Origin of the sequence: Haloferula chungangensis (genome assembly GCF_042664875.1) — a bacterium.
GTDB lineage: Bacteria > Verrucomicrobiota > Verrucomicrobiia > Verrucomicrobiales > Akkermansiaceae > Haloferula > Haloferula chungangensis.
In genome coordinates this window covers 230,687-346,029 of record NZ_JBHTBS010000002.1, presented here as the reverse complement: position 1 = coordinate 346,029, position 115,343 = coordinate 230,687, and the positions used below count along the sequence as shown (strand labels likewise).

The window sequence follows — 115,343 nt, the reverse complement described above, 5'->3', positions numbered from 1 at the left end:
TGCGACTTGTTACCACGAGCACCGGAGTCGACCATCATGAAGAGCGGGCTGACTCCAGGCTTGCCGTCGTTGTGCTCCAGCTTGCGGTAGAGCGCCGAAGCGATCGTGTCCGAAGCATGAGTCCAGATGTCGACGACCTTCTGGTAGCGCTCGCCGTCGGTGATCACACCGTTGCGGTACTGCTTGGTAACCTTCTCGACCTGGGCGTAGGCATCGGCGATGACGGCTGGCTTTTCTTCCGGCACGACCATGTCGACGATACCAATCGAAGTTCCCGAGCGGGAGGCCTCCTTGAAGCCGAGGCTCTTGAGTTCGTCGAGTGTCGCGACGGTGCCCTTCTGGCCGGCGACCTGGTAACAACGCCAGATCACATCACCCATTTGCTTCTTGCCGACGGTCATGTTCATGAATCCCATGCCTTCAGGCCAGATTTCGTTGAAACGAACACGTCCCGGAGTGGTTTCGATGATCTTGCCTTCGTCGAGCGCCCGTTGAAGCGAGCTCTTCTTGGCCTTTTCCTCATCGGTCAATTCCTGACCCTTGTAACCAAACACCGTATCCTTGCCGAAGTCCGGGTTGCGAAGACGGATCCACGAGTGGTAGCCGATCTTGCGGGAAGCAATCGCGTATTCGACCTCCGAGGAGTTCTCGAACAACGGAAGGTGTTCTTCCTTCTCACGATCCTTCTGAGTCCGGTTCGGCGCCCAAGTGAGGTAGTAGGAACCAAGAATGATGTCCTGTGATGGCGTCGTGATCGGACGTCCGGATGCAGGCGAGAAGATGTTGTTAGGCGCAAGCATCAGCTGACGCGCTTCCATCTGGGCCTCGACCGAGAGCGGCACGTGCACCGCCATCTGGTCACCGTCGAAGTCCGCGTTGTAAGCGGTGCAGACGAGCGGGTGAACGCGGATCGCCGATCCTTCGATGAGCTTCGGTTCGAAAGCCTGAATCGAGAGACGGTGAAGCGTCGGTGCGCGGTTGAGCATCACCGGGTGACCCTTGGTCACTTCGGCGAGGATGTCCCACACTTCGGTGGTCTTGCGATCGATCATCTTCTTCGCCGAGCGAACTGTGTGGCAGTAGCCGAGTTCCTTGAGGCGACGGATGATGAAGGGTTCGAACAGAGTCAGCGCCATCTTCTTGGGAAGACCGCACTGGTTGAGCTTGAGGTCGGGACCCACGACGATGACCGAACGACCGGAGTAGTCGACGCGCTTACCGAGAAGGTTCTGACGGAAACGACCACCCTTACCCTTGAGCATGTCGCTGAGGGACTTGAGCGGACGATTGCCAGCACCAGTGACGGCACGGCCGTGACGACCGTTGTCGAAGAGTGCATCGACCGCTTCCTGAAGCATGCGCTTCTCGTTGCGGATGATGACCTCCGGCGTCTTGAGCTGGAGGAGGTTCTTGAGACGGTTGTTGCGGTTGATGACGCGACGGTAGAGGTCGTTCAAGTCGGAGGTCGCGAAGCGGCCACCTTCAAGGGGAACCAGCGGACGAAGGTCCGGCGGGATCACGGGAAGAACCATCATGATCATCCATTCCGGGCGCGACTTGGAGCCGGCGAATCCCTGGGCAATCTTAAGGCGCTTCGAGAGCTTCTTCTTGTTTTGCTTGGAACGGGTCGTCTCGAGTTCTTCTTCAAGCTTCACCTGAAGTTCGGCGAGGTCGACCTGACCGAGGAGGTCCTGAAGCGCTTCCGCACCCATCCCGGCACGGAATGATCCGTCGCCATAGGCGTCTTCGGCTTCACGGATCTCGTTTTCCGTAAGCAGCTGGCCGAGCTCAAGGGGCGAGTTGCCTGGATCGGTAACGATGTAGTCCTCGTAGTAGATCACGCGCTCGAGGTGACGGGCGCTGATATCGAGAACCAAGCCGATGCGCGATGGCATGCACTTGTAGAACCAGATGTGCGAAACAGGCACGGCGAGCTCGATGTGGCCCATGCGCTCACGACGAACGCGGCTCAGGGTCACTTCAACGCCGCAACGGTCGCAGACCACACCCTTGTGCTTGATGCGCTTGTATTTTCCGCAGGCACACTCCCAGTCACGGGTCGGGCCGAAGATTCGCTCACAGAACAGACCGCCCTTCTCGGGCTTGAAGGTCCGGTAGTTGATCGTCTCAGGATTCTTTACTTCGCCTTTGGACCAGGAACGAATGACGTCTGGTGCAGCAACGGTGATGGATACCTGATCAAAGGCATCCGGCTTGTCGTCCACGCCGAAAAGTTCGCGAAGGTTGGTGTCAACACTCATGATAATGTATAGCTAATTAAGTCGGTTGGTTGCGGGCGATTAGAGGGTAAGGTCGTCGAGCGAGAAGTCATCGCCAAGATCGGCGGGAACTCCTCCCAGTTCGGAACCACGCTTGCCGGGACGGACGTCCAGACCGAGCGACTGCATTTCTTTGATAAGGACGTTGAAGGATTCCGGAGTGCCGGCTTCCAGGTTGTTGTCGCCCTTGACGATGGATTCGTAAATCCGGGTTCTGCCCTGCACGTCGTCCGACTTCACCGTCAGGAGTTCCTGCAAGCAATAAGCGGCGCCGTAGGCTTCGAGCGCCCAGACCTCCATTTCCCCGAAGCGCTGACCACCATACTGGGCCTTACCACCAAGCGGCTGCTGGGTGACGAGCGAGTAGGGACCAACGGCACGTGCGTGGATCTTGTCGGCCACAAGGTGACCCAGCTTCAGCATGTAGATCATGCCGACCACGACGGGTTGGTGGAAGGCTTCGCCGGTGCGGCCGTCGATCAGAGTCGACTTACCACCAGTGGAACCGTCCTTGCCGTCGCCGATCCAAGTGAATCCGCGGGTTTCCGGCTCACCCGGTTTGCGCGGACGCGCCTTGCCATTGTCGCCGATGATATTGACTCCATCGACGGTCTTGGCCTCGGACATGTAGTCCCAGATCTTGCTTTCGTGGATACCATCGAAAATCGGTGTTCCGACCTTGAAGCCCAGCGCGCAGGCAGCGACGCCGAGGTGCGTTTCAAGGACCTGTCCGACGTTCATACGTGATGGCACGCCGAGTGGGTTGAGGCAGATATCGACCGGAGTTCCGTCTTCGAGGTAAGGCATGTCTTCCTCAGGGACGATGGTCGCGACCACACCCTTGTTACCGTGGCGGCCGGCCATCTTGTCACCCACCGAAAGCTTGCGCTTGGCGGCAACGAAGACCTTCACTTCCTTGATCACGCCGGGATCGACTTCATCACCGGACTCGAGCTGGTCGAGCTTGCGCTCGCGCTCGGTGTCGAGTTCGGAGAAGCGACCTTCGAAGGAGCTGATGATCTCGAGGATCTTGTTACGGATCGGAGAAGGATCGATTTCGATGTGATCGTGGACCGATGCAAGCTTGCGAAGCAGGGTCTTGGTGATCTTGCGGTTCGCAGGGATGATGATCTCACCCGTCTGGGCATTGACCACATCAAGCGGGATTTTCTCGCCAAGCAGGATGTCGGAAAGCTTTTCCGTCAGGTCGTCGGTCAGCTTGTCGGACTTCTTCTTGTGCTCGTCGTTGATCTTCTTGAGCTGCTTCTTGAGCTCGGCGGGATCGACCTTTTCGGCGCGACGGGCGGCCAGTCCGTGGGATGCCACGCGGATATCCTGAACGATGCCGGTGCAGCCGGATGGAACACGCAACGAGGTGTCCTTCACGTCTGCCGCCTTCTCACCGAAGATCGCACGAAGCAGGCGTTCTTCCGGAGCCAGCTCGGTCTCGGACTTCGGTGTGATCTTGCCGACGAGGATGTCACCCGGCTTCACCTCGGCACCGATCCGGACGATGCCGTCGTGGTCGAGATTCTTGAGGGCTTCCTCACCGACGTTTGGAATATCACGGGTGATTTCTTCAGGTCCCAGCTTGGTGTCACGGGCAGCGACTTCGAACTCGGAGATGTGGATCGACGTGTAGACATCTTCCTTTACCACGCGCTCGGAGATGACGATGGCATCCTCGAAGTTGTAGCCGTTCCAAGGCATGAAGGCGACCAGCACGTTGCGGCCAAGTGCCAGCTCACCATTCTCGGTGTTGGGACCGTCTGCAAGGACGTCTCCCTTCTTGATCTTGGCACCGACCTTGACGATCGGCTTCTGGTTGATGCAGGTGCCTGCGTTTGAACGCATGAACTTGCGCAGCGGATAGGCCATGATGCCTTTCGCGACGTCCGTCTTCACCGTCTCGGGATCGGAAAGGAACTTTTCGTCAGCGACCGGCAACTTGCCATCAGGCGAAGTCACGATGATTTCGGCGGTCGCAGCAGCGACGATACCGTCCATTTCGGAAACGACGACCGAACGGGAATCACGAGCGGTCTTGCCTTCGAGACCCGTACCGACGAAGGGCGACTCGGAAACGAGAAGCGGCACACCCTGGCGCTGCATGTTCGATCCCATGAGGGCGCGGTTGGCGTCATCGTGCTCGAGGAATGGAATCAGACCGGCAGCCACGGAAACGAGCTGCTTCGGCGAAACGTCCATGTAGTCGACGTCGGTCGGTCCCACTTCGATGAACTCACCACCCGCTTCACGGGCCGTGACCTTTTCGTTGAGGAACTTGCCGTCCTTGTCGATCGGGTTGTTTGCCTGGGCGATGAGGAACTTTTCTTCCTGGTCAGCGGTGAGATACTCGATCTCATTGCTGCACTTGCCGTCCTTCACGCGACGATACGGGGTTTCGATGAAACCAAACTCGTTGATCCGAGCGTAGGTGCACATCGAGTTGATCAGACCGATGTTCGGACCTTCCGGGGTCTCAATCGGGCAGATACGGCCGTAGTGCGACGGGTGCACGTCTCGAACTTCGAAGCCGGCACGGTCGCGGTTCAGACCACCAGGTCCGAGGGCCGAGAGACGACGCTTGTGCGTCAGCTCGGCGAGCGGGTTGGTCTGGTCCATGAACTGCGAAAGCTGCGAACGACCGAAGAAGTCACGCACCACGGCGGAAAGCGCCTTCGGGTTGATGAGCTTCTGCGGCGTCATGCCTTCGATGTTCACATCGAACAAAGTCATGCGCTCCTTGACCAGGCGCTCGGTGCGGGCGAGGCCGACACGGCACTGGTTGGCGAGCAATTCACCCACGGCACGCACGCGGCGTGAACCAAGGTGGTCGATATCGTCGATAACTCCCTCACCTTTCTTCAGGCGGAGGAGATACTTCACGGCACCAAGGAAATCCTCGGGAACCATGATGCGCTGGTCGGAATCGACCTTGCTTTCGAGCTTGCTGTTGATCTTGTAACGACCGACGCGGGTCAGGTCATACTTCTTCGGATCAAAGAAGAGACGCTTCAGAAGCGCGCGGGCATTGGCAGCGGTCGGAGGATCTCCTGGGCGCAGCTTGCGGTAGATGTCCTTGAGGGCGCTGTCTTCGTCGTGAGCCGGGTCCTTGCGGAGTGACTTGAGAAGAATTTCATCCTCACGGCCGTCGATCACCTCGATGTTCTTGTGACCAAGCGCGATGAGCTGCTTGACGATGCCGAGAGTGAGCGGTTCGTAGGCTTTGGAAACGACGAGTTCGCCATCGAGCACGTCTTCGAAAGGCACCTTGTGACCGAGCTCGGTTTCATCAGCCTTCTCCGAGAGCTTCAGCTTCTCGATGGTGTAGAAATGGGTGACGATATCGCGGTCGGTCGGGTAGCCCATCGCACGCAGGAAGGTGGTGGCGAGGAACTTGCGACGGCGACGACGGCGATCGAGGTAGACGTAGAGAAGATCGTTCGTATCGAACTGCACTTCGAGCCATGATCCCCGGTCAGGAATGATCCGGAACGAGTGGAGGGTCTTGCCGTTGAGGTGCTGGGAAGTCTCGAAGCAGATACCGGGCGAACGGTGAAGCTGGGAAACGATGACGCGCTCGGCGCCGTTGATGATGAAGGTGCCGCGGCGGGTCATCATCGGAAGCTCACCCATGTAGACGCGCTCCTTTTTCACACCCGTTTCGTCCTTCAGCTTGAAGGTCACGTAGAGGGCAGCGGAGAAACTCTCACCATTGCGGAGGGAGCCAAGGGACGTGATCTTGGGTTCCTCGATATCATAAGCAACGAAGTCGAGTTCGATTGCTTCGTCGTAACTTTTGATCGGAAAAACTTCACGAAAAACGGCCTGCAGGCCGGTGTCGCTTCGGTCACCGGCGGATACTTCCTTCTGAAGGAAATCCTCGTATGAACGGCTTTGAACTTCGATGAGGTTGGGAGCCTCAATGACTTCCTCGATTTTCCCGAATTGGAGACGGTCGGCCATGGTGTCTGGGGTATTGCGGATGCGGAGTGCGGATTGAGCCCGGTCGTATTACGGCCGGGCGGAAACTGATTAGCGGGAGATGGAAAATTTTTCCGGAATCGGCGAAAACGGTCGAAAGGGGGTCTCGACGGCTTTCGCCGGTGCCGGTGGCGACTCCGGGAGTGTCTCGGAATGAGACACTCCCGAAATCTGAAAACCACGTGGGTTACTTGAGCTCGACCTTGGCGCCAGCTTCTTCAAGCTTTTTCTTGGCGGCTTCGGCGGCCTCCTTAGGAGCACCTTCGAGGATCTTAGCTGGGCAGCTTTCGACCAACTTCTTGGCGTCAGCAAGACCAAGGCCAGGAGAAACTTCACGAACTGCCTTAATGGCAGCGATCTTGTTTCCACCACCGTCGGTCAGGACGACGTCGAAGTCAGTTTTCTCTTCAGCAGCTTCAGCAGCAGCGGCAGGGCCGGCAGCTACAGCAGCAACAGGAGCAGCGGCGGAAACGCCCCACTCTTCTTCGAGTTGTTTAACGAGTTCGGCAGCTTCCAAGACGGTAAGCTTGCCCAGTTCTTCAGCAATTTTTGCGATATCAGCCATTGTATTTCTCCATTGCGGTATCGTCGCACCCGGTAGCCACCGGACATTTCAGAAACGCAGCTGCGCCTCCGACGAGGAACCATTGTGTGTTCAGGTGACAGCGGAGAGCCGCCACCATCCGTTCAGATTGTGTAAATTCAGCCTTCTGGGTTGAACTTGGCCTGCAGCACTCGTGCGAGCGAGGAAGCAGGTTCGTTGAGGGTGCGGACCAGCTTGCTTGCAGGCGCGTTGATGACGCCCAGCAAGGTGGCGAGCATGACCTCGCGGGAAGGAAGTTCGGCGATGGCCTTAACCTGGGCTTCGTCGAGGATTGCTCCATCGAGGATGCCAAGCTTGATGGCAGGCTTCTTGAACTCCTTTTCAAAGGTTTTGAGGACCTTGGCGGCAGCTGCGACGTCCTCGGCACCTGTCACAAAGGCGGTCTGACCGACGAGTTGATCGCCCGTATCGGGAAGACCGGCCTCGGCGAGCGCCTTTTTCATGTAGGTGTTCTTGGCAACGTGGCACTCGGCGCCATTGGCGGAAAGACGAGTCCGAAGTTCGGAGAACTGAGGAACCGTCATGCCGGTGTATTCGATCACCAGCAGGAATGGCGAACCATTCACCCGCTCGAGCAAGTCATCGATGATGATTTTCTTATCAGGATTCATGTCGGATCAGGTGGTTTAGATGATGGAGTAGAGGGACTTTTCAAGCGGCAGGCCCGGGCACATCGAGGCGGCCACGGTGACGCTTTGAATGTAGTTGCCCTTGGCGGAAGCAGGCTTGGCGCGCTTCACGCTGTCGATGAATGCCGCGGCATTTTCTGCAAGCGCACCTTCGTTGAAGGAAGCCTTGCCGATGGATCCGGAGACGTTGCCGTTCTTGTCGAGTTTGTAGTCAATCCGACCCGCCTTCACTTCGGTCACCGCCTTGGCGGTGTCGTCGGTCACGGTGCCGGTCTTCGGGTTTGGCATCAGGCCACGGGGACCGAGGACACGAGCGATCTTACGAACTTCGGTCATCGCTTCGGGAGTGGCGATGGCGACATCGAAGTCGGTGAATCCACCCTGGACCTTCTTGATGAGATCTTCGAATCCGACGTGCTCGGCACCAGCGGCGGTGGCGGCTTCGGCGGCGGCTCCTGCGGCGAACACACAGACGCGGACGTTTTTACCGGTGCCGTGTGGCAGGGAAACGGAACCACGAACCATTTGGTCGCTCTTGCGGGGATCCACGCCGAGGTGGAAGGATACGGTGACGGTTGGGTCGAACTTTGGTGCCGGGAATTTCTTCAGGGTGCCAAAGGCCTCATCCAGACCGTAGGACTTGCCTTCCTCAACGAGGTCGGCAGCTTTCTTGTAGCGTTTGCTGCGGTGTTTAGCCATTTTTTTGTGATGCAGTGCGGACGGATCCTGCGGATGCAAGACCCTCCTGCGGTTGAGATCGACCCCCGCCTGAGCGGGGTGTCGGAGAGTGATTTAGAAGCCTTCGACTTCGAGACCCATCTGACGGGCGGTGCCGGCAAGGATGCGGGCAGCGGCTTCAGGATCAGCGGTGTTCAGGTCGGGCATTTTGATTTCGACCACTTCCATGAGCTTGGCCTTGGAGATGGTGCCAACTTTCTTCTTGTTGGGCTCACCCGATCCGGAAGCGATGCCGGCTGCCTTCTTGAGAAGGTTGGCGGCGGGTGGCTTCTTGGTGACGAAGGTGAAGCTCTTGTCCTTGTAGACGGAGATGATGCAGGGAAGCACTTCACCGGCCTGGGACTGGGTCGCAGCGTTGAACTCCTTACAGAAGCCCATGATGTTCACGCCGGCCTGACCGAGAGCAGGACCAACTGGTGGGGACGGGTTGGCGCCTCCAGCTTGGATCTGGAGCTTGATGACTTTAACGACTTCTTTGGCCATGGTTTCGAGTGGTTGAGATGGTGGTGTTTAAATTGAGAAATGCGGGATGATCGGCTTCATTCACGTTCAACCTGCCAGTATTCGAGTTCGACCGGAGTGGAACGGCCAAAGATGGTGACGGAGACGCGGAGCTTGCCCTTCTCGGGATCGATCTCCTCGACGACGCCAGTCTGGCTCTGGAATGGACCATCGGCCACCTTGACGGTGTCTCCGACTTCGAAACTGATGGAGGGGCGGACGTTTTCCTCCCGCTCCTTGATTTGGCCAAGCATGGCATCCACTTCCTTCTGGCGCATCGGGATCGGACGATCCTTGGTGCCGGCGAAGCCAATGACTCCATCCATCTCCTTGATGAAGTACCAGGCCTCCTCCTGGAGCTGGTTGTCTTCGGTAAGGAGGTTCATGTTGATGATGATGTAACCAGGGAAGAACTTCTTCTTGGTTTCGGTCTTCTTGCCGCGGCGAATTTCAGAAACCATCTCCATCGGCACAAGGACCTCGAAGATGTATTTGCTCAGATCCTCGGCCTCAGCGTTGCGGTAGATACGGTCACGGACCTTGTTCTCCTGACCGGAGAGGACGTGAACCACGTACCACTGTTTTTCTGGCGGCGGAATAACGGGCATGAAATTAGGAAAGTTCTGGCAAGCTGGAGGGGATCAACCTCCGAGTTTAGTAAGGAAAAAGACGACCTGCGTAAGGAAGAAATCCCAGAAGGTCACGAAGCCTGCGAGCAGGATGGTGGCAATCAGCACAACGACTGTCGAATCGACGAGTTCCTTGTACTTCTTGATTCCCTTGATCTTCGGGTCGGACTCCCACGGCCAGTTGGCCTTGCGGAGCTCGCCCTTCACTTCACCGATGAAACGGGAGACTTTTGTGAACATGGCTTAAAAAGAGGAAGATCGGGACTGAGGAAAAATGGCACGGAAGGAGGGACTCGAACCCACAACCAACGGTTTTGGAGACCGCTACTCTACCAATTGAGCTACTTCCGTTTTTTGCTTCTATGAAGAGGCGATTGCGGGGCACCCCGGTGATTCCACCAAGGTGCCCCGTAAAGTTTAGGGATTCAGTTCGGGCGGCGGACCGCCGACATGAACCCCCGATGAGTATTAGTCAAGGATTTCACCGACACGACCTGCACCCACGGTGCGGCCACCTTCGCGAATCGCGAAGCGCATGGTCTGCTCCATGGCGATCGGGTTGATGAGCTCGACTTCAAGATTCACGTTGTCACCAGGCATCACCATCTCAACTCCGTCAGGGAGCTTGATGCTTCCGGTCACGTCGGTCGTGCGGAAGTAGAACTGAGGACGGTAGTTCGAGAAGAACGGGGTGTGACGACCACCTTCATCCTTGGAGAGAACGTAGATCTCACCCTTGAACTTGGTGTGGGCCTTCACGGAACCTGGCTTCACGATGACCTGGCCACGCTCGACGTCGTCCTTCTTGAGACCACGGATGAGGAGACCCACGTTGTCGCCTGCACGACCTTCGTCGAGCAGCTTGCGGAACATTTCGATGTCGGTCACGGTGGTCTTCTGCGTGTCGCGGATACCAACGATTTCGACTTCTTCCATCTTCTTGATGATACCACGCTCAACACGACCGGTGCAGACCGTTCCACGACCTTCGATCGAGAACACGTCTTCCACAGGCATGAGGAATGGCTTGTCAACTGGGCGCTCAGGCTCAGGGATGTAGGAATCAACGGCTTCCATCAGCTTGATGATGTTTGCCTTCTGATCCGCATCGCCTTCGAGGGCCTTAAGTGCGGAGCCCTTGACGATCGGGATGTCGTCGCCAGGGAATTCGTAAGTGGAAAGGAGATCACGAACTTCCATCTCGACGAGCTCAAGAAGCTCTTCGTCGTCGACCATGTCGACCTTGTTCATGAATACAACGAGGGCAGGAACACCCACCTGACGAGCGAGCAGGATGTGCTCACGAGTCTGAGGCATTGGGCCATCGGCTGCCGAAACAACGAGAATACCACCGTCCATCTGAGCGGCGCCGGTGATCATGTTCTTCACGTAGTCAGCGTGACCTGGGCAGTCAACGTGCGCATAGTGACGGTTGGCGGTTTCATATTCGACGTGTGCGGTCGAAATGGTGATACCACGCTCACGCTCTTCGGGAGCGGCGTCGATGTCTGCGTATGCTTTTGCAACGGCACCACCTGTTTCTGCCAGGGTGTTGGTGATCGCTGCTGTGAGAGTGGTCTTACCGTGGTCAACGTGGCCGATGGTGCCGACGTTTACGTGGGGTTTGTTCCGCTGGAATGCTTCTTTGGCCATGATTGATTGGTTGTTCGCTTTGGACTGGTTCGCTTCGACATCTATACCCGCTGGAGCTTGTGGGGGGAATTGAACCCCCGACCTCACCCTTACCAAGGGTGTGCTCTACCCCTGAGCTACACAAGCGAGTCGGCTATAGACACCATTCCCGAGAACCGTCTGAAAAATCTCACCACCGACCGAGAGTCGGAAACTGGTGCGATATCTCGGTGAGCCCCCGGGAAAAGCGGGCGGAACTTAACAAAGCCGCCCACCCTGTCAAAAAAAAACGAAAAGGAAAGAAGATTTCCTGCCAGTTCCTGATTTCCCTAGGGAAATCAGGGGTTCCAGCGGGTCTCCTTTTGGCCTCTCAAGCCCCTTCTGAGCCCTCGTTGAGGTCGATTAGCCGATTTAGTCTCTCAATCGAGAGACATTTTCCGCTTTCCGGGTCGATATCGGCGACCAATCCGCACAGTCGGACCGGACCCTTGGCGACAGGAAAGCGGGTCGGCATCCCGGTTCGGAATCGCCAAACCACCGATTCGGGCGATCTTCCGAGCACCGAATGCTCGGGGCCGCACATTCCCGCGTCGGTCAGACAGCCGGTGCCTTCTGGCAAAATCCGTTCATCAGCCGTTTGCACATGAGTGTGGGTTCCCACCACAACGGAAGCTTTGCCATCGAGCGCCCAGCCCATCGCGATCTTCTCGCTGGTGGTCTCCGCATGAAAGTCGAGGAAGATCATCTTGACTCCCTCCTCCCTGAGTTTGGCGATCCGGTCCTCGACGATGACGAAGGGGTTTTCCAATGGTGGCTGAATGAACGACCGCCCTTGCGCCTGAATCACCGCGATTTTCCCTTTTGCCGTCTCCAGCACGACCCAGCCGGCACCTGGCGTTCCCTCGGGATAATTGATCGGCCGCAGCAGGCGGGGTTCGGTCGGAAAGTAGTCGACGATGTCCTGCTGGTCCCAAACGTGATCGCCCGTCGTGACCACCGCCGCCCCGGCTCGCAGCAGATCGATGGTGATCTTCGGCGTAATGCCGCGTCCTCCCGCGGCGTTCTCTCCATTGACGATGATGAAATCGAGCTCGAGCTCCTTCCGCAGGCTCGCCAACTGCCCAATGACTGCCTTACGTCCGGGTTCACCGACGACGTCTCCGAGAAACATGATGCGCAAAGAATCCATAATAGTTCGCTTCACCATCGCAACCGCCTGAGACCAACCCGCCAAGCAAATTCACTTCGATGCGCAAACGTACCGCCATTCCCCTGCTGACCGCCCTCTTTCTCGGACTCATCACGCTGCTTTTCTGGAAATCCCCACCCATTTCCTCCACGACCTCCCCTTCCGATTCGCCGCCCGCTTTGGAGCCTCCCGCCGTTCCCGCCCCCCGACTTTCCGATCTCGCCCCACCCCCGGATTGGTCGGAGCTCGATGCCTGGCAGGAAAAGATCACGCGCCGCGAATTTATTGAGATGATGGACTCCGTGTTCACCGTCTCACCGGCATGGCGGGAGTGGTTCGTCGTCGGAACGGATCAGGTCGAAGTGAAGACCGCTGAGGCGGAAGCCCCCTACGTCCTGCGGTTTTCCAAAGCACCGGATACCAGCGGCCCACGCTACTGGAGAAGCGCTGGGGAACTCCCCGCAGCGCCAGCCGGCCGACCGCTCGAGGGCCTTCGGATCGCCATCGACCCCGGACACATCGGAGGAAAGTGGGCCAAAATCGAGGAACGCTGGTTTCAGGTCGGCGATGGCAAACCTGTTAGAGAGGGAAGCATGACCCTCGAGGTTGCCAAAATGCTCAAGCCGATGCTCGAGTCGCTCGGCGCCGATGTCACACTTGTTAGGACCGCCAACGAACCCGTCACCAACTACCGCCCCGAGTCTCTCATGAGCGAAGCACTTGACCGCAGCATCGACTCGCCCCGGAAACTCGCCGAACGCCTTTTCTATCGCACTGCCGAGATTCGTGCCCGTGGCGACAAGGTGAACCACGAGATCAAACCCGATCTCGTGCTCTGTCTGCACTTCAATGCCGAAGGCTGGGGCGACCCACTCCTTCCCCGGCTCGTCACCAACAACCATTTCCACCTGATCTTGAACGGAGCCTACATGGATGGAGAAGTCACCCTCGAGGACCAGCGATTTGAAATCATGCGCAAGATCGTCGAACGCATCCATCCGGAAGAAGCAGCCCTCGCAACGAGCATGGCCGCCGCCTTCGTCGAGAAAACCCAACTCCCCCCCTATCTCTACGAGCCCAACTCAAGGCGCGCGGTCAACATCGACAACAACCCCTATCTCTGGGCGCGCAACCTCCTCGCCAACCGGCTCTACCGTTGCCCCGTGGTTTTCCTCGAACCCTACGTCATGAATTCGGAGGAAGTTCACGCCCGCGTCCAACTCGGAGATTACGAGGGCCTCAGGGAGGTCGCGGGAAAACCCCGGCCCTCGATTTTCAAAGAGTATGCGGAATCCGTGACGAAAGGCTTGAGCGACTACTACCAGGCTCAACGAGCAGACTGAATGTCGCAAAAGGCCTGCAAGATCATGCTGTCATACAAGTATCGGATGCATGACGAAATCACTTCGTGCCATGCGGGCCGTCCTGGTGGTCGCCGGACTATCCACTGCGGCTTATGCCCAAGACGGCGGTCAACTTTTTGCTTCCTATTGTTCCGCTTGCCACGCACCTGACGGAAAAGGTGCAACCGGCGGCCAGTTCCCCCCCCTCGCTGGTAGCGCGTGGATCCACGGCGGACCCGAGCGCGCCATCAAAGTCGTCCTCCACGGCCTCCAGGGCCCGGTCGACGTCGCGGGCAAGACCTACGACCTCGTCATGCCTCCTCAAGGCAGCGTCCTGCCCGACGATCAAATCGCCGCCATTCTCACCTTCATCCGCTCATCGTGGGGAAACCGCGCAGACAAGGTCAGCGCCGCGCAGGTCAAGGCCGTCCGCGAGAGCCTCAGCGACCGCAACGACATGTGGACTCAGGACGAACTCCTCAAACTTCACCCCCTGCCAAAGCCAACGAGCGCTGTCGAGAATCTCATCTCCTACCAATACGAAGGTCGGTGGGAAAAGCTTCCCGACTTTTCCAAGCTTACACCCATTGGTGTCGAGGAAGAGCACGCTGGCTTCATGGAAACGAAGATCGCCAGGAGCAAGAAACACTTCGGCTTGGTCTGGGAAGGTGACCTGGTTCTTCATCGGGAAGGCCACACCCGCTTTCAGCTCAGCGCGGATGACGGAGCCCGCGTCATCATCAATGGAGAAACCGTCGTCGAGGTCGATGGCATCGGCCCCATCGCCAAGAACCGCACGAAGGTCGGCAGAGTCGTCCTCAAAGGGAAGAAGCATAAGATCCGCGTCGAGTATTTCCAAAACGTCGGCGAGATCGGACTCCAGCTTGCCTGGGCCGGCAACGGCGTCGATCAGTGGCAACGGCTCGGCGACGAATCCACCGCAGCCAAGCCGCTGTGGCCATCCATCGCGATCCTTCCAAGCGAGGAGCGAGGCACCATCTACAGGAACTTCATCGCCGGCACCACCCCACGAGCCATCGGGATCGGACTCACGGGCGGCATCAACTTCGCCTACAGCGCCGATCATCTCGCCCCGGAACTTCTCTGGACCGGCAAGTTCATGGACGGCGGTCGTCACTGGACGAATCGCGGTCAGGGAGCCGAGCCCCCCTCAGGAAAGGGACTCGTCAAGGCAAGCGGCGCGAAGGCATTGCCCGCTGAGGCAAAGTTCCGCGGCTACCGACTCGATCGACAAGGGAACCCGACCTTCACCGTCCAACTCGGTGAACTAACAGTGAACGACCAGTTCAAATCCAACGATGGCAAGTTGCTCCGCGTTTTCAGCGCCGTCGGTGAAGGCGACGACGTCGAAATCCTTCTCTCCGATCAATTCCCGGTGAAACCGATCAACGATCATCTCTACGAGTTCGGATCCTCAATGACCCTTCAAATTGAGAACGCCGACCTCGAAATCCGCGACAGCAAAGCCTTTCTCAAGCTCGCCCCCGGAGCATCGGCAACCCTCACTTACTCGTGGAAATGAAGTCCTCATCACCTGGCTCCACAAAGCGAATCCCATCCCAACATTTCATGTCCCATCTGCGTTCATCCGCGTTCCTCTGCGGCTTCCTCCTTTCACAAGTTCATGCCGCCCCGCAATCCGACTATTATGTCCGCGAAGAGATCCCCCTTCCCCAGGGCGAAGTCATGGAGATCGGCTCCATCGCCCTGATGCCCGATCAGAAGGTTGCCGTCGCCACCCGCCGCGGCGACCTCTGGATCTGCGAAGGCGCTTATGGCGACGACCTTTCAAAAGTCACCTGGAACAAGTTCGCCGAGAACCTCCACGAACCGCTCGGCATGTTCTGGAAAGAAGGTTCGCTGTGGGTCCACCAGCGTCCGGAATTTACCCGCATCACCGATACCGATGGCGACGGCCGTGGCGACCACTTCGAAACCATCTGCGCCGACTGGGGCATCAATGGCGACTACCACGAATACAACTTCGGCTCCGATCCCGACAAGGACGGCAAGGTCTGGAACGTGCTCTGCCTAACAGGCTCCGCCAATGCCGCCTCGGACTGGCGTGGCTGGAGCATGCGCATCACCCCGGAAGGAAAAATGATCCCCACCTGCTCCGGCATCCGCTCCCCAGGCGGCATCGGATTCAATGCAGAAGGCGACACCTTCTACACCGACAACCAGGGACTCTGGAACGGCTCATCGAGCCTGAAATGGCTCAAGCCAGGATCCTTTCAAGGCAATCCTACCGGCAACAAATTCCACAAGCTCGCCGACCTCCCCGCGCCACCCGATCCCAAGGACGGCTCACGCATTCTAACAGAGCGCCAGCGCTTCCCCGACTTCATTCCACCCGCCGTCATTCTCCCCCACGCCAAGGTTGGGCAATCGCCCACCGGCATCATCACCGATCAGACCCAGGGCAAGTTCGGTCCCTTCGCCGATCAGATGCTTGTCGGAGAACAAACCCACTCACAGGTTCAGCGCGTCTGTCTTGAAAAGGTCAACGGCCTCTACCAGGGCGCCGTCTTCCATTTCCTCGAAGGCTTTGAAGCCGGCATCGTGCCGCTGCGACTCTCCGATGACGGCACCCTCTTCGTCGGCGGCACCAACCGCGGTTGGGGCTCGCGTGGCTCGAAGCCCTTCACCTTCGAGCGAGTCCGCTGGAACGGCACGCCTCCTTTCGAGATCCACACCATCTCCGCTCGTCCCGATGGCTTCGAACTCACCTTCACCCAACCCGTCGACCCCGCCACCGCCAGCGACCCCGCGTCCTACTCGATGGCTGCATGGACCTACATCTATCAGAGCAGCTACGGCTCGCCGGAAGTCGACAGCAGCACTCCAAAGGTCGTCAAAGCCGCCGTCGTCTCCGCCGACAAAACCAAAGTCCGTCTGACCGTCGAGGGCCTCGTGCAAGGACACGTCCACCAGCTCGATTCCAAAGGCGTCAAATCCTCCGCCGGCCATCCCCTCTGGCACCCCACGGGCTACTACACTCTCAACGAGATTCCGAAGTAGGCATCAGGTCTTGAATTTTTGCCTTCCACTGATCACTGCTAACTGATCACTCGGCACTTCATGCATCTTCTCCTCTGCGGCCACGGATACCTCGGCCAGGCCATCTCCAAAGAATTCCGCGACTCCGGCTGGAACGTCACCACCGTCTCCAAATCGGGCGACGAGGCCGACCACGCCTGCGACATCTCGTCCGCCTCCGCGGTCGACGCCCTCGAAAAAGCCTGCAGCGCCCCCGACTTCATTGTCCACTGCGCGTCGTCGGGCCGCGGTGGAGCGGAGGCCTACCGCGCCGTCTACCTCGATGGCTGCACCCATCTCATCGACACGTTCCACGGAGTCCCGATGCTCTTCACCTCGTCGACTTCTGTGTATCCGCAGACCGACGGCTCGCTCGTCGACGAGGAATCTTCCGCCGAGCCTGATCGGGAAACCGGCATCATTCTCCGCCAGGCCGAGCGGGTCGCCCTCAACCATGAAGGCATCGTCTTTCGCCTCTCCGGCATCTACGGACCCGGCCGCAGCGTCATCCTGAAAAAATTCCTAACAGGCGAAGCGACCCTCGAAGAAGACGGCAGCCGTTATCTCAATCAGATCCACCGCGACGATGCCGCCCGCGCCGTCTTCCAGGCTGCCCTTGGCTACTGCGGTCCCGGGATCTGGAATGTCAGCGACTCCACGCCGACCACCCAGCTCGATACCTATACCGCGCTCGCCGAAATGTTCGACAAGCCGATGCCTCCCTCCGTTCCCCGCGACCTCAACCGCAAACGCGGCTGGACCCACAAGCGCGTCGACAACTCCAAGCTCCGCCACAGCGGCTGGACACCCCGCCATCCCTCCTTCCTTGGCTCCGCCAAGGGGATCGCTGAGACGCTCTAGTCACGGGGTGCCGCGAGTCTGCCGACTCCGCCCCTGCTTTCGCCCATCTTTGACATCACCGGAATCCTCCTTAGGCTCGGTTCCAAAGCCGATGCCCATCCCCTTCCAAAACAGCTACGCCAAGCTCCCCGACACCTTTTACATCAAGGTCGACCCCACCCCCGTCAGGGCCCCGAAGATCATCGCCCTCAATACCGAGCTCGCGCATCAGCTTGGCATTGATCCGGCCGAGCTCAATGTCGCGGTCCTCTCGGGAAACAGGATCCCAGCCGGCGCAGAACCTCTCGCCATGGCCTACTCCGGTCATCAATTCGGCGGTTTCTCTCCCCAGCTTGGCGACGGCCGCGCGATTCTCCTCGGCGAAGTCGCGGGAAAAGACATCCAGCTCAAAGGCTCCGGCCCCACGCCCTTCTCACGGCGTGGCGACGGCCGCTCCGCTCTCGGCCCGGTGCTGCGCGAATACCTTGTCTCCGAAGCCATGGCCGCGCTCGGCGTCCCCACCACCCGCGCCCTTGCCGCGGTGCTCAGTGGTGAAAATGTCCTTCGTGAGGAAATCGAGCCCGGGGGCATCTTCACCCGAGTCGCCAGCTCTCACCTGCGCATCGGCACCGTCCAGTACTTCGCCGCACGCCGCGACCGCGAAAGCCTCGAGGCCCTCGTCGACTACACCCTCGCCCGCCACTATCCGGAATCCAAAACCGCGCTCGACCTGTTAGAAAACGTCATTACCAGACAGGCTTCACTGATCGCCCACTGGATGTCACTCGGCTTCATCCACGGCGTCATGAATACCGACAACATGTCGCTTTCCGGCGAAACCATCGACTACGGCCCCTGCGCATTCATGGACCGCTTCGATCCGGCAAAGAAGTTCTCCTTCATCGATCAGCAAGGTCGCTACGCCTATCACAATCAGGCCTCCATCGCCCGCTGGAATCTCACCCGTCTCGCCGAAGCCCTCCTTCCTCTCATTCACGAAAACGAAGACAAGGCCATCGAGATCGCAAAGGAATCCCTGATGAAATTCGGACCACTTTTCGAGGAGGCCTATCAGCAGAAGTTCTCCGCCAAACTCGGCCTAACAGACGGATGCGATCCTTCCCTCATCGAATCCCTTCTCACCCTCATGGCCGAGCAGCAAGCGGACTTCACCCTCGTCTTCCGCCATCTCAGCGGTCCTGATGAGAGGCTCTTCGCCGAGTTCAGGGACCCTGATCCCGTCAAAGCGTGGCTCTCCCAATGGCGTGCCTCCGGCGAAATCGACATCGAACTCATGAAGCGCAGCAACCCGGTGTTCATCCCCCGCAACCACCGGGTCGAGGAAGTCATTGAAGCTGGAAAACAAGGCAACTTCGAGCCCTTCCACAAGCTCCACGCCATTCTCCAAAAGCCTTTCACCGAACAACCCCAAGCCGCCGAGTTCGAACGCAGCCCTGAACCGGATGAGATCGTTTGCAACACCTTCTGCGGTACCTGACGGACTCACCCCAAGCCTTGCCAAGGATGGTCGGAGCTGGGAGCTTCACGCATGGCAATTTTCGGACCAGCAGTCGCATTAAAAGACCAGTGGCCGCAAGGTGGACGCTGGGAAACCGCGAGAGAACTCGTATTGAAATATCTCAGCGTGGGAAGCGAGGAAAGAGCACGAGCCTTTTCCCGGGAACCCGGTGAATCCGTGAAACTTGATCTCACCGACGGACTATTCCTCATCGAGGAAGCCTACCAAACCAAAGCGCCATCCGATGTCCGTTGGGAAGCCCACCGTGAGTGGGCGGACGTGCAACTTATCCTCGCCGGATTCGAAAAGATGGAAGTCGCGAATCTCAACAACCTGACACTTCAGGAAGACCTGAGTCCCCAACGCGACATGCAGTACTTCGGCGCCTATGATCACGGATCCGTCCTGCAGTTTGAAGCGGGAGACGCCGCGATTTTCCTGCCGGTTGATGCCCACCGGCCGGGTCTTCAAACAGCAAGAGAAGAGCTGGTCAGGAAAGTAGTCATCAAGGTCCGACTCTAGTGGCCGCCACCGCCTTCCATATCACTCAGGTCTCCCCGGAGAAGCCGATGGGGTCGCCGCATCACCATGCGCAGCGATGTCGGCTTCAGGATCTTTCACCACGTCGACATGGCACTGGCTGCCATCCGGATGGTTTTCCAGATGGCAATGGATTCCCTTTCGGCGCAGCCGAGTGAGTTCCATCGCAGCTCGCTCGTGCTCGGCAAGCTCGCTCGGAGACGGATCAAATTTTTCAGCCATGCGGCACAGTTCGCACAGCACCGCTGGCCCTGCAAGTCAGCAATCGTTCCTTCGGGGCGAGGCACCCCGGAAATTCAGTACTCCCCGCCTTTTTCGAGTTCGTCCTCGAACTCATCCTCCCGCTCGTGCCTTGATGAGGCACAGCATCCCTCTCCCTTCATCAGATAGTAAATCCCAGCCGCCACCGCTCCGAGAAGCAGCACTCCGGCCATCGAAACACCCGCCGGATGCTCGCGCGCGGAGCGGCCGATGTAGCGCACACGATCCGCCGCATAGTCGCGACTACTCAAAAGCTGGTTGCGCCCGCTTCTCGCCAGCTCCCGCGCTCCATCGGGCAGCGTGTGACGTTTGGCATGGTTCACCAGCATCTTCACATCGTTGCGCAGACTGGAGAGATCGTCGCCGACGCGGGATAGCAATTGCGAGGCACGTTTGTCTTCAAAGGGTAGCTTGCTCATAGGGATCCGTGGTTCTTCAACACCATTGATAACCACTCTATCTAACATTGCAAGAAACTCCCTACTCCCGGCGCTCCGCTCTGGCCTTCACGGCAAAACTTCCATCGGGCAGGAAATCCGCCTCCCCAGTCAGCAAGTAGCCCTTTCCCTCCGCGTCCATCACTTCGACCTTGAAGGGCTCGTTCGGCCGGGAAACGACCGTCGGTGTCGAACTCATATCGACACCCTCGGATTCACTCGCCGATTTGAAGGTCTGAAAGACGTCATCCCCACTCCATGCCTCCGCGTGCTGAAGCGTATTCCTCGCATTGGTCGCCATCGTCTCCAGTCCACTCAGCTCCACAAAAGCGTCATCCACCACCATCGATCGCGCCTCAATCACGATCTGATCGGTTCCCGGCGATTGGCCACTTCTATCGACCCCTTTGGGCGTGATGAAAGTCAGTTCATATCGGCCATCCGCTAGCTTGTAGCCACCCGTCACCAGACTCTCACCTTGAGCCACGACGGCATTGACTGCGGCACTCAGGACATCATTTTCATTCAGCGGACGCGACAGGACATCGAGTTCATTTTTGGTCCTCTCCAGCTCGTTCTGCAAGGCGCCCACCTCGCTGCGGCTCGTGATTTTCCGTCGAAGCGGACCACGTCCATCATCGCCTGAGCGCGCTCGGGAAAGCTTCGATACCTCGGGCATCTGCCTTGGAATTACTTCTCCATCATCGGCAGACCGCGTTGACTGCATGAGCAGAATGAGCAGCAAGGCTAGGGTCAGCGCACCTGCCATGATTACGTAAACCCTTCGAGTCATCCTCGCTCCGTCTATACCCCTGTGACTCCCCCCTCAACACCAAATCGTGCTGACGGTGTGCCCCCTTCTACTTCAGAGGAAAATCGCCCGACCGGAAGCGTTCGTGCTGGCGCACCAAGGTGGACTCGCCCGGCTCATGGAGGAGCGCCTTTGTCGACCACTTGAGCGCCTTCTCCCGATCTCCCCGGCAGAACCAGATTTCCCCGAGAGTATCAAGATAGGCCGCCTGACGAGGCATGGCTTCGAGCGCTTCGGTGATCATTTTTTCAGCCTGATCGAGTCTTCGGTTCGCCCGGGCCGCTGTCCATGCCGCCGTATTTCTGGTGTTGTGGCTACCAGGGAAACGCTCGAGCACATCCACATAGGATTTCCAGGTTTCCTCGAACCAGCGGTCGTGCTGCTCAGTTAGCCCTACAGACCGGAGGGCCGGGAAAAAGTAATCCGCCATCGATCCATCGGTCGCCCCACGGTTATGACAGCGCTCTAACATTTCAATCGCAGCTTCCCGATCATCATCGATCGTTGAGAGCGCTCGTGCCATCTCGGTCTCGATCCTCGAGCGCAGCAAGGTCCACGGTTGGTCCGAGCGGTCGCCCATCATCAGATGATAGAGCATCTGAAGCTCACCAAGAGAGGCAACCAGCTTCCAATTGCCCTGTTCCTTGGCCTCAGCCAGCACCGCCTCGGCCGCGTAGCTGAATTCCTCGGTGCTGCCTGTGGTTTCCAGAGCCACCCGCCACCACCATTCGCCCGCCCTTTCAAAGTCCCCGCAACCGGTGTAGGCCCGAGCAATCCATCGCATCGCCCGCACATCGCCAAGGACCAGCCTTTCGATCTTCTCTTCTTCCAGCGCGGCTTCCGCCTCTTTGCCGACCTTGCGCAAGGCGCCCGCCAGATACGCCCGACGAATCGGGTCGGTGGGAACCCGCGCCGAAGCGAGCCGACGACGTTCCACAATTTCTTCCCAGCGGCCAACCGCGATCAGACAGCTAAGCTCATACTCGGCAAAGCGGAAGGTTTCGCCAAGCTCGCCCAGATCCGAGAATTCGATCTCCCGGGCGTGCATCAAGTCCGTGATTTCGAGGTATCGAATCGCATCTGACCTCACGGCACTGATGGCCAACAGAAGCCCCATCATCTCTCGGCGCTCATCTTTCGCCCCTTTATCCATCTGCACTCTTCCCCACTCCCACCATTTCTCGAGCGAGTTCGAATCATCGGGTGCGAACCCCAGCAATTCCGCCGTCATCCTAAGTTTCGTCCGACCATCCATTTTCGGATCATACAGCCCCAGTGATTCCCAGAGCGGTGAGACATGCACTCCCTCACCGAACAGGTTGTCGCGCACCATGATCAGCTTCGCCGGATCCTCCCCGGCAAACGCCGCACTCGCATCGAGAACCGGCCAGACCACGCGATTGAAACTGAAGCTCGCGAACAACTCATTGGTCTTATCAAGAAAGATCTCAGGATCCTGACGAGCCAACTCTGCCAGGGGCTCGGAGAAGATCTTCATCGCCATCTCATCCATCTCTCGCCGTTCGAGAAACCAGCCCAGCGTCGCCAAAGCATTCAACTCATCTTCGGAGTTGTCCGGATCATTGATCACCACCTCGAATCGCTTCGCAGCCCAGGCTTCGAAATCAGGCTCCGCGGGATCGAGGCCAAGTGATCTGAATGCATCATCGACCCGCTCATTGTTCTCGTAATGGAAAAATGCCAGTACGGGAACCAGTTCGGCCATCGAATCCGTCGCCACCCCCGACTCACCCAGAGCATAGAGCAGGCCCAATGCGCCCAAACGTTCATCCACGCCGCCATTTTTCGACTCTTTGACCAACGAGGCGACCAAGCCCCCGGCGATCGGCCGATTGTCCCAAAGATCCACGACCGCATCGCGATAAGCCTCGAGCGAATCCGGAGGGATCTGCTGCGGTGGCACGGGTACCATCTTCACCCATGGCAAGGGATCCCCATCGAGCGCACGCAGCCGCGCTCCGATCACCTCCTGTCCCGCGGCATCCGCCTCCTTCGCCGCCCCGTCCAGATCACCTTTCGCAGCAAGCAGCACATAACGCCAGAGATGACCGGCCTCACCATCCAACTTCTCCGCCTTCCGCAACTCGTTCTCAAGCGATCCTGCCATTCGGTGGAAATCCGCCAACGCCATCAACTGCGCAGGCTCCGGGCGACCCATCTCCAGAAGCTCCTTCGCCCCGGAAAAGTCAGGTTCATCATCGGCCAACAATTCCCGCGCCGCCTCCACGGCAACCCCATCAATTTCCCCCGAGATCAACTCCAGAGTCTTCGGATCTCTCTCGAGTTCATGAATCCGTAGCACCTGACGCCAGGCGCGCAGTTGTTTGAGCCGACGCACAATCACCAAGCGTGCTTGCGGGGAAACCGTGTCGTATTTCACTACCAGCTCGACAACTTCCGGGGGGCTATCAGGAAGGATTCCCAAGTGGATCTTTCGCAGTACACCTCGCGCCCGAACTGCCACCTCGGGATCTCCACTGGCAATCGCCTGCTTCAGCAACGGCCTGGCCTTCTCTCCCATCGACCACAGCTCGAATGTCGCCGCCTCCCGGACGGGATACCGCTCATCGCCCAGCTGCCGAATCAACTCCCCCGGTACCCGTTCCTGCCCCCGATCCTCAGCTGCCTGAGCAAGCGAAAACGAGACCACCGCGAGACATGTGGGCAACAGGCGGAACTTCATTGCCCCAAAGGTCTGAAGATTCAGCGGAAAATCAACTCGGATTCTCGTGAAGCCACGGAATAGGCCGGAACTCATCCCAAAATTTCATCGACCCAGGCCGGCACCAACTCGCTCGCCGGACCCTGCCGACATTCGGAAAAAACCTCCGTCGCCGCGCTCTCCTCGAGATTCAGCTCCAGGGTTCGGGCCCCCGACGAGGCCGCCAACTCGACAAATCCCGCCGCCGGATAGACCCGGCCCGATGTCCCAATGGACACAAACAAGTCCGCCCGGTGCAAGGCGCTGCCGACTTCATCCAGATGAAACGGCATCTCGCCAAACCACACCACATGTGGTCGCAGGCAGTCGATGCCCCCGCACGCCGGGCAAATCGAGGCGCGCGACATATCCTCACGGCACTCCATCACCCCGCCGCACTGCGTGCAGCGACTTTTCAGCAACTCCCCATGCATGTGCAGGACTTCCGGCGAACCACCCCGCTCGTGCAGGTCATCGATGTTCTGCGTTACCAACGTCAGTGATCCCTTCAAGTCCCGCGCCAAACGAGCCAAGGCATGGTGAGCCGGATTCGGTTCCACCGTCAGCAACTTCTCCCGACGTTTGTTGTAAAACTCGTGGACCAACTGCGGATCGCGACGAAAGCCCTCGGGAGTTGCCACATCTTCCACCCGATGCCCCTCCCAAAGCCCATCATCCCCCCGAAACACCGGCACCCCGGACTCCGCAGAAATCCCAGCACCTGTTAGAATCACCATGTTCATTTCTAATCCGCTCCCTTCCGTTGATTCATAACATTTCCCGAGACGCTCCGACCGAGCACCAGTCGATGCCTTATCCCGTAGTTGAACTGCTGCATCGCCATCCAGCCCTTCGGAGGGCCGTGGCTATAGACATCCTCATAAGCCAAAAAGCGGTAACAAACTCCCTTTTTGAAGGAATCCTTGTTCGAGGCATACTCGATCTCCACCGGAACCTTTAGGGCTTTACCATCCAGCGAGATCACCTTCGCCATCCACTCGGTCTTGATGATTCTCTGCGCAAAGTAGGTATCCGGTTTTTCGACGAACTCCAATTCTACGACCATCGCCACTCCGAACTTGTCACCGAGCATGGGTTCGATCACCTGCTTCTCGGCCCACGCAACCACAGTGAATAACAATAAGACGGAGACAATGAGACCATGCACAATCTCTTCTAGCATCCGCCGTCACCGACCTCAACCCGAAGTCAAACTCTCTTTCCCCCGGAGCAATCCGCGAATTAGGAAAAGTGGAGCGTAGCGGATTCGAACCGCTGACCCCCTGCATGCCATGCAGGTGCTCTACCAACTGAGCTAACGCCCCTCATCACTTTCCTACCCCGCCGAAGCGGGGTGGCGGTTGTTAAGAGAATCCCCCGGGCCGCGCAAGAAATAATTTTCATTGCCGACCAAGAAAACGTCTCACCTCGCCAGATCCATCACCAACTCGGCCAGCACCTTCGTCGCGGCGGCGTGTTGAAGCCGGTCAGGCATCCGGTCATCCGCCTCGCCAGCACTAACCACCCTCCGCGTCGCTACCCGGACCGCCGGCTGGTTCAGCTCGAACAAGGTCGAAGCCAGATCAAAGTCCTCTTCCAGGCAAATCGCTTCGGCCCCGACGATCGTTGCCCATTTTTCGAACTCAGGTCGCTTCAGAACTTCCAGCTCACGCGAGCTGACAAGCAGCTCGCCTTTCGCGCCCATCGACTCGACCACCAGAACCAGATCCGGCTTTCCCATCGAAGCGGAAAATTGATCTAACAATTCCACCACTGGCGCCTCCGGGTCATAGGCATGCGGCAAAAAGGCAAACTTGATGGGTCGCAGGGGTTTCTCGCCTGCCAGCGCCCGCGCCACGGCCAGCACCGAGACCACACCACTCGAATTCGCTTCCACCCCGGAGCCCAGCGTATCGTAGCCGGTTACCACCCACAGAGCTTGTCCGCTTCCACCTGGCAGGGTCGCCACGATGACCGGCCATTCGAATCCTGCTTCGCCGACACCCTTCTCCAATTCCACCCGATACCCTGCATTCCCCGCGCCCAACGCCCCCTGGACCATCGAGGCCGCGCGCTTCAGGCCGCGCTTTCCGTCATCAGATGACACATTGCGGGGACCGACGATTTCAACCAGCTTGCGCATGTCATCGGCAAGTCGCTCTGCCTCGATCGGCGTGGTGAATTTGGAAGGCTCAAAGACCTCCTCCTTTTTCGAGTCGTGATGATACTTCCACAGCCCGAGAAGCGCTGAAACAAACAACCAAAATGGCAGGATGACCAGCATCGCGACAACCCAGCGGCTGCGACGGGGCTTGGCGGTCTCGGATTCTTCATTCACGCGCCTTCCCTCCCCTCTCCTGAGCCGCAGCGCAAGCGTCTTTCTCCGGGAGCACTGTCGATTCAGACTTTACCGGCGCATTCTCCGAGCACTGTGATCATCCAAGCGCTCCGCGATAAGGTCATCGGCAGCGGTCCGACCCGACGTCCCTCAGCGACAAGCCATCAAGCCATCATAGATCGCTCGAGCAGCGGTTTGCTGATACCAGCGAGTCACGCAACGCCCCCGCTCACGGGTATTGCTGATAAATCCGCACTCCACCAGCACCGCCGGGCAGCGAGTTTGCATGAGCACCGTAAACCCGCGCCGCTTGGCACCCCGATTCACCGTATTTACCCGGGCGGGCAAACGCCGCTGGATCGCGCCGGCAATTATTCTGCCTGTCGATCCCCAGTAGAAAGTTTCCGCGCCCTTGATCAGGCGATTCCGTGAAGCATTGAAGTGGATGCTCACAAATACTGCCGAGCGGTAGCGATTTGCCAGCGCCGCGCGACCACTAAGCGAAACAAAGACGTCGCTGCGTCTCGTCATCACTGTCCGAATTCCCCGCTTTTTCAGCAAGCCCTCGAGGTGCTGTGCCACCCTCAGATTCAAAGTTGATTCCCTCACTCCACCCCAGTAGGCCCCCTTATCTCGACCTCCATGCCCAGGATCGATGATCACCGTGGAAAACCGGGCAGCACTCGAAAATCCGCAGGTCGCCGCCAATATCAGCAAGCCGAAAACCCAAGCCCTGAACTGTAGACGCCTCTTCACACAGGAAAGCCTATTCAATTAAGATCATTTGATCAAAAACTTTCTCGAATCTTTTGAGATTTTCAAAAAAATCACCCTTCATCATCCATTGCGGGGGAAGGATCGTCACCGATCTCTTCCATCACTCGCTTGGGAAGAAAGGGGCGAACGGCCAAACCATAGAGCAGATACGCCGAGAAAAGCACCACCGGCATCACCCAATAAAATTTTACCGTCGCCACCAACACGATCACCGCGATCACAATCACCAAAGGCGAGCCCTTGGTTTTCCAGCCGACCTTTTTGAAGCTTGGATATCGCACATCGCTGATCATGAGGATCGAAAGCCCGAGCATCGCTCCGGCCAGCAGGTACTTCCATGCGCCGATGTCGTGATCATTGTTGTTCAAATAGATGATCAGGAAAGTCAGGGAAGTGATGAAGCCGGCGGCCATCGGAATCGGGATCCCTCGAAAATCGGTGTCCGCCCCCGGCTTTTTCGGCATCGCGGCCAGGCAATTGAAGCGTGCCAATCGGATCGCGCCGCACAGCACATACAGGCAGGCCAGTGCCCAACCCAGGCCGTTCACCACCTCGTCGAGAGGGAACAGCACGGCCTTGGCCATCAGGAGCGACGGCGCCATGCCAAAGGAAATCACATCCGCCAGCGAATCGAACTCCGCCCCGAAAGGCGATTCCTTCCCGCCCAGGCGGGCAAGTCGACCATCCAGCAAATCGAAGATACACGAGGCGAAGATCAGCAGAATCGCCCGCTCATAGAACGGCTGAGCCGCCTCGAAATTGTAACCGTCACTGCTCGTCGCCAACATGATGCCATTGAAAATCGACAGCACGGCAAAAAAGCCACAGGCCAGATTTCCTGCCGTCATCAGATTTGGCAGCAGATAAATTTTCGGTTCGTCAGGATCTTCAGATCGGAACATGCGGCGGCACTGTGGCCCACTTTTCCCATCGGAGATAGTGGAAAATCCAGCCACATCCGTCCTCAATTGATAAACCGAAGGAAACCACTGAATCCACGAAAACTGGAGATGCGGAGCTTTCCGGAGACTTTTGTTTTTTTGAATCTTCGATGGATTCGAGGGATTCCGTGGTTCTCTTGCCTTTCGCCGCTTCAAATGCCCGCAATCCTCGCTACCCTCCCCTCATGACTCCCGCCGAACTCAGCATCGATTCCCCCATGGGTGAAATCATGGACGCCCTCCCGGGTGCGCGACGCGCGCTCTTTTCCCGCTATCACCTGGGAGGCTGCCAAAGCTGCGGATTCTCCCCCACCGAAACCCTTGCCGAACTTGCCACCCGTGCTGCCGATGCCCCTGCCGAGGAAATGCTCGCCCACATTCTCGCGGCTCACGAGCACGACAAAGCCATGCTCATCGACCCCGCCGAAGCCAAGGCCGCGCTCGATTCCGACAGCCCTCCGCTGCTGCTCGACACCCGCACCCGCGAGGAGCATGAAGCCGTCGCCATCCCCGGATCCGAGTTCATGGACCAAGATTACCAGCAGCGTCTTTTCAGCGGCGAACCCGGTCGCGCCATCCTTCTGTACGACCACAGCGGCAAACACGTCCTCGACACCTGCTCCTGGTTCCACGGCCATGGTCTAAAAAACACCCGCGCCATCAAGGGCGGCATCGATGCCTGGGCGCAGGAGGTGGACCGCTCGCTGCGGCGCTATCGTCTGGAAATCGAGTGATCGGCCCAATCGAATGCCCACCACTTGCCACGAGGCATTTCTCCATTAGTTTGCCCACGCTCCCAAACCATGAAGCATCCCTATCATTCATCCCTAGCCGCCCTCGCCATCTCCTGCCTGTCATGCCCGGCCGCCGAGCAAATCGTCACCTTGGGAGATTCGCTGACTTTCGCCTACGAAGCCGAATTCGGCTTTCAATACACCGTTCCCCTTCTCGGAACGACCTACGGTGACGGGTTCGGCCCGGATGTCCGCAACTGGATCGAAATCCTCAACGACCCTGCCTACCGAAATCAACATTTCGACATTGGTGTTCGCGATACCTACACGATTCCCGGAATCCCCTATGTATCGTCAGATGAAACCTTCCTCTTTCGCCACGAATACAACTGGGCCATTCCCGGGCAGACCGTGAGTCAGATGCGGCGTTTCATTACCGGAACTGCGGGATTCATCGACCTGCTTGCAGAAAACCCCGATTTCGAAAGCCTGGTTACAGCCATCGAGTTCACGGACTTCGATGCCTCTCAGTACGCCCTCATCGACTTCGAAAAACAGATTCAGGACACTGCCGAACGGCTTACCTTCTTCATTGGCGGCAACGATGTTAGAGGCATCTACGGGACTGTCTACAACGGCGGCACTGCAGGGACGTTCGTCGACGAATTCATGGCAGATTCGATCGCCGTTCTCGACCGTGTTCAGGAACTCAACCCGGACATCCAGGTCGTCATTGTCAACGTCCCTCACATCGGCATCACTCCTGAAATCAAGGGCAAGTATCCGACTGAGCCGGTCAAAACCGCACGGGTCACTGCGGTGCTCGACGAACTCAACGCCCGTCTTTCGGAACTCGCTGCGGAGCGCGGTTTCGGCTACGCCGACATTTATTCCCGCACCCTGTCTCTGCTCGGCCCCGCCGATCTTTGCATCCACGGCATTGGCTTTGAAAACACCGGGAGCAGCACTGGCGAGCTCGACAAGGTGTGGCTGAATGGCCCCCTCAGCGCCAACTTTCACCCCAATACCAACGCCCACGCGATCATCGCCAACGCGGTTATTGAAGCCTTCAATGACGCCTACGACACCGGCATTGCCCCTCTAACTGCCAGTGAAATCCTTGGTGGTTTGCACAGCAAGACACCCACTGAGATCGACATGCCATTCGCCGAGTGGATGACTTGTTTCGGACTCGGTGGACTTTCTGAGAACGACGACTCCGACCAGGACGGCATCACCGCCGGCGTCGAATTCGGGCTCGGCCTCGACCCAACCCTTCAGGATTCGCACAAGCTTCAGTTCACCCTCGTCGAACAACCCGACAACTCCCGCGCCATCGAGCTTGCCTACCCTGTGCGACTCCCCTCGTCCACTCAGGTCAGTGTTCGCCCCGCGACTTCGACCGATCTCTCCGGATTCACTCCCTCCGCCACGGTTCCCACCATCGATCCCGACGGACTGTCACGGGCCGTCCTGCCCGTCACTCCCGGTGAGCAAGGCTTCATTCGGATTCAATCGGATTTCTAACAGATCCTCTGTCGCTTCCACGCAGCCTCTCCTCACTCATCCAAGTGTAAAGCATCACCCACATCGTCAGCGCCAGAGAATACATCGGCATCTGCACCGGCTCGGGTAACAGGTAGAGGACCGTCACAATCGGAATCCACACGCCCCAGATGGCCACCACGGTTGGAAAAATGTTCTTTCGGTAATAGCCGAGGGTGAAGAATCCCGGGCCCATCCGGTAGCCACGGTTTTTCCACTCGTAGAGCCACGTTGTCAGTGGGGCCGTGACGAAGGGGCTGAAAATGAATTGATCAACGAGCACCTGCGGAACGACGACCGCCGCCGTCGCTTCATCTCCCCACCAACTGACTTGCAGTCGGTAAAAGGCGTCCACCAGCACCCCCATCCCCGCCCAAAAACTCGCGGCGAACAGGAAGTTGGAAAAATTGGCCCGCTCGACCTTCCCACCCTGGAATACGAAGATCCTCAGCAATTCCGGGATCAGACCACCCGCGACCACGGCCGTCAGCGCACTGTAAGCGTATCCCCAGCGAACCTTCACCTCAGCCATTCGCCCAAGGAAATCGCGGGTTGGCGGATGAAGGAAATACGCGATGAGCAGCGAGACCATCACGGCCTGAACCATCAATCCCGGAACCACATTGGCCCGCGCCGCCCTGAGCCCTGCATGCCACGGAGCTTCACGGGGGGATTCGGTGGCATGATGGACGAGTTCCGGCACGCGCGGAAAGCAGCACGCCCAAGGCCAATCACCAAGTGTGATTTGCTTAAAACCTCTTCCATGCCGCCGGAACGAAGAGCACCAGGATCGCAAAGAGCTCCAATCGACCAAGGATCATCAAACCAGCAAGGAACACCTGCGTGACTTCACGCAAATCCGCAAAATTGCTGGTCGGTCCCAGAGCACCAAATCCCGGACCAATATTTGAAAGGGTCGCCAGCACGGCACCGAGACACGTTTCCAGATCAATTCCCACCCCGGCTTCAAGAATTCCCACGACGACCGATCCAAGGGCGATGATCAACAGATAGAGTGCGACGAATGAGGTCGTCCGAGCCCGAGCATCATCGTCCATCGGGTTGCCATTGACCACCAGTCGGAACACCTGGTTTGGCCGGAAGGCGCGGATGACTTCGTGCGCTGAGGATTTCAGGAATACCAGGAAGCGGCTCACCTTCATCCCCCCGGCAGTCGATCCCGAACACCCTCCAATCACCATCAGAATTGCCAGCAAGGCCTTGCACCACGCCGGCCACAGACCGTAGTCGACCGTGCCGAAGCCTGTCGTCGAAGCGATGGAAATCACGATGAACCAGCTCTCCCGGAATGCCTGCCAGAAATCGACCGAGTAGCGCGGGTCAAGCGTCAGCCCGGCAGCGATTCCCAGCGCGACAAACAGGCAGATCCCGAAGAACCACTTGGCATCGTCCTCCGAACGAATGCGCTGCCACTTCTTCGACAAAATGACCGCGATGATCAAAAAGTTCAGGCTGCATATCAGCATGAACAGGCTCAACCAGAACTCGATGAGCGCACTGTTTCCCCAGGCCGAATAGAAACCGACGCTTGCGTTATGCGGGCTGAAGCCGCCCGTGGAGACCGCAGTCATCGAGTGGGAAATCGCATGGTACCAGGTCATTCCCATGCCGCGCAGGCCGAGCGCGCAGATCACAGTGAGGCCGGCATAGATCTTCCAGAGGGTGAGGGCCGTATCCCGAATGCGCGCCGTCGTCGCTTCCCCCGACTGAAAGGAGGACTCGTTGCGGAACAGGGACTTTGTGCCCACTCCGAGGTAGGAAAGCACGGCGACGAAAAGCACGAGGATTCCCACACCACCCAGCCACTGCGTGACCGAGCGCCACAGCAGGATCCCGCGGGGCCATTGGCTGAGATCACCAATCACCGTCGATCCCGTGGTGGTAATTCCAGATGCCGTTTCGAAAAATGCGCTGCCCCAAGTGAGATGAGGTGGGCAGATGATGAAGGGCAGCGAGCCGAAAATCGAGGAAAGCACCCAGCCTAGCCCCACGATCATCACACCCTCGCGACGCGGGATCCGCTCAATTTTGCCAAGCCCACCGAGCACCAGAATCGTCCCCACAAAGGCCGTAATGGCAGCCGAGGTGAAGAGCGCGACCATTGCTTCATGATCTCCGGCGACACTGTCCAGTTTGGCAAAAATGCCACATGAGGCCATCGAGACGCTCAACAGCAGCAGCAGCAGGCCGAGAACTTTGGCAAGGATTCGAAAATTCATGAAGTGACCTCTTGATGAGGATTGCGGGCTCAGTCGAGCAGCTTGACGAAGGCTTTGCGCGCCTTCCCTGACACCACCGCATAGACGTGGTCGTCGGCTTGAATCACATCGTCCGGTCCCGGCACATCCGAGTGGGTGCCGTGCATCAAGCCCACCAACACACAGCCTTCCGGCCAGTCGATTTCATGAACCATGTGCCCGGCTGCGATCGAGCCCTTCGTGACCCGCATTTCAATCACCTCGGCTCCCGGCAGGGTCTTTACCAGATGGAAACGATCGGAAGTGATGAAGCGTTCGATTTCCCGACGGGTGGCCTCGCGCGGACTGACCGCTGCCGCGATCCCGAAATGCTTGCCCGATGAACTGATCGCCGCCGCGTAATCGGCGCGGTGGATCAAGGTGAGGCAATTCTTCGCGCCCAGTGTGTGAGCCTGGAGGCAGGTCATCACGTTGTCCTCATCGCTGCCGCTCGTCGCCACAAAGAAATCGACACCATCGATCTGCTCCTCCTGCAGTTCAGCCACCACAGTCGCATCCGCATTGATGACCGTCGTGTTGGAAAGCCGGTCGGCAAGGCTGTGGCAGATCGCTTCATCCTTCTCAAAAATCCGCACCCGGCAGTCCCAGCTTTCCAGCATCTGTGCCAGCGAGAATCCGTATTCCCCACCTCCGAAAATGATCACGCGCAGGCCATCGCGGTCACCCCGCTTGCGCTGCATCCGCTCCGCCAAGGTGCGCAGCTTGCGTGGTTCCCCAAAAATCGTCACGATGTCACCCGCTTCGATCACGGTCTCCGCCGAGGGAACCATGTGATCACCGCCGCGCGAAATCATCGCCACCCGGGTCCTCTCAGGAGCCTTGAGGGTGACCATCGAGCGGCCAACCGCATCGGATTTCGCGTCGACCCGGACCTGTTGAAGCTCGATCCGCCCCCGCGCAATCTCTTCGACTGCCAGCGAATCCGGATTCCGAATGAACTTCGACAACTCGATCGCAGCGAGCCTTTCGGATGAAAACAGATGATCGATTCCGAAGTGCCCCTTGAAATCGAAGAGCCATTCTTCGCGTTGCAAACCGGGATGAACGCGGCAAACCACTTGCGGCACACTCATCTTCTTGGCGATCGATGCACTCACCAAATTGGTGGTGTTCGAGCTGGTCAGCGACAGAAACAACTCGCACTCGCCGACATTCGCCTCGGCCAGCGCGTTGACGCTGGTGCCATCCGAACAGACGACTTTGGCATCGATCGACTGCTCGAGCTCGGCAGCAAGATCCGCGTCGTTCTCAACGACCGAGATGCTGTGAGCTTCCTGCGAAAGAGAGTGAGCCAAATGGCGACCGATTTCTCCGGCTCCGACGATGATGATGTTCATGTACGAGAGATCGGACTTCTGCGTCAGCAGTCCTCCGAACGCGCGAAATCAAGCGCAGAACCCAGGCCAAAACCAGCCGAAAAATTGAGCGGAGCACCCGCTGAATTCAGTGCCCCTGCAGCAACATGGGTGAGGAATCCAATCCCCTTCTCACCAGTCGACACTCTGGCCGCGGGTATCGATGTGGGTAAAGTTCCAATAGCTCCCGACACCGCCCTTGAACATTCCCCTTGAACGTAGCGATCGGACCCGTGAGGTGACAATCGACGCCCGGATGGGAAATTTGACGTCCATCGCAACATTGGCCTGATGCCATGATCCTCTCTTCGCGCCGGCACAACGGGCATTGTAAGCCGGTGAGCGGTAGGCCGAAACGATCTCCTTCACGGGCTGATTCAGCTCGGCTGAAAGGCGATCGATGACCTTGAGCGTCGGCGCGGCATTCTTCCACAAAGACTTGGGAGGAAGCGAGTTCCAGACCGAACCGCGGCGCTTGGCATGAGCTGCGATGACCTGTTCGGTGCGAACGTTCCGCAGCTTGAGACTACCGATGAAATTGGCGTAATCCGTGAGGTTCCGGCCCTGCCTATGGACCCATTCGCTCGGAAAACTCGAAAGATCGAGGCTTGAAGCACCCTCTTTCTTAGCGAAGAAGAACGCGGATGCCGGTGTCGAAGAAGCGATTAAGGCCAAACTGCTTACTCCAAACGCACCGAGAACTCGGCGGCGGGTCGGCTTGAATTCTTCGGAGGAAAGGGCAAAAGCTTGGTCTTCTTGCATAAATTGGGCGTTTATTTGGGATGGCCACAGCAACTGGCATGCCGCTGGAGGCTCTTTTCCGCTGCTGCTGAGCGGCGTTTCGCGGCGGAGCAAAGCTACTCAAGGGCCACTCCACAAGATTTTTAGCCTAACATTCGCTAACAATTAGCGACTTGCCGGCTCATCGGGATCATCCGCATCCCTCCCCGAAACACCCGCACAGGGCCTTCGAGAGCCGATGGAAGTCTCCCTAACAAGCTCGCACTCATCTTCGCAGGGAGCGCCTCTGGAAGCCGGCGATTGAAGGAACGCCCCCAGAGCGGCAACAAAAAGGCGCCCAGCCCGAGTCCAGGACCGAGCGAGGCGCCTTGGAGGAAAAGCAATACTGTTAGATCTCCGAGACCGGGAGCTGGGTCACCTCGTCGCGGACCTTCTCCGCCAGCAATGTCGAGAGGTAGCGCTCGTTGGCCGAGCAACCGACCGTGACGATCCGCTTGCCCTTGAACTCGGGACGCTTGGCAAGCTGGATGGCTGCCCAGACGTTTGCTCCGGTCGAGATCCCTGCTGGCAATCCCTCTTCCTGAGCGAGTGCCTGCGCGGTGGCAAAGGCGTCTTCATTGCTCACCTGGATCGTCTCATCGATGACGTCAACGTTGAGGTTCCCGGGAATGAATCCGGCACCGATGCCCTGAATCATGTGAGGACCAGGTGCGCCGCCGGAAATCACCGGACTGGCGGTGGGCTCAACGGCGAAAATTTTCGCATCGGAGCGGGATTTGAGTACCTCACCCACCCCGGTAATTGTTCCACCCGTGCCGACTCCGGCAACGAAGGCAGCGATGTCGCCCTCGGTATCCTTCCAGATTTCCTCAGCAGTCGTTTCGCGGTGAACCTGAGGGTTTGCCGGGTTGTCGAACTGACCGGGACCGAAAGCGCTCGGGTCCTCCTCGAGCATCTTCTTCGCCATCGCAATCGCGCCGCCCATGCCCTTGGCGCGAGGTGTTAGAACCAGCTCGGCACCGAGCAGGCGGAGCAGCACGCGACGTTCGATCGACATGCTTTCAGGCATCGTGAGGATACAGCGGTAACCTTTTGACCGAGCGACGAATGCCAGTGCGATGCCGGTGTTTCCCGAGGTTGGTTCGATGATCAGTCCACCGGGCTTGAGCTTACCATCACGCTCGGCAGCTTCGATCATCGCCTTTCCAATGCGGTCCTTGACGCTGAAAAGCGGATTGAAGAACTCCGCTTTCACACAGACCTCGGCATCGAGACCTTCAGTCAGCTTGTTCAGACGGATAAGGGGTGTGTTGCCGACGGTGGCAACCATGTTTTCTGCAATAGGCATGGGATTAGGTAGTTGGAATTTTAGATGGGATTTTAAATTTGAAAGTCGGAGTTGCCCGAGTCGAGATGCAGGCCGCACTCGTACTTTTCGCCATTGAAGCGTGTCGCCTCGGCATTCAGACCATCGACAGCCGGACGCGTGCTATGCCAGTCGCCCATGGTCACGTAACCCTGATCCGCCAGAGGATGGGTCGGCAAGCCACGATCGTGCATGTAAGCGGAAATCTGCGCGTCGGCCCAATCGAGAATCGGATAAACCTTGAGCGTCTTCTTTTGCTGTTCGGCGAATGGCCTCTCCACCCGGGTGCTCGATTGACTGCGGCGCACCCCACTGATCCACACATCGGCTTCCAGCTCGCGCAAGGCGCGATCCATCGGTTCGATCTTGGTGATCACGGCATACTTGTCCGCGCCTTCCTTGCCATTTTCCCACAGCCGTCCATGCAGTGCTTCCATCCGTGCGGCACTGTAGCGCGGCTGGAAAATCCGCAGATCAATCCCCAGCCGCTCCTTGAGCTGCTCGGCGTAAAGATAAGTCTCGGGAAAATGATAACCGGTATCGATGAACACGACCGGAATCTCCGGCGCATTCTCAGCAATCAAATCCAGCATCACCGAAGCCTGCAGACCGAAGCTCGTCGATGCCACCAGGCGTTTCCCGAAGTGCTCATGCAACAAACGCAATCGATCGCCCGCCTTGAGCCCCTTGAGCTCGGCGTTCAATGATTCTGCGCTCTCCGTCACAATACTCATGATCTGTTAGATCCCTTCCCGACGGCTCAATTGCTCAGCGCCTCGGGCTTGATGTTTTTGTGGAAATCGCCGCCCTGCACGGTCGCGGCCACGTAACCCGCACGGATCACGAAGTCCCCGAAGTGTTCACCCTCATTTCGCTCCTTGGCATAGTGCTGAAAGATGGGTGCAAGCGTGCTGCGGATGTCGGCGGCGTCCACGTCCTGGCGGTACAGCTTGCTCAGACGGTCCCCCGCATGACCTCCACCCAGGTAGAGGTTGTAGCGATTGGGCCCGCGACCCACCATGCCGATCTCCGAGATGAAGGGACGACCGCAGCCATTCGGACAACCGGTCATGCGGATGGTAATCGCATCGTGACGCAATCCCACTTTCTCCAACTCCTCTTCGAGTTCCGTAACCACTTCCGGAAGGAACCGTTCGGCCTCCGCCATGGCGAGAGCACAAGTTGGAAGTGCCACACATGCGATCGACGACAAACGCAGCGCGCTCTTCTCGTGGCTCTTCTCCATGCCGTACTTCTCCAGAAGCGCTTCGATTTCCGCGCGCTTCTTCGCAGAAACGTTGGCGATAATCAGGTTCTGGTTCCCTGTTAGACGGAAGTCTCCATCGTGAATCTTGGCAATCTCACGCAACCCGGTGCGCATCGGATAGGTCTCGGTATCGAGCACGCGGCCACCTTCAACGAAGAGCGTGTAGTGATAGTTCCCTGCATCGTCTTCCACCCAGCCGAATCGATCACCATTGTCGGTGAATTCATACTCGCGCGCCGGCTCCAGATCGTAGCCGAGATACTCGTTGATCTTGGCGAGAATCCAGTCGGGACCGTGGTCGTCGACGGTGTACTTGAAACGCGCGTGCTTGCGATCCGTCCGGCACCCGAAGTCGCGCTGAACCAGAACCACCTTCTCGGACACATCGACGATTTGTTCCGGCGTGCAGAACCCGATCACATCAGCGATCCGCGGATAGGTCTTTTCATCGCCGTGGGTCGATCCCATGCCGCCGCCGACGGCGACGTTGTAGCCGACCACCTTGCCGTCCTCGACGATGGCGATGAAGGAGAGGCAGTTGGCAAAGAGATCCACGTCGTTGTTCGGTGGAACCGCGATGTTGATCTTGAACTTCCGGGGAAGGTAGGTCTTGCCGTAAATCGGCTCCTGTTCTTCCTCACTGGATTCCACTTTCTCACCGTCGAGCCAGATCTCATGATAGGCGCGGGTTGCAGGGGTCAGGTGATCGGAGATCGCCTGGGCGGCCCGCATCGCCTCCGCGTGGACGGACGAAAGATAAGGGTTCGGATTGCACATCACATTGCGGTTCACATCACCGCAGGCCGCGATCGTCCCCATCGCCGCTTCGTTGATCTCACGCATCGTCCGCTTGAGATTCGATTTGATGATGCCATGAAACTGGAACGCCTGGCGGGTCGTCAGCTTGATGGTGCCATTGGCAAACTGGGTCGCCAATCGATCGGTCTCGATCCACTGGTGTGGCGTCGCCACCCCACCGGTCACCCGGATGCGGATCATGAAGGAATAGGCCTTCTCAAGCTTGTGTTTGCGGCGGTCGGCCCGCAGATCCCGATCGTCCTGCTGATAGCTTCCATGGAACTTGATCAATTGCTGATCGTCTTCCGACAGGGATCCCGTCGACAAGTCCGCCAAACCTTCCTTGATCGTACCACGAAGGTAGTTCGAACGAATCTTGATTCCTTCGTTGGCGGCTAATTTTTTCTCCTCACTCATAGGATTGGAATTTGAAATTTAAGTTCTAAAGTTGTGGGTTCACTCAGTAGACATCGCGCTGGTAGCGCTTGGCCTTTTTCAGGGCATCGACGTAGGCCTCGGCTTCTTCGCGGGACTTGCCACCCTGGGTTTCAATGACGGTGATCAGGGCTTCGTTCACGTCGTGCGCCATGCGCGAGGCATCGCCACACACGTAAAAGTAAGCTCCTTCCTCAAGCCACGTGTAGAGCTCCTTTGCCTGCTCGATCATGCGGTCCTGCACGTAGACTTTCTCCGGCTGGTCGCGCGAGAAGGCGACATCGAGGCGGGTCAAAGCACCACTCTTCAGATGGTCCTGCCATTCGAGTTGATAGAGGAAATCATAGGTATAACGCTGATCTCCGAAGATCAGCCATGACTTCCCTTTCGCACCGGTCTCGCCACGATGTTCGACGAAAGCCCGGAACGGCGCGACGCCGGTTCCCGGACCGACCATGATGATCGGCGTGTCGTCCGAGGCAGGCAGACGGAAGTTCTTGTTGGTGTGGGTGTAGACCAGAACATTGTCGCCCTGATTGACCAGATCGGCAAGGTAAGTGGATGCCACACCCTTCTTTAACGAGTCATGGGCTTCGTAGCGCACCGAAGCAACCGTTAGATGGACTTCATCGGGATGAGCCAGGGGACTCGAGGCGATCGAGTAGAGACGCGGCGGCAATTTCCTCAGGATGGAAACCAAGGCATCTGCCGCCAACCCCTGCGGCGCAAAGTCCGCAAGCGCATCGGCAAGCCAGCGTCCCCAGAGATAATCGCGAAGTTCGTCCTTCGCGTCGTCCGCCAGCAAGGCGGAAAGCTTATCGGAAGAAACCACCTCGTTAAGCTTCTTCAACACCGCCTTTGAAATCGTCGTGATCTCCAGATCTTCGCGAAGCACATCGGCGAGGATCTTGGGACTTCCACCCTTCAGCGTCACCTCTTCACTGCCCTTAAGTTTCGCGGCCTTGAGAACGCCTTCGACCATGTCGGGTGCGTTCAGCGCGATGACTGCCAGCGCATCGCCGGGCTCATAGCTCAAGCCGGAGCCTTCGAGCGAAAGTTCATAATGCCAGGTTTCCTTGGCGCTGCCTTCCCCGTTGAGAACCACCTTGTCGAGCAACTCGGATGGGAACGGGTTCTTCTTTCCGAACTCCGTGCCTACTACTGGCGCAAAGCCTGCAGATGCCGGTGCCGCCGTCGCGGTAGCGGGACCAAATCCCGACAGCGCAGCATCGACCCATGTGTTGTAGGGCTCTTCAAAATCAACATCGCAATCCTGACGCGGAGCAATCCGGCTTGCACCAAGCTCTTCAAGACGCGCATCGACGTCCTTGCCGATTTTGCAGAACTGCTCGTAGCTGGTATCGCCAAGCGCGCAGACCGAGAAGCGGAGCTTCGAAAGCTCGCGCGCGCCACTCATGAAGTCGTTGTAGAAACTCACCGCAGACTCGGGCGGGTCGCCCTCACCCCAGGTGCTGACGATGACCACGAGATTCTCAACTTTCGTCAAAGCATCCGGAGAAATCTCCGACATGTTTTTCATCACTGCCTTGAAGCCACGCTTCTTGGCGGATTTGACGGTCTGAGCCGCTAGCTCTTCGGCATTCCCCGACTCCGTGCCGTAAAGCACTGTCAAAGGAAGGGAAGCAGCTGCCGGAGCTGCCGCCGGAGCAGCAGAATCAGCGGACAAGAATCCCGCGAGCCAGAAGCGCTGCCCGGGTGTCAGCCCGGAAAGAAGCGAATCAAGATTGCGGCGTTGATCAGGAGTGAATGGAGCGTGCTCGGGAAGCATTACCTTAGTAATTTACCTTTGTTTGTAAGGTTTCGCCGAGAGCCTTCACTCTCGAAGCGCCCTACGCAAGCGAATATTTCATGAAGTGGCTTTCGGACGAATCACCCGATGCGCGCAAATCTACGCTGAGACACGATGTTCCAGCGGAAGATTGCAAGACCATCAGCCGCGTGCCGTAAGGGACTCCAGTGAAATTTTTTCAAACGCTTCTTGTCGCCCTGTTGCTGACCCATCCGGTCCTTGGCGCCATCAAACTCCCCCATCTTTTCTCCGATGGAGCGGTGCTGCAGCGAGACCGGTCGGTGCCCGTCTGGGGCTGGGCCCAGCCCGGAAAGAAGGTCACCGTCGAGTTCGCCGGACAGAAGAAGGCCACGAAGGCCAACGATTATGGAGCATGGAATCTCAAGCTCGATGCCATGCCTGCCAGTGCAAAGGGCAGGGTGCTGGTCGTCACGGAAGAAGGGTCCGAGCCTGTCCGAGTCAATGATCTGCTCATCGGAGAAGTGTGGCTCGCCAGTGGCCAGTCCAACATGGAATGGCCAATCTCCAAATGCCGCCCCGAAGACCAGGCCATCGCCAATTCCGGCCCGGTCGAGCACATGCGAATCTTCAATGTCCCGAACAAGCTGTCGCCGCACCCGCTTTATGACGTCGACTCAAAGTGGCAACTGACCACACCGGAAAGCGTGAAAAACTTCTCGGGTGTCGCCTACTTTTTCGGAAGAGAGCTGAGCCATGCCCTCAAGGTGCCGATCGGCATCATTTCAAGCGAATGGGGCGGATCCCGGATCGAGCCCTGGATTCCGGAGGTCGGATTTGCCGAGGTCTCGGAACTCACGAACCTGCATCGCTACCGCAAATCACGCCTTCCCGGCACCAAGGAATACGAAGAAGCCGCGCACCGCCATCTGGCCGCGACCCGCGCCTGGATCGGCGAAGCCCACAAGGCCCTCAAACGCCACCAGACCCCCCCCGCCCAGCCACCCGCTCCCGCCGTTCTGTCGGTAGGCCACAATGCGGAACTCGGACTCTATCAGGCGATGATTCATCCTCTTCAGCCTTACGCCCTGCGCGGATTCATTTGGTACCAGGGCGAATCGAACCTTGCCGACGGCTTGCAGTACCGCTGGAAAATGGAAGCACTCATCAAGGGCTGGCGAACGGCTTTCCAGAATCGCGAGGCTCCCTTTCTGTTCACCCAACTCGCCCCCTTCAACTATGGCAGGAAAGCGTCCCTCCTCCCCCAGCTTTGGGTCGCTCAACGCGAAACGCTTGAGGTTCCGCATACCGGCATGGCGATCATCAACGACATCGGCAACCCGAAGGACATTCATCCGACCAACAAATCCGATGTCGGCCATCGACTCGCGCGACTCGCCTTGGCCGATAGTTATGGGAAAAAGGATCTGGTGAAATCCGGACCATTGTTTCGTGACTTCACGGCAAAGGACGGGAAAATCACGATCTCCTTCGATCATGCCGGCAGCGGCCTGAAAACGAGGGATGGCAAGGCGCCCGACAGCTTCGAGATCGCCGGAGCCAATGGAAAGTTCCATCCGGCCCAAGCCGATGTCGATGGCGACAAAATCGTCCTTCATAGCGATCAGGTGCCCGACCCCACTCAGGCCCGCTTTGCCTGGTCACAGACGGCTTCGCCAAATCTCGTCAACAGCGCCGATCTGCCGACATCGGCATTCCACACCCACTGGCCTCATGACCCCGAACTCGGCCGCAATGTCGCGCTCGGAAAACCGCATACCTCGAGCGATCCTAACAAATCCAACTGGAACTCCGGACTCACCGATGGCAGCTGGAAGGGCGAAGCCGGGCAATGCTTTGCAACTGGCTCCGCCCCACTTCCCAAGCACGCCACCATCGATCTCCTCTGCACCAAACAGGTACACGCCGTGCGGGTCGGAGCTCCCGCTTACGGTTCCACGAAAACCATCGCCGTTTCCGTAAGCGCCAACGGCGATGCCTTCGAGGAAGTCGGACGCTACACCTTCAAGCCAAAGACCGACGACAAAACCACCATTCGGTTTGAAAAGCGCCCTGCCCGCCACGTCCGCATCACTTTTCTCGAGCAGCATCCGAAGCAGGACAAATACGCCGCGGAGATCGGTTTCATCCGCGAGGTCGAAGTCTTCGAGTCAAAGTAGCCGACGGCGCCGGGACTCGGCGTCCTTCCGCTCGATGACCCGCACGTCCTAACCTCTCCACTCCCAGTTCATCACCACCTCGATATCGGGGTGAAGGCTGTGATGCACCGGGCAGCCCTTCGCTGCGGCTTCCAGCATCGGCCTTTCGGGGTGGTCCGCCGCCAAGGGGAGGGATATGTCCATTTCAATCTTGGAGATCCGGCGGGGTGTATCGACTGCCATGTGCTTGCGCACCTTTACGGTCGCCCCTTCCATCGCGATCTCCTTTCGCTGGGCGACGATGCCCATCACCGTGCACATGCAGGCACCGAGGGCTGCCGATACCAGATCGGTCGGCGAGAAGGCTTCGCCCCGTCCGTTGTTATCTACCGGTGCATCGGTCGAAATCACGTTACCCGAAGGTCCGTGGGTGGCGGAGCAGTGAAGCCCCCCTTCATACTCAATCTTCATTTGTACCATCTTCTTCGAATATTTTGATGCTTTCTTCTTCCGTATCGCCTTCCGATTCCTCCTCGATCACTTCCCTCGCGATCACCACACGGAATCCGTAGGTGCCTTCGCTGGCCGTGGGCGGCTGAGGGTTCCGGGAGTCGATATAAAGATCCTTTTTCTGATGGCTCAGCCACCCGCCGCCCCGCAGCACCCCTTCCCCATCGGGCAAACTCAGGCTGCTGTAGGAGTCGCGCACCCATTCCTGAGCATTGCCGCAGAGGTCGAAAATCCCCAGCTCGTTCGCAGGAAACGATCCCGCTGGTGAGGTCGTGCCAAAGCCGTCGTCGTACCCCTCGATCTGGCTGCCGAGCGAAAGCTCCGATTCCTCTCCCGCCAGATTGGCAAAGCTCGCAGGTGGCGGCCAATCGACTCCCCAGAAAAACACCCCGGATTTTCTTAAGTCCCGTTTCGCCGGTGAATAACCCGCAATTTCCTCCCGGCCGGCCAGCGCGCTCCATTCGGTATCTGTTGGCAGCCGGTATTCCAAAGAACGCTTCAGGCGATCTTCACCTCGCTCCTTGGCTGTCAACCACTCACAAAAGGCCTCTGCTTCGTCACGTGAAATGAAAACCACCGGATGGTCGGCATTCGGATCATCCAACTCATCACCTTCCACCCCATCCGCCACCAGTGGCATCGGCGTCCCGACACTTTCCGCAAAGGCCCGGTAATCCTGTCGGCGAGTTTCCCAGATAGCCGCCATCCACTCATTGCCCATCGGAACGAATTTCATTCCCAGAGAGTTTTCCCACGGTCGATCAAGGATCACGCTGGTGTCTTGTTCCAAGGTCAGCGCGAGCTCCTGATTTTCCCGCGGCCCAATGGTGATCTCCCGCGTCTCGGATTTGTAACCTTCGAGAGAAGCCGTCAGCTTCCAGGTCCCCGGACGGATCAAATCAACCAGCAACTGGCCATCGGCAGATCCCCGTTTGATCCCGTCAAAATAGATTTCCGCCCCTGGCGGTTCGGTGCTCACCTGAATGCTTCCGTAAGGAATCTGCCGGACCAACACGCGGAAAGGCCGCCAGCCTTCCTTCCTCGCCACCCCACTCAGGTTCTTGTTCTCAAACTTCTGCGGAAATCGCGGAACAGCCTCGTAATGTTCTGTGAGATAGCCCCGCTCGATGCCTGTCCTTACCAGCCAGTTGCAATAGTTCATGGCCTCGCCCACGCTGGTCAGCACCCGTTTTTGCTTCTTCCCGGACTCCACGACTTCGAGAATTTGCGCAATCCCCTCGGGGCGTTCCTCGGATTCGATGTATTTTTCCCAAGCCGGTTCGGTCACATAGAGGACGCTTTCATGATTCTCCTTCAACGGTCGATATTCTCGGCCGAGATGATCACTCCAAGGTTCGTTGATCGTCGGCGGCGCAAAGATCTTCAGCTCCGCGCGAATCACGAATGGCTCCTCGGAGGCCTCCGGTGGCACCACTACCGACACCTCGTACGGCTGATAGCCATCCTGAACAAAGCGCAGCTGAAGTTCCTCGCCGACGTATGCCGGAAGCACATCGGTCGGAGTGTTTCCAATCGCCTTGCCGAACTCGGATCCATCCGACACATCCATCACGTCCGCATCCTCGGGAGTGCTGGTGATCCGTATGTAAGCCTGCTGTCGCTCAATCGCGGGGGGCTCCTCAGAGACACCGGTTATCGAGCGCAGCCACGGGCTGTCGCTCGCCATTTCCCACGCCCCCCACATGAGCGCACCGCCAAGAACCATCGAGGTCAGAATCGCCCCCACGGGCCGGCGTTTCCGCCGCCGCTTGCCCGACTTCAGCTTCCCCAGCGCGTCAGAGAGCTCCCCTGCCGTCGATATGGTTCGCCGCGAGAGGTGCGGCTCGCAGACTTCGCAGATGATCTGATTGAGCGCCAGCCAGGCTTTTCGCTCGGGGCCTTCGGGCAATTCGTCCGGCAACTCCGGAAAATCCATCCGGTCCTTCCCGGTCGCCATTTCATAAAGGACCTTGCCCAGCGAGTACACATCCGCCTGGGCCGAACCCGGACCTTCCGGCGGCACAAATCCTTCCGTTCCCACAAAGGTCCGCTGACCCCGTGCCGCCACCAGCCCGATATCCGCCAACTTGGCATTGCCATTGACGAAGATCACATTGGCCGGCTTCACATCGCGGTGCGCCAAACCATTGTCGTGAAGATGCCGAAGCCCTTCCGAAAGACTCAGGCCGACTTCGATGCAGGCCTCGGTTGAAAGCCGCCTGCCTTCCTCCCGCTTGATGTCGCTGCGCAAGGTCCGCGCCTCATACTCGATGGGGTTGATGTCACGCCCGGTGGTGATGTCATCACCGAGCTCCATCACATAGTAGTAAAACTCACCGCCCTCGGAACGGCCGACATGCAGCACCTTGACCAGGCCGACGTGGTCTCGCGAAATCGGCTCGTATTTCAGGATTCCCTCGAACTCCCGTTCGAAAGAGCGCTCGTCGTCAAAATCTTCACGCCAAAGAACCTTCACCGCCCGCAGGGCACCCGTTACCCCGCGCGCCAGCCACACCTCACCATACGCACCGCCCCCGAATCGCCTCAGGACCTCGTGGTCCGGAATCTTGGGGTCAGGGCGCGGTTTAGTCGTCGGCATTCTCCTCTAGTCGGGCGAGTTCCTTTTTCAATACGGCACCAACCCGATGCTTGGCGAGATAGACCTGAGCCATGCTCACATTCAGACGCTCCTGAACCTTGCTCGCATCCCATTGGCGGACCACATAGTAGTCGAAAATCTGATACTGCTTCGGTGAGACCTGGGCCTTCACGCGATCAAGCGCGGCATCCGCCATGTTTTTCTTCCATTCGACATCCCACAGGCGGTCCAGCAGATCACCCTTCGGGTCCTCAAACCGATCGATCACCGCGGTTTTGCGATCATCTCCCCAATCTCCCCCGGACATCGCCGTGTCCTTCTTCCGCTTGCGGAACTGATCGTTGATCCGCCAGCGCGTCATGTTCATCAGCCAGGTTTTGAACGATCCCTGTGCCGGGTCGTAGAGCTTCTTCTTACTTTGCTTGGCGATCGATAAAATCGTTTCCTGCACGCAATCATGCGCTTCTTCCGGCCGGAGACCCGCCTTGATGCCGACGGCGTAAATCAAGCGCCAGTAGGTCTGGTAGAAATCCTCCCAAGTCCGGCGATCCTCCCAGTCATCCAAACGGGCGATCAAACTTTGACGAGTCTTCTCGCAAGCTTCCTTCAGGACCTTCTTACGCTCCTTGTCTTCCTTTTCCTCGTTTTCAACGTCGTCGTCGGCCATGTGCGAAACCCCTTACCATACCAAAGCGCCTCTGTCTTTCACCGACTTCGGCAGCCTCCAAACCCGTGGAATCCGCCATTTCGGCGCGCTATTGATATTCAAGGCATCCGAAGGAATGGGAGGGATCTCTCCCCGATCCAAGAAATCCCGCAGCTCTCTCGATTTTGCTCCATTTCATGGCCATCAGACGAAGCCTGCAACATCGACAGGAGATCCCATCACGGTATCCGGAGGCCCTGCTGCCGCCCTTTCCGGTCATACCTTCCTCAATCTAAGTCGACACTGACCTTGACCCGCTCTCTGCACCCCAGTACGCAGTCCGCACATGGGATTCGATACACTTGGGCTTTCCGAGCAAGTTCTGCAAGCCGTCACCGAGTCGGGATATGACAACCCGACGCCAATTCAAGCGCAAGCGATCCCCCTGATTTTGGGAGGAAGAGACGTGGTTGGCGCATCGCAAACCGGCACCGGCAAGACCGCCGCCTTTGCCCTGCCATCGCTGAGCAAAATCCAGCCCATGGGCAAGCCTCAGATCCTCGTCCTCGAGCCAACCCGCGAACTCGCCCACCAGGTCGCTGAACAGTTCGAACACTACGGAAAACACACCGGCTGCAAAGTCGCCCTCCTCTACGGCGGCGTCGGACTCGGTGCTCAGATGGAGCAGCTCGACAAAGGCGCCGACATCGTCGTCGCCACCCCCGGCCGTCTCGTCGACCTCTTCTACCGCGGCAACATGCGCTTCGGGGACCTCAAGATCCTCATCCTCGATGAAGTCGACCGCATGCTCGACATGGGCTTCCTTCCGCAGGTCCGCAAGATCGTCAACCTCTGCCCATGGGAAGGCCGCCAGACCCTCTTCTTCTCAGCCACCATGCCGGCCGCGATCCAGACCTTCGCGATGTGGTGTCTCACGGACCCTGCCGAAGTCGAAATCGCACGGCGCTCGGTGCCGACCACCGTCACCCACGCCTTCTACCCGGTCTCGATGGACCAGCGCGACGAACTGCTCATCGCCCTGCTCGACTCCATCCAATACAACTCGGTGATGATCTTCACCCGCACGCGGAAAGAAGCGGATCAGGTCTGCCACATGCTCAAGCAGCAGGGCCATGAAAAGGTCGCCGCCATGCACTCGGACATCAATCAGTCCGACCGCATGAAGCACCTCGCCGGATTCAAGAGCGGCGAATACGAAGTGCTCGTCGCCACCGACGTCGCCGCCCGTGGCATCGACATTTCCAGCGTCTCCCACGTCATCAACTACCGCGTCCCCGAGAACGCCGAGGACTACGTTCACCGCATTGGCCGGACCGGTCGCGCCGAAGCCGAAGGCGATGCCTTCACGCTTCTAACAGCTGACGAACTCGACTACGCCAAGTCCGTAGAAATCTTCATCGACCAGGAGATCCAGCGCAAGAAGCTCGATAACTTCGACTACATCTACACCGCCCTCCTCGACGACTCCCCTGCCAAACCCATCCGCAAGAAGCGCGGTGGTGGCGGCGGACGTAAGAAGAGAAGATAAATGAGTGGGTATGGTGCAGTGACTCGCGGAACCCCCCTCGGATGTGTCGTCGGGGTTCTATCACTAATACCTCTCATCACAGCGATTCTCGGAGGCTTCGGCCTCCACTGGCAAGGAGAGCTTCCAGCCGGCGAACGAAATCCTGAGTTCGAAGCTCTTTTCAACAGGTGTATCTGGGCCGGATCCGTAGGCTTTGTTCTTCTTACGGTCCTTTCGGTATTTATTTTTAGGCGCACCAACTGGAAGTCTTTCGACCCCAGTAGTCCAAACTCCCATATGTAATCGATGAGAGTCCTCGCCATCGATCCCGCCATTCGCAACACGGGTTACGCCGTCATTGAAGGCGATCACCGGAGTGCCAAGGTCATCACTTACGAAGTGATCCGCATTCCCAAAGCCATCCCCCAGTCCGCCGCCCTCGCGGCCGTGCGCACCCACCTGACGCACCTCATCCAGACTCACGAGCCGGATGAAGTCGCCGTCGAAGGCATCATCTACGTTCAGTCTCACAAGACCGCGATTTCCATGGGAGCTGCCCGTGCCGCCGCCCTCATCGCCGCCGCCGATGCCGGCCTCAAGGTTTACGAATACGCGCCTTCAAAAGCGAAGAAAGCCGTCGTTGGCAATGGCAAGGCCGACAAAGCCCAGGTCGCCTTCATGATCCGCGCCCTGCTCGGACTTTCTGAAACCCCACCTCACGACGCCGCCGACGCCCTCGCCATCGGCCTCGCCCACCTTCAGGCCTCCGACCCAATCCGCGCCAAGATCCTCGACCGCCGCCAAGTCTAAGGGAGCAAGGGCATTCCTGCCCTGTCCAATATCGCCATGAAAGTCCATCGATTCGACACCCCCCAGCCCTACGAACAAAGTCTCGCGCTCCAGCAGCAAACCGTCGAAGCCATCCTCGCCGGACAGGAGCCCGAAACCCTCTTTCTCCTCGAGCACGAACCGGTTTACACCATCGGCCGCCGACGCGATCAGTCCTCGCTCAAGAACTCCGACGCCCTCCCCGCCCCCGTCTTTGAAATCAACCGCGGCGGCCAGGCCACCTACCATGGCCCCGGCCAACTCGTCGGCTACCCGATTCTCGATCTCCGCCATCGTGGCAAGGACCTCCACGAGCACCTCCGCAAACTCGAAGAAGCCCTCATTCTCACCTGTCACGATTTCGGCATCCCCGCCACCCGACGCGAGGGCCTAACCGGCGTGTGGGTCGAGAACCGCAAACTCGCCTCCATCGGCGTCGGCGTCAGCAAATGGATCTCCATGCACGGCTTCGCCATGAACGTCACCAAAGAGTGCCTGCTGCCCTTTTTTGCCATCACCCCCTGCGGCATCGACGGCGTCGTCATGAGCTGCGTCGAAAACGAAGCCGGCCGCCCCGTCAGCGTCGACGAGTTCAGCGAAAAGTTCGTCCCGCGCTTCGGAGAGCTGTTTTCGGCACCAGAGGGCCCCTCGCTCGACCATTAATTCTTCTTGCCATACATGGTATGGGCCCATACCGTGTATGGCATGAAAATGACCATGCACATTGACGACGCCTTGCTGGCTCGGGTCATGGATATCCACGGAATTGAAACCAAGACCGAGGCCGTCCATTTTGCCCTGAACGAGCTGGATCGTCGCTCCCGCTTGAAGGAGATGCTGAAGACCGGCCTGGGCTTATCCCCTGACGAGCTCAAGGGAGGCGTCTACGAAGACTACGACCCGACCCACCTGCGAGTCGCTGAACCGGAGACGCCTTATGGATCGAAACGTTCTGATTGATTCGAATATCTTCATTGGCGCCCTGAGGGAAAACCGGGATCCATTGTTGGATATTTATCAGCGTCTCGATCTCGTGGACGTGGTTTCCTGCGGGGTCGTCAAAGCGGAGGTTCTTCGTGGAGTGAAGAACTCCAAGCTCCGCGACAGACTCTCGGACTTCTTCTCAATTACCCAAATGGTGCCAACCAGCCCCAAACTCTGGGATGAAGTCTGGGCGCTTGCCTGGAGAATGGACCGCATGGGCAAGGTCATCCCTCTAACCGACGTCATCATTGCCGCATGCGCACTGCGTGCCGATGCCGCCGTGCTCACCTACGACAAGCATTTCCAATGCGTGCCAGGACTCGAGGTGTTAGAGCCCTGATCGAAGTTTACCCGATGTTCGTGAACACCACCTGGACGTCATCATCGTCCTCGATCTTCTCAAGTAGTGCTTCCACTTCTTCCATCTGCTCGTCGGTCAGCTCCACCGGCTGAGTGGGAATCCGCTCAAGACCTGCCTTCTTCACCGGGATCTCCAGTTTTTCGAATCCGCCGGTAAGGTTCGCAAACTCGGTGTAGTCGCCGATCGCCCGCGCGATTCCATCTTCCACTTCCAGCTCTTCGAGCCCGCAGTCGATCAGTTCCAGCTCCACTTCCTCAAGATTGATCTCATCCGTGACCTCGAACTCCACCACCGCCTTGCGCGTGAACATGAAGTCGAGCTGACCGCTGTTTACCAGCTGGCCACCATTCTTGTTGAATATCGTCTTCAGGTTTCCAACCGAGCGGTTGGTGTTATCCGTCGCGCACTCGACATAGAACAAGGAACCGTGTGGCCCCTTGCCCTCGTAGTTCACTTCCACGATGTCCGCCGCATCACTGCCTGAGGCCCGCTTGATTGCCGCATCGATCTTGTCTTTCGGAAGGTTCTCCGCCTTGGCATTGTTGATCGCCAGACGCAGGGGCGCATTGGCATCCGGGTCGGGCCCGCCATTCTTGGCAGCGAGGGTGATCGACTTGGCGAGTTTCGGAAACACTTTGGACATTTTGTCCCAGCGGGCTTCCTTGGCACGGCGGCGGCATTCAAAGGCTCTTCCCATAATTCGTTCTTGGCTGCACCGAATTCAGCCCATCCCCCGGCATTCCGCAAGCTTACGAAGAAAGTCTCTCCCCGAAATTCGCGTAGCCGTCCCGACAAACTCCAATCGGTCTCCGATGAAAAAACCCTTTCTACTGCTTCCTCTTCTCTTTCTGCTGCTCCTTGGGCTGCTGATCTGGCATCCGTGGCGCCGCGACTCTCCCAACCCGCAGGTCACGACCTCGGCGCCCCCACCCTCTCCTTCTGAGGCGATCCCACCAGCCGCCGCACCCCCAAGCTTGGAGCCCGTCTACGAAACGAAGCCCGCCAGTCACGACGGCATCGGCAAGTTCTACATGGGTCGGGAAATTTCCCAGGTCATGGGCCACGAAGGCATCGACTGGTTGGAACGCGACAATCGCGAGGCCGAAGAAGCCCCTTCGGAAGCCATCGCCGCTCTCGACCTGAAACCCGACGCCATCATCGCCGACATCGGAGCCGGCTCCGGCTACTACACGTTCCGCATCGCCGAACTCGTTCCGGACGGACAGGTCATCGCCGTCGACATCCAACCCGAGATGCTCGCCTTCATCGATGCCCAGGAAGAGGAACTCGGCCTCGACAACGTCACCGCCCACCTCGGATCCGTCGACGATACTCAACTCGATCCCGAAAGCATCGATGCCGCTCTGATGGTCGATGCCTACCACGAGTTCTCGCATCCTCGCGAAATCATGACCTCCATCGTTTCCGCCCTGCGCCCCGGCGGCAAGGTCTTCCTCCTCGAATACCGGGCCGAGGATCCCTCGGTCCCCATCAAAGGGCTTCATAAAATGACTCAGGCTCAAGCGATCAAGGAAATGGAAGCCGTCGGCCTCGCCTGGGAGACCACTCACGACTTCCTCCCCTGGCAGCACTTGATGGTGTTCACAAAGCCCTAACAGACACCTCGCCGACGCCTAACCATTGCCCACCGTCCGCTCGAATAAGCTTCTCCCCCTCGTCTCCTCGCGACAAAAGAAAACGCACCCCCATGCCCACCTCACCACATCCTGTTGCCGAATCGGCCGTTCCCCTAACTCGACACTTGAGTTTCGGCCTTCCCGGGTTCCACTAGAGCCACCACCGCCCCGTATCGATCAATCTCGTGTCTTCCGTCCGGTTTCTCTTCCTCCTCCTACTCGCAGGCTGCTCTTTGCCTTCGTCGATCGACCCATCGTCGATTCCATCCGGACCGTCACGCTACCTTCAGACGTCGGGAAGCCTCGGACGATCGTTTCAGCCGTGGTGGAAATCCTTGTCCGACTCACGCCTCGATCGCGATGTGCAGGAGGCACTCGCCGGCAACCTTGCTCAGAGGCAACTGGCCACCCGCATCGAGCAAGCTTCCGCAAGCCTCCGCCGGGAAGGCTCGGCACTCTTTCCCCAGGTCGACCTCGCCGGCGACCTCAACTATGACTCATTCGATCCGGGAAACTCCGTGAAGTCCGCCTCCTTCGGCTCGCTACTCTCCTGGGAGGTCGATGTCTGGGGGCGCATTCGTTCCGGAGTCCGCGCCCGTGAACTTGAGCGCGATGCCGCTTTCCAGGATTGGCTCGGCGGACGCCTGTTTCTTTCCGCCGCAGTCGCAGAAACCCGCATGATCATCCTCGAGCAACGCGCTCGGCTCGCGGTGCTCAATTCTCAGATCGATACCAATGGCACGCTGCTCGAGCTGGTCCAGGCACGCGTCGCCCAAGGCCTCGCCTCACGGGTCGATCTGCTCCAGCAGGAACGCCAGCTCGATGCCACCAGGGCCCTCGTGCCACCTACCGAGGCAGACATCGCGGCCGCCCAGTACGCCCTCGACGTCCTCGCCGGCAAGGCCCCGGGAACAAGCTCGAAGGACACCCGGGCGTCCCTTCCCGATCTCCCCGCCCTACCATCCGCCGGAGTCCCCTCGGATCTGCTGAAAAACCGGCCCGATCTTCTAGCCCAGTGGAACCGTATCCTCGCTCTCGACTCCGAAGTCGCCCAAGCGCTCGCCGACCGGCTTCCCCGTCTGGTGATCGGCGCGTCCATCGACCGCGGAAGCTTCGATGGCATCACCAGCACGATCACCGGCCTCATCGCCGAAGCCACCCTTCCCGTCATCGATGGTGGGGCGCGTCGTGCTGAGGTCGAACTCCGCCGCAGCCTCCTCGAAGACGCGCTGTTAGGGTATTCCAAAACTTATCTCGAAGCGATCCGCGATGTCGAAACGGCGCTGGTTCGCGAGCGCAAACAAAGTGAACGCATCCAGCTCACCAGACGGCAGCTGCACACGGCTCGCAAAACCCTTGAGGAAACCCGCATCCGATACAGTCAGGGTCTCAGTGACTACCTGCCGGTGATCGATGCGCTCACATCCGTCCAGCTTCTCGAACTTACGATGGTGGCCCTTCAGCGCGAAGCCCTGGTTCTCAGAATCGGCCTGCACCGCGCCCTTGGCGGCCCCATGCCTCACACCAACCCTCCTGATTTCTCCTCATGAAAGCCAAGTTTCTCGGCCTCATCATCGTCCTCGCCGGAGCGACCGTCGCCTGGCTGCTTCTCCGCACCGCACCCGTCGCCGAAACCAAGGAAAAGGTCCGTTCGGCAAAAGTCGTGCAGGTCATCAATGTGACGCCCAACAATTACCCTGTCACGCTCTCTGCCTACGGCACCGTCATCCCCGCCCGGCGGCTGATCGTCCGCCCCGAAGTCACTGGCCGAATCGAATCCCATCATCCGTCCCTGGTCCCGGGAGGGCGGATCAAAGCCGGCGAAACGCTCTTCAAGATCGATCCATCCGATTATCAGATCGCCCTCCGGGAATCGAAGACCGCCCTCGAGGAAGCTCAGGCGTCAATCGATCTGGAAGCCGGTCGCCAAACCGTGGCCCAGCGGGAATACGAGCAACTCCTCATCGATCTCCCCGATGCGGACATCAACAAAGCACTCGTCCTGCGAGAGCCCTTCAAACGTCAGGCCGATGCCTTGTTAGACCGAAGCACCGCCCAGCTCGCCAAGGCCGAACTGAACCTATCGCGCACCACGGTCCCCGCCCCGTTCAATGCCCTGGTCATCGAGGAGTCCATCGAAACGGGCCAGCTCGCCGATTCCGGCACTCCGCTCGCAACCTTGGTTGGCGACGACGCATTCTGGGTCCGGACCAGCATCCCCCTTTCCGAACTCACCGCCATCAAGCTGCCCAGCTCCGACCAGCCCGGCGCCAGCGCCAAAGTTCGCGTCGCTTCCTCCTCCGGCGACGATACCAGCCACGATGGCAAGGTCGTCCGCCTGCTCGGTGACCTCGAGGAGGGCGGCCGACTCGCCCGCGTGCTCGTCGAAGTCGCCACGCCCCTGGACAACAACAAGGCTCAACCCCTCCTCCTCGGCTCCTACGTCCGGGTCGACATCGATGCCGGCAATATCGACAATGCGCTGGAAATTCCGCGCTACGCCTTGCGCGAAGGGGACCGGCTTTGGATTGTCGACTCCAACAATCAGCTAGTTGTTCGCGAACCAAAAATCCTCTGGCGGAACGAAGACACCGTGCTCACCAGCGACGTTCTGGAAGATGGTGAATCGTTGATCGTTTCCGATCTCCTCTCGCCACTACCAGGCATGGATCTCGCCCCGCAGCCGTCCACCACCACGCCCGACCACTGAATCATGACCCATGAGTCCAAAGGCCTGATTCCCTGGTTTGCGCGCAATCACATTGCCGCCAACCTGCTGATGATCACCTTGCTGGTGCTCGGCGGTGTCACCATTTTCAAGATCAAGCAGGAGGTCTTCCCGACCTTTGTCCTCGATACGGTCGTCGTCGACGTCCAGTACCGCGGTGCCTCGCCGGTGGAGGTCGAACAATCGGTGATCGTGCCCATCGAATCCGAGCTGCGCGGATTGGAAATGGTCAGGCGCCTCGAGGCCGTGGCGCAGGAAGGCCGTGGCGTGGTCACCGCCGAAATCTTTCCCGACTTTGATCGCAATCGAGCGCTTCAGGAGATCACTGCAGCCGTACAGCGGATCCCCGTCTTTCCCGATGAGATCGAACCACCGCTCGTGCTGTTAGGCGAAGGTCGCCGACGCGACGTGATGCGCGTCGCCGTCTCCGGCGACATCCCGGAACGCGACCTCGTCGACTTTGCCCGTCAGATCGAGACCGGCCTGCTTTCCCAACCGGAAATCTCGCTGGTCGAGCTCAGCGGCGTCCGTCAGCCGGAGATCGAAATCGAGATTCCCCGCGAAACCCTGCGCTCGCTCGATCTCACGCTTGGCGACGTGGCCGATACCATTGGTGAAGCAGCGCTCGACGTCCCGGGCGGAACCCTCCGCACCCGCGGCGGCGATCTCGCGCTACGCACCAAAGAGCGCCGCGATCAGGCCATCGAGTTCCGCGACATCCCCGTGGTCAGCACGCCCGACGGATCCAAGGTCCGGCTCGGCGACATCGCGACGATCACCGACGGTTTCGAAGAATCCCAGCGCGAGGCCTATTTCTACGGCAAGCGCTCGGTCACGATCTCGGTTTTCAGCTCGGAGAACCAGGCGCCTCTCGAAGTGGCCGCTGCGGTCCGCCGTTTCATCGAGAAAGAACAGGAACGCTTGCCGGACTCGGTCACCGTCAGCCTCTCACGTGACCGGTCATCAGAGTTCGAGGAACGCATCAGCCTGCTGTTAGAGAACGGTTTTGCCGGACTCGTTCTCGTCGTCATCGCGCTCGGGCTGCTTCTCGATTTGCGGGTCGCATTCTGGACCGCCATCGGAATTCCCGTCGCCATCCTCGGCTCCATTGCCCTGCTTCCGGTCGGTGGATCGACGATCAATATGATTTCCCTCTTCGGCTTCATCGTCACCCTCGGCATCGTCGTCGATGATGCCGTAGTGGTCGGCGAAGACATCTTCCACAAGATGTCCGAAGGCATGTCGCGTCTGGATGCCGCCATCCATGGTGCACGGGAAATGACCACGCCGGTTCTCTTTGCCGTCACCACCAACGTGCTGGCCTTCCTTCCCCTGCTCTTTGTTCCGGGCGAAACCGGCCAGTTCTTCGAAGTCCTGCCTTCGGTCGTCATCGCCGTCTTCACCGTCTCCCTGATCGAATGTCTTTTCATTCTCCCGGCCCACCTTGCATCCGCCGGGAAGGCGAAGCCGTCCAACTCCTGGTTCAACCGCATCGACCGCGCCCAGACGCGCGTCCGCCACCGCATCGAGAATGCCATGGACCGGATGTATCGGCCGATGCTCATCTTCGCGATCAAGCATCGGGTGATCACTCTGGCGTCGTTCTGCGCCACCTTGATGATCGTCGCCGCCTGGGTCTGGAGCGGCCGCATTGATTTCAAGTTCAGCCCCCAGATCGAAGCGGATTTCATTCAGGCCGAAATCGCCATGCCCGCCGGCACTCCGGTCGAACGAACACGCGAGGTCTGCTGGCTGGTCGATGCCGCCGCCAAGAGAGCCCTCGAAAAAGCAGGCGAAGGCGAGATCACCACAAGCATCGCTGTCGAACTGGGGGACAAAGGGGCCAACCTTGGAGAAGTCGCCATCACACTCGTGCCGCAAAGCCAACGCAAGATCACCGGACGGGGTTTCGCCGACCTGTGGCGCGACGAACTCCCCGACATCCCCGATCTTGAGTCGATCTTCTTCGACTACCTCGTCGGCCCTGGCGGCGAAGCTGAAATCGACATCGAACTTGCCCATCCCGATCTCGCCACCCTGCGTCTGGCAGCCGATGAAGTCGCGGCAACGGTGGGCAGCTACCCCGGGGTGACGGACGTGCGCAAGGGCTCCGGACGAGAGACGCCCGAACTGCAATTCGAGCTCACCCCAGAAGGTCGTGCCCTCGGTCTCACCGCCGAAGGTCTCGGCGAGCGGATTCGCAACTCTTTCTACGGAGCCGAAGCCCTTCGCCAACCGCGCGGACGCGAAGAAGTCCGCGTGATGGTCCGCACTCCCGAATCGGAACGTCGCTCCGAACGCTCGCTTGAAGAATTAATCCTGCTGGCACCCGACGGCACCGAAATTCCTCTCGGTGAAGCGGCCAGGATCATCCGTTCGAAGTCACCGCTGCGAATCGAGCGAGTTGATGGCGGCCGCGTCATCGGCATCACGGCAAATGTCACCGCCGGCGTCACCACCGGCAACAAGGTCCTCTCCTCCCTGGAAGCCCGGGAACTTCCCGAGATCCTCGAACGCTATCCTGGTCTGACCTACAGCTTCGAGGGCGAGCAACGCGAACAGCGCGATGCCATGCAACGCCTCGGCTGGGGCCTGCTCGCCGCGGTCTTCGCCGTCTACGCCATCATGGCCGCGATTCTTCGCAGCTACCTGCAAGCCTTCATCATCCTGCTCACCATCCCCTTCAGCCTCGCCGGAGCGATCGTCGGGCACATCGTCCTGGATACCGATATTTCGATCTTCAGCATCTTCGGCATGATCGCCCTCTGCGGCATGGTCGTGAACGGTGGCTTCGTGCTCGCCGTCACCCGCGAACGCTACATCGCCGAAGGCATGCCGATCGCCAAGGTCACTCACGAATCCTCCGCCCGGCGCTGCCGACCGATTCTCCTAACAGCCATCACCACCTTCCTGGGACTAGCTCCGATGATTTTCGAAACGAGCATCCAGGCACTCTTCCTCGTCCCGATGGCCATCAGTCTCGGCGTCGGCACCCTCGCCTCGGCCATCGTGATCCTGCTGGTCATCCCCGCAGCCTTCACCCTCACGGAGACCCTCGAATCCTTCGACGCCGACGCAACGGTCGACGAAGAGAACCGTTAGGCGAGTTCGCTCAATGTGCTGAGCCAGCCTCCCCGACCGCACAAGCAAAGGAGGATTCAGGTGATGATCTTTCGGCCGTCCGAGGCAAGGACGGCCTGATATGTCACCTTGGTCTGGCACGACCTGTTCTCACTTGTCGCCGCGTCCCGACGTCACCGTTGCCCGGTGACGACACCGCTCGGATTGCCGGATCAATGTGGCGAAAACTTTCCACGGACCCGACGGAAAGAGATTGCCAACTCTAAAAGCTCTCGAAAACAAGAGTCTTCATAAGGAGGCGATCTCGCCGTGGTGACAAAATCGTGGAATGGCACCGTGACGAGCGACGGTGCAAACGTCACATGACATTTTCGCGACCGGATACCTTTAGCAAAACATCGTCATCCCATGACAAGTCACCGCTAATCCGGTGCGAATACATCGCCGGAGATTGAAAACATTAATCATCATGAAATCTCTCCAAGCCTTGTTCTTCGTGCTCGCATCCTCGGGCCTCACCAGCGCCGCCACCTTCTGGGGTGTGACAGACGGCAACAATCTCGTGTCGTTCGATTCCGCCAATCCAGGAACTTTCCTGACGACTACTTCGATTAGTGGTCTGGTGGCCTCCGATGGAGTGACTGCGGATCCCTACGCCTCGATCGTCAATCTTTCCTACAACCCCGCGACCGGCCGCTTCACCGGTATCGACACCAATGCCAATATCTATCAGGTTGCCCAAACCGGAGATGCCGTATTGCTTAGCAATGTCTTTGCCCCCGCCGGATACGATGCCGGATTGGCTTATGACAGCTTTACCGGAGGCTTCATGTATGCCGACGATGCTGGCGATCGATTCAACATCAACAATGCCGGTGTCGCGAGTTCGGTGGGCTCCGCTTATTATGCCACCGGAGACATCAACGAGCTGACAGCACCCTCCATTTCCGGACTGGCCATTGATCCTGACTTCGGCACGGCCTTCTTTCTCGATGCCTCTCTCGGAATCATTGCTCAGGCGCTGGACCCCGATGCGCTCGAACTTTTCACCCTCGGCGACCTCGGCGTCTCCATCACCTCCTACGGTGATCTGGGTTTCGATCTCGATGGCAACCTTTACGCCTCACTATCGACCGACGGATTGAGCTCGGGCTTCTACGCCATCGATCAACTCAATGGATCTGCAAGCCTCATCGGATCCTTCGGCCAGGGGGTCACCACCATCACCATTCCTGAGCCATCTTCCACGCTCCTCGGAGCCTTTGGCATCATGTTCCTGCTTCGTCGCCGCCGCGCCTGAGTCCCCTTTCCATCCCTTTCCCTTTCCAACTAACATCATGAAAAATACAGCCTATATTCTTGCCGGTCTCACACTGGCTTCGCCCTTGCTTGCGCAAGGTTTCAAAACCTCTGAGTTCCCCTACATGGCGGACCAGGCAAATGGAGACTTCAATTACGAACCCATCGTTACCGTGGGCGACCGGGTGCCGCTGACGGGCGACTCATCGAAGGAGTTTGCATTTGCTGGTCTTCCCGATGCTTCCGGCATCTATCGCGACCGGATCACCGGAGAGATCATTCTCTTCTGTTCTCACGAGGCTGGTCAGGATGCCCTTTCCACCGCCATTCCCGGCGAGTCACCGTTCCGGGGTGCCTATGTTTCGCGCTACGTTCTGAATGAAGACGGTTCCGTGGCCAGCGGAAGTGTCGCCTACACGGAAGTTTTCAAAGAAAATGTCCGTTGGGGTGATACTCCGCGACAGGGTGCGGTTAGCGCCTTCACGCGTTTTTGTTCAGGTTCGTTCGCCGGTCCAGAGCACGGGTTCGACCGTCCGATGTTCCTGACCAACGAGGAAACGTTCGGTTCCGCCCAGTTCTCAACCATCACTGCCAACAACCCGAATGGCGACGGCCTGGGTGCCCAGTCAGTGGCCATTTTTGATGGGAAAATGCACACACTTCCAGCTCTTGGCCGCGTGGGTCGTGAGAACACCATCGTCCAGCCGCGTCGCGATGCGAAGACGGTCGTGATCTCGACAGAAGATGCCGGTGCTCCTTCTTACGTTTACATGTATGTGGGGACCAAGCTGCGTCGTTCCGACAGCGGACTGGACAAGAATGGTCTCACCAATGGTGAGGTGTATGTGCTGTGCTCACGCGACCAGCAAGACAATGAAGGCACCTTCAATTCAGGAACGCTCGCGGTGCAGTGGCGCATGATTCCGAACGCGAAGGACCTTTCCGACGATCAATTGCTCACCCAGGCGGATGCGCTTGGCGCCTTCGGTTTCATTCGTGTTGAAGACACCGAGTTCGATCCAGCCGCACCGACCCGGAACCTGTTCCTGGCCACCACGGGTGGAAGCCTCTCAAACCGTCTTGGTCGCCTCTATCAACTGACCATGAACCCGGTCAATCCCCAGGCGGACGGAACGTTGACGGTGGTCTACAACGCCGATCAAATCGTCACTCCTGGCGGATCCTACACGGGAGCCGTTGCGGGTAGCCTTGTCGCAGCCAACGGAGGTTCCCCCTCCCGTCTTGGAACTTACACCCGGGTTGCGGGTGACATTGATGCCGGTGTGGATTTCGCAGTCAGCATCGACAACATTGCCGTCACCAAGGATTTCATCATGATCCAGGAAGACCGTAACTCCCCGGCCGACGAAGTGTTCGCCAAGTACGACCGCAACGGAGCGATCTGGTCACTCGACCGCAACAATGGCAACCAGGCCAAGCTGCAGTCGACCTTCAACTACGGTCAAATTCAGGCTCGCGACGGTCATGGCCCTCTCTCGGCCGGCCTTTGGGAGTCGTCCGGCGTAATTGCCACCGATGAGTTCTTCGGCCCCGGCACCTTCATCACCTTTGTGCAGGCACACGGTCAGAATGGCGTGTATGCGGACGCCCAGGGTGACCTCAATCGCTCCATCCGTTCCAACATTCCCGACGGCAATGGTGGCACGCTCACCCGCTTGCAAGCACGTGAACAGTACGGGGAAGACGGACAGATCCTGATCATGCGTCCGAAACAGTAATCGGCTCCCGATGACCTCCGAATCCTAAGATATATCTCAGTGAAGACCGGTCCGGCTCCCTTTCTTGGGCCGGCCCGGTTTTCCGTTCTCTGCTTCTTGTGAAAATCATGACCGGCCCGCAGTCCCTGAGTCTTTTCGCCATCTTCTTGTGGCTTGAGTCGCTCGTCCTTGCCATCGGCGCACTTGTCTCGTCCGATGCCGCTCTGTTGCCGGCATCCGCACTGATGGTGGTGCTTGGTAGCCTTCATGCCGCACGTCCGCTGATTGGACTTGTATTTGGCAGCATCGCAGCCGGTCTCTTTCTAACAGGCGTCATTCCTTTCAGCTCCTCGGTGGACGCCCCCGTTACCCATGCGGTTGCGGCGCTCATTCTCGGAGTCGCCTGCGCTTTCACCGGCATCCTTTTCAATCTCCAGTCCGAAGAGCAAAACCCAGCACGCAAGTCACTCGTTCAGTTTGCTGTTTTTCTTCATTTTCCCATCGCCGGTCTTTTCATGGCCGATCCATTCACAACCCTATCCACCCATCGAATTGCCGCGTGGGTGATGTTAGGTCTATTCGTCCTCGTCACTGCGGACACTCTATCGAAAGTTGTTTCCCGTCTCTACACACCAAAACGTCACTGGCATCACCTGCCGGATTATGGCGCGTTTTTCTTTTACCGCTTCCTGGGTCCCAGATTCGATGCGCTGTCTCCACCGCCTGCCCCGAGCCAGGAATCCCTGAAGCTGGCCGAAATGTGGATGTGGCCGAGTGTCCGCCGGGCACTGCCCGCCCTCGCCATCTCGGCTTTGCTGCTTAGCTGGCTGGGGACGGCGGTGCATGAAGTCTCGTCATCTCAGCTCGGTATCCGTCAAACCCTTGGATCCCTGAGCCAGCGCGAGCTTGCCCCGGGGCTCCATTTTGCCGCGCCTTACCCCTTCGGCACTCTGCACCGGGTGGAAAGCGCCCGCATTCGGCAGCTTGTGCTCGGCTTCAAAACCGATCCGGGAAAGCCCATCCTCTGGGAACGCGCCCACTATGAGGAAGAGGAGATCTCACTTGTCGGAGGTGGCGATGACTACCTCTCGATCTCCGTTCCGATTTCCTACCGCATCGCCCGACCATGCGATTTCCTCCGCTCGACGGTCGAGGCGGAGAGCCTACTCGAATCCCTCTCAGCACGAATCCTTCAGCGCCTTACCGCTTCGCTTCCGGCATCCGAGATCATGACGACCGCTCGGGAAGCACTTCGTTCGAAGATCAAGCTCCAGCTCCAGCACGATCTCGATGCACTTCATTCAGGAATCCTCATTGAGACGGTCCACCTGCGCGACATCCATCCGCCGGTGAATGTCGCTCCGTTCTTCCAGGACGTCGTTTCCGCCATCGAGGACAAAGAGACGGCCATTCATAGCGGCGAGGAATACCGAAACGACAACCTCCTGCGTTACGCTGGGAATGCGAAGGCAATCGTCATCAGCGCCGAGTCATCCCGGGACAATCGCATTCTGGCCGCGCGTGGCGATACCGACCGCTTCCAAACCCGTGCTCGTGCTCGTGCGCAATCACCTTCCCTCTACGATCTTCGCGAAGGCTTCGCCGTCTACGACACCACACTGGGCGGCGCGAAGAAGGCGATATTCGACGATCGCATCCAGGGCGACATGCCGATGCACCTCGACCTCCGGAAAGTCCTGAATCCTGACCTCATCGACCGGGTCCCGCCCGTTCCTCAATCACTCATCGCCCGTCCCGGCCGATCGAGGGAAGCCTTTGACCTCGAGATCGAAGGCTACCTCCGCGCCGACCGCGGTGAGATCCCGGCACCGGATTTCAGTCCTGCCGATCCTGACAACACTCTTGAATCCGAAACACCCGAGCCATGAGCGAATCCAGCGAAGCGCCCTGCAACAAACGCATCACCATCATCCGTACTGTCCTGATCCTCGCGGTGGGCATCGCCGTGCTCACCTCTGCGTGCGGCTTCATTCTCAGTGAGACGGAAAAAGCCATTGTCCTACGATTTGGAAAGCCGGTCCGCACGCATAGCGAGCCCGGATTCTACCCACGTCTTCCCGTGCCTCTGGAACGCGTCATCCGGATCGACCGACGTCTTCAGCATGCCGAAATCCGACTCAGCGAAACCCTCACCAAAGACCAGAGAAATGTTATCATTCCGGTCTTCTTCACGTGGCGGGTCGACGATCCCCTGCGCTACCATAACTCCGTCGGCAACATCGCCAGTGCCACCGAAAAGCTCGACGCCCTGATCACCTCGGCGCGAAACTCGGTGATCGGCTCCCACGCCTTTTCCGAACTCATTGCCCCCGTAGGATCTCCGACCAACCTGCCGGCGATCGAGGATGACATTCTAACACTTGCCGCGCCGGACGCACTTTCCCAACTGGGGATCAAGTTGCTTTCGGTGGGAATCACCCGCATTCAGCTTCCGGAAGCGAACACGGAATCCGTATTCCGCCGGATGCGTGCCGAGCGGAAACGGGAAGCCACAAAATTCCGTGCCGAAGGTCGGGCCCAATCAGTCACCATGAAGGCCGAAACCGACCGCGAAGCGACCCGCCTTCTTGCCGACGCCAAACGTCAGGCAGAGGAGATTCGTGGCGAAGCGGAAGCGGAAGCCGCCGCGCTTTATGCCGCAGCCCACGGCAGCGATCCGGAGTTCTACCGCTTCCTCCGCGAGCTCCAGTCCCTACGCACCATTGTCGATAAGAACACCACCCTCGTGCTCGATACCAGCGTCGCCCCGCTGCACTGGCTGAAAAACAGGGACGACCCTCAATCAAGTCCATCCAGCCCACCGCCCATCCCGAAGAATCACGAACTCACCCAATCACCATTCCTCAACGACAAGCCTGCTGAATAACTTTTAGGGATGACTACGAGATCCATAAGAAAACAAGGCCGTGCCGTTGAGGCCCTGCTGATCCTGCTCAAGCATCTCACCGCCCACGCGCGTTGGTTGTTTGCAGCGCTGCTCCTGTTCTATGCCCTCTCGGGGGTTCGCAGTGTTCGTTCAAACGAGCAGGCGCTCCTTTTGCGCTTTGGAAAAATCCAACCTGAGATCCATGGCCCCGGTCTTCTTATCGGGATGCCCGATCCTTTTGATCGCCTCGTTCGCTTCGAGACCGGCCGCGAGTTTAGCATTCCGCTCAACGGATGGGCCACAGGAGGTGTGAAAATCTCCGACCCTGAGACGGCCCTTGAGCTCAATGACGAACAGCTCACGCGCGCCATCCAAAAATCACCCAATGATCCCGACTCCGAGGCTGTTCCAGAAAAGCCAGCCGGCTCCACCCTGGATCCGGTGGTTGATGGTTACACGCTCACTGCGGACTTCAACATCATCCAGGGCCGATTCGTGCTTCGCTACCGGATCAATGATCCCTTTCTCTATGCCACGGCCGGAGATGACATTGATACGCTCCTCTCGCGTCTCGCCTACCGCGCGCTCAGCAGCCAAATCGGCACGCGCAACATCGATTCATCACTGACTGCTGATCGCCGGGAGCTTGCCGCCCGTGCCGCGGATTCGACACGCATCCTTGCAGGCGAGCTGAATCTCGGCGTGAGCATCACAGCGATCGACATCATCGAACTCGCCCCTCCGAGCCAGGTTGTCGCCGCATTTGAGGATGTCTCAAATGCCCGTCAGTTTGCGAAAACCATCTACGAAAACTCTCGTCAGTATCACGACGAGACCTTGGAAAAGTATCGTGGTGAAGCCGCCGCCATCACTTATCGCGCCGAGGGACACGCCGCCAAGCTCACATCCACCGCTGCCGGAGAGTCAGCCGCCTTTCAGGAGATGCTCGTCGAGCACCGGCGTAGTCCCGCGCTTGTTTCCCAACGTCTTCTCAGTGAAACCCTGAGCACTGTGTTAGGCGGCGTGCAGTCGCGCACTCTGGTGCCCGCCGGTCAGGCCCGGCCTTCGTTGATGATCGAACCAGCTCCAGAATTTTCCCGCTAAGCTCATGACCGCAGACCTTCCACTCGACACCGAAACACGCCGCCGTCTCGCGCTGCTTTTCATCGCTAGCGCACTGATGCTCGCCTCCGTGATCAGCGCATGGCTGCGTCCCGGCCAGGAAATCGTCAGTCAGACCTTCGCTTTGCTCGCGGCACTGATTGTGGCCATTCCCATCGTCACCGGACTCATCAGCGCCATCCGTGCCACCGGATTTGCGGCAACCCAATTCTACATGGATCAGTATGTGGTGCTTGCCCTTGCGGCTTGTCTGGCGACCGGGAAGTACCTCACCGGAGCCATCGTCGCGATCGTATTGCTTTTCGGCCAGATGCTCGAAGAGCGCACCACCGTGGGAGTGGAGATGGCACTGGCGAAGCTCCGCCAGCTGTCCAGGATACGGGCACGCCGCAAATCCGGCGATTCCTACGAAGAGATCGAAGCCACCGAGTTGCAGGCTGGCGATGTGATTCGGATTCTCCCCGGCGAAGCCGTGCCAGCGGATGCGATCATCCTTTCCGGAACCGCACTCATCGATCAATCCTCGATCACCGGTGAATCCGTGCCAGTTGAGCTGAGTCCCGGGTCGGAAATTTTCGCAGGCACCAACAACCTCAATGGATCGATCGACGCGCAGGTGACCACCATTGGTGAGGAAACCGTGATGGGGCGGGTCCAGTCCATCATCGAGGAGGCCAAAGAGTCGGAAGCCCCCATCATCTCCCTTGCCGAAGACTACGCGCGATACTACACGCCGCTGATTCTCCTCATCGCCGCCACCGTCTTCTTCTTCACTCAGGAAATCGAGCGCGCCATCGCCGTGCTTGTCGTTGCCATCCCCTGCGCCTTCGTTCTCGCCAGCCCTTCCGCGATGGTTTCCGCCATCGCTGCTGCCTCGCGGATGGGACTGCTGGTCAAATCCGTCCGCCACCTCGAATCCGCGCGCCTCACCGATACCGTCGTATTCGACAAAACCGGCACCCTCACCGAGGGCAAGCTCGAACTCGAGGATGCGGCCGTCCACTCTCCGAACTACTGCAAATCTAGTATTACGCGCCTGGCTGCGGCCATCGAAAGTCGCTCGAACCACCCGATTGCGCGGGCCATTTCGCAAAGCGTTCCCGAAAGCGAACGTCCTGATGTCGACTCCCTCATCGAGCACCATGGACTGGGTCTCGAAGGGGTGGTCGAGGGGAAGTCAATTCTCATCGGCCGAGCCAGTTTCCTCGAGAACGCCGGGGTCGATCTCGCCATCGAACCCGCCTGCCACACGCGTCACTCGCTGGTCCTTATTGCCGTGGACGGCGTGCATGTGGGCACATTCTTCCTGGGTGACAGAATTCGCCCCGAAGCTGCCGAAACCCTTGCGCGTCTTCGATCACTGGGCATCTCGGATTTTGTCATGCTTACCGGAGACCGCCAGGAGGTTGCGGAAGGCATCGCCGCCCAGGTAGGCATTACGGAGTTCAAGGCGAACTGCCTGCCTCAGGACAAGGTCGCTCACATTCGTCAACTGCGCTCTGCCGGCAAGCGTGTGATGGTCGTTGGAGACGGACTCAATGACGCGCCGGCATTAGCGGAAGGAGATCTGGGGGTGGCGATGGGAGCACTCGGCAACGACGTCACCGTGCACACCTCGGATGTGGCGCTGATGTCGGGGGATCTTCGGCGTCTCGCGGATCTTCTCATGCTCTCTTCCAAGACCGTCGGCATCATCAATCAGAATCTTCTCTGCGGCTTCGCCTTCATCATTATCGCCATCGCTCTTTCCTCCCTCGGCTTCGTCAATCCGATCGCCGCCGCCTTCTTTCATGAGTTCTCCGCGTTCTTTGTGATCTTCAACAGCGCCCGTCTGCTGCGATTTGACGGGATGGAAGAGAAAAAGGAGGACGCTTCCTTTCCCACCGAAGCGACAGCACACCCAGCCATCGCATGAAAACTCTGCCCATGCTTGCCACCTCCCTGCTGGTGCTGGCGATCATCGTCGGCTTCGGCATCCGCGCGAGTGAACGTCCGGAGCCCTCCATCAGCGAGCCACTCGAACGCCCATCCAGACCTTCAGTCAGTCCGCCCTTCTGGAAATCGGCAGAAGTTTCGGATCCCGGTCGGGAGATCCCTGTTAGAATCATTCAGGCTGAAGACCTAGGAGCCCTCCCACCCGCCGCCGACACTGACCACGTCGCACTGCTCACGCAGGCAATCGAAGGGATGGACCGTGCCGCCATACAGTCGGCAGCGCTTGCCTGGTATCGTCATGATCCGCAGGCGACCCGGGATTGGCTGGCGGCGCAGCCGAGCCTGGATGATCTCCAGCCAGCCATCAGTTACATAGTGCACGAGATCTCCGAGAACGGCGATCTGGATGCGGCGATCGAATGGTCCGCATTGATCGATGAGGGACCGGCACGCGAGGATACGATATTTGAAATCCATGCGCTGGCGCTGAGAAACGGACTTATTACGAAGGACCAGATCAAGCTCGAGTTGATTGCGCCATCGCGACGTGCCGAACTCCTCAGTGGCGCCGCCGGAGATTGAGGGACTTCGACCGGCTTGCAGCGATCACGGGGGATCCTGCGCCTTTTTGGGGTTTCATCTTTCGATTTTAAAGTTTCCTCTCCCCCCGTGCCCACCACTGCCGAATGGCTCGTCCTGCTCGCCGGCTTTTTCGCCGCAGTCATGAATTCCGTCGCGGGCGGCGGCACCATGCTGACCTTTCCCGCCCTGCTTGCCGCCGGACTGCCGCCGGTGCTTGCCAATACGACATCCACCGTGGCGCTTTATTTCGGCCTGCCCGGCTCGGTCTGGGCCTTTCGGCATCGGCTCCTCGAGGTGAAGAAATGGATCGTTCCCCTCGGCATCGTCTCGCTGCTTGGCGGCCTGCTTGGAGCCGGCTTGCTGCTCTGGCTTCCTGAATCCGTCTTCGAGAAAGCCGTCCCATGGCTCTTGCTCTTCGCGACTCTCCTGTTCCTTCTCAACGGGCCGATCCGGCGCTGGCTCAAGAAGCACGACACGGAGGAACCCGAGCGCCCCAAGACCTGGGGAATTGCCTTCCAAACCGGCGTCGCCATCTACGGCGGTTACTTCGGGGCCGGCATCGGGATCATGATGCTCGCCGGCCTCGGGGTGCTCGGCCTGCGCGATGTGAATCGGATGAATGGCCTCAAAGCGCTTCTCGGTCTCCTTTGCAACACCGCCGCCGTCATCTGGTTCATCGCCGCAGGTGCCATCGACTGGCGACTCGCCGGCTTCCTCCTCGCCGGATCGATCCCTGGATACTTCTTCGGATCCCATTTCGCCCAGCGGATCCCCGCCGCAGCCGTGCGCGCCATCGTCGCCGTGATCGGCATCGCCATCGCCGGCCACCTCTTCTGGAAACAGCTCAGCGCCTGAGCGTTCCGCAGTTTTTTTGAAAAATTTCTAAATTCTTTTGAACATCCGGACAACTTAAGTGTCTACTAGACCGAACGCCGCGCTAAGCGGCTTCATTGTAAGGGTAAAACAGCACAGTCGATCCTCCCATGGGTGTGGGATTTTTGACATTAAACAGGCCGCCGGACGTGGGACTCCGGCGGCCTTTTTTTTTACCTCTGCATCTCGCTCAAGCGCTCGCCCAGCACCCGGGCCTCGACGCGAGCGTAGGGCCGGAAGGTTTCGAGGCTTCCCATTGCCTCATGGTAGAGCAGCGCCCGATGCAGGCCGAGATTCCCCGCTGCCGGAGTGTCGATCAGGGCCGCCGAATCATTTCCGCTCATCTGGAAGAGCACCCGCATCTGGAAATCGCTCAGCATCTTCCGAGGAATCCAGCGACCGACGTTGCTCCAGGTGTCGATGCTTACCACCACGTGGATTCCCAGCGCGGGCCCTTCGGTAATGAGCTTTTGAAAGATCTTCGATGGACTCTCACCGCTGCCGCCCGAGTCATCGAAGGAGAAGCTGAATTCCTCATCCGGTTTCAGGGACTTGAAACGCTGCAAGTCTCTAACAACGAGGAACACATCGTCCCCTTCTCCGGCGTCCATTCGTTTCGCCAACTCAGCCATTGCCTCATCGAGCTCACCCGGAACATGGATCTCACCACCTTGGGGCAGAAGCTTCACCAGCTCGGCAAGATCGCCCTGATCCCCTTCCGGATCGAGCACCACCAGCTTCAGACCAGACGTCGGGTACTGGGATGACAACGAGGCCAGCGTGCCGCCCAAGATTGCCTTCATCCGGTCCTCGCCCTGCCCCACGATCAGCAGGTTTGAGCCACTCTGTCTGACGAATGCCGCCTCAGTCGGCCCTTTGATCGAATTCGGCGCGCCCAACCAGGCTCTCGCGATCTTCGGTTTCCCGATCGCGGGCACCGCCAATGCGGCTTCGAAAAGCTCGTTGTCCAGAAGTTCCGCCGGAGCATTGCCTTCAAACACCACCGGTGCCGGCATCTTGATTCCCCGCTCACGCGCGAGCGCGATCACTTCGTCCAGTCGCTCATTCCGCTCCTCCTCACCCAGCCAGACGGCTTGGAAGGGACTGTTAGAAGCTACAGCTCCCGCGTTGTCATTGTAGATTCCCTCACCCGGACGCGTCAGCAGGCGTGGTGCCGGATTGTCGTCGTCCATGATCAGGTAGGCATCCGCCTCATTGCACTGAAGCGCGATCCGGATCACCATTTGTCCCAAAGTGGCGCGGGCCAAGGTGTAGGCTCCACCCAGCGTCTGCGATCCGAGGATCACATGAATGCCGAACGCTCGACCCTGCCTCACGATCCGATCCAACAGCAGTGATGCCTCCTGTCCGGTGCCATCATCCTCGGTGAAAAACTCTTGAAACTCATCGATCATCAGCAAGGTCCGCGGCAACGGCTTGCCCGTCGCTTTCCGATATCCCGCCACATCCTGCGCCCCGCATTCGCGGAATAGCTCACCTCGCCTCCGCAGTTCATCGTCCACGCGATGCAGTACGCTCAGACCGAACTCGCGATCACTCTCGATCGCCACCACCCGCGCATGCGGAAGACGCTTCGTCCCATAGCACTTGAACTCGACGCCCTTTTTGAAATCGACGAGATAAAACTCCACTTCCTCCGGACTGCAATACAACGCGAGGTTCGTGATCATCACGTGAAACAGCGTCGACTTACCCGAACCGGTCTTACCGGCAATGAGCGCATGCTGTCTGGTTCCTTTTCCGATTGAAAGGTACTGCAACTTCTTCGCCCCGGTCCGTCCGATCGGCACGCGCAGTTCCTCCCCTGTTTCTTCCGTCCAGAAATCCCCGTCCGGCGTGATGCTCGAAAACGGCACTTCCACGCGGTTTGAGTCGACACTTGCTCTTCCCAAGCGATGAACGATTTCCGTCGCCAAAGCATCATCGGGTGCTTTGTCCAAGCTCACTTCGCCTTCACCCTCCAGCAGCCACTTTCCCGCCCGTTGCGTCAGACAAAGACAAGTCTTCTTCAATTCCTCATCCAGCCCCTTGTCTCCGATCGTCTTCCCTGGTTCGACTTGAATCAGAATGAACACCCCACACCTCGCCCCGCTCGCCGCCAAGCTCCGCAAACGTGTCACGGCGGTTTCACTCATTCCCGAGGGAAAACCAGCGATCACCACAAACTGATACTTTTCCGCGATCGTTCCGGCCTGCTCGTTGTACTCGGTGATTGTTTCATACTCGTTGCGAAGGTACATCTGGATGACCTTCTCAACGTGTTCGTTCAGATCCGCCAGGCGCTCTTCGATCTGCTGCGTCTGCGTCCAGATCCGGCCGTGGATGATACTGTCTTCGTAGTCCGCCAGATGCATGAGCCCCGCATAGTCCCGACCGAGTCCGACGGGGTCGATGAAGGTGAATGCCACCCGTCCCGGCGGATGCGTCGCCAAAAGGCGGAGCACGATCGAGTTGATCGCACTCGCCGCCTCTCTGGCATCGCCATCAAATCGCAGCGAACCATGCCCCGGAAAACCCAGTGCCAATGGCACCTCAAACTCCTTCGCTTCACCGAGATCAAAGCGTGGGTCCTGAGGCAAACGTTCGACCATCTCGTCCATGGTGACCTTCATTTGGCCGAAGGGGACCACCTGCTCGCCCGATGCCGGAGGTGTCCAGTTTTCCAGCCATGCCTTCGACCAGTCAGGGAAACGCCTGCCGGCATCAGCCATGAGTCCCGCCAGTTCATCGCGCAATTCCACAATCTCCGGCCACTTCCGATGGAGTTCAGCCAAGGCCGCCTCATGCACTTTATCGGCCTCGGCTGCCTTTCCCTGATAGATTTTTTCCCGGGCGGCCGCCTCCGCGGCACATGCTTCTTCCCACTCTGCCAAACGCCGAAGGTGTGCTTCTTCGACCCTCTTTAGCCGGCGCGCATGCAAGCGTTCCTCCTTCTCCGGAAGCCTTGCCAACTGACTCTCCAATTTTCCGCGACCCAAGCGGATGAGTTCCTGCGATTCCGTTTCACTCGTGATCAGGGTTTCACTCAGTTCGCCTCGCAGAGCCTCTGCCTCTCCCTGGATCGCCTCCTTTAGCCCGAGCACTTCCTCTTCCATCGCGCCAACTGCCGTGGCACCCGCCAAACGAATCCGCTGCAGCGCCTCGGCGAGCCTCGCAACCGAGCCCCAACAACTTGCCAGCGCGATTAAGTAAATCGCCAGCACCCCACCGGCCGCCATCCCCGCCGTGGGCAACCACCCCATCACATTCCCAGGATCACCCGAGAGCCATGCCGCCACTCCGAATGTTGCCACCAGCCACACGCTCAAAGGCACAAACCGGAACAGCTTTGCCATCGGTGAACCCGTGACATGACCGAGTGACTCCTCGGCACGGGCGAAGAGATTCTTCCCGTCGTCCATCGACACCTTCACGCCCTTGCCTGCCAGCTTCCCGGCAACGAGCGGCTTGAACGATCGCAGCGACTTCAATGCCTTTCTCTCCAGCTCGGCGATTTTTACCGCATCCTCAGCGGTCCTCTCCCGCACGGAAGCAAGCAGCTCCTGTTTTGTCGCATACTCTCTCCCCCGCTCGTCCTGACTTCTAAGAACCAGTGACTGCACTTTTCCCACTTTCCCATCGCGCTCCCGAGCAATCCGGTCAGTCAAGGAACTACGGGCATCATGGTACTTCGCATCAATCCATGCCAAACGGTCGGCATGCCGCTGCTTCGCGGCTTCGAGATCCCGCTGGTACTCGTCTTCCAGTGCCAGGCGTTCCGACTCCATCGGCTCCTGTGCTCTTTCTCCCTCCTCGCGGAGTGCCCGTCGAGCGGCCACCACTGCTGCAGTCCTCACTTCTTCCGCCGACAATTCACCGGCAGCCGTGGCATCTAACAGAGTCTTCAACTTACCGAGCACGTTCAGCACGTGTCCCGGATCCAGGGGGTCATTCACAATCGGCATGTATTTTAGAAAAAAGTCGTTCCAGTTCGTCCATCACCCGCACCGCGCGCGAGACATCCTCGCCCAGTCCCATTAGATAGGTCCTGCCGAACTCGTCTGCCTTGCCATCGCGCCAAGTCTCACGCACCCGTTCCCAGGCCGCCATCAACTCGCGGGTCGAATCATTCAACGCCCCCTTCGCCGCCCCCGCGCTCACGCCTCGCCCCCTTCCTCATCAGTCGTGGCCGGACCATCGCGATCATGCCTTCTAACGCCCCGAACTTCCGCGTAGTCTCGCAGGAGACCGATGGTTTCACCCATGGCGGAAATCGATTTCGGAAGCGATGTCGACAGCCTTTCCCGCATTCCATCAAGCTGTCTCGTGCCCGGTGCCACGATCGCATCAAAGTCCCGTGCCCAACGTTTGGTCACCCGCAATTTCTCCTCAGCCTCCGCCAGACTCCGGCTCGCTTTCTTGACCGCCAGTTGCTGCACCGAATGATCATCCTTCAATTCGGAGAATTTCGAGCTCATCAGCTCCGCCTCCGCCTGCTCAAGTTTCCGGGTCCGGCGTTTCACCTCAGACTGCCAATGCATCCGGCGATCAAAAGTAATCCACTCGCGCATTTGCTTCACGTCGCCACTGACGTCGTCCAGTGACTGGGTTGCCCGGTTCTGATATCGCAGCAGTGCCGTGCGGAATTCTTCCAGCGCGTCAATCGATGCCACTCGTGCCTGCTCCGCCATCGCAAATATCAGGTTTCAGGTTTCCTAACTGCTATCCCTGATCCAAGTATTGCTGAATCCTTTCGGCCTTTCTCATCAGGTATGGGGCGTGTCGTTCAGCCACCTCGTTGAAGCGTTTCAATCCCTTCATCGTCTGCATGAACTCACCGGCAAACTTTTCCTGCTCCTGATCCTGCCACGAGTCTCCCAATGCCGTGAATCGTGACATCAACGATCCGGCGCGGTCGCGAAGATCTTCATTGAAACGCTTCAGCTCCGCCGCAAATCGGCGTAGCTCTTCGGGGTCTACTATGGCTTGGGACATGTCGTGATGGGCTTTCTAAGCAATGCATGGCATCGGAGAAAGATCAAACCCCAGGTAGCATCCGAAGTTCCAAATCCCGCTGTCCTGAATCGCAGGTCGATGCCATCGCTCCAAACTTCCGGCCACTCCCAGCTGGAGCATGCCATCATCTCGATACGCTTCGAAGCGTTTCACGACCCGGACTTCAAGAATTCATCCCCAATCAGGCATTTCTGCGCTACGCTTCACTCATGGCCAGCTGTCTCGGCGGCCTATTTCCGATTCATCAAACACCCATGCCTACCGTTCGCCTATCCGGCACCATCCTCGGCGCCGACGACCCTGCCAGATCAACGCGCGCCAAACTTCTCTACCTGCTCTACGAAGCCGGTTGGGACATCTACAACTCGAATGGAGATCAGCGAATTACTCTCGCCAACATCGAGGAAAAGATCATCGAGTCCGATGCCTTCGTCTTCACCCCCGGTGCCACCTTGGAAGACATGTTCAAAGCGATCTCCGTCTTTGTCGGCTATCAGACGCTCGACCGCTTTCTCACCGGGAAGCCCACCATCATCCTCAACTGCGACCAATCCTGGAACCCCTTCTACAAGCTTCTGAGGCATCTCGAAGCAATGGAAACCATCAAGCAGGACCATTCGGAGTTCATGCTGAATGCCGAGACGCCAAAGGATGTCATCCGGCTTCTCGACCGGGCCCGCGAACGCGGCACCCCGGATGCCGAGCGTGAGAAAGTCTGCTCAGCCACGATTCCGGCGACCGGTTCGCCGCCACCAGCAGACAGCCGTGGCAACGTCTGCGTTTTCTGCTCCGCCACCTTGGAAGACCCCGCCTACATCGCAGATGGTGAAGCGCTAGGTCGGCAACTCGCAGAGAACCGGCTCGGGTGCGTCTCGGGTGCCGGGCGCTCCGGCATCATGGGCGCCGTGGTCCGCGGATCAGTCCAAGCGGGCGGCTGGACCGCCGGTTCTAACGTCCCGCACATTATCGAGCTGGAAGGCCTGCCCGATGGTCTTTCGCAGTTTTGGCTGCGTGAGGACATCTACACCCGCATGGAAGTGATGATTCATCATTCGAACGCCTTCGTCATCTTCCCCGGTGGGGCCGGCACCGTTCAGGAACTCTTCACCCTGATGATCTTCAAACAACAGGGTCATCCCATCATGAAGGACAAACCCATCGTCATCTTCAACCGGCGGGATCCCAAGGGCGACGGTTTCTGGGACCCGCTCATTGCCCTTCTCGATGAGCTCTGTGAAACCGACAACTATCAGGTGGCCGACTCGCTCGATGACATCATCCCGGCCGTGACCCGGAATCTGATTCCCAGCTGAGCCAACGACTCACCTCTCCGAAATCCGAGCGAATTCGTCGAAATACGTTGGGAAGGTTTTGGACGTGCAGCCGGGGTCAAGAATGGTCACTGGAGTGTCCGATAATGCCACCAGGGAAAAACACATCGCGATCCGGTGATCGTTGTAGGTTTCAATCTCCGCATGCCGCAATTGAGTCGGCGGCTCGATCGTCAGGTAGTCCTCACCCTCGTCCACCGTGGCTCCGACTTTCCGCAGCTCTGCGGCCATCGCCGCCAACCGGTCCGTCTCCTTCACCCGCCAGTTCGCAATGTTGCGGATCGTCGTCGGACCGTCGGCAAACAGCGCGGTTGTCGCAATCGTCATCGCGGCATCGGGAATCCGATTCATGTCCTGATCAATCCCACGAAGTCGACCGTGGCGCGAAACCTTGATGTGATCGGCCGCCATCGTGACCTGCGCTCCCATGTCCGCCAGCACCTGGGCAAAGGCGGTGTCGCCCTGGAGCGAATTCTCACCAATGCCCGTCACCGTCACTTCGCCCCCACGGATCGCCGCAGCCGCGAGGAAGTAGGAGGCCGATGAGGCATCGCCTTCGACCAGAAATTGTCCTGGCGAGCGGTACGTCTGCCCGGCAGGGATTTTGAAACTCTTGTAATGGTCGTTCACCACCTCCACCCCAAAGGACTTCATCAGTGCCAGAGTGATGTCGATGTAGGGTTTGGAAACCAGATCACCCTTGATCTCGATCACCACCTCTCCGGTGACCAAGGGAGCCGCCATCAGCATCGCTGTTAGAAACTGCGACGAAACGCTGCCATCAATCGTCACCCGGCCTCCTTCGAGGGCTTTCCCTTGAATTCGCAGCGGTGGGTAGCCCTCGTTCTTCTCGCAACTGACATCGGCGCCAAGCTGCCGAAGGGCATCGAGCAGATGCCCGATCGGACGTTCTTCCATTCTCGGTTCTCCCGTCAGTCGCACATCGACGGGCGAAAGCGCCAAGGCCGCCGCGAGCGGCCTCATCGCCGTGCCGGCATTTCCCAGAAACAGCTCCACCAAACCGTCGGTTGAGAAGGCTGCCCCACGCCCGGCCACCTTGCAGAAAGTCCCGCCATCGCTCAGCGAGTAGTTGACGCCGAGCTGCTTCAGCGCCTCGAGCATGTGGCTTACGTCATCACTGACCAGCAGATTGCTCAGCTCCGTTTCGCCTTCGGATAGCGCCGCCAGGAGGAGTGCTCGATTCGAAATACTCTTCGAGCCTGGCAGGTGGATCGTCCCGGAGACGTGCGAAATCGGTTCAAGAGTCAGAGATGTCATCGGCGCGCGGAGCCTCTATAAACCCGGCCGACAATGCAAGCCGCAGCAATCTGCCGCGCCGACTCCCAGGCACGGATCTGCTGATTAGAACAGCTCTTCCAAGTGCTCCGTATCGGTGCGACCCAGAAGCATGAAGGCCCGATTCCCCTTCTCCCAGTGAGCCACGGCCCACTGGCCATGCTTGTTGATCAGCGGATGTCCGCTGCTCGGCAAATCACCGAGCACATCATCGCGTCGGAACACCACGAGATGGACCACCTCGCCTTCTCCGCGTCTCAAGCAAACGATCGCACCGGGCTTTCCATTGACCTCGATGACCCGGCAACCGATGCTCGGCTCCGCCTCGAGTTTGCGGGGCACACCGCCCGAAGGACAGGCGCGTCCCTTTCCTCGGATGAATTTGAACAAAGCCTTCTGATCCGGATTCTTCAGGTCGAGAGCGAAGTCCGGCGACTCCAATGTCGCGATGGCCTGATCCTCAACAAAAGAAACTGGCACCGCCGAGCCTGTGGAATCAGAGGTTGCGGCATCAGAAATGGAAACAAGTGGTCCTGAATTTTCGGCCGGCGGCTCCGATTGAACCATGAACGCCAGCGCAATTCCGGCAGCCGCGGCGAGCGGCACGCCGAAGCGCCACCACGAAGAAGATCGATTCGTCGACCCGCTCGGATTCGTGTTCGGAACACTGCGGCCCATGGCTTCGACAATCTCGTCGCGCAGGCCACGCGGCGGACTGATCATCGCCAGGCCACCAATGAGCACGGCGTCAATCTCGTCTGCCTGGGGAAGGTCTCCGCGTTCTGCGGCCAGACCCGCCAGAATTTCCTCGCGCAACCCTTCCGGCAGGGGGAGCCTGCCCAGCATGCTGGAAAACTCGGCATCTTGCGCCCGCTCCTTGGCCAACCAATCACCAAGGTCTCGATCCGCTGCCGCGAACTGCAACGCTTCAGCGAACTCTGGCTCTGCAGCATCCGAACCGTCGGGTCGAAAGCATCGCAGTATGAATCGTGCTTCTTCCTTATCCATGGCTTTTCAAAGTTCCTGGGTTCATTTGCAAAAGATTCTTCGGGGCGGACGATGGCTCCGCGGTCATGCGGCGGCGCAGCATCTCCTTCGCTCGGGAAATGCGCGACATCACCGTGCCGATCGGGACGTCCAAAATTTCGGCGATCTCCTTGTAGCTGTGCTGTTGGAGATAAAAAAGAGTGATCGGAGCCCGGAACGTTTCGTCCAGGTCACCTAACAGCTCGAGAGCCCGTTGCCCGTCCATCTGACGGTCCGCATCATCTTCGGATGACTCCAAACGTCCTGCGACGGCTTCAGTCAGCTCCTGGTCACTGTAGCGTTTCGATTTTCGGGCATGGGAAAGGAACTCACGATGCAAGGTCGTAAACAGCCAGGTTTTCGCCCGCGATCGCTCGCGAAGCTGGTGGCCTTTCTGGGCCCAGATGCAGAAGGTCTGCTGAACCAGATCCGACGCCGTGTCCGGATTCTTCGCCAACGACATCGCAAAGCGGTACAGCGCCTGATAATGCGCATCAACCAGTTGCTCGAATTCACTCATTAACAATCCTGAGAGCCTGCACCTCCCGGATTATTCCTGCGACGAGAAAAAAACTTTCTCCCATCTCACTCAGCGAGTCCCGGGAAATAATATCACCTTGCCCGGTTTCACCGCGTCATGGCGCCGCGATTTTCGCGCCTCGCGATCCATCAGACGAGATGCCAGTTCGAGAACTTGTTGGAGATCAGAGGGGCTGGGTGACTTCGCAGGGAAGGCAATGGTCTTGGCGGCCTGTTGGCTCATGGGTCAAAGTAAGAGAGCTTGGGTATGCGGTGGGACGCCCGATAATCAATAAACGCCATCTTCAAAGCAAGATATAATTCACTGACTTCTAGATACTTTCGATATCTTAAATATTTTCACCGATCCCTTTCCGCCTCATCTCCTTCCGATCCCTAATGTCGAGGAATCCCAGCGTCTGCCCGTGCGAATACTGAGGCAACGACCCCAGTCCGGGGCGCTGAGAGCCGGAGACTTTCCTCTTTCGTCCAGCGGCCTGGAAGTTTACTCGATCCCTGCTGAAACCGTCCCATATGATGCACCAAATAACCCGCCGATCCTTCATCTCCCGCGCCGCCCTGGCCAGTGGAGTGACATTTCTCGCCCCTCACGCGCTTGCGTCGGGCTCCAATACCGAGCTCAGAATTGCCGTCATCGGCCTGCGCTCACGGGGGAAGGAGCTACTGAGCCTTGTGCTCAAAGGGACCAACGCACGGCTGGTCGCGGTCTGCGATGTGGACCCTGCCATTCTTCGCGAGCACGTCGACAAACTCGCCAAGAAGAACGTCAAGGTCGCGGCCTACTCCGACTATCGTACTTTGTGCGAAGCCAAGGACATTGATGCGATAGCCATCGCCACTCCCAACCATACCCATGTGCTGATCAGCGTCACTGCCGCAGCCAATGGCAAGCATGTCTATGTGGAAAAGCCCGTGTCTCATAACGTTCAGGAGGGCATTCAACTTGCCGACGCCCAGAAGGCTTTCGGCGTGATCATTCAGCATGGCTTCCAGCGCCGCACCGAGACCGCTTGGCAAGATGCCTTTGAGTGGATTGGCGAGGGACATCTCGGCGAACTCAAGCTGGCTCGCGCCATCTGCTACAAGCCGAGACCCTCCATCGGCAAAGTTCGTGGTCCGCAGCTCGCCCCGGAAGGACTCGACTACGATCTTTGGTGCGGTCCGCGTCAGAGAACGCCCATTCTTCGCAAGCAGTTCCACTACGACTGGCACTGGCAGTCGAGCTGGGGAAATGGCGAGATCGGGAATCAGGGCGCGCATCAGCTCGATGTCTGCCGCTGGGCGCTCGGCGACCCCCAGGACATGCCGCGCTCGGTGTTTTCCTGCGGAAATCGGCTGGGCTACCTCGACGATGGTTATTGGCCCAACACCCAGCTTGCCTCCTTTGATTACGAAAAAGCTCCTGTTCTCATCGAAGTCAGAGGACTCCCCGCCAGGGAAATGAACTTCAAGGCAGGCATGGACCAGTTCCGCGGAGAATCGGTTGGCAACATCATCGAGTACGAAGGGGGGGCGCTGATCGGGGGTCACTATGCCAATTGCCACGTCGTCGATGAGTCCGGAAAGAAGCTCAAGGAATTCTCAGGGCCGTCCACCCCCATTCAGACCTGGATCGACTCCATTCACTCAGGTAAGCAATCCTCCTCGCTTTCCGCCCGCAACGGCCACCTCTCCAGCTCCCTTTCCCACCTCGCCAACATCTCATGGCAGCTTGGGACCACCGCTTCGAAGCTGGACGGCAGCGAGCCCCCCGCGATCAGCGAGGCCTTCGGACGCATGACCAGGCATCTTGAGGCGAACGGCGTCGACCTCAACAAAACGCCTCTCAAAATCGGAGCCAAGCTCTCGCCGAATGCCACCGGCAGTGCTTTCACGGGGGAGTTCAAGCCCATTGCAGATCCTTATTTGATGGAGCAAAACCGGGAAGGGTTCGAGCTGCCGATCTAAAGAAATGGAAGGGAGTCCTGACGCCGTCAGTGTGCCGTCCGGCCATCGGCGCGAAGAAATCGGCTCTAGAAGAAGAAACCTACCGCGATTTCCCTTGACGGTCCAAGTGCCCCGTGCATTCTTCGCCGCCCGTTCAAAACGAACCCCTTTTCATCATGGCCAGAGTTTGCAGCATCAGAGGAAGCCGAGTCCGCTCAGGCGGTATTATTAATCGTTCAGGTCTCGCCAAGAAAAAGGGCGGAATTGGTCGTCACGTCACCAAAGTCGTTAAGCGCAAGGTGACTCCGAACCTTCAGACCAAGCGCATTTGGATCCCGGAAGAGAACCGTTGGGTGCGTGTCACGCTCTCCTGCCGGGCTCTCAAGACCATCAACAAGAATGGTGCCTACACCACTCTCAAGAAGGCAGGCCTGATCTGATCAGCCGTAGATCATCCATTTCACAAGCGGCCCGGAGGAAACTCCCGGCCGCTTTTTCGTGCCCGACAGGCAGGAATGCCGCCCCTAGCCAACCACCACGGGCACCAACACCCCGTCCTTCATGCCGTGGATTTTCTTCTTATCCGCTGGGACGATCGTCGCCAAGCAGCCCCCAAGTTCCGTCCGGCCCTCAGCATCGGTGAAATAGTAAGGACACAAACGCGCCCGCCCCTTCATCATTTCCACCGAACCATCGTCCGAGAAAACCGGGTGTTCGATGATCCGGCTATCCCTGAACTCCTGCAAAATCCACGGCTGCTGTTCGAAGTCGTGCAAGGCAGAGTCGAGACGCTCGCGCCATTCGTTTTTCGGAAGGTCCTGGCCAACAAAGACCCCTTTCGAGCCCCATGCCGTCTCGTGGAATCCGCTGATTTTGAGCACCAGCTCCCGCTCTTTTTGGCTGAACTCGGCAACCTCCTCCCACGAGTGCACATCCAGCCTCGGCAGTGCCGCCTGCGGCGGTAGCGGCGAGGGGTCCACCACCCATCCAAACGGCACCAACTCACGGATCCGCCTCAAGTGGCTGCCTCGCAGCATCCCCTCCCACAATGGCCGCAGTGCCGGCGTCCAGAACAGCGCCAACCACAGCTTGTCCTCCAAATGGGGTTTGCAGGGCGGATTCATCGCGACTTCCCCCGCTGCCGACTGCTCCGCCAGGCGTCGCGCCAGTGGCACCGACTCCCAATCGAACCACTCGAAGAATCGGTAAAGTGCCCGACCGTCCGGTTGATAAGCCTCGGCAGGAAGCACTTCACGGCCACCACCTGCAAGCCCGACCAGATACTCCATTTCGCGACGATAATCCGCCGCCTCCTCCGAAATCAGCACCGCCCCCCCTTCATCGAGCACCGAGGAAAAGCCATCGACCATCCCCCGCGAGCCCCCGATCACTTCGTAGCCATCATCCGCATAGAGTCCGGAAAGCCACGCGGTGATCCCAAGACCGCCCGGTACCGAATCGAGTTCCGTTAGGGAAAATCCTTCCTCCCCCAGCAACAAATCCGGCCGGATGACTCGCGGAAACTCCCCGCGCAGTCCGGCACGCCGCTGGACATCCACCATCCACGTCGGCTTTCCCGTGTCCATCAACTCCGCAATCCAACCCGGCAATCCCCCCACGCCACTGCGTCGATAGATCTCATCGCAGGCTTGCTGGAATCGAGCCAAGGGATGCCCCAATCCCTTCAGGGAGCGGGCTTCGCCCTTCGACAAAACAAGGGGCTCCGGCGAATAGCGCCAGCCCCCTTCATACAAACCGCCCTTCGGAAGGGCCGCTTGGATCTGCTCTAAACTCAGGCTCATGACATCGATCGCAGGGCACCGCGGACCAATTCCTCCGTGCTCGCTCCGGGAGTCTGATCCAGCATTTTCCGCACCGCCTTGCGCGCATCCACCTGCTTGTATCCCAGCGCCACCAGTGCCAGCTCCGCATCCGCCGTCGCCGGTGCCATTGCTCCGCTCGCCACATCGGCCCAGGTCTCGGCGACACCCACCTTGTCCTTCAGCTCCAAAACGATCCGCTCCGCCGTCTTTTTCCCCAATCCCTTGATCTTCGAAAGCTCAGCCGACTCGCCACCCGCCACGCAGGCCTTGAAGCGACCCACCGGCATGCCACTCAGCACCGCCATCGCGATAACCGGCCCGATCCCGCTGACCCGCTCGATTAACAACAGAAACACGTCCCGCTCCTCCTCCGTCGCGAATCCATAGAGGACCTGGGTGTTTTCCCGAACATGGAAATAGGTCCGCAGTTCGACCTCCTTGCCGATCACCGGATTGAGCTGATCCACACTCGAAACCGGCACCAGCACCTCATAACCCACGCCTCCGACGCCCAGAATCAGACGGTTCGGAAAACTATCCCACACTTTGCCCCGCAGTCTGACGATCATCAGCCGCTAGCTTGCCCCGACATCGCCCCTCGTCAATTCCCTTCAGTTCACAAATCCGCCACCTCCCTCCGGGTCCCGCCAGCCGCGCCTTCGATGAGAAAATTCGTTCTTTTTACTTGAAATTTAAGACTTGCTTACTTTTTATATTATTTTTGGATTGCCCTCTTTTTTGCAGTCGCTTTTGTTGTAAGTTGCTGCTAAGGTAGCTGCGTTATGGCAACCACCACGAAACGCACTCGGTTTTCACGCCGACTTCCCGATCATGTTACCGATGAACTTTGCGTCGTCCTCGCGGAAGACAAAGTCTTCGGTTTCAACGACTTGTTCGAACGCGTCTTCGAGAATCTGAAAGTTCGCAACGCCGTTAGCGGTGGCGAAGAAATGCTTCGCCTCCGGGCTTATGAGAAGCTTCAGAACCTCGTGACCCGCGGCCTCGTCGAGAAGCTTGGCAAGGAATACAAAGGAACTGACCGCGTTCACGAAGCCTCCTCCGAGTGGCTCGCGAAGCAGGCTCAGGAAGATTGATATTCATACCGACACTGCATATTTCCAAAACCCGCCCCGGATTCAAACCCCGGAGCGGGTTTTTTCGTGTCCGGGTTCCGTCCCCTCAAGCCCACGCAAAATTCGGACCACCGATTTCCATTCCTTACTTGGCACCCGTCCCGCTCCCCCCTATCAAAGCCCTGTCCCGCCATGACTGATCAATTCCTTCCCGTCTTCTTCCAGATTCTGGTCGCCACCGGCTTTGCCGCTGTGGCCCTGACCCTCAGCGTGGTCTTGGGAAAATCCGCCAAGCGCAATGCCACCAAGGACAGCGCCTACGAGTGCGGCATGCTTCCGATTGGTGACGGAGCTCCTCGTTTTTCGGTGAAATTCTACCTCGTTGCGATGCTCTTCGTGATCTTCGACATCGAGGTTGTCTTCATGTATCCGTGGGCCGTTCAGTTCCGCGATCTCGTCGCCGGAGGCAACGTCGTCCCCTTGCTCAGCATGGCCAGCTTCGCCGGCATCCTCGGCTTTGCCTACGTCTACGCCCTGAGAAAAGGCGCGCTGACCTGGAAGTAGTCAGCGCGCAAAATTCATCGCGCCGCGGATTTTGGACTGCGGTGGCAGAGCGCAGCGGCGACACCGCTTTGCGAGCCGCCCTTCCATCCCTGTCCCCCAAACAAGTCCCTTCTGACGCCAAAGCTCACTCCACCATTTCGCTGCCGAGCCCGCTATAAATGCGGTGTCGCCGTCCGAAGACTCTCTGCCACCGCAGTCCAAAGCCTGCGGCTCATGATTCGGGGCTTTCCTCGTCTGTCCCGACGATGATCAGAAACACCTCGGGATCAGGATAGGACGAGCGAAAAAACGTCGGCGATCCTTTAAGAACCGTGATTCCAGTCCGCATGGTGGTTTGTCCGTCGTCCCCGAATAACTCGACTCCCAAATCCTGGAGCGACTGATTATCATCACCTTTGGGAGTCACTTTTCCCCGTGTCCGCTCACCGGAAAAAGCCAACGAACCACCAGCCGAGCCAATCTTCGAGCTCAGGCGACCTCCTTTCATCAGGATCTTTTCCAGCGCCTCCCGGTTACTGCGGTCGGAGACTCTCACCCCCATCACCAAACCGGGCATACTCCGCTCAAACTCCGTCTTGGGGTCGACGAAATCGAAGTATCGCCTGAAGTCACCTGCCGGCAGGCCGATGATTCCGATCTCGCCCGCCTTGATGGCGAAAAGTGAATTCACGCGAGCCCGCGCTTGAGCCCGCGACATCCGCCCCAGTGGAGCCCCTGTCCCGAATGGAACCGAATCCTCCTCTCCAAGACGGAGAACCGAATTCTCCTTCGCTCCACTACCCGCCTCCGAATGCGGATCACTCCAAGTCCGATGAACCGCAAGCCATGCGCCGCCAAGCAGCAATACTACCGCCGCCACGAGGATTGAACGCCGCTTGGGTTGAGCTCGCATCAGTCACCGGCTTCTTCGCTTGTCTCACTTACTTCTTCTCCTTCTGAAGATTCACTCCCCTCATCAGAGTCATCCTCGGCATCCGGAATCACCCGTGCGATATCCTGAAGCTTCTCACCCTCTTTCAGACTGAGCAGCTTCACACCCATGGTATTCCGGCCCGCTTCGCGGACTTCGGAAACCCGGATTCGGATCGACTGACCACCTGAAGTCATCAGCATCAGTTCGTCGCTCTCCTGAACGCTCACGGCACGCACCACCTCACCGGTCTTTTCTCCGACCTTCATCGTGATGATGCCCTTCCCTCCTCGAGTCTGAGTCCGGTAGTCGCCAAACGGAGTCCGCTTACCGATGCCGTTTTCAGAAGCCACGAGCAGCGTCGAATCCTCGGAAACAATCGCGAGACCCACGACATAGTCGCCTTCACCCGGTTTGATGCCGGCAACACCGGCTGTGGCACGCCCCATCGATCGTGATTGTTCTTCAGGGAAGCGCAGGCTCAGGCCCTTACGTGTTACCAGGATTGCTTCGTCCTTGCCGGAGGTCAGACGCACGTCAATCAACACGTTGTCTTCCTCGAGGCGGATCGCGATGATGCCGTCCTTACGGTAGTTGCGGAAGTCATTGAGTGGCGTCTTCTTCACCTTGCCACTACGGGTCGCAAAAAGCACATAGCCCGCATCCTCGCGGAAGGTAATGTCGTTGCCATCCTCATCGGTGACACGCTCGAGACGCAACATCGCCGCAATATTCTCGTCGGCCTGCAGGTTGAGCACATTCTTGATGCTTCTTCCCTTGGCTGCACGCGATGCTTCGGGAATTCCATAAACCCGCTCGACATAAACCCGCCCGGTGTTCGTGAAGAACATCAGGTAGTCGTGCGCCTGCACCGAGAACATCTGTTCGACGAAATCCTTCTCGTCTTCGTCCTTCGAATTACGCGTTTCCATGCCGCGCACGCCCTTGCCTCCACGTGCCTGCACCCGGTATTCGCTGGCTGGCGTACGCTTGACATAGCCACGGTGGCTGAGCGTCACGATCATGCCATCATTGGCAATCAGGTCTTCGATCGCGATCTCACCCTCGTCTGGAAGGATGGGACAACGACGCGCCGTCGCGTACTTTTCCTTAATCGCGAGAAGCTCTTCCTTGATGATCGCGAGCACCCGCGACTCCTTGGCAAGGATGTCCATCAGGTCCTTGATCTCCTCAATGATTCCATCGTACTCGCCCTTGATCTTGTCCTGCTCCATCGCCGTGAGCTGATAGAGTCGAAGTTCAAGGATCGCGTTGACCTGTCGATCCGTGAAGACGTAGCGATCACCCTTGATGCTTGGCTGATCGCGGATTAGCACGCCCAGCCTTTCGGCGGTTGCCACGGAGAAATCATAAGCCTTGAGCTTCACCCGTGCCTCATCGCGGTTCTTCGACTCACGGATGATTTTGATGAAGTCATCGAGGTGACCCAGCGCCAAAAGGAAGGCTTCCAGGTTTTCGGCGCGGTCTTCCGCTTTCTTAAGAAGGAAGCGGGTCCGGCGAATCACCACCTCACGGCGGTGATCAATGAAGGCGTCGAGGCAATCGATGACCGACATCTGCTTCGGCCGGCGTTCGTGAATCGCCAGCATGTTGACCCCGAAGGAGGTCTCCATCGCCGTCAGCTTGTAGAGTTGGTTCACCACAACCTGCGGTCGGGCTTCACGCTTCAGGGTGATTTCAATCCGCGTTTCCTCATCGGAAAGGTCGCGCATTCCGGAAATTTCGGTGAGCACCTTTTCCCGGACCAGTTCGGCAATCCGCTGCTGAAGCGTCGCGCGGTTCACCCCGTGCGGCACCTGGCGGATCGTAATCGTCGCCGTCCCCGAGGCATTCTCCTCGACCTCCATCGTGCCGCGAATCTTCACGCTGCCACGTCCTGTCCGGAAGTAGCTGTCGATTCCCTTGTAGCCGCGAATCTCACACGCGGAGGCAAAGTCCGGCCCCTTGATGAATTCCTTGATGCCTTCGACCGAAATCGTCGGATCATCAATACGGGCACAAACGCCGTCGATCACTTCGCCGAGGTTATGCGAGGGAATGTTCGTTGCCATCCCGACCGCGATGCCCGTGCCGCCGTTGACCAGCAGGTTCGGAATCGATGCCGGAAGCACCACGGGTTCCACCGAGTTTTCATCGTAGGTGACCTGGTGGTCGACCGTCTCCTTCTCGATGTCGGTCAGCATCGCCGATCCCATCGGCGTCATGCGGGCCTCGGTATATCGCATGGCAGCCGGCGCATCGCCTTCCACCGAACCGAAGTTACCCTGACCATCGACGAGCGGTTCGCGCAGCGTCCATGGCTGGGCCATGTTCACCAGCGTCGGGTAAATCGCACCATCACCATGCGGGTGGTATTTACCCATTGTCTCACCGACAATACGCGCGCACTTCAGGTGCGGTTTGCCCTGCGTCAGCGAAAGGTCGTGATGCATCGCATACAGCAAACGTCGCTGCGACGGCTTGAGGCCGTCCCGTGCATCGGGAAGGGCTCGCGAAATAATCACCGACATCGAGTAGTCCAAAAAGGACTTCGACATTTCGTCGGCTACGTTGATCCACTTGATCTGTTCTTCAGACATCTCTCAAAAATTCTCTTAGGTTATCGCCAGGATCAGACATCCAGGTTTTGCACATTCAGTGCGTTGTCCTCAATGAAGCGTTTGCGCGGCTCCACGATATCGCCCATCAGCACGTCGAACATCTTGTCCGCTTCCAGATCATTCTCATCATCCAAGCGCACTCTGAGCAGTTTGCGGGTGGCCGGATCCATGGTCGTTGAATAGAGTTCCTTGGCGTTCATTTCACCAAGACCCTTGAATCGCTGAATCCGCATTCCCCGACGCCCGATTTCGAGAACTCGATCGAGGATCTCAAACAGGTTGAAGACCGGGCTCGGCTCCGTGTCCTTTCCGTCGCCTTCGATCAATTCGTAGATCGGCTTGTCGTCCGAGAAAAACGGATCGGTTTGGACTCCGAACTCGCGCAAGCGCTCAAGGAACTTCGAAATCGCCGTCGACTCGTGAAGTTCGTACTTCACCGCCCGTCGCGGCATGGTCCCATACTTTTCCTTGAATGCCGCCTCTTCCTCTTCGCTGAGTTCCTCGTTGAAGAGCTGCAAATCACGATTCTCAGAAGCGAAGGTCAGCAGTTCGCGTTCGCTGGTGAAATAGAGTACCTCCTCCACGTTCCCTTCACGGACACGGACCAGATACTCGGGAAGTTTTCCGTCAACAGCCGCTTCCAACAGATCACGGAAGCTTCCTCCATGCCCTTCGAGGGTCTTGGTGAATCGGGTCATCTGTGCCAGCACGTCGAGGACGCTCTGAAGCAAGTCGCTCCCTACAAACTCGGAGGTTCCCGGCTTCTGCAAACGCACATCGTCGGAACCCAGCGAGATCAGGATCTTGTTCAGCGCCGCATCATCGGCCACGTATTCCTCACGCTTTTTCCGCGTCACCTTGTAGAGCGGCGGTTGGGCGATGTAGAGATATCCGGCCTTCACCATTTCAGGCATGTGCCGGCAGAAGAAGGTCAGCAGCAGGGTGCGAATGTGTGAACCGTCCACATCGGCATCGGTCATGATGATGACCTTGTGGTAGCGGACCTTCTCCAGTTTGAAGGCGCCCTCCTGGTCTCCATCACCAATCCCCGCACCGATCGCTGTGATCATGGCCTGGATTTCCTTGTTCTGGAGCGCACGGTGAAGACGTGCCTTTTCAACATTGATTACCTTACCGCGAAGCGGAAGGATCGCCTGGGTCGTACGATTTCGGCCGGACTTCGCGGAGCCTCCGGCCGAGTCTCCTTCGACAATATATATTTCAGACTTTGCCGGATCCCGCTCCGAGCAATCCGCCAACTTGCCGGGCAGGCCGCCACCAGATAGCACCGATTTGCGCACCGTTTCACGCGCCTTGCGAGCGGCCTCGCGGGCCCGCGCCGCATTGACACCCTTTTCGATGATCGTTTTGGCCAAGCCTGGATTCTCTTCGAAGTAGGTCTGGAGTCCGTCGTACACGATCGAGCTGACCACCCCTTCGATCTCTGCATTGACGAGCTTGTCCTTGGTCTGCGAACTGAATCGGGGATTCGGCATCTTGACGCTGATCACACAGACAATGCCCTCACGCACATCATCCCCCGAAAGCGCCGGATCCTTGTCCTTGAGGATCTTGTTCGCTTTCGCGTACTGATTGATTGCGCGCGTCAATGCCCCGCGAAAACCCGTGAGGTGCGCACCACCATCCGCATTCGGAATCGAGTTGGCAAAACACAGGATCTGATCGTTGTAGCTGTCATTGTACTGGAACACGACGTCTGCAAACACGTCGTCTTCCGTAAGCTTGCCGTCATAATCCACCTCGACCTTGCGCTTTCCTCTCAGCACGACCGGCTCCGGGTGAACCAGCGTCTTGTTCTCGCCAAGCTGGGCGACAAATTCCTCGATGCCCTTCGCGTAGTAGAACGTCGTCTTTTTGGCGCTTTCCGGCCGCTCGTCCTCAAGCTCGATGGTCAGTCCCGGGTTGAGGAATGCCAGTTCGCGCAAGCGCTTCGCGAGTCGCTCAAACTCGAACTCAATCGAGTCGGTGAAAATCGTCGCATCCGGGAAAAAGGTTACGCTTGTGCCCGTCTGACCGACTGGCACTTCGCCAATCACCTCCAAGGGCTTGGTCGTCTTTCCGCGTTCGAAGGTGATCGCGTGCACTTTGCCCTCACGTCGAACCTCCGCCTTGAACCAATCGGAAAGCGCATTGACGCACTTCGCTCCCACGCCGTGAAGACCACCGGAATACTTGTAGGCTCCTTGTCCGAACTTACCACCGGCGTGTAGACTGGTAAGTACCAGCTCGACGGCAGGAATGCCGAACTTCGGGTGGATATCCACAGGGATTCCCCGTCCGTTATCCGTGATACTCACCGATCCATCGACGTGGATCGCAATCTTGATCAGATCGCAATAACCCGCCAGATGCTCGTCGATCGAGTTATCGAGAACTTCGAAAACACAGTGATGCAGGCCGCGGATATCGGGGTCGCCGATATACATTCCGGGCCGCTTTCGGACGGCCTCCAACCCCTCAAGTTTATCAATCTGCTCAGCACCATATTGCTGCTCCCCACTGACCTTGGTTTCGGCCTCTTCAGGCTCTTTTGACTCGTCGGACATGAACCTGAGGATAGTCCGAAATCGCCTCGCTTGAAGCAAGGCCGATCACCCGAAATATCACCTTTTTTCCGACCTGCCTCAGACACGTCAAGATGCTGATTTTCAGCATTTTTCAAGAATCGTCGCTTTGATCGAGCAGGCAGGGTGGAAACCTCGATTACTCGAATCCGAGACACTCCTTCTGCCAGTTCAAAAGCAAGCCCTCCGAGGTCTCTCCTCCGATCGCAAGAGCTTCAATAACGGCACGGGAAGCGATGAGAGAGGAATCGATATCCAACTCGGCCGCCTTCTTGTCACGCACCGCCAGCATCTCGTTGACCTTCTGCTCAAAGTCACTGTCGCGACGACGACGCAAACCCTTGATCCTGGTCGGATAGCTGCTGGCCTCGGCTTTCCCAGCTTCGCTGATCGCACTCTCGAGGCGCCGTCGGCGATCGGCACGGAAGTGCCCGGGAAACTCGACCCGATTTCCCGAGGCGAGGACACCGCTCCATTCGAGGATATTGCGGTTGGTTGCGACCATGAAAGAAGGCCTATCCCAGCTTTCCGCTTCCGCATCGCGCCAGTTCCAAAGTGCCCTCAGATAATGAAGACCCTTTCGGTCGAGACGGCCGGCTCCCTGCACCCTCCATGGCTCCTCCTTGGACTCATCACGATCTAGAACCTTCTGCCGCGCCGCATCGCAGCTTTCGACAAACCATTCATAGCGCCCCTTCTCTCTGAGTTCTGCGACGATCTTCTCACCCATCGGCAAAAGATATCGGACATCATTGAGGGCATACTCCGTCATCTTCGGCGACAATGGGCGTTTGCCCCAATCCGCCTTCTGCGAAGTCTTTGAGAGAACGACGCCGAAGTAATGCTCGACGAGATTCGCCAACCCAAACTTTCGGACGCCCAGCAAACGAGCCCCGATCTGGGTATCAAATACCAGCGGCGGAATTTCGTCGAATTCGCGACGAAGCATGGTCATGTCGTAGTCCGCGCCATGCATCCAGACCGTTGCCGTCTTGAGAAACTCACCGAGCGGGGCCATGTGCTCGAGAGCAAGCGGGTCGATGAGCACCGACGCTTCGCCCACTGCGAACTGAATCAAGCAAAGCGACTCCTTGTATCGATGAAGGCTATCCGCCTCGGTATCGATGGCACAAACCGTTCCCGGCGACAAGCCATTCAGCAAGCCAGCCAGGCCTTCCAGGGAATCGATCATCTCGCCACTTCCGTCACCCATCACACCCACAAAAAAACTCAGGACCCCATGGTGACAAAACTCCCAAACGACTGAGAGAAACGCATCAGGAATTGGCTCGGGCCGACCGTCTTTCGAACAATCGGCCCTGAACGCATCTGATTAATTGAACAAGACCGTTTCGATAATCTTTGGCAGGGCCGCGAAGCTAGCCGCATCTGCCGCCTGTCTCGTTCTGATCACGTAGGCAGCGTCATCATCCTGAGTGACCTCCCATACCGAATCATTTGTTCCAATGACCTTATAGCCGCCACCATTGGTGGAAACCTGGAATTGATACTTCGCAGCGCCGTAGGGCCGCTTGTTCATGGAGAATGAAACCAGGCCATCCGCATCGGTCGTAGCGACAGGAATGGCATACATGCTTGACGCATCATCGGGGTCACTACCCAGGGCATACTCCTCGATGTTGGTCTGACCGTCCTTGTCGAAATCGCCGGTTCCCCGGGTGGTACTATCGGGCTGACCGGTCGGGAAAGCCGAGATGCGGAAGCCCTGATAGGAGTCCACAAAGAGAATCTTGAAGCTGAACAGTCGGGTGGAACTGTCATAAGTAATGCCATTGGTTCCACGGAAGCGCTGGAAACGAAGGCGGAAATATGCCTGCTGACCGAAAACATTTTCGGGGGTTTCAGCATTCTCCAGCCCCGTCAAAAGCGGTGGCAAGAAGTAGCTCTGATCCAGCGGACTTGGAATGATCAGACTTGGAGCGGAAAGCTCACCTGCGAGAATCACTTCACCTGTGATCGGATCAACGATGTCCTCGCCACTCGGAGGGAAGAGAACCTCCTCCTCGTTTTCATCATAAATGCTGATCCGCATCACGTCGGTCGCGGTCGAGGTATTGGACACTTCGTTACCCGTCCAGACGATCTCCGTGGTGAGACGATGATCCATCAGGTAGTTCCCGTTTCCATCAAAGACACCGGAGGTGAAGCGGAATGGATCCGACTGAAGACGCTGAGCGAGATCCAAGCCTTCAGGGATCGGAGAGTAGGTCACAGGAAGAGCTACCGGAGCCACCGGATTACCCAGGCGAGGGAAGGTGAAAAGGTAGCTACCAAAGACAATCTCCTCATCCATCTGCTTCCGACCGGCAGGCCCCGGGGCGTAGTTCCGCGAGAACTCATACTGGCTGACATTGTACTGATAAACGGCAGAAGTCAGGATATTGAAGAAGATGATAGCGCCACGATCAACGAAGGGACCCAGTGGCCGCGGGAGCGGCGAAGGAGGTGCCGAGATCAACTGACAGAGGTCAGGACGGAAGGGCTCGACCAGGATCGCAGGGATGACCTGGGAAATCGAGTAGAAGCTCAGGTCATCACGAATTCCGTCACCATCGAAGTCACCATCGGCAATGAAACCGGTGGTACCAATCGGGCAACCGATATTCGGAGTGATGATGAAGGGCACCGGATGAGGACAGGAAGCAAGGATCGCGTTTCCATCACGGAATGAGACAAAGAGATCTCCTCCTCGAAACTCCACCATGACCTTACCGGTCTGCAGGTAATCACGTCCGGTGGAAAAGCCCATGATGACCTCTGACGAGGCTGGAATCGCAGATGCGACCATCGCCGTAGCGGCGATTACAAGGGTGGGTAGGTTTTTCATTGCGCCGAAAGTCGTCTCTCCTCCCCCAGCTGACAAGTGTTTTCTATGTCCCATAATGTTTGATTCGCTCAATTTCCCGGGAAAATCAGCGTAGCCCGCGAAGAAGCAGCTCCGTGTTGGATTTGGTTGCCGAAAGATTCTTCATCAGGGTCTCAATGGCCTCCCCTACCGGCATCTGGGCGAGCTGTCGGCGAATCTCGACCACTTTCTTGAACTCGTCAGGATGGTAGAGCCGATCATCATTCCGAGTGCCACTTTGAGGAATGTGAACTGCGGGGTAGATGCGCCGTTCCGCAAGCTCTCGATCCAGTCGGACCTCCATGTTCCCCGTACCCTTGAACTCCTCGAAAATCACATCATCCATGCGGCTTTCGGTCTCGATCAGCGCTGTGGCAAGGATCGTAAGACTTCCGCCTTCTTCGACGTTGCGAGCATTTCCGAAAAATTTCCGTGATTTCTGGAGCGCCGCTGGACTGACCCCACCACTCCCAATCGGCCCGCCCTGTGAAGCGGAATTGTGACCGCGCGCGAGGCGCGTCAGACTATCGAGAAGGAGCACCACATCGCGCTTCTGCTCGACGAGACGTCGCGCCCGCTCAATGACCAGATCCGCCACCTGAGCGTGGCGCTTGGCCGGCTCATCGAAAGTTGATGCAAAGACCGTCGCTCCAACCGTTTCCTCGAAATCCGTGACCTCCTCGGGGCGCTCGTCGAGCAACACGACAATCAATTCGACTTCCGGATGATTGGCCCGGATCGAGCGTGCGATCTGCTTCAACAAGATCGTTTTCCCTCCTCGCGGCGGCGCAACGATCAGGCCGCGTTGCCCCTTGCCAAGCGGAGCGATCAAATCAATCGCGCGTGGGCTGAGGAAATCCACCCCCTCGCCTTCAAGGATGATTCGATCGTCAGGAAAGAGCGGCGTCAGCTTGTCGAAATCCTTACCAGGATCGAAATCCGCCACCGGAATCCCTTCAACCTCCAGCACCTCGACGGCGCTTAAAAATTTGTCGCGCTCTCTCGGGTTGCGGACCTTGACCTTAACACGGTTCCCCGGGCGAATGCCGTGGTCGCGCAGCAGGTTTCCATTCAAGTGGAGGTCATCCGGGGCGGTCCGGAAACTCCGCGCAGGGTCTCGCAGCATCGCGTAATTTTCCTTCGCCTGCTCCACAATCCCCTCGCCCACCAGCACCGCACCCTCGCGGGCGTGAAAATTCAGCAACTCAAAAATCAGCTGAGCCTTGGTCGGCGCGATCGGCGTGCGACCCGGCATCGCTTCCGCCATCGCCTGAAGCTCGGCCAGAGGCTTCATGCGGAATTCATTGATGTCGATCACCGGAGCATCGATCGCTTCGGTAGGAGTGACGGCCGCATCTGCGGACTCGGTATCTGGGGTATCTTCGCTCATAATGGCGTGGAAATGGAGGAAGCGGGAAAGCTGCGATCTCAACTGATCACGCGGCCCTTCGTTCCAAAAAACAACATCTGCCCGCAGGATCTTTTCTTCTACCCGCATCTGGGCGGTGAGAATCGAACGGGCCAAGGCATCGTCGAAGCCGTTGCGTTTCTTGAGTCGCTCAAGCTGGGTGTTCCAACTTGTCGCCACCAAGAGATTGAGTTCCTGCCCGAAATCGAATCCGTTTTCGAACAGCAGCGGAACATCCGCAACAAACAACGGCGCGCGCAGTTTGCTCGCGGATTCCAACGATTCAAGACATTCCTCCCGAACCCGCGGGTGCAAAATGCTTTCCAGGCGTAATCGAGCATCGGAATCCCCAAAAACCATGCCTCGCAGTACCGCGCGATCGATCCCCCCGTCGCTCAGTCGACACGAGTCACCGAAGACTCCGATGACTTCCGTCTCAACCTTTCGATCTTCCGCAAGAAGACGTCGCACGCATCCATCGGAGTCAAAAATCACGAGCTCCGGACACAACTCCTTGAGGAGTCCACAAGCCGTCGACTTACCACTGGCAACTCCTCCGGTGAGACCAAACACCTGCATGGGAGAAACTCTAAGGATCAAATTTGTCTAGGCGAGCCGGATTCCTTGAGAAAAATCACCCTGCCACTGGAACACAAAAAGCGGGCGAAGGGAAAAACCCTTCGCCCGCTGGGAATTGTCAGAAACCGATCAGTTCGGAAGCGGAGGAAGCACGCTGGCTCCGAGGTCCACCGGTGGAGCCTCCTTCTTGATGTTTCGGCCGGTCGCATCAATGATGTTGGCGGTCACGAAGATGATCAGGTTGCTCTTGATCCGGTTCTCGGCACGGCTCTGGAAGAGGCGGCCGATGAACGGGATATCACCAAGAATCGGCACCTTGTCCTCAACGTTTTGCACGTCTTCACGCATCAGGCCACCCACGGCAACGGTGTAACCGTCGAAGATGGTCAGAGCGGTCGTCACGCTGCGCTTCGAGAAGACCGGCATTTCGATCCGGTTCTCCGTGATGGTCACCGTGGTCGGGTTGCCGAGCAAGTCGGTCGATGGCGACTGAATCGGGCTACCATAGTTGATGAAGCCTTCGAATTCGACGATCTCCGGAGCGAAGTTCAGGTCGATCACGAAGTTGTTGGCTCCGATGTTCGGCGCGATTTCAAGCGTCACACCCGTGTTCCGTGTCTCGAAAGAGGTCGGAGTTGCAGGAGTCACCGGGAAGCTCTGGGATCCACCACCGACGAGGCTCGTGCCACCGCCACCAAAGCCGCCACCGACGCTGTTAGGCAGTTCGGGGGGTTCGTATTCGGTTGGGTAGATAAACTCACGAATGATCTCGATCGTCGCCTTCTCACCCGAGCGGGCGGTCACGCTTGGAGCGGTCATCAGGTCGGAACCCTTCTTCTGGGAAAGGCCGCGCATGATGAGCTGGACCTGACCATCGGAGAACAGACCGGTGAGGGCCATGATGCCCGGAGCTGGACTTGCGGTTTGAGCGGTCCGGTTCGGGTTGTTGAGGATCGAGTTGATGCTGTTACGGGTGATCGCGCCGTCACCGGAGCGGAGACCGCCACCGATGATGTTCGAAACATCCGCACCGGGTGTGGCAGGAATACCCGGAATCGTCACGCCGTTGACGGGCGAGATGAAGTCCGAGTTGGTGCGGGACTGACCGCTACCAATCGTGCCACCGCTGGCGAACATGTTGTTGGCCGAGAGACCGAAGGGAGTGACGATCCAGTCGAAGCTGAGTTCATCGGAGTTCTCTTGCGAGACTTCCACGAACTTGGTCGAGATCTTCACCTGCTTCGGCGCGAGGTCCTGAATGCTGGAAACGATGGTTTCCACCATGTCGAGGTTGCTCGGCGTGTTGCGAACCATCAGCGTGCTGTTCGCGGCAAAGAACTGAGCGGAAGCATCTGGCGGGAATTTCACACCGTTGGACTTCAGGGCGTCCACGACGTTCATCTTGGCCTTGAGTGAGCTGCCACCACCGTCGCTAGGAGCGGCGAATGGATCGACTTCACCGCCGCCACCGCCGTCGCCAGCGCCTTCGCTGATGCGCTGAACAAAGTCAGGCGGCACGTTGAAGGTGCGGGTGAAGAGGTCTTCACCGGTCTCGGTTGCAGGCTTGATGGTGACCGCGAAATCATCGACCGACCAGCGCAAGCGGGTTGCTTCACAAATGTAGTTGAGGGCTTCAGCGAGCGGCACGTTGCGCAGGCGGAGCTCGTTGATGCGGGCAGTGCCCACATCGCCACCACCAGCATCAGCACCGAGACCATCGTCTGCAGCACCGCCAGCACGTGGCTTGCGGATCACGAAGTTGATACCCTTGAGGTCAGGATTCATCTCCCAGGTATCCAACTCGATCGAGCGGACACGGAGGTAATCGATCGCTTCTTCCACCGAAGTGTCTTCGAAGTCGATGATCGGGATAATGATGTTCTTAAGCTTCTGAAGAATCAGAGTGGCTCCAACCGAAGAGGTAGGCTGACTGGTGTTGTCGACCTGGATATTCGGATCATCCGGCGGCACGGCGAGTTCCCAAGCCTTGTCCACTTCCATCAGAAGTTCGGCACGGGCCTGATCGTAGGCGGCACGGTAGTAATCGGTCTTGGCAGCATTGACGCGCTCAAGTCCGCGGCGGGCAGCGGTGTTGTAAGGATCAAGGCGGATCACCTTGTCATACTCTTCCTTGGCCTGATCGAACTTGCCGAGATCGTAAGCACCCTGGGCCATGTAAAGTCCGCGACGAACGGCATCCACATTCTGAGTGTGATCGTAGGTCAGCGCAGGATTCGTGCGAATCGGATCATCGAGCCATTCCGACTTGGTTTTGGCAGCGATGTTGCCTGGATCAACTTCGAGAACGTTGTCCACCAGCTGGTGAGCTTCGTCATACTTTCCAACCCGGCGATACTGCTCGGCCAGTGCCACGGATGCATCACCCAGTGACTTCTTGAGGAAATCACGACGGTCTTGAAGAAGCGGCGCGTCAGGCAGAAGCTGGAGAGCCTCGTTATACTTGTCGTAAGCCTCCTTGTAATCGCCAGCGGCGTAGGCTTCACGAGCTTCGTCTCGAAGACGATCGGATTCGGCGACCTGATGCTGGCGACGGATCATTTCCTTCTGGGCAAGGCTGGAGTAGCCACCTGAGGAATATCCTTCACCAGCTTGGGCCACGGTCACGGCGACCGGCATCACAGCTGCGACCGCCAGAAGGCCGGCAACAGTGGTCCGATAGGAATGCGTTGGCGTTTTTTGCATGGTTGGAGACGGGTTTTGCCGATCAGACCGGCATTTGGAAAGCGTTTTCTTCAAAGCTGTCACAGAGTTTACTTAGTAGTTTATTTCATATCCGGGAGTCCGCCCTTCGGGATACTAACCGAGTGGGTTTGTCCATCCTTGTCCTTCCATTCGACCACGATGGCCTCAGGAGTGACTTCCTTGAGATAATAGTCCTTCTCCTTGGCCGTCGGAGGCAGGGCGAAGTTGGTGCGTTCCTCGACCTTGAACTCCTTGCCATCCAGCCCGAGGGCCTGAAGGTCGAGGACTGCGGTGCGATCGAATTGTTGGAAATCCTGGAACTGCGCTCTCGGGAGGCGGTTAGGAACTTCGTATTTCAGACCAAGCTTGTTAGGCTTCTGATCTTCGAACTGGGCATACTTGAGGGTCTCATCGATTTTGAGACGCTCGTTGCGCTCGGTGCGCTCCTCGAAGCCAGTGAACTTGAAGCGCCCCTTCATCGGATCTTCGCCGAAGAACAAGTCGCCTGGTTTGAGCCCCTTGTCGAAGGCGACCCGGTTCTTCGGACCCGCCTCTTCAGGCAATGCTCCCGTCTTCAATTTCGGAATCCAGACTCCTCCAGTTTCGAAACCGAATTCCACCCGCCATGGCTGAGACTCGTCCTTCACGAAGGAAAGCTTGGCCACCAGCGATGGATGAACGTTCTTATCGCTCGGGTCCGTGCCGGCATTGAATTCCTCGATGTTCGAGAACCCGTCGCCGTCGTCATCCCTTTGAGGGGAATCCGCGAACTGGGGCGAGACGTTGTATTTCAGCCACCAGACATTCGGAATCGGCGGATGTACGTCGGCGCTGGTGGGAAGGTCGACAGGATTGTTAGGATCTTCGCGCGAGGCAAAGAGCGGCACACCGGTGAAGAGATTCACTTCACGCTGACCACCTTCGAGCTTGTCGGAAGGAATGGTGCCAACATCCAGCACGCGATTGCTGGTGCGCGACGAGACCACTTCAGTCACCTTCATGGCATCTTTGATCTCGATATCCTCACCGTGCTGACCGCCCGGATTGGAACTGAAATCCTCGCTGACGGCGCTGGATTTGGACATGCCGAGGTAGACGAGCCCACCGGCTACCACCACGGCCACGCCGAGGAGGACTTTTTCGATATTTTTTGGAGCTTTTGACATTGGATGCAAAGGGTTCAGCCTTATGGAAGCGGCTTGGGATCTAGGAATTGGATAACGTCGATGCGAACGAAGACTTCGATCAACTCATCACCGAGCACTTGCTTGAGAATCTGCCCGCTATCGGATGGACCTGCATCCACCTCTTCGGCGACGACGGCTTCACCTTCGGCAGGCGCGTCGTCCGCGTCGCCTTCTTCATCCGGGAATTCGAAACCACCGGCGCCAAAGGGACTCGCCTCTTCAGCCGCCTCCTTGGGTACTTCAAAGCGGGCATCCTTGGCACTGGGAGCAGTGGCACGCTCGTTTTTGATGCGGATGGTCCGCACGACGTAGGCGAACTCGTCGGAATCATCGAGCGAACTCAGGAAGCTACGAAGTGACGACTCGCGACCGCTGAAGGTGATTTCAATGGGATGCTGACGGTAGGATTTGCCCTTCAGATCGACCTTCTTCCCCTGCTCTTCCGGCAGGAGTGGACGATGAATGTTGTGAACTTCCTTGATTCTGGCGTCGGCAAAATAGCCGAACAGGGTTTCGAAAGCCTTAAGCTGATAGAGAAGGAGTCCGGTATTCTTGGCGTTGACGGTCTCGCGGGTGTAGATCCCCAGGCCAAGGTGAGCATCTCCGGGCATTTCGGTGCCGCTCTTCTCGAACTTCTCGACGAGTTCCGCCCGAGCCTTGCGGAGCGCATCACCGAAGACGTCGACTCCCACGTTGGAGATCTTGGTCTCACGGTACTTATCGAAGGATTTCTGCATTTCTTCGACGGCTGTCTTATAGTCCGCGACCGCTTTTCCTTTGGCGCTGACGTTGGCGGAATCCGGATAAGCGGGTCCTCTTGTCAACCGGCTGATCTCGGAGACGGCGGAATCGTAGTCCTCCTTGGCGGTGGCGTATTTACCTGAACTTGAGATACCCCAGTAGGCCAGACCTCCGACAAGGACGGCGGTGGTGGCTCCCAGGATGATGGGGAAGCGATTTTCTTGAAAACTCATGTCAAAAAGTGGGTTTTATTCGAAGGGAACCTCGGTTGAGAGAGGCAGGATGATTTCGAAGGGGGCCGCGAATTGCTCGGCTGCCGGAGCCGCGTCGAGTTGCGGCACGAGTTGCTTGTCCTGAAGTGGAATCATTTTGCCGTCTTTCCTGACTCCAAAACGGTAGTGGCTACCACCCTGGGCATTCTCCTTCAGCTTGTTGAGTAAATCGTAAACGACGTTCGACTTGCGGGGATTGTCGCGCCAGAAGCCCTTGATCCGCACGGCGTTTGCCACGGACTTGGTTTGCTTGTTCGCGCCAGCCTTGAGGTTCTCAATGGATGAGTTACCGAAGGCAACTCGGGCGAAGTCCGACTTGACGATGGATTTCCCAGCGGCCTTTTCAGCCATTGGATTGTAGTCGGCGAGTGGTTCGAAATCGACGATCCAGACAGCGTCGCTTGCGAAGCTGGCCTTCAGTTCCTGCAGAGCATCGAGCCAGAAGGTCCTCTGATTTTCGATCTCCACATACTCGTTGGCGATACTGCGGAGCTGCTCTTCTTCCTTGCCGAAGCTCGCAAGCCTTGCAGCCGGAGCCTTGAGGCTTTCGGCAGCGCGCTCCATCTCTTCTTTTTCGTTCACTGCCTGACCGGCGGCACTCATTTGGAAGAACCCCCACCCTCCGGCGCCGAGCACGAGCAGTGCGGCGGCAGCAATCAGGAAAGGCTTCCGTTTTTCGGACTCACGGGCCTGTCCTACTTTCGAAGGAACCAGATCAATATTGAGCTTCGATTTTCCAATCCCCCGCAGACCGAGGCCAACGAGCTCGCCCATGGTGTGGGCTTCCTTGGAGAGACGATCGGTATCGACTCCCTTGCCGACATTGATGGCTGGCAGCGGGTTGAAGTAATCGACCGGCAGGCGAAGCTTTTCTTCGAAGAACTCCTTGGCGTAGGGAAGGTTCGCACCACCACCCGCGAGGAACACGTGCTTCGGCGCATTGCCGCCGTGCTGGCTGCGGTAGTAGTTCGTGGTGCGCGGGATCTCCGTCGCAAGACGGGTCATCGCATTGCGGATGCACATCGCCAACGCGGCGGTCGATTCATCGAGCGATTCGGTGTGCCCACCGCCAAGCGCCACCAGACCATTCTGGGTCTTGTGCGCTTCGGCTTCGGCAAAGGGCACATTGAATTCCTTGGCAATCGCAGCCGTCACCGTCGCACCACCTGTCGCAGCGCTGCGCGTGAAGAAGCGGTCTCCCTCGATGTAAAGCAGGTCGCTCGTCTTGGCGCCCACGTCGATGAGGAGCACCGGCTCGGTGACATTCGGGTAGGCGGCGCGGAACGAGTTGTAGAGAGCCATCGGGGCCACATCGACCTCGGCGGTGCCCAGTCCGGTGGCGTTCACCCCGTCATTCACGTCTTCGAGCGCATCACCCTTGATCGCCACGATGACGACTTCCTTCTCTCCATCGGCTTCGAGGATTTCGTAGTCCCAGACGACTTCTTCGAGTGGGAACGGAACGTGCTGCTGAGCTTCGAAAGTCACCAACTGCTCGATGTTGTCATCGTCGAGCGGCGGGAGTTTGACGAAACGAATGAAGACCGCCTGACCGGAAATGGTGTAGCGGACCTTGCCTTTGGCCTTGAGGCGCACGGCAAGTTCGGAAATTGCCTGGCGAATATGGCCGGCGCGGGAGCTTTCGGATGCCGGGTCAGCCAGAACGGCTTCGGCATCGTAGGCCTTGAGGACGAGACCGCCTGACTTCGATGGTTCGAAGACGGCCATGCTGATCCGCTGCGTACCAATGTTTAGGGCGATGGTGGACTGGTTGTCTGCCATGATAGATATTTGAAAAGTTGAGTGCTGGCTCAGCAGGGAAAATGGATGTTAGCGCTGTTCCTCGATTTCAGCGTAGCGATCCCACCACAGCATCGCGAAGGGAGTTTCCATCTTGTTGAGCAGCGGGAAGCGGTTCGATTGATTCGAGAGACTGCCGGATGTCACCCAGTCAGGATTTCCTTTCGAACTTTCCGCAGCCACGGCGCGACCATTGACAAGCACTTCGACCGCCACGCGATCAACCGAGGACTTGCCAGCCGTGTCGCTGCCGGTCACGCGCTTGAGCGTATTGGGCGAGAGATACACGCAGGTGAAGACCTCTTCATCGATCGGCACATTGATGTGATTGATGTCCTTGGTCAGGAGAATGAACCCCCTGCCGTCGGGATTCTTCAGGGCAACCGACCATTTGACGGTAATCTGATCGACGAATCCCGAGTCCTTTTGCTCCTGATTGTAGGCGGGCAATTTGATACCCGTCTCGAACTCGAGCCACTCCTTGGGCTTCCAGTTCTTGTTGCGACCGGTGTCGACTTGTGGCGACTGAATGCCGTCGAAAGCGATCTTTCCAACTTCGGCCTTACCCTGACCAAAAGCAGAACCTGAAAGCACCATGGTGGCGGCAGCAGCGACGGCTGCGCCCTTACGAAGCAGTGAAAGTGAGTTTTTCATACAAGTTGAGGTTTCATGAGAACTAGGGCTTCACCGCCCGCGTTGGCCAGAAGAAAGCCCGTAATCGAAACAGAAAAATCACCCATGTAATGACAATGGAAAGATCAAGCCCTGACCGGCGTGGTTGACAATCGCGCTCCGGGACGTCTTCGCTCACGCCGTGCCCCGCGTTCCTTTCGTCCTCCAGCCCGGAGTTCCGCTCGTTGTCGGAAGCTTCGGAGATTCCAAAAGCCTCGCCTCAATTCCCCTCGATCTGGTCCACAGTTCCTGCGATCTGGTTGAAATCCGTCTCGACCTATTAGATTCTGAATCAATCAGTTCGGAGGACAGGCCGTGGCATCGCTTCGCGGGCATGCCGTTGCTCTTCACCGCCCGCCGGGCCAGTGAGGGAGGCGCCGGCGAGCTCGATGCCGAGGCCCGCATGGCGATGATCCGCTCGGTCATCGAGGACGCGTCGCTCGTCGATATCGAGGTCGCTTCCATTTCCGAGATGCAGCCAGTCATCGATGACTTAAAAAAAGCAGGCGTTCCGTGGATCGGCTCGTTCCACGACTTTTTCCAAGTCCCCGCGACGGACCTTCTCTCCGCCAAGCGCATGGCCGCCCGGAATGCCGGAGCCGCCGCCTTCAAGGCCGCCGTCGAACTCGGCTGGGAAATGGATCAGCTCGCTCCCCTCGCCCGCTTTGTTCAGAAATCGAGCGATTATCCGGTCTCCCTGATGGGGATGGGCCCGCTGGCACCGGTGTCACGCGTGCTTTTCGCCCAGCTCGGCTCGGTCCTGAACTACGGCTACCTCGGCGACACCCCAACCGCCCCCGGTCAATGGAGCGCCAAGCAGCTCAAGGAAGCCATCGAGGGCAGCCGCAAAGCCTGAGACCCTCAGGAAACGATGTCCCTCGGCGCGTCGGGAAGCGCATCAAGAAACACCCGACCGTATCGTTTGGTCAGCACCCGGTTGTCTAACAGGCAGACCAGTCCCTCATCTTTCGCCGTGCGGATCAGTCGGCCGACTCCCTGCCTGAGCTTCAAAATTGCCTCGGGCACGGAGTAGTCCATGAACGGATTTCCGCCTTCCGCTTCGATCGCCTCCAGACGTGACTGAGTCAATGGATGGTCCGGCACCGCGAAGGGCAAACGCGTGACCACCACATTCGATAGCGCCTCACCCGGCACATCGACGCCGGTCCAGAAGCTGTCCGTTCCAAAAATCACGCTGTGCACATCGCGTCGGAATTCTTCGATCATGCGGTGACGCGGCATCCCATCGCCCTGCATCAGCAAGCGCCAACCGCGCCGCTCGAATTTGTCGCGCAGCTCACTCGCCGCATCCCGCATCATCTTGTAACTCGTAAACAGAACAAAAGCGCGACCCTCGCTCATCTTCACCGCTTCTCCAATCGCCCTGATCATCGCCTTGCCATACTCGGGCGAGTTCGGCTCCGGCATGCTTTTCCAAAGCTTGATGCGCATCTGGCTCTGGTAATCAAAGGGGCTTCCGATCGACCGGGCCTCGACTTCCTCCGCGCCCACGCGGCTACGAAACCATCCGAGCGACGGATCCCCCACTCCGAGGGTGGCACTCGCCATGATGCAGGTTTTCCCCTTCCCAAACAGCAGCGGACGCAGTTTGTCCGCCACCCGCACCGGCGCCGCGTGCAGGGAAATATACGTCTCGTCCCGCCCTCCCCGTTCCACCCAGTGAACGCAGTCCTCATCACTCTGATCGAGAAACGCCGCAATTCCTCCGTGCGCCTCGCGAAGCTTCCGCGAAGCATCCTGAAGCTCCAGGCGACTCGGTTCATGCTCCTGCTCGGCAGCCACCGCATCGATCTCCTGCCAAAGCCGGCGCAGCGGTTCCGCCGCCCTGTTAGATATCACATCCGGCTCCCGCACGCGCCACTCCTTCGACCAATCGCCGAACTTCGCGACCTTGCCCATCTCATCGAAAAACTCCTCTGCCGCCATCCGAGCCTCCTCCACCGCGCGCAGCATCGATGCCTTGCCGTAGCTCTTGAGGATGCCTTTTCTACGACGTCCATCGTACAAGCGCTGCAGGTCGAACCGCAAGCCCGCCTGACTGACCCGCAGACCGAGCTGGACCGCCGCCACTTGCTCGACCGTGTGGGCTTCGTCGAGCACCGCGAAGTCATTTGGAAAAAGGAAGCCGCTCGGCTTCTCCTCGTCCGACCACTCACCGGTATCGAGCAGGGCGAAGAAAAGCGTGTGGTTCACCACCAGCATCTTGGCTTCCGCCGCCGCCTTGCGCGCTTCCTGGAAAAAGCAATTCCCCCGCGGCCCACAATACCGTGCCGTGCAGATGTGCGGCTCCGAGCAAACCTGCAACCACACCTTTCGCGATGGCTGAAACTCCAAATCGCTCAGTGTCCCGTCGCGCGTCCCTTCCGCCCAGCGGCGGATCTCGTTGAGCTCCTCGTTCTCGCTCGAAGAAAACAGGTCGCCGGTCTGCTCAAATGCCCGTTTCAGCCGACTGGGGCAAAGATAGTTCTGCCGACCCTTCAGCAAAATCGCTGGAAAATCCTCACCGAGCAGCTTGCGCACAATCGGGATGTCCTTGCGGATCAGTTGCTCCTGAAGATTGATCGTATGGGTCGAAACAATCGCTTTGCGACCACTTTCCAGCGCGTAGCGCGCAGCCGGAAGCAGGTAAGCCAGCGACTTGCCGACTCCCGTGCCGGCCTCAGCGACCAGCGAGCGACGCTCTGTCAGCGCTTTCGCCACCGCCATGGCCATTTCCTGCTGCTGAGGTCGGAACTCAAAATCGCTCGACTTCGCCATCACTCCCTTCGGAGAAAAGGCACGGGCGATCTCCTCAACGAACTGATCCGTCTCCGCGTGTCCTTCCCCCAAACCGATCATGCGGCCCCATTTCGCTCCCAAGCCGCGCACTTTCCAATCCTGAAATGAAAAATCGGATCGATCCTCGTCCAAGTACGCGCTTCCCATCTTCCACATTCCCGCCATCCTCCCCCGCGTTGAAGCCATGCGGCGATTTCTGATTCCCATCCTCCTCCTACTCGTCGGCCTTGCCCTCGCGGCGAAACTTGTGCCTGCCGAGCAAGCAGCTGTCGCGGCGCGTCTCAAGGACTTTCCCGACGCCGATACCGCTGCCCACCAGTTCCGGCCGGTGGTCGTCACGATTCTCTGCCTCATCCCCGCCATCGCCGGCCTGTTCTACGCCCTCGGCAGCATCCTCGCGCGCTACGTCGCCCGCCAGTTTCTCTCGATCCTTGCCATCGGGTTCTTCGCCCTGGCGACGCTCTGGCTGCTGATGGACTTCCAGGACAACCTTGACGAGCTCAAGGACAGCCAGAGTGTCATCAACACCGCCGCCCGACTTTACGCCGCCCGCTTCCCGGAAATCGTTGTCACGCTTCTTCCCTACGCCCTTCTGCTGTCCCTGCTATTCAGTCTGGGACGTCTCTCATCATCGCGGGAAATCGTCGCCATGACCCAGACCGGGCGCGGCATCGGCCGTCTCACCACCCCCTTCTTCATAACCGGTCTGCTTTGCGCCGTCCTTTGCGCCGGTCTCAACTACCAGTGGGCACCCCGCGCGAACGCCGCGGAAAAAATCATCCTCGATACCGCCCGTGGCTTTGACGAAGTGGCCGCCGAAGTCGTCAAATTCCGCAATCCCCGTGCCCGCCGGCTGTGGATGGTGGGCTCTTTCCCTCCTGATTTCCAACGCGGTGCCCCGCTCAAACAAGTCCGGGTCGTCCTCGAGAACGAAGACGCCACCCTCAAGAGCATCCTTGTGGCCGATCGTGCCTCATGGGATTCAAATAGCGGACAGTGGTCATTTTATGGGGCGACCCTGCGGAAGATGAGCCCCGGCGAACCGCCCGAGTATGTGCAGGATCTCCCCGAGCCCTACGTCGTCAGAACCTGGCGAGAAACGCCCGCGGAAATCATCCAGCCCGGACTCCCCGCTAATCAGCTCGGCATCCCCGGTCTGATCAGTTGGCTCAAGGGCCATCCGGCAGGCTCGCAGGAAAAACGTCAGACCTACCTTACCCAGTGGCACCACCGTTGGGCTCAGCCCTTCAACTGCCTTGTCGTCGTCATGCTCGCCACGCCGCTCGGCGTCGTCTTCTCGCGGCGCGGCACCACGGGCGGTATTGCCGTCACCGTCTTTCTTTGCGTGGGCATGCTTTTCTTTACCACCATCTGCCTCAGCCTTGGGGATGCTTCCTACCTGCCGCCCATGCTCGCTGCCTGGCTCCCCAATCTGGCATTCGGCGCCCTCGCCCTGTTCCTCTTCCAACGCCGTCTTTCCGGCCGCCCGATCTATCAGACGATCCGACGCCTGACCGCAGACGCCCCCTGATGACGCCCGATTTCCTCATCCAATTTCCAGAATTTTCATCAAATGGCCTTCGCTGACACCTGGCACATCCGATCACGAGCCCGCCAATGCGCGGCTTCCGAACAACCCTTTACCGAGGGTGAAAAAATCATCACCGCCCTCTTCCCCGATCCGGAACCAGGCTCGAGCGGCTACTTGCGCAAAGACTTCAAGACCGATGTCTGGGACGCACGAAGCGACGAGGAAGAGAAGCCATTCTCCTTCTGGCGCAGCACCTTCGTCCCGCCGGAGTCCACCGAAAAAGAGGACCCGATGAAGAAGGAGGATCCGGAAACCCTGCTCCGCCGGCTCATCGACGAAGACGAGGACCACACCGAAAACGTCCGCTACATTCTCGCCGTCATGCTCGAGCGCAAAAAGCTGCTCCGTGAAACCGACTCCCAGCGCACCCCCTCCGGCATCCTCCGCATCTACGAACATCGCAAGGAAGGCGACGTCTTCATCGTCCGCGACCCCGACATCCCCCTCGATCAGATTGAAACCGTGCAGGAAGAAGTCTTCGCCCTGCTGGAAAGTGGCGGGCGTCTCCCAGAGGCCGAAGCTGAAGAAAATCCTGAATCCGGGGACTCAGAGGAACCGTCCGAATCAGAAGAAAGCCACGCAAGCGAGCCATCTAACAGTGACGCCCCTGAAGCCGACGAAGCCGACGAAGCCGACGAAGCCGACGAAGCCGACGAAGCCGACGAAGCCGACGAAGCGAACCGAGGGTAGGAAGCTTCAACTGCTGACAGCCCGCTCATCCTTCGGGCTTTGGGATACAGGATTCAGGGATTAGGGGTCGGAAAGGCAGCATGCGACAAGCCTGCTGGGAGTAGGTTGTCCGTAGACAGATGCGCCACTCCCTCAGCCAAGTACAGGAGCGTCCACGCCTCCCGCGCGAGGACGAAAACCTTCCCGCTTTCCCATTACCGAAAGACTTCGCAAATCTGGACGCTCGCTCCCCAACCCCTGAATCCTGACCCCAAAAGCCTGTCGCGCCCTCGACTTCCAACGCCCCCCTCAGCGCGCCATCTACGAACCTTGTTGAAGTAAGGGAGCGTCCACGCCTCCCGCGCGAGGACGAAAACCTTCCCGCTTTCCCACTACCGAAAGACTTCGCAAATCTGGACGCTCGCTCCCCGACTCCTGAATCCTGACCCCAAAAGCCTGTCGCGCCCTCGACTTCCAACGCCCCCCTCAGCGCGCCATCTTACAAACCTTGTCGAAGTGCTTCTTGGCCACCGGGGTGATCGAAAGCCGCGAACCCCGCTGGGTCACCAGCATTCCCTCAAGTGCCTTCTCTGCCTTCAGGTCGTTGAGGCTCACCATTTGCGGAAACTTCTCCACGAAGTTGAAATCCACCATCACCCAGCGAGGGTCGTCCGGATTTGACTTCGGATCGTAGTAATCTGACTTCTCATCGAACTGCAGGTCATCCGGATACGGCGCACTCGCCACTTCCGCGATTCCCACCACGCCCGGCGGCTTCGCATTGGAGTGATAAAAAAGCGCCAGATCCCCGATCTCCATGTCATCGCGCATGAAGTTTCGCGCCTGATAGTTCCGGATTCCATTCCAAGGCTCACGCTTCGCCTTCTTCAGATCATCGATCCCAAACACGTCCGGCTCTGATTTGATCAACCAATAGTTCACGCCCCGAACCTAACGACTTCCGCCCCCCGGTCAATCAAGCCTCCATCAATCGGAGGCCTCTGGCCGGAGGGTTGAAGCGACGCCCTCGGGCCGCCCGCTCTTTTCGAAAAGTGACGATCTGCACGTTTCGCCCACTCCCAGCATGCGCGATGCAATTCGATCGATCACCTACGCGTCGACACAAAACGCTAATCCCCTGATCATCAACACCCCACATCCCCCTCCGAACATGGCACTCCTCCTGATTAAGGGGCATCGGTTCAGCAACTTTCGAAACAACCCAATCAACCATCACAAGCCATGAACAAACTCGAAATCAAAGGAAACTGGAACATCGTCAAAGGAAAGCTCAAGCAGCAGTGGGGTGAGCTCACCGATGACGACCTCGACTACGTGGAAGGTCAGGAAGAAGAACTCCTCGGTCGAATCCAGAAACGCACCGGCCAGTCGCGCGAAGCCGTGGAAAAAGCCTTTAAAGATTCCTGCCACTGATTTTCCTGGATCGCCATAACAACCACGAGGCGCGCCATCTTCCGGGATGGCGCGCCTCACTTAATTCTTGGCGAAGCGAGAAACTTAGCGATTCATTCATTGCGTGCCTAACAAACGTGCTGGTGCCATTGCCGCCTTCGCTCTCGTCGTCGCCTCGATGGTCGGAACCGGCGTCTTCACCTCCCTCGGTTACCAGCTCCCGACCCTTAGCTCCGGGCCTCAGATCATCTTCCTATGGCTGTTAGGCGGAATTATCGCCCTTTGTGGAGCCCTTTGCTACGCGACCATTGCCAAAGCTCTGCCTCGCTCCGGCGGCGAGCATCATTTCCTTGGCGAGATCTATCATCCGGCACTCGGCTTCATGGCCGGCATTCTTTCGACCATCGTCGGTTTCGCCGCTCCCACCGCCCTCAGCGCCATTGCGTTTGGAGAATACCTTCACAAGGCCTTGCCTGGCCTGCCCGTCACCGCCTCTGCCATCGTGGTAATCCTTCTCGGCACGGCGGCTCATGCGTTCAGCGCCACTACCAGCGCGCGTGTCCAGGTCTCTGCCACCGCTCTCAAGCTTCTGCTCATCGCCGCCTTCCTCATCGCCGCCGTGATGCTCCCCGGCAAAGGAGACATCCGCTGGGACTTCGAGGCTTCCACCGACATTGCCGCCGTCTTTCATCCCGCCTTCGCCATCTCCCTGTTCTTTGTTTTTTACGCCTACAGCGGATGGAATGCCGCCATCTACGGACTCGAAGAGTGGGACCAGCCCGAGCGCACCGTCCAGCGGGCACTGATCGGGGGCACGCTGGTCGTGACCATCCTCTACATCGCCCTCAATGCCGCCTTTCTCCACGCCGCCCCGGTCGGGGACATGCGCGGCGAAACCGCCGTCGGAGAAATCGCCGCTCGCTCGCTCTTCGGGGCTTCCGCTGCGGCTCCCATCGCCCTCCTGTTCGCGCTCGGTCTCTTCGCCTCGGTCAGTGCGCAGCTCTGGGCCGGACCGCGCGTCCTCGCCGCCATGGGCCGCTCCACCCCGGCGCTCTCGTTTCTCACGCCGAAGTCCGATGCTCCCCTGCTGGCGCTCGGTATTCAGAGCATTCTCGCTCTCGCGTTCGTCCTCCTCACCACCTTTCGCGACCTCGTCAACTACACCCAGACCGGCCTCACCCTGTGCACCATGCTGACCGTCGCGGGGCTCTTTTTCCTGCGCACCAAACTGCCTCCCGGAACCCTGTGGAAGCTCCTCCTCCCGGCGACGATTTTCCTCGCCATGACGGCCTTCGCCATCGTCCGATCAGTCGTTGCCGAGCCCAAAACCACGCTTCTTGGCCTCGCCACCGCCGGCATCTGCGCCCTCCTCTGGTTTCCACTTCATCGACTTAAAAAATGAAATACTCCCTCGTTCTTGCCACCTCGCTTTTCTTTGTCAGCTGTGGGTCCGACGCCCCCGTGCCTGTCAGCGAACAAGTCCCCCTCAATCCCGCCCGCGACTTCAAACCGGTGAGCGGCGAGCCGACCACCGACGACATTGCCCGCTTCCTGGCCGGACGTCCGGTGAAACACGGTGAGACCTTGTCCAAGTGGCAGCGCACCAGTGGCGACTACCACACCCACGCCATGAACTTCGACTACGAATGGCGTACTTTCGCAGGCAAGCGCACCGTCCGTCAGGCGAACTACTACAAGGACACCCTCAAGCCCTTGCTCGGCTCTCCGTCCACGATCTTCTATCCCTTTGGCGGCCCCGACATTCTCTATGCCTCCTCGATGTTCCCGAATGCCTCGACCTACGTTCTCATCGGCCTGGAATCCGTCGGCTCCATTCCGGACGTCGTTTCCGAAAACCCCACTCAACTTCTCGATCGTCTGAGCTTCGTCCTCGATGAACCTCTCAGGCATGGCTACTTCATCACCAAGGAAATGAAGGTCGCGCCACCTGTCACTCCGATTCTGCTCACCTCACTCGGCCTCATGGGGGCCCGCGTGGACAGCGCCCAATCAATCGACGCGGGAGGCTACCCCGGTGTCGAGATCCGGTTCAAAGCGGCAAACGGAGGGTCCAAGAAGGTCATCTACGTCTCCGGAAACCTTTCCAACTCCGGCCTCAATGGCTCATTCCAGTCCTGGCTCGGTTCCTTCAGCGGCTCCACCGCCTACTTCAAGGCCGCATCCTACCTGATGCACGATCCCGCCTTCTCAAACATCCGCAACTGGGTCCTCAGCAACTGCAATGCCGTCCTTCAGGACGATTCCGGCATCCCCTTCAAATACTATGACTCCAGTAATTGGAATACCACCCTGCTCGGAAACTACGAACGGCCGATTCCCTTCTTCGCCAAGTGGAAGCAGTCCGATCTCGCCGCCGCCTACGATTCCATCGGTGGCCAAGGCCCCGAGATCCCCTTCGGCTCTGGCTACCATCTGAAAATGCGCGAAGCGAACCTGCAGGTTTTCAAAAGAAAGTAACTCCCACCCATCACCGGAGCCGGGAGCTCCCACCCGCAAAAAGCGCATTCCTCGGGATGCGCTTTTTCGCATCCAACGGCCCGTAAAACCCGATGCCGCATGGACACGAATCGGGCATGTCACGGAAACCGCCGTGATTCGAATCGGCCTTCAAGTGCCCCGAATCCATGTCACCTTCAAGGATTACTCTGGAGCCGGATGTCGGATTTGAACCGACGACCTGATGATTACAAATCAACTGCTCTACCCCTGAGCTAATCCGGCGTTGCCAAAGTCTGGCCGCCACACCGACCGGTGCGACGCGGCGGAGTATCTTCGGATCCGTCTCCGGGGAAAGCCGAAAATGACCTCACTTCGATCTTTCTCAATCCCCGCTTTTCCCAGGGATTTCTAGGCGTCACGGCGCAGGATCTTGAGCGCTTTCAGCAGCGTGGCCGAGGCTCTTTGTGAAATTGCCGTCCAGCCCGCGGATGATTCCTCTTCTTCGTCATCCACGACAACCAGCGCCACCCGGGGCGGCTTACCCGAGACCATCGGCACGGTGAGGCCTTTGTCGCAGTAGGGACAATTGGCCTCCTTCCCGATGTGGCGGGCTTCCACTTCGATTGCTTGATCGCATTCCGGGCAGTTGAATTTCATGACCGTCGAAAGGTGGTTCCATGCTCAGGGGGCCAACTCCCCGAGCACTCGAAAGATACGTCCCAGGAAGCGCCGAACATTCAACCGCCCGCCGATTCGGGGAAAATGGCCTCCAAAGGAGTCTCCATTTTTTCGTCGATCCAGCGTTCCAGCGCCCGGCGCATCCTCTCCATGACCTGCGGGTGCTCTCCGGCCACGTCTCTGAGGCATTCGGGATCCGTGGGCAAATGGAACAGGGTGAAATGGCGGGTGCCTTCGATCGTTGGCGTGCAGACCAGCTTCCACTCGCGGGAGCGCAGGCAGCGCTGCTTTGCTTCCACGACCTTCTCCCGATATTCGTCCTTGAGCACGAACTGGAAATTAAAGTCGGAGTCGATCACCGTCAGTTCGTCCATGGGCGGCAGATGAGGACGCTCGATTCCCGGCACTTTCAGCTGAATGAAGGGAAACTGTGTTTCGCCGAAATAGGGCCGATCATGCGCGGCTTCCGGATCTTCGATCCACGGCACAAGACTCCGGCCTTCCCACTCTGGAGGCACGGTGACACCGGTAAGGTCCGCCAGCGTGGGGGCGATGTCGATCGTCCGGACCTGCTCGTCGAAACGCAGAGGACCCTGCCCCGGCAGATAGATTGCCAAGGGCACATGAAACGAGTGACCCGCTCCATTGAAGCTTAAGCCGTGCCCCAATGTCACTCCCGGTTCGTAGAGGTCATCGCCATGGTCCGCTGTCAGCACGACAATCGTATTTTCCTTCAGGCCGTGCTCATCGAGTGCCGCTAGAATCCGCCGGAAGCACTCGTCGAACTGGCGCGTGCAGCCGTCGTAGAGCGCCCGGATCTGCTGGGCCTCCGCCTCGGGAAGTGCCGACCATTTGTCTTCGACGTCGGTGCCACCAATGAACTGATCGATATCAAAATCCACTCCAGTCGCGTTCTTTCCCGAGTATGAGGGATCGGCGAACATCCGGCAGTACGGCTCCGCCGCGCGGAATGGCAAATGATTGCTCGAATAGAACACGTGCCAGAAGAACGGTCGCCCACTCGCGGCCTGGGCTGCCACCCGATCCTCGACCCTTTCCGTGACGACTTCCGGGGTGACAAATTGGGCGAACGATCGGATCTGGGGGAACAACTCGTAGCCAAGTTCATTGTCGAAGTAGAGCGGCACGACGAAGTGCGACAGGAACACCGCCTGGCTCATGTAGATCCGGAAGCTATCGAAACTCGAAACCTCGATGTCCTCGAAGCCCAGCGGCGCCAACTCGTAAAATCCAGCGCACCAATCGCCCACTGCAGCGGTGTCATAGCCCTTCTCCGCGAGCAGTCTGGCCAGTGGCGTGACGCGCGCATTCATCGCATCGACTTCTTCGCGACTTGCGAACATTTGACGAATCCCGTGGGTATGGGGATAGGTCGAAGACATCATTGAAATGTTCGATTCCAAGGTCGAGCCCATCGAAGTTCTGCAGTTGTCGAACACCACCGCGTCCCTCGCCCAGGCATCAATCGCCGGAGAAACACCATCCGCCGCCGGCCCGTCCTTGCGCTCAGGCGCGTAGCCCGCGTATCCCAGTCGGTCCCCTCTCAGGGAATCGGAACCTACCATCAGAACATTCATCGGCTTCTTCCCTGAGCCCGCATTCTGGATCAGCTCAGCCTGCGCCGGCCTCCAAAACGAAAGCGTGATTCCCGCGACCATGAGAGCCGCCATCGCAAGCCGGCCGGTCTTTCCGCACTGCCGCCACCACCAGACCACCACCGCAGCCAACACCGCCCATGGAAGAATCTCGAAGAGAACGGCATTGATCTCCGCCTGAATCGCCTCCGGCGGCCAATCGAGAATCCGGTAATACCAATCTCCGAATGCCGCATCGCTGGTGAAATATGGCCGCGAGTGCATCAGCCGGAACATGAAGTAGCCATGGATCAGGGCACAGCTGGCGCATGCCAGCGCCACCTCCCGCCAACCCGGCATTGAAGGCGATTTGCGGCGCAGCGATGAAACCAGGGGCATCACGATCAACCATGCCGCTACGGCAAGAATCGCATAGGCCACCAGAACGAGAAGATTCTGCCCGATCAGATAGGCCCGATGCTCATCGACGGCAAGCCGGCTGAACTTCGTCTCCATGCCGCCCGATTGGTTGGCCAATCGCCACAGCCCTGAGGCGTAGTGAAAGCTCAGAAAAAGCAGCACTCCAAGCGCTACCTTCCAGCCCATTTGCTGCTTCCTTCGATCCACTCCCTCACTCACGTGGGCGGACCATTGCAGGGCTCACCGCGGCAATCAAGACGCGTCACTGCTCGGTCAGAGGGCTCACCGTCGCCCATCGCCCGCTGATCACCTTTTCGATCAACACCCCGCGCGGCGAAGTGCTGCCTTCGGGAATCCTCAGACCCAAATGGAGTGCCACCGGACGCCCTCGATTCGTCCGGATCAGGTGAATCAGTTCCTTATCCAGTTCCGAGCCCTTGGGCGCGTATCCGAAAAGGTATTCTTCGGAACCCAGCGTCCAGAGTCGATAGACACTCCACTTTTCCTCGTCGCTGAACTCGTGGCTGTAAAACCCAGCCCAGTCCCATTGGGCATAGACGCGGAAATCAATGCTTTCGCCCTCCGGCCGCTTCTTTACAAAGTCATTCCACTCCATGGGTTGGTAGCAAACCTGCGTTTCCCAATCGACAAAGACCTGACCGTCTTCAGTCTGCTCCACGAGAATCGTTTCCGAATCCCCCCCTTCAATCATGCAGGAGACCAGCCAGAACAACCTACCCTCAAGATCAAGCGGCTGAAACACGCCCAACCCTTCAAACTTCCGGGGCTCCATCGCATGCCGAGAATACCAGTCCACCATCAGGGGCTTCACTCTCTCATGATCACGAACCAGGGGAGCCAGCTCAGCGAGTGATTCTGCCGCCAGATAATGACTCAACGTTTCTTCGATCGATTCGACCAAAGCCACGGCCTCTGCCTCCTCCTCTTCATTTTCTTCAATCCGTTCGTCGGCCGCTTCGCGCGCGACTTTCACGTCGCTTGACTCCGTTCGCAGAATCAGCATGGCCGACATCCCCGCCAGTCCGCCAATCAGAAGAATGATCACCACGAACCACCCATAAGGCACCGGTTTTTTCTCCTCAGCCGGCATCCACTCCGCCTCCTCCCCAGCCCCCTCTACCTCGCCGACACCCATGATTGAATCAATGTCCGGTTCGATACTCCGCCGATCGAATTCGTCGCCCCGCCCCTCTTTTTCCAAGCGCGCCGGGGACTCAAGGGCTGACGGTAAAGGTTCGCGCTCAATAGGTTCCGGTCCTTTACGCGTTTGACCAAGGCGCAGGACCTCCTCGGTGTCCTTTTCCTCATCAAGCACTCTGAGCTTCTTTTTATCAGGATTGTTCTCCACGCGCCGCCGACAAAAACCCCATTTGCCGTTCGACGCAATCCCGCCGTGCTCTTAGAAACCCACGCACCCACCAAATGTCAGCCCGCATCCTGATCGTCACCGCCGCATTTGGCGAAGGTCACAACAGCGCCGCACGCAATCTTGCGCTGGCTCTGGATAGCCTCGGCGCGACGACTCAAGTCGCCGACCCTTGCCTTCTCGGAGCACCCTATTCCACCAAAGCCCTTTGCAAAGGCTACCGCTGGGTCACCACCTACGCGCCGGAGATCTGGCACCGGATTTATCAATCCACCGGAAAAGTCGATTTCTCCCGGCAACGCGTGCCGCTCATGCGGAAGCCGGAGCGAAAGCTCGCCGAGCTGGTGGAAGAATTTCAGCCCGACGCCATCGTTTCCACCTACCCGATCTACGCCTACTTTCTCGATCGCATTCTCGCGGACCGGCCGGTGAAACCACCGGTCTTCACCGTCGTCACCGATTCCATTGAAATCAACTCCGCGTGGATCGATGCCCCGACGGCTGCCTGGATCGTTACCGACCCCCACACCCGCGACTCGATGCTGAAGCAGGGCCTTCCCGCTGAAAGAGTCATCGAAACCGGCTTCCCGGTGAACCCATCGTTCGCCGAACTCAGCCCCATCCCGGCCGACATCTCTCCCGAGCCGTTCAAGGTCCTCTACTTCGCCACCCCGAAGCTCCCCCATGTCCGCCGCATCTCAAAGGCTATCCTGAACGCCGACCCCCGCACCCACCTCACCATCGTTCTGGGAAAAAACGTCCGTCTTCTCTATCAGCGAGCCCGAGAAATCCATGACGCCTATCCGGGTCGCGTCCGGATCAAGGGCTGGACCCGCAAAGTCCCCGAGCTTCTCTCTTCCCATCACCTCGTCGTCGGAAAGGCTGGAGGAGCCACCGTCCACGAAGCCATCGCGGCACGTTGCCCGATGCTCGTCCATCACCTCGTCCCCGGTCAGGAGGAAGGCAACCTGCAGCTGTTGGAGAAAATCGGCGGCGGCACCCTTGCCCACGGCCAGGATGCCATTGCCCGAATCATCGGCGACATCCTCAGCGACAAGGCCGCCCGTTGGCGTCAGATGAAACGGGCCCTCATTCAGCATGGTCACAACTCCGGCGCACTAACAGCCGCCCGCTACATCCTCGAGAAAGCCAAGCAGCCGTCTCCGTCAGACACAGTTCCCTGAACCGCCCGGACACCCATGCCGTCAGCGCTGGTCTGATGAAGCAGAATCCCAAATCCCCAAAGCCCCATTCACCAATCTCAAACCATGACCTTCCTCTTCGACATTGGCAAAGTCCTTCTCGACTTCGACTTCGAGACCTCGCTTCGCAAGCTCATTCCTGGGGAAACCGCCGACGACGAAGTCCTCAACCGCCTCACTCGTCTGTTAGATCGGAAAGATGAATTTGAAGGCGGCCATGTAACTCCCGACGATTACATTCCATGGGCGCTTGGGGTCCTCGAGGTCGAGATGGATCATCATACCTTCATTCACGCCTGGCAGAACATTTTCACCCCCAATGAGCCCATGTGGCGGGTTGTGGAAACGCTTCGCAAAGACGGTCATCGCTTGATCCTATTTTCAAACACCAACGCCATCCACTGCCCGTGGATCTTCGAGACCTACGATATCTTCAGGCACTTCGAAGGCGGAGTCCTCTCTTTCGAAGTTGGAGCCATCAAGCCGGAGGATAAGATCTACCATCACGCCATCGACACGCACGGACTGATCCCAGCCGACACCCTCTATATCGATGACCTCCCCGCCAACATCGAAGCTGGAAAGCGACTCGGCTTCCGCACCCATCAGTATGAACTGAGCGACCACGAGGCCTTCGAAACCTGGCTC

95 protein-coding genes and 4 tRNA genes (2 of these 99 running past the window's edge) are annotated in these 115,343 nt (G+C 58.5%); 39 read left to right on the top strand and 60 right to left on the bottom strand.

Going from position 1 to position 115,343, the window contains the following annotated elements; genetic code table 11:
- From rpoC to ACFQY0_RS05320, 12 genes are all read right to left on the bottom strand, one after another.
- Nucleotides 1-2,264, bottom strand: the 5' portion of a protein-coding gene (gene rpoC, locus ACFQY0_RS05375) for a DNA-directed RNA polymerase subunit beta' (protein WP_379710591.1). It extends 2,002 nt beyond the left edge of the window; only the first 2,264 of its 4,266 coding nucleotides appear in the window; the start codon lies at nucleotides 2,262-2,264; its stop codon lies off the left edge, out of view.
- A gap of 36 nt (nucleotides 2,265-2,300) precedes the next feature.
- A complete protein-coding gene (gene rpoB / locus ACFQY0_RS05370) occupies nucleotides 2,301-6,248 on the bottom strand; it encodes a DNA-directed RNA polymerase subunit beta (protein ID WP_379710003.1) in 3,948 nt (1,315 codons plus the stop codon).
- A 205-nt stretch (nucleotides 6,249-6,453) separates the two neighbouring features.
- Complete coding sequence (gene rplL / locus ACFQY0_RS05365; RefSeq protein ID WP_379710001.1) at nucleotides 6,454-6,831, bottom strand: 50S ribosomal protein L7/L12; 378 nt, start codon at nucleotides 6,829-6,831, stop codon at nucleotides 6,454-6,456.
- Between the two features lie 137 nt (nucleotides 6,832-6,968).
- A complete protein-coding gene (gene rplJ / locus ACFQY0_RS05360) occupies nucleotides 6,969-7,481 on the bottom strand; it encodes a 50S ribosomal protein L10 (protein ID WP_379709998.1) in 513 nt (170 codons plus the stop codon).
- A gap of 15 nt (nucleotides 7,482-7,496) precedes the next feature.
- Entirely contained in the window at nucleotides 7,497-8,198 is a 702-nt protein-coding gene (gene rplA, locus ACFQY0_RS05355; RefSeq protein WP_379709995.1) for a 50S ribosomal protein L1, read from the bottom strand.
- 93 nt (nucleotides 8,199-8,291) lie between these two features.
- The gene (gene rplK / locus ACFQY0_RS05350) at nucleotides 8,292-8,720 is read right to left on the bottom strand and encodes a 50S ribosomal protein L11 (RefSeq protein WP_379709993.1); all 429 of its coding nucleotides are present in this window, start codon (nucleotides 8,718-8,720) and stop codon (nucleotides 8,292-8,294) included.
- 56 nt (nucleotides 8,721-8,776) lie between these two features.
- Nucleotides 8,777-9,346: a transcription termination/antitermination protein NusG gene (gene nusG, locus ACFQY0_RS05345; RefSeq protein ID WP_379709991.1), complete on the bottom strand. Its 570-nt coding sequence runs from the start codon at nucleotides 9,344-9,346 to the stop codon at nucleotides 8,777-8,779.
- Nucleotides 9,347-9,379: 33 nt separating this feature from the next.
- Nucleotides 9,380-9,607, bottom strand: coding sequence for a preprotein translocase subunit SecE (locus ACFQY0_RS05340; protein ID WP_379709988.1), 228 nt, complete (start codon nucleotides 9,605-9,607; stop codon nucleotides 9,380-9,382).
- 35 nt (nucleotides 9,608-9,642) lie between these two features.
- Nucleotides 9,643-9,718, bottom strand: a tRNA-Trp gene (locus tag ACFQY0_RS05335).
- A 117-nt stretch (nucleotides 9,719-9,835) separates the two neighbouring features.
- Nucleotides 9,836-11,020 carry an elongation factor Tu gene (tuf, locus tag ACFQY0_RS05330; protein ID WP_379709985.1) on the bottom strand — a complete coding sequence of 395 codons (1,185 nt, stop codon included), beginning with the start codon at nucleotides 11,018-11,020 and terminating at the stop codon, nucleotides 9,836-9,838.
- A 51-nt stretch (nucleotides 11,021-11,071) separates the two neighbouring features.
- Nucleotides 11,072-11,146 (bottom strand) — tRNA-Thr (locus tag ACFQY0_RS05325).
- Nucleotides 11,147-11,369: 223 nt separating this feature from the next.
- Nucleotides 11,370-12,170 (bottom strand): TIGR00282 family metallophosphoesterase, encoded by an 801-nt coding sequence (locus ACFQY0_RS05320; protein WP_379709983.1) that lies wholly within the window; start codon nucleotides 12,168-12,170, stop codon nucleotides 11,370-11,372.
- Nucleotides 12,171-12,247: 77 nt separating this feature from the next.
- Here ACFQY0_RS05320 and ACFQY0_RS05315 point away from each other — a divergent pair, with 77 nt between their 5' ends.
- The 6 genes from ACFQY0_RS05315 to ACFQY0_RS05290 all read left to right on the top strand — a co-directional run bounded on the left by ACFQY0_RS05315 (nucleotide 12,248) and on the right by ACFQY0_RS05290 (nucleotide 19,472).
- Nucleotides 12,248-13,531: a hypothetical protein gene (locus ACFQY0_RS05315; RefSeq protein WP_379709981.1), complete on the top strand. Its 1,284-nt coding sequence runs from the start codon at nucleotides 12,248-12,250 to the stop codon at nucleotides 13,529-13,531.
- Between the two features lie 49 nt (nucleotides 13,532-13,580).
- Nucleotides 13,581-15,074 carry a PA14 domain-containing protein gene (locus tag ACFQY0_RS05310; RefSeq protein ID WP_379709979.1) on the top strand — a complete coding sequence of 498 codons (1,494 nt, stop codon included), beginning with the start codon at nucleotides 13,581-13,583 and terminating at the stop codon, nucleotides 15,072-15,074.
- Nucleotides 15,075-15,121: 47 nt separating this feature from the next.
- Entirely contained in the window at nucleotides 15,122-16,573 is a 1,452-nt protein-coding gene (locus ACFQY0_RS05305) for a DUF7133 domain-containing protein (protein ID WP_379709977.1), read from the top strand.
- 60 nt (nucleotides 16,574-16,633) lie between these two features.
- Nucleotides 16,634-17,452 (top strand): NAD-dependent epimerase/dehydratase family protein, encoded by an 819-nt coding sequence (locus ACFQY0_RS05300; protein ID WP_379709974.1) that lies wholly within the window; start codon nucleotides 16,634-16,636, stop codon nucleotides 17,450-17,452.
- Between the two features lie 91 nt (nucleotides 17,453-17,543).
- Nucleotides 17,544-18,929 (top strand): protein adenylyltransferase SelO, encoded by a 1,386-nt coding sequence (locus ACFQY0_RS05295; protein WP_379709972.1) that lies wholly within the window; start codon nucleotides 17,544-17,546, stop codon nucleotides 18,927-18,929.
- A gap of 198 nt (nucleotides 18,930-19,127) precedes the next feature.
- On the top strand, nucleotides 19,128-19,472 hold the full coding sequence (locus ACFQY0_RS05290) for a NanQ anomerase/TabA/YiaL family protein (protein WP_379709969.1): 345 nt from the start codon (nucleotides 19,128-19,130) through the stop codon (nucleotides 19,470-19,472).
- Between the two features lie 21 nt (nucleotides 19,473-19,493).
- Here the strand turns inward: ACFQY0_RS05290 and ACFQY0_RS05285 are convergent, their stop codons facing one another.
- The 10 genes from ACFQY0_RS05285 to pssA all read right to left on the bottom strand — a co-directional run bounded on the left by ACFQY0_RS05285 (nucleotide 19,494) and on the right by pssA (nucleotide 27,738).
- Nucleotides 19,494-19,712, bottom strand: coding sequence for a hypothetical protein (locus tag ACFQY0_RS05285; RefSeq protein ID WP_379709966.1), 219 nt, complete (start codon nucleotides 19,710-19,712; stop codon nucleotides 19,494-19,496).
- Nucleotides 19,713-19,786: 74 nt separating this feature from the next.
- Nucleotides 19,787-20,170: a hypothetical protein gene (locus ACFQY0_RS05280; protein ID WP_379709964.1), complete on the bottom strand. Its 384-nt coding sequence runs from the start codon at nucleotides 20,168-20,170 to the stop codon at nucleotides 19,787-19,789.
- A gap of 61 nt (nucleotides 20,171-20,231) precedes the next feature.
- Nucleotides 20,232-20,867, bottom strand: a complete 636-nt coding sequence (locus ACFQY0_RS05275; RefSeq protein ID WP_379709962.1) for a hypothetical protein — start codon at nucleotides 20,865-20,867, stop codon at nucleotides 20,232-20,234.
- A 181-nt stretch (nucleotides 20,868-21,048) separates the two neighbouring features.
- A complete protein-coding gene (locus tag ACFQY0_RS05270; protein ID WP_379709959.1) occupies nucleotides 21,049-23,778 on the bottom strand; it encodes a HEAT repeat domain-containing protein in 2,730 nt (909 codons plus the stop codon).
- A complete protein-coding gene (locus ACFQY0_RS05265; protein ID WP_379709957.1) occupies nucleotides 23,775-24,464 on the bottom strand; it encodes an NAD-dependent deacylase in 690 nt (229 codons plus the stop codon). Before ACFQY0_RS05265 ends, ACFQY0_RS05270 begins: the two co-directional genes overlap by 4 nt.
- A gap of 2 nt (nucleotides 24,465-24,466) precedes the next feature.
- Nucleotides 24,467-24,862 carry a hypothetical protein gene (locus ACFQY0_RS05260; protein WP_379709955.1) on the bottom strand — a complete coding sequence of 132 codons (396 nt, stop codon included), beginning with the start codon at nucleotides 24,860-24,862 and terminating at the stop codon, nucleotides 24,467-24,469.
- A gap of 111 nt (nucleotides 24,863-24,973) precedes the next feature.
- A tRNA-Ala gene (locus tag ACFQY0_RS05255) sits at nucleotides 24,974-25,046 on the bottom strand.
- A gap of 98 nt (nucleotides 25,047-25,144) precedes the next feature.
- Nucleotides 25,145-26,059, bottom strand: coding sequence for a hypothetical protein (locus ACFQY0_RS05250; RefSeq protein ID WP_379709953.1), 915 nt, complete (start codon nucleotides 26,057-26,059; stop codon nucleotides 25,145-25,147).
- A gap of 150 nt (nucleotides 26,060-26,209) precedes the next feature.
- Nucleotides 26,210-26,815, bottom strand: a complete 606-nt coding sequence (locus ACFQY0_RS05245; protein ID WP_379709951.1) for an N-acetylmuramoyl-L-alanine amidase family protein — start codon at nucleotides 26,813-26,815, stop codon at nucleotides 26,210-26,212.
- A gap of 71 nt (nucleotides 26,816-26,886) precedes the next feature.
- Nucleotides 26,887-27,738, bottom strand: coding sequence for a CDP-diacylglycerol--serine O-phosphatidyltransferase (gene pssA / locus ACFQY0_RS05240; protein WP_379709948.1), 852 nt, complete (start codon nucleotides 27,736-27,738; stop codon nucleotides 26,887-26,889).
- A gap of 224 nt (nucleotides 27,739-27,962) precedes the next feature.
- On the opposite strand from pssA, the gene ACFQY0_RS05235 reads away from it, so the two are divergent.
- Nucleotides 27,963-28,511 carry a rhodanese-like domain-containing protein gene (locus ACFQY0_RS05235; RefSeq protein ID WP_379709945.1) on the top strand — a complete coding sequence of 183 codons (549 nt, stop codon included), beginning with the start codon at nucleotides 27,963-27,965 and terminating at the stop codon, nucleotides 28,509-28,511.
- 69 nt (nucleotides 28,512-28,580) lie between these two features.
- Entirely contained in the window at nucleotides 28,581-30,038 is a 1,458-nt protein-coding gene (locus ACFQY0_RS05230; protein ID WP_379709942.1) for an SGNH/GDSL hydrolase family protein, read from the top strand.
- On the opposite strand, the gene ACFQY0_RS05225 is transcribed toward ACFQY0_RS05230, so the two are convergent.
- The 8 genes from ACFQY0_RS05225 to ACFQY0_RS05190 all read right to left on the bottom strand — a co-directional run bounded on the left by ACFQY0_RS05225 (nucleotide 30,013) and on the right by ACFQY0_RS05190 (nucleotide 40,086).
- Nucleotides 30,013-30,759, bottom strand: a complete 747-nt coding sequence (locus ACFQY0_RS05225; protein ID WP_379709939.1) for a hypothetical protein — start codon at nucleotides 30,757-30,759, stop codon at nucleotides 30,013-30,015. The two genes, ACFQY0_RS05230 and ACFQY0_RS05225, sit on opposite strands and share 26 nt — an antisense overlap.
- A gap of 46 nt (nucleotides 30,760-30,805) precedes the next feature.
- On the bottom strand, nucleotides 30,806-32,296 hold the full coding sequence (locus tag ACFQY0_RS05220) for a TrkH family potassium uptake protein (protein WP_379709937.1): 1,491 nt from the start codon (nucleotides 32,294-32,296) through the stop codon (nucleotides 30,806-30,808).
- A 29-nt stretch (nucleotides 32,297-32,325) separates the two neighbouring features.
- Nucleotides 32,326-33,672, bottom strand: a complete 1,347-nt coding sequence (trkA, locus tag ACFQY0_RS05215; RefSeq protein ID WP_379709935.1) for a Trk system potassium transporter TrkA — start codon at nucleotides 33,670-33,672, stop codon at nucleotides 32,326-32,328.
- A 150-nt stretch (nucleotides 33,673-33,822) separates the two neighbouring features.
- Entirely contained in the window at nucleotides 33,823-34,452 is a 630-nt protein-coding gene (locus tag ACFQY0_RS05210; protein WP_379709933.1) for a D-Ala-D-Ala carboxypeptidase family metallohydrolase, read from the bottom strand.
- A 367-nt stretch (nucleotides 34,453-34,819) separates the two neighbouring features.
- On the bottom strand, nucleotides 34,820-35,779 hold the full coding sequence (gene cysK, locus ACFQY0_RS05205) for a cysteine synthase A (RefSeq protein WP_379709931.1): 960 nt from the start codon (nucleotides 35,777-35,779) through the stop codon (nucleotides 34,820-34,822).
- A 32-nt stretch (nucleotides 35,780-35,811) separates the two neighbouring features.
- Nucleotides 35,812-36,531: a phosphoadenylyl-sulfate reductase gene (locus ACFQY0_RS05200; protein WP_379709928.1), complete on the bottom strand. Its 720-nt coding sequence runs from the start codon at nucleotides 36,529-36,531 to the stop codon at nucleotides 35,812-35,814.
- A gap of 26 nt (nucleotides 36,532-36,557) precedes the next feature.
- Entirely contained in the window at nucleotides 36,558-38,279 is a 1,722-nt protein-coding gene (locus ACFQY0_RS05195; protein ID WP_379709926.1) for an NADPH-dependent assimilatory sulfite reductase hemoprotein subunit, read from the bottom strand.
- A gap of 43 nt (nucleotides 38,280-38,322) precedes the next feature.
- Nucleotides 38,323-40,086 carry a diflavin oxidoreductase gene (locus tag ACFQY0_RS05190; protein ID WP_379709923.1) on the bottom strand — a complete coding sequence of 588 codons (1,764 nt, stop codon included), beginning with the start codon at nucleotides 40,084-40,086 and terminating at the stop codon, nucleotides 38,323-38,325.
- 188 nt (nucleotides 40,087-40,274) lie between these two features.
- Here ACFQY0_RS05190 and ACFQY0_RS05185 point away from each other — a divergent pair, with 188 nt between their 5' ends.
- Nucleotides 40,275-42,245: a sialate O-acetylesterase gene (locus ACFQY0_RS05185; RefSeq protein WP_379709921.1), complete on the top strand. Its 1,971-nt coding sequence runs from the start codon at nucleotides 40,275-40,277 to the stop codon at nucleotides 42,243-42,245.
- Between the two features lie 48 nt (nucleotides 42,246-42,293).
- On the opposite strand, the gene ACFQY0_RS05180 is transcribed toward ACFQY0_RS05185, so the two are convergent.
- Genes ACFQY0_RS05180 through ACFQY0_RS05170 form a run of 3 tightly spaced genes read right to left on the bottom strand, consistent with a single transcriptional unit; the run spans nucleotide 42,294 to nucleotide 46,000 of the window.
- Nucleotides 42,294-42,695 (bottom strand): OsmC family protein, encoded by a 402-nt coding sequence (locus tag ACFQY0_RS05180; protein WP_379709919.1) that lies wholly within the window; start codon nucleotides 42,693-42,695, stop codon nucleotides 42,294-42,296.
- Nucleotides 42,685-45,333, bottom strand: a complete 2,649-nt coding sequence (locus tag ACFQY0_RS05175) for an SUMF1/EgtB/PvdO family nonheme iron enzyme (RefSeq protein ID WP_379709916.1) — start codon at nucleotides 45,331-45,333, stop codon at nucleotides 42,685-42,687. Before ACFQY0_RS05175 ends, ACFQY0_RS05180 begins: the two co-directional genes overlap by 11 nt.
- Entirely contained in the window at nucleotides 45,320-46,000 is a 681-nt protein-coding gene (locus ACFQY0_RS05170; RefSeq protein WP_379709913.1) for a sigma-70 family RNA polymerase sigma factor, read from the bottom strand. The genes ACFQY0_RS05175 and ACFQY0_RS05170 overlap by 14 nt, the downstream gene beginning before the upstream one ends.
- A 325-nt stretch (nucleotides 46,001-46,325) precedes the next feature.
- Here ACFQY0_RS05170 and ACFQY0_RS05165 point away from each other — a divergent pair, with 325 nt between their 5' ends.
- The 5 genes from ACFQY0_RS05165 (at nucleotide 46,326) to ACFQY0_RS05145 (ending at nucleotide 49,659) form a co-directional block, all read left to right on the top strand.
- On the top strand, nucleotides 46,326-47,528 hold the full coding sequence (locus ACFQY0_RS05165) for a DEAD/DEAH box helicase (protein ID WP_379709911.1): 1,203 nt from the start codon (nucleotides 46,326-46,328) through the stop codon (nucleotides 47,526-47,528).
- Between the two features lie 285 nt (nucleotides 47,529-47,813).
- Nucleotides 47,814-48,317, top strand: a complete 504-nt coding sequence (gene ruvC, locus ACFQY0_RS05160) for a crossover junction endodeoxyribonuclease RuvC (protein WP_379709908.1) — start codon at nucleotides 47,814-47,816, stop codon at nucleotides 48,315-48,317.
- Between the two features lie 36 nt (nucleotides 48,318-48,353).
- Nucleotides 48,354-48,998, top strand: a complete 645-nt coding sequence (gene lipB / locus ACFQY0_RS05155; protein ID WP_379709906.1) for a lipoyl(octanoyl) transferase LipB — start codon at nucleotides 48,354-48,356, stop codon at nucleotides 48,996-48,998.
- 15 nt (nucleotides 48,999-49,013) lie between these two features.
- Complete coding sequence (locus ACFQY0_RS05150; RefSeq protein ID WP_379709904.1) at nucleotides 49,014-49,295, top strand: type II toxin-antitoxin system VapB family antitoxin; 282 nt, start codon at nucleotides 49,014-49,016, stop codon at nucleotides 49,293-49,295.
- Complete coding sequence (locus tag ACFQY0_RS05145; protein WP_379709901.1) at nucleotides 49,273-49,659, top strand: PIN domain-containing protein; 387 nt, start codon at nucleotides 49,273-49,275, stop codon at nucleotides 49,657-49,659. The genes ACFQY0_RS05150 and ACFQY0_RS05145 overlap by 23 nt, the downstream gene beginning before the upstream one ends.
- A gap of 7 nt (nucleotides 49,660-49,666) precedes the next feature.
- Here the strand turns inward: ACFQY0_RS05145 and ACFQY0_RS05140 are convergent, their stop codons facing one another.
- Complete coding sequence (locus tag ACFQY0_RS05140) at nucleotides 49,667-50,377, bottom strand: YebC/PmpR family DNA-binding transcriptional regulator (RefSeq protein ID WP_379709899.1); 711 nt, start codon at nucleotides 50,375-50,377, stop codon at nucleotides 49,667-49,669.
- A 115-nt stretch (nucleotides 50,378-50,492) separates the two neighbouring features.
- On the opposite strand from ACFQY0_RS05140, the gene ACFQY0_RS05135 reads away from it, so the two are divergent.
- The 12 genes from ACFQY0_RS05135 (at nucleotide 50,493) to ACFQY0_RS05080 (ending at nucleotide 67,524) form a co-directional block, all read left to right on the top strand.
- Nucleotides 50,493-51,296, top strand: coding sequence for a class I SAM-dependent methyltransferase (locus ACFQY0_RS05135; protein WP_379709897.1), 804 nt, complete (start codon nucleotides 50,493-50,495; stop codon nucleotides 51,294-51,296).
- Between the two features lie 206 nt (nucleotides 51,297-51,502).
- Nucleotides 51,503-52,867 (top strand): efflux transporter outer membrane subunit, encoded by a 1,365-nt coding sequence (locus ACFQY0_RS05130; RefSeq protein WP_379709895.1) that lies wholly within the window; start codon nucleotides 51,503-51,505, stop codon nucleotides 52,865-52,867.
- A complete protein-coding gene (locus ACFQY0_RS05125) occupies nucleotides 52,864-54,027 on the top strand; it encodes an efflux RND transporter periplasmic adaptor subunit (RefSeq protein WP_379709893.1) in 1,164 nt (387 codons plus the stop codon). Before ACFQY0_RS05130 ends, ACFQY0_RS05125 begins: the two co-directional genes overlap by 4 nt.
- 3 nt (nucleotides 54,028-54,030) lie before the next feature.
- Complete coding sequence (locus ACFQY0_RS05120) at nucleotides 54,031-57,147, top strand: efflux RND transporter permease subunit (RefSeq protein ID WP_379709891.1); 3,117 nt, start codon at nucleotides 54,031-54,033, stop codon at nucleotides 57,145-57,147.
- Nucleotides 57,148-57,595: 448 nt separating this feature from the next.
- On the top strand, nucleotides 57,596-58,426 hold the full coding sequence (locus ACFQY0_RS05115; protein ID WP_379709888.1) for a DUF4394 domain-containing protein: 831 nt from the start codon (nucleotides 57,596-57,598) through the stop codon (nucleotides 58,424-58,426).
- Between the two features lie 37 nt (nucleotides 58,427-58,463).
- The gene (locus tag ACFQY0_RS05110) at nucleotides 58,464-60,164 is read left to right on the top strand and encodes an alkaline phosphatase PhoX (RefSeq protein WP_379709886.1); all 1,701 of its coding nucleotides are present in this window, start codon (nucleotides 58,464-58,466) and stop codon (nucleotides 60,162-60,164) included.
- A gap of 107 nt (nucleotides 60,165-60,271) precedes the next feature.
- Entirely contained in the window at nucleotides 60,272-62,032 is a 1,761-nt protein-coding gene (locus ACFQY0_RS05105) for an SPFH domain-containing protein (protein WP_379709884.1), read from the top strand.
- Nucleotides 62,029-63,030, top strand: coding sequence for a protease modulator HflC (hflC, locus tag ACFQY0_RS05100; protein ID WP_379709881.1), 1,002 nt, complete (start codon nucleotides 62,029-62,031; stop codon nucleotides 63,028-63,030). The genes ACFQY0_RS05105 and hflC overlap by 4 nt, the downstream gene beginning before the upstream one ends.
- 9 nt (nucleotides 63,031-63,039) lie before the next feature.
- Nucleotides 63,040-64,134, top strand: coding sequence for a protease modulator HflK (hflK, locus tag ACFQY0_RS05095; protein ID WP_379709879.1), 1,095 nt, complete (start codon nucleotides 63,040-63,042; stop codon nucleotides 64,132-64,134).
- 4 nt (nucleotides 64,135-64,138) lie between these two features.
- On the top strand, nucleotides 64,139-66,067 hold the full coding sequence (locus tag ACFQY0_RS05090; protein ID WP_379709876.1) for a heavy metal translocating P-type ATPase: 1,929 nt from the start codon (nucleotides 64,139-64,141) through the stop codon (nucleotides 66,065-66,067).
- Nucleotides 66,064-66,669, top strand: a complete 606-nt coding sequence (locus tag ACFQY0_RS05085) for a hypothetical protein (protein ID WP_379709873.1) — start codon at nucleotides 66,064-66,066, stop codon at nucleotides 66,667-66,669. The genes ACFQY0_RS05090 and ACFQY0_RS05085 overlap by 4 nt, the downstream gene beginning before the upstream one ends.
- 87 nt (nucleotides 66,670-66,756) lie before the next feature.
- The gene (locus ACFQY0_RS05080) at nucleotides 66,757-67,524 is read left to right on the top strand and encodes a sulfite exporter TauE/SafE family protein (protein WP_379709870.1); all 768 of its coding nucleotides are present in this window, start codon (nucleotides 66,757-66,759) and stop codon (nucleotides 67,522-67,524) included.
- Between the two features lie 191 nt (nucleotides 67,525-67,715).
- On the opposite strand, the gene ACFQY0_RS05075 is transcribed toward ACFQY0_RS05080, so the two are convergent.
- From ACFQY0_RS05075 to ACFQY0_RS05060, 4 genes are read right to left on the bottom strand one after another with little or no spacing between them, the layout of a single operon-like run.
- Complete coding sequence (locus ACFQY0_RS05075) at nucleotides 67,716-71,498, bottom strand: FtsK/SpoIIIE domain-containing protein (RefSeq protein WP_379709868.1); 3,783 nt, start codon at nucleotides 71,496-71,498, stop codon at nucleotides 67,716-67,718.
- Complete coding sequence (locus ACFQY0_RS05070; protein ID WP_379709866.1) at nucleotides 71,491-71,676, bottom strand: hypothetical protein; 186 nt, start codon at nucleotides 71,674-71,676, stop codon at nucleotides 71,491-71,493. The genes ACFQY0_RS05075 and ACFQY0_RS05070 overlap by 8 nt, the downstream gene beginning before the upstream one ends.
- Before the next feature lie 23 nt (nucleotides 71,677-71,699).
- Nucleotides 71,700-72,233 (bottom strand): hypothetical protein, encoded by a 534-nt coding sequence (locus ACFQY0_RS05065; RefSeq protein WP_379709864.1) that lies wholly within the window; start codon nucleotides 72,231-72,233, stop codon nucleotides 71,700-71,702.
- A gap of 31 nt (nucleotides 72,234-72,264) precedes the next feature.
- The gene (locus ACFQY0_RS05060; protein WP_379709862.1) at nucleotides 72,265-72,537 is read right to left on the bottom strand and encodes a WXG100 family type VII secretion target; all 273 of its coding nucleotides are present in this window, start codon (nucleotides 72,535-72,537) and stop codon (nucleotides 72,265-72,267) included.
- 275 nt (nucleotides 72,538-72,812) lie between these two features.
- On the opposite strand from ACFQY0_RS05060, the gene ACFQY0_RS05055 reads away from it, so the two are divergent.
- Nucleotides 72,813-73,871, top strand: coding sequence for an LOG family protein (locus ACFQY0_RS05055; RefSeq protein ID WP_379709860.1), 1,059 nt, complete (start codon nucleotides 72,813-72,815; stop codon nucleotides 73,869-73,871).
- A gap of 9 nt (nucleotides 73,872-73,880) precedes the next feature.
- On the opposite strand, the gene aroA is transcribed toward ACFQY0_RS05055, so the two are convergent.
- The 3 genes from aroA to ACFQY0_RS05040 form a co-directional block, all read right to left on the bottom strand.
- Entirely contained in the window at nucleotides 73,881-75,167 is a 1,287-nt protein-coding gene (aroA, locus tag ACFQY0_RS05050) for a 3-phosphoshikimate 1-carboxyvinyltransferase (RefSeq protein ID WP_379709858.1), read from the bottom strand.
- 84 nt (nucleotides 75,168-75,251) lie between these two features.
- Complete coding sequence (locus ACFQY0_RS05045) at nucleotides 75,252-76,193, bottom strand: hypothetical protein (protein ID WP_379709856.1); 942 nt, start codon at nucleotides 76,191-76,193, stop codon at nucleotides 75,252-75,254.
- Nucleotides 76,186-76,731 carry an RNA polymerase sigma factor gene (locus ACFQY0_RS05040; RefSeq protein ID WP_379709854.1) on the bottom strand — a complete coding sequence of 182 codons (546 nt, stop codon included), beginning with the start codon at nucleotides 76,729-76,731 and terminating at the stop codon, nucleotides 76,186-76,188. The genes ACFQY0_RS05045 and ACFQY0_RS05040 overlap by 8 nt, the downstream gene beginning before the upstream one ends.
- A 536-nt stretch (nucleotides 76,732-77,267) precedes the next feature.
- Here ACFQY0_RS05040 and ACFQY0_RS05035 point away from each other — a divergent pair.
- Both ACFQY0_RS05035 and rpmB read left to right on the top strand, forming a co-directional pair.
- Nucleotides 77,268-78,698, top strand: a complete 1,431-nt coding sequence (locus tag ACFQY0_RS05035; protein WP_379709852.1) for a Gfo/Idh/MocA family protein — start codon at nucleotides 77,268-77,270, stop codon at nucleotides 78,696-78,698.
- Between the two features lie 155 nt (nucleotides 78,699-78,853).
- The gene (gene rpmB / locus ACFQY0_RS05030) at nucleotides 78,854-79,117 is read left to right on the top strand and encodes a 50S ribosomal protein L28 (RefSeq protein ID WP_379709850.1); all 264 of its coding nucleotides are present in this window, start codon (nucleotides 78,854-78,856) and stop codon (nucleotides 79,115-79,117) included.
- A gap of 84 nt (nucleotides 79,118-79,201) precedes the next feature.
- On the opposite strand, the gene ACFQY0_RS05025 is transcribed toward rpmB, so the two are convergent.
- Together ACFQY0_RS05025 and ruvA are read right to left on the bottom strand one after the other, a co-directional pair.
- Entirely contained in the window at nucleotides 79,202-80,479 is a 1,278-nt protein-coding gene (locus ACFQY0_RS05025; RefSeq protein WP_379709847.1) for a hypothetical protein, read from the bottom strand.
- On the bottom strand, nucleotides 80,476-81,069 hold the full coding sequence (ruvA, locus tag ACFQY0_RS05020) for a Holliday junction branch migration protein RuvA (protein ID WP_379709845.1): 594 nt from the start codon (nucleotides 81,067-81,069) through the stop codon (nucleotides 80,476-80,478). Before ruvA ends, ACFQY0_RS05025 begins: the two co-directional genes overlap by 4 nt.
- 213 nt (nucleotides 81,070-81,282) lie before the next feature.
- Here ruvA and ACFQY0_RS05015 point away from each other — a divergent pair, with 213 nt between their 5' ends.
- Both ACFQY0_RS05015 and ACFQY0_RS05010 read left to right on the top strand, forming a co-directional pair.
- Nucleotides 81,283-81,594, top strand: coding sequence for a hypothetical protein (locus tag ACFQY0_RS05015; RefSeq protein WP_379709842.1), 312 nt, complete (start codon nucleotides 81,283-81,285; stop codon nucleotides 81,592-81,594).
- A 171-nt stretch (nucleotides 81,595-81,765) separates the two neighbouring features.
- Nucleotides 81,766-82,137 (top strand): NADH-quinone oxidoreductase subunit A, encoded by a 372-nt coding sequence (locus tag ACFQY0_RS05010; RefSeq protein WP_379709839.1) that lies wholly within the window; start codon nucleotides 81,766-81,768, stop codon nucleotides 82,135-82,137.
- A gap of 211 nt (nucleotides 82,138-82,348) precedes the next feature.
- On the opposite strand, the gene ACFQY0_RS05005 is transcribed toward ACFQY0_RS05010, so the two are convergent.
- The 11 genes from ACFQY0_RS05005 to ACFQY0_RS04955 all read right to left on the bottom strand — a co-directional run bounded on the left by ACFQY0_RS05005 (nucleotide 82,349) and on the right by ACFQY0_RS04955 (nucleotide 100,463).
- Nucleotides 82,349-83,029: a hypothetical protein gene (locus ACFQY0_RS05005; protein ID WP_379709837.1), complete on the bottom strand. Its 681-nt coding sequence runs from the start codon at nucleotides 83,027-83,029 to the stop codon at nucleotides 82,349-82,351.
- Nucleotides 83,029-85,647 (bottom strand): DNA gyrase subunit A, encoded by a 2,619-nt coding sequence (gene gyrA, locus ACFQY0_RS05000; protein WP_379709835.1) that lies wholly within the window; start codon nucleotides 85,645-85,647, stop codon nucleotides 83,029-83,031. Before gyrA ends, ACFQY0_RS05005 begins: the two co-directional genes overlap by 1 nt.
- Nucleotides 85,648-85,679: 32 nt before the next feature.
- Nucleotides 85,680-88,235, bottom strand: a complete 2,556-nt coding sequence (gyrB, locus tag ACFQY0_RS04995) for a DNA topoisomerase (ATP-hydrolyzing) subunit B (RefSeq protein ID WP_379709833.1) — start codon at nucleotides 88,233-88,235, stop codon at nucleotides 85,680-85,682.
- A 157-nt stretch (nucleotides 88,236-88,392) separates the two neighbouring features.
- Nucleotides 88,393-89,466 carry a ribonuclease D gene (locus ACFQY0_RS04990; protein ID WP_379709831.1) on the bottom strand — a complete coding sequence of 358 codons (1,074 nt, stop codon included), beginning with the start codon at nucleotides 89,464-89,466 and terminating at the stop codon, nucleotides 88,393-88,395.
- Nucleotides 89,467-89,586: 120 nt separating this feature from the next.
- Entirely contained in the window at nucleotides 89,587-91,101 is a 1,515-nt protein-coding gene (locus ACFQY0_RS04985; protein WP_379709829.1) for a hypothetical protein, read from the bottom strand.
- An 85-nt stretch (nucleotides 91,102-91,186) separates the two neighbouring features.
- A complete protein-coding gene (rho, locus tag ACFQY0_RS04980) occupies nucleotides 91,187-93,106 on the bottom strand; it encodes a transcription termination factor Rho (protein WP_379709826.1) in 1,920 nt (639 codons plus the stop codon).
- A 129-nt stretch (nucleotides 93,107-93,235) separates the two neighbouring features.
- On the bottom strand, nucleotides 93,236-95,809 hold the full coding sequence (locus ACFQY0_RS04975) for an Amuc_1098 family type IV pilus outer membrane protein (protein ID WP_379709824.1): 2,574 nt from the start codon (nucleotides 95,807-95,809) through the stop codon (nucleotides 93,236-93,238).
- Between the two features lie 80 nt (nucleotides 95,810-95,889).
- The gene (locus ACFQY0_RS04970) at nucleotides 95,890-96,975 is read right to left on the bottom strand and encodes an Amuc_1099 family pilus-like system protein (protein ID WP_379709821.1); all 1,086 of its coding nucleotides are present in this window, start codon (nucleotides 96,973-96,975) and stop codon (nucleotides 95,890-95,892) included.
- A 20-nt stretch (nucleotides 96,976-96,995) separates the two neighbouring features.
- Complete coding sequence (locus tag ACFQY0_RS04965; protein WP_379709819.1) at nucleotides 96,996-97,970, bottom strand: Amuc_1100 family pilus-like protein; 975 nt, start codon at nucleotides 97,968-97,970, stop codon at nucleotides 96,996-96,998.
- A 15-nt stretch (nucleotides 97,971-97,985) separates the two neighbouring features.
- Complete coding sequence (gene mul2B, locus ACFQY0_RS04960; RefSeq protein WP_379709816.1) at nucleotides 97,986-99,791, bottom strand: Amuc_1101 family PilM-like pilus complex protein; 1,806 nt, start codon at nucleotides 99,789-99,791, stop codon at nucleotides 97,986-97,988.
- Between the two features lie 48 nt (nucleotides 99,792-99,839).
- A complete protein-coding gene (locus tag ACFQY0_RS04955; RefSeq protein ID WP_379709813.1) occupies nucleotides 99,840-100,463 on the bottom strand; it encodes an Amuc_1102 family pilus-like protein in 624 nt (207 codons plus the stop codon).
- Between the two features lie 160 nt (nucleotides 100,464-100,623).
- Here ACFQY0_RS04955 and ACFQY0_RS04950 point away from each other — a divergent pair, with 160 nt between their 5' ends.
- Nucleotides 100,624-101,337 (top strand): type I 3-dehydroquinate dehydratase, encoded by a 714-nt coding sequence (locus tag ACFQY0_RS04950; protein ID WP_379709811.1) that lies wholly within the window; start codon nucleotides 100,624-100,626, stop codon nucleotides 101,335-101,337.
- Between the two features lie 5 nt (nucleotides 101,338-101,342).
- Here ACFQY0_RS04950 and ACFQY0_RS04945 read toward each other — a convergent pair whose 3' ends face one another.
- The gene (locus ACFQY0_RS04945; RefSeq protein WP_379709809.1) at nucleotides 101,343-103,370 is read right to left on the bottom strand and encodes an ATP-dependent DNA helicase; all 2,028 of its coding nucleotides are present in this window, start codon (nucleotides 103,368-103,370) and stop codon (nucleotides 101,343-101,345) included.
- A gap of 94 nt (nucleotides 103,371-103,464) precedes the next feature.
- Here ACFQY0_RS04945 and ACFQY0_RS04940 point away from each other — a divergent pair, with 94 nt between their 5' ends.
- Both ACFQY0_RS04940 and ACFQY0_RS04935 read left to right on the top strand, forming a co-directional pair.
- Nucleotides 103,465-104,811 (top strand): LptF/LptG family permease, encoded by a 1,347-nt coding sequence (locus ACFQY0_RS04940; protein ID WP_379709807.1) that lies wholly within the window; start codon nucleotides 103,465-103,467, stop codon nucleotides 104,809-104,811.
- A gap of 42 nt (nucleotides 104,812-104,853) precedes the next feature.
- Nucleotides 104,854-105,561: a hypothetical protein gene (locus ACFQY0_RS04935; RefSeq protein WP_379709805.1), complete on the top strand. Its 708-nt coding sequence runs from the start codon at nucleotides 104,854-104,856 to the stop codon at nucleotides 105,559-105,561.
- A gap of 465 nt (nucleotides 105,562-106,026) precedes the next feature.
- Here ACFQY0_RS04935 and ACFQY0_RS04930 read toward each other — a convergent pair whose 3' ends face one another.
- The gene (locus ACFQY0_RS04930) at nucleotides 106,027-106,482 is read right to left on the bottom strand and encodes an EVE domain-containing protein (protein ID WP_379709802.1); all 456 of its coding nucleotides are present in this window, start codon (nucleotides 106,480-106,482) and stop codon (nucleotides 106,027-106,029) included.
- Nucleotides 106,483-106,782: 300 nt separating this feature from the next.
- On the opposite strand from ACFQY0_RS04930, the gene ACFQY0_RS04925 reads away from it, so the two are divergent.
- The 3 genes from ACFQY0_RS04925 to ACFQY0_RS04915 all read left to right on the top strand — a co-directional run bounded on the left by ACFQY0_RS04925 (nucleotide 106,783) and on the right by ACFQY0_RS04915 (nucleotide 109,431).
- The gene (locus ACFQY0_RS04925; RefSeq protein WP_379709800.1) at nucleotides 106,783-106,974 is read left to right on the top strand and encodes a CsbD family protein; all 192 of its coding nucleotides are present in this window, start codon (nucleotides 106,783-106,785) and stop codon (nucleotides 106,972-106,974) included.
- A 103-nt stretch (nucleotides 106,975-107,077) separates the two neighbouring features.
- Nucleotides 107,078-108,355 (top strand): APC family permease, encoded by a 1,278-nt coding sequence (locus ACFQY0_RS04920; protein WP_379709798.1) that lies wholly within the window; start codon nucleotides 107,078-107,080, stop codon nucleotides 108,353-108,355.
- Nucleotides 108,352-109,431 carry a hypothetical protein gene (locus ACFQY0_RS04915; protein WP_379709796.1) on the top strand — a complete coding sequence of 360 codons (1,080 nt, stop codon included), beginning with the start codon at nucleotides 108,352-108,354 and terminating at the stop codon, nucleotides 109,429-109,431. Before ACFQY0_RS04920 ends, ACFQY0_RS04915 begins: the two co-directional genes overlap by 4 nt.
- Nucleotides 109,432-109,620: 189 nt before the next feature.
- On the opposite strand, the gene ACFQY0_RS04910 is transcribed toward ACFQY0_RS04915, so the two are convergent.
- The 4 genes from ACFQY0_RS04910 to ACFQY0_RS04895 all read right to left on the bottom strand — a co-directional run bounded on the left by ACFQY0_RS04910 (nucleotide 109,621) and on the right by ACFQY0_RS04895 (nucleotide 113,262).
- A tRNA-Thr gene (locus ACFQY0_RS04910) sits at nucleotides 109,621-109,695 on the bottom strand.
- A 126-nt stretch (nucleotides 109,696-109,821) separates the two neighbouring features.
- A complete protein-coding gene (locus ACFQY0_RS04905; RefSeq protein WP_379709793.1) occupies nucleotides 109,822-110,070 on the bottom strand; it encodes a hypothetical protein in 249 nt (82 codons plus the stop codon).
- 80 nt (nucleotides 110,071-110,150) lie between these two features.
- Complete coding sequence (locus ACFQY0_RS04900; RefSeq protein WP_379709790.1) at nucleotides 110,151-112,325, bottom strand: sulfatase family protein; 2,175 nt, start codon at nucleotides 112,323-112,325, stop codon at nucleotides 110,151-110,153.
- 43 nt (nucleotides 112,326-112,368) lie between these two features.
- Nucleotides 112,369-113,262, bottom strand: a complete 894-nt coding sequence (locus ACFQY0_RS04895; protein WP_379709788.1) for a hypothetical protein — start codon at nucleotides 113,260-113,262, stop codon at nucleotides 112,369-112,371.
- A gap of 287 nt (nucleotides 113,263-113,549) precedes the next feature.
- On the opposite strand from ACFQY0_RS04895, the gene ACFQY0_RS04890 reads away from it, so the two are divergent.
- Together ACFQY0_RS04890 and ACFQY0_RS04885 are read left to right on the top strand one after the other, a co-directional pair.
- Nucleotides 113,550-114,677, top strand: a complete 1,128-nt coding sequence (locus tag ACFQY0_RS04890; protein ID WP_379709786.1) for an MGDG synthase family glycosyltransferase — start codon at nucleotides 113,550-113,552, stop codon at nucleotides 114,675-114,677.
- An 84-nt stretch (nucleotides 114,678-114,761) separates the two neighbouring features.
- Nucleotides 114,762-115,343 carry the 5' portion of an HAD family hydrolase gene (locus ACFQY0_RS04885; protein ID WP_379709783.1) on the top strand. It continues 27 nt past the right edge of the window, so the window shows 582 of its 609 coding nt (coding positions 1-582); its start codon is at nucleotides 114,762-114,764; its stop codon lies beyond the right edge, outside the window.

Coding starts and splice junctions, on each gene's coding strand:
- ACFQY0_RS05200 (WP_379709928.1), bottom strand. CDS start 36,531: ATGAGTATTGTGACGGAGAGCGCAGAATCATTGAACGCCGAGCTCAAG.
- ACFQY0_RS05015 (WP_379709842.1), top strand. CDS start 81,283: ATGGCAACCACCACGAAACGCACTCGGTTTTCACGCCGACTTCCCGAT.
- ACFQY0_RS05145 (WP_379709901.1), top strand. CDS start 49,273: ATGGATCGAAACGTTCTGATTGATTCGAATATCTTCATTGGCGCCCTG.
- rplK (WP_379709993.1), bottom strand. CDS start 8,720: ATGGCCAAAGAAGTCGTTAAAGTCATCAAGCTCCAGATCCAAGCTGGA.
- hflC (WP_379709881.1), top strand. CDS start 62,029: ATGAGCGAATCCAGCGAAGCGCCCTGCAACAAACGCATCACCATCATC.
- ACFQY0_RS05090 (WP_379709876.1), top strand. CDS start 64,139: ATGACCGCAGACCTTCCACTCGACACCGAAACACGCCGCCGTCTCGCG.
- ACFQY0_RS05025 (WP_379709847.1), bottom strand. CDS start 80,479: ATGAGCCTGAGTTTAGAGCAGATCCAAGCGGCCCTTCCGAAGGGCGGT.
- ACFQY0_RS05060 (WP_379709862.1), bottom strand. CDS start 72,537: ATGTCCCAAGCCATAGTAGACCCCGAAGAGCTACGCCGATTTGCGGCG.
- ACFQY0_RS05150 (WP_379709904.1), top strand. CDS start 49,014: ATGGTATGGGCCCATACCGTGTATGGCATGAAAATGACCATGCACATT.
- nusG (WP_379709991.1), bottom strand. CDS start 9,346: ATGCCCGTTATTCCGCCGCCAGAAAAACAGTGGTACGTGGTTCACGTC.
- ACFQY0_RS05065 (WP_379709864.1), bottom strand. CDS start 72,233: ATGGCGGAGCAGGCACGAGTGGCATCGATTGACGCGCTGGAAGAATTC.
- ACFQY0_RS05140 (WP_379709899.1), bottom strand. CDS start 50,377: ATGGGAAGAGCCTTTGAATGCCGCCGCCGTGCCAAGGAAGCCCGCTGG.
- ACFQY0_RS05305 (WP_379709977.1), top strand. CDS start 15,122: ATGTCCCATCTGCGTTCATCCGCGTTCCTCTGCGGCTTCCTCCTTTCA.
- ACFQY0_RS05195 (WP_379709926.1), bottom strand. CDS start 38,279: ATGAGTGAGGAGAAAAAATTAGCCGCCAACGAAGGAATCAAGATTCGT.
- ACFQY0_RS05285 (WP_379709966.1), bottom strand. CDS start 19,712: ATGGCTGAAAAATTTGATCCGTCTCCGAGCGAGCTTGCCGAGCACGAG.
- ACFQY0_RS05315 (WP_379709981.1), top strand. CDS start 12,248: ATGCGCAAACGTACCGCCATTCCCCTGCTGACCGCCCTCTTTCTCGGA.
- ACFQY0_RS05055 (WP_379709860.1), top strand. CDS start 72,813: ATGCCTACCGTTCGCCTATCCGGCACCATCCTCGGCGCCGACGACCCT.
- ACFQY0_RS05300 (WP_379709974.1), top strand. CDS start 16,634: ATGCATCTTCTCCTCTGCGGCCACGGATACCTCGGCCAGGCCATCTCC.
- rplJ (WP_379709998.1), bottom strand. CDS start 7,481: ATGAATCCTGATAAGAAAATCATCATCGATGACTTGCTCGAGCGGGTG.
- ACFQY0_RS05220 (WP_379709937.1), bottom strand. CDS start 32,296: ATGAATTTTCGAATCCTTGCCAAAGTTCTCGGCCTGCTGCTGCTGCTG.
- ACFQY0_RS05180 (WP_379709919.1), bottom strand. CDS start 42,695: ATGAAGATTGAGTATGAAGGGGGGCTTCACTGCTCCGCCACCCACGGA.
- ACFQY0_RS05125 (WP_379709893.1), top strand. CDS start 52,864: ATGAAAGCCAAGTTTCTCGGCCTCATCATCGTCCTCGCCGGAGCGACC.
- ACFQY0_RS05295 (WP_379709972.1), top strand. CDS start 17,544: ATGCCCATCCCCTTCCAAAACAGCTACGCCAAGCTCCCCGACACCTTT.
- ACFQY0_RS05010 (WP_379709839.1), top strand. CDS start 81,766: ATGACTGATCAATTCCTTCCCGTCTTCTTCCAGATTCTGGTCGCCACC.
- pssA (WP_379709948.1), bottom strand. CDS start 27,738: ATGTTCCGATCTGAAGATCCTGACGAACCGAAAATTTATCTGCTGCCA.
- ACFQY0_RS04955 (WP_379709813.1), bottom strand. CDS start 100,463: ATGAAAAACTCACTTTCACTGCTTCGTAAGGGCGCAGCCGTCGCTGCT.
- cysK (WP_379709931.1), bottom strand. CDS start 35,779: ATGCCTATTGCAGAAAACATGGTTGCCACCGTCGGCAACACACCCCTT.
- ACFQY0_RS04905 (WP_379709793.1), bottom strand. CDS start 110,070: ATGAAATTCAACTGCCCGGAATGCGATCAAGCAATCGAAGTGGAAGCC.
- ACFQY0_RS05190 (WP_379709923.1), bottom strand. CDS start 40,086: ATGCTTCCCGAGCACGCTCCATTCACTCCTGATCAACGCCGCAATCTT.
- ACFQY0_RS05045 (WP_379709856.1), bottom strand. CDS start 76,193: ATGGATAAGGAAGAAGCACGATTCATACTGCGATGCTTTCGACCCGAC.
- ACFQY0_RS05270 (WP_379709959.1), bottom strand. CDS start 23,778: ATGAGTTCCGGCCTATTCCGTGGCTTCACGAGAATCCGAGTTGATTTT.
- ACFQY0_RS05230 (WP_379709942.1), top strand. CDS start 28,581: ATGAAGCATCCCTATCATTCATCCCTAGCCGCCCTCGCCATCTCCTGC.
- ACFQY0_RS05310 (WP_379709979.1), top strand. CDS start 13,581: ATGACGAAATCACTTCGTGCCATGCGGGCCGTCCTGGTGGTCGCCGGA.
- rho (WP_379709826.1), bottom strand. CDS start 93,106: ATGCAGGTGTTTGGTCTCACCGGAGGAGTTGCCAGTGGTAAGTCGACG.
- ACFQY0_RS05340 (WP_379709988.1), bottom strand. CDS start 9,607: ATGTTCACAAAAGTCTCCCGTTTCATCGGTGAAGTGAAGGGCGAGCTC.
- rpoB (WP_379710003.1), bottom strand. CDS start 6,248: ATGGCCGACCGTCTCCAATTCGGGAAAATCGAGGAAGTCATTGAGGCT.
- ACFQY0_RS04935 (WP_379709805.1), top strand. CDS start 104,854: ATGGCCTTCGCTGACACCTGGCACATCCGATCACGAGCCCGCCAATGC.
- ruvA (WP_379709845.1), bottom strand. CDS start 81,069: ATGATCGTCAGACTGCGGGGCAAAGTGTGGGATAGTTTTCCGAACCGT.
- gyrA (WP_379709835.1), bottom strand. CDS start 85,647: ATGTCTGAAGAACAGATCAAGTGGATCAACGTAGCCGACGAAATGTCG.
- tuf (WP_379709985.1), bottom strand. CDS start 11,020: ATGGCCAAAGAAGCATTCCAGCGGAACAAACCCCACGTAAACGTCGGC.
- ACFQY0_RS05105 (WP_379709884.1), top strand. CDS start 60,272: ATGACCGGCCCGCAGTCCCTGAGTCTTTTCGCCATCTTCTTGTGGCTT.
- ACFQY0_RS05265 (WP_379709957.1), bottom strand. CDS start 24,464: ATGAACATGGTGATTCTAACAGGTGCTGGGATTTCTGCGGAGTCCGGG.
- ACFQY0_RS05280 (WP_379709964.1), bottom strand. CDS start 20,170: ATGAGCAAGCTACCCTTTGAAGACAAACGTGCCTCGCAATTGCTATCC.
- ACFQY0_RS05165 (WP_379709911.1), top strand. CDS start 46,326: ATGGGATTCGATACACTTGGGCTTTCCGAGCAAGTTCTGCAAGCCGTC.
- hflK (WP_379709879.1), top strand. CDS start 63,040: ATGACTACGAGATCCATAAGAAAACAAGGCCGTGCCGTTGAGGCCCTG.
- ACFQY0_RS05110 (WP_379709886.1), top strand. CDS start 58,464: ATGAAAAATACAGCCTATATTCTTGCCGGTCTCACACTGGCTTCGCCC.
- aroA (WP_379709858.1), bottom strand. CDS start 75,167: ATGACATCTCTGACTCTTGAACCGATTTCGCACGTCTCCGGGACGATC.
- ACFQY0_RS04940 (WP_379709807.1), top strand. CDS start 103,465: ATGCGGCGATTTCTGATTCCCATCCTCCTCCTACTCGTCGGCCTTGCC.
- ACFQY0_RS05210 (WP_379709933.1), bottom strand. CDS start 34,452: ATGCAAGAAGACCAAGCTTTTGCCCTTTCCTCCGAAGAATTCAAGCCG.
- ruvC (WP_379709908.1), top strand. CDS start 47,814: ATGAGAGTCCTCGCCATCGATCCCGCCATTCGCAACACGGGTTACGCC.
- ACFQY0_RS05275 (WP_379709962.1), bottom strand. CDS start 20,867: ATGCCCGAGGTATCGAAGCTTTCCCGAGCGCGCTCAGGCGATGATGGA.
- ACFQY0_RS05135 (WP_379709897.1), top strand. CDS start 50,493: ATGAAAAAACCCTTTCTACTGCTTCCTCTTCTCTTTCTGCTGCTCCTT.
- ACFQY0_RS04990 (WP_379709831.1), bottom strand. CDS start 89,466: ATGGGTGACGGAAGTGGCGAGATGATCGATTCCCTGGAAGGCCTGGCT.
- ACFQY0_RS04985 (WP_379709829.1), bottom strand. CDS start 91,101: ATGAAAAACCTACCCACCCTTGTAATCGCCGCTACGGCGATGGTCGCA.
- gyrB (WP_379709833.1), bottom strand. CDS start 88,235: ATGTCCGACGAGTCAAAAGAGCCTGAAGAGGCCGAAACCAAGGTCAGT.
- ACFQY0_RS04970 (WP_379709821.1), bottom strand. CDS start 96,975: ATGTCAAAAGCTCCAAAAAATATCGAAAAAGTCCTCCTCGGCGTGGCC.
- ACFQY0_RS05235 (WP_379709945.1), top strand. CDS start 27,963: ATGACTCCCGCCGAACTCAGCATCGATTCCCCCATGGGTGAAATCATG.
- ACFQY0_RS04965 (WP_379709819.1), bottom strand. CDS start 97,970: ATGAGTTTTCAAGAAAATCGCTTCCCCATCATCCTGGGAGCCACCACC.
- ACFQY0_RS04890 (WP_379709786.1), top strand. CDS start 113,550: ATGTCAGCCCGCATCCTGATCGTCACCGCCGCATTTGGCGAAGGTCAC.
- ACFQY0_RS05170 (WP_379709913.1), bottom strand. CDS start 46,000: ATGGCCGACGACGACGTTGAAAACGAGGAAAAGGAAGACAAGGAGCGT.
- ACFQY0_RS05120 (WP_379709891.1), top strand. CDS start 54,031: ATGACCCATGAGTCCAAAGGCCTGATTCCCTGGTTTGCGCGCAATCAC.
- ACFQY0_RS05085 (WP_379709873.1), top strand. CDS start 66,064: ATGAAAACTCTGCCCATGCTTGCCACCTCCCTGCTGGTGCTGGCGATC.
- rplA (WP_379709995.1), bottom strand. CDS start 8,198: ATGGCTAAACACCGCAGCAAACGCTACAAGAAAGCTGCCGACCTCGTT.
- ACFQY0_RS05035 (WP_379709852.1), top strand. CDS start 77,268: ATGCACCAAATAACCCGCCGATCCTTCATCTCCCGCGCCGCCCTGGCC.
- ACFQY0_RS04895 (WP_379709788.1), bottom strand. CDS start 113,262: ATGGGTGTCGGCGAGGTAGAGGGGGCTGGGGAGGAGGCGGAGTGGATG.
- lipB (WP_379709906.1), top strand. CDS start 48,354: ATGAAAGTCCATCGATTCGACACCCCCCAGCCCTACGAACAAAGTCTC.
- ACFQY0_RS05005 (WP_379709837.1), bottom strand. CDS start 83,029: ATGCGAGCTCAACCCAAGCGGCGTTCAATCCTCGTGGCGGCGGTAGTA.
- rpmB (WP_379709850.1), top strand. CDS start 78,854: ATGGCCAGAGTTTGCAGCATCAGAGGAAGCCGAGTCCGCTCAGGCGGT.
- ACFQY0_RS04925 (WP_379709800.1), top strand. CDS start 106,783: ATGAACAAACTCGAAATCAAAGGAAACTGGAACATCGTCAAAGGAAAG.
- rplL (WP_379710001.1), bottom strand. CDS start 6,831: ATGGCTGATATCGCAAAAATTGCTGAAGAACTGGGCAAGCTTACCGTC.
- ACFQY0_RS04915 (WP_379709796.1), top strand. CDS start 108,352: ATGAAATACTCCCTCGTTCTTGCCACCTCGCTTTTCTTTGTCAGCTGT.
- ACFQY0_RS05115 (WP_379709888.1), top strand. CDS start 57,596: ATGAAATCTCTCCAAGCCTTGTTCTTCGTGCTCGCATCCTCGGGCCTC.
- ACFQY0_RS05320 (WP_379709983.1), bottom strand. CDS start 12,170: ATGTTTCTCGGAGACGTCGTCGGTGAACCCGGACGTAAGGCAGTCATT.
- ACFQY0_RS05175 (WP_379709916.1), bottom strand. CDS start 45,333: ATGCCGACGACTAAACCGCGCCCTGACCCCAAGATTCCGGACCACGAG.
- ACFQY0_RS04975 (WP_379709824.1), bottom strand. CDS start 95,809: ATGCAAAAAACGCCAACGCATTCCTATCGGACCACTGTTGCCGGCCTT.
- trkA (WP_379709935.1), bottom strand. CDS start 33,672: ATGAACATCATCATCGTCGGAGCCGGAGAAATCGGTCGCCATTTGGCT.
- mul2B (WP_379709816.1), bottom strand. CDS start 99,791: ATGGCAGACAACCAGTCCACCATCGCCCTAAACATTGGTACGCAGCGG.
- ACFQY0_RS05040 (WP_379709854.1), bottom strand. CDS start 76,731: ATGAGTGAATTCGAGCAACTGGTTGATGCGCATTATCAGGCGCTGTAC.